At 61.3% G+C, this 83,096-nt stretch carries 82 protein-coding genes and 1 riboswitch (1 of these 83 running past the window's edge); of the genes, 36 read left to right on the top strand and 46 right to left on the bottom strand.

What is annotated here, in order from left to right; genetic code table 11:
- From JQM66_RS02775 to JQM66_RS02785, 3 genes are all read right to left on the bottom strand, one after another.
- A protein-coding gene (locus JQM66_RS02775) for an extracellular solute-binding protein (protein ID WP_235228274.1) crosses the window boundary here: on the bottom strand, positions 1-339 show its 5' portion. 966 nt of this gene lie to the left of the window's left edge; only the first 339 of its 1,305 coding nucleotides appear in the window; it begins with the start codon at positions 337-339; the stop codon falls past the left edge of the window.
- A 65-nt stretch (positions 340-404) separates the two neighbouring features.
- A complete protein-coding gene (locus JQM66_RS02780; RefSeq protein WP_235228275.1) occupies positions 405-1,526 on the bottom strand; it encodes an ABC transporter ATP-binding protein in 1,122 nt (373 codons plus the stop codon).
- Between the two features lie 41 nt (positions 1,527-1,567).
- Positions 1,568-3,394 (bottom strand): ABC transporter permease, encoded by a 1,827-nt coding sequence (locus tag JQM66_RS02785; protein ID WP_235228276.1) that lies wholly within the window; start codon positions 3,392-3,394, stop codon positions 1,568-1,570.
- A 695-nt stretch (positions 3,395-4,089) separates the two neighbouring features.
- On the opposite strand from JQM66_RS02785, the gene JQM66_RS02790 reads away from it, so the two are divergent.
- Complete coding sequence (locus tag JQM66_RS02790; RefSeq protein WP_235228277.1) at positions 4,090-4,761, top strand: PHP domain-containing protein; 672 nt, start codon at positions 4,090-4,092, stop codon at positions 4,759-4,761.
- A 156-nt stretch (positions 4,762-4,917) separates the two neighbouring features.
- Positions 4,918-6,144, top strand: a complete 1,227-nt coding sequence (locus JQM66_RS02795) for a M20 metallopeptidase family protein (protein ID WP_235228278.1) — start codon at positions 4,918-4,920, stop codon at positions 6,142-6,144.
- A gap of 129 nt (positions 6,145-6,273) precedes the next feature.
- Here JQM66_RS02795 and JQM66_RS02800 read toward each other — a convergent pair whose 3' ends face one another.
- Both JQM66_RS02800 and JQM66_RS02805 read right to left on the bottom strand, forming a co-directional pair.
- A complete protein-coding gene (locus JQM66_RS02800; protein WP_235228279.1) occupies positions 6,274-6,933 on the bottom strand; it encodes an HD domain-containing protein in 660 nt (219 codons plus the stop codon).
- Positions 6,934-7,304: 371 nt separating this feature from the next.
- Complete coding sequence (locus JQM66_RS02805) at positions 7,305-8,498, bottom strand: dicarboxylate/amino acid:cation symporter (protein WP_235228280.1); 1,194 nt, start codon at positions 8,496-8,498, stop codon at positions 7,305-7,307.
- A 300-nt stretch (positions 8,499-8,798) separates the two neighbouring features.
- Here JQM66_RS02805 and JQM66_RS02810 point away from each other — a divergent pair, with 300 nt between their 5' ends.
- Positions 8,799-9,800 carry an ATP-dependent 6-phosphofructokinase gene (locus JQM66_RS02810; protein WP_235228281.1) on the top strand — a complete coding sequence of 334 codons (1,002 nt, stop codon included), beginning with the start codon at positions 8,799-8,801 and terminating at the stop codon, positions 9,798-9,800.
- Positions 9,801-9,853: 53 nt separating this feature from the next.
- On the opposite strand, the gene JQM66_RS02815 is transcribed toward JQM66_RS02810, so the two are convergent.
- The 3 genes from JQM66_RS02815 to JQM66_RS02825 all read right to left on the bottom strand — a co-directional run bounded on the left by JQM66_RS02815 (position 9,854) and on the right by JQM66_RS02825 (position 11,554).
- On the bottom strand, positions 9,854-10,216 hold the full coding sequence (locus tag JQM66_RS02815; protein ID WP_235228282.1) for a hypothetical protein: 363 nt from the start codon (positions 10,214-10,216) through the stop codon (positions 9,854-9,856).
- 1 nt (position 10,217) lies between these two features.
- On the bottom strand, positions 10,218-10,940 hold the full coding sequence (locus tag JQM66_RS02820; protein ID WP_235228283.1) for a helix-turn-helix domain-containing protein: 723 nt from the start codon (positions 10,938-10,940) through the stop codon (positions 10,218-10,220).
- Between the two features lie 98 nt (positions 10,941-11,038).
- Complete coding sequence (locus JQM66_RS02825) at positions 11,039-11,554, bottom strand: putative ABC transporter permease (RefSeq protein WP_235228284.1); 516 nt, start codon at positions 11,552-11,554, stop codon at positions 11,039-11,041.
- A gap of 108 nt (positions 11,555-11,662) precedes the next feature.
- Here JQM66_RS02825 and JQM66_RS02830 point away from each other — a divergent pair, with 108 nt between their 5' ends.
- A complete protein-coding gene (locus JQM66_RS02830) occupies positions 11,663-12,223 on the top strand; it encodes a uracil-DNA glycosylase (RefSeq protein ID WP_235228285.1) in 561 nt (186 codons plus the stop codon).
- A 127-nt stretch (positions 12,224-12,350) separates the two neighbouring features.
- On the top strand, positions 12,351-12,905 hold the full coding sequence (locus JQM66_RS02835) for a biotin transporter BioY (protein ID WP_235228286.1): 555 nt from the start codon (positions 12,351-12,353) through the stop codon (positions 12,903-12,905).
- A 58-nt stretch (positions 12,906-12,963) separates the two neighbouring features.
- Here JQM66_RS02835 and JQM66_RS02840 read toward each other — a convergent pair whose 3' ends face one another.
- A complete protein-coding gene (locus JQM66_RS02840) occupies positions 12,964-13,449 on the bottom strand; it encodes a GNAT family N-acetyltransferase (protein ID WP_235228287.1) in 486 nt (161 codons plus the stop codon).
- Positions 13,450-13,463: 14 nt separating this feature from the next.
- Complete coding sequence (locus JQM66_RS02845; RefSeq protein WP_235228288.1) at positions 13,464-14,018, bottom strand: helix-turn-helix domain-containing protein; 555 nt, start codon at positions 14,016-14,018, stop codon at positions 13,464-13,466.
- A gap of 147 nt (positions 14,019-14,165) precedes the next feature.
- Here JQM66_RS02845 and JQM66_RS02850 point away from each other — a divergent pair, with 147 nt between their 5' ends.
- Positions 14,166-14,387, top strand: a complete 222-nt coding sequence (locus tag JQM66_RS02850) for a hypothetical protein (protein WP_235228289.1) — start codon at positions 14,166-14,168, stop codon at positions 14,385-14,387.
- 41 nt (positions 14,388-14,428) lie between these two features.
- On the opposite strand, the gene cysS is transcribed toward JQM66_RS02850, so the two are convergent.
- The 7 genes from cysS to JQM66_RS02885 form a co-directional block, all read right to left on the bottom strand.
- Positions 14,429-15,877, bottom strand: coding sequence for a cysteine--tRNA ligase (cysS, locus tag JQM66_RS02855; RefSeq protein ID WP_235228290.1), 1,449 nt, complete (start codon positions 15,875-15,877; stop codon positions 14,429-14,431).
- Between the two features lies 1 nt (position 15,878).
- Positions 15,879-16,553 carry a serine O-acetyltransferase EpsC gene (epsC, locus tag JQM66_RS02860; RefSeq protein ID WP_235228291.1) on the bottom strand — a complete coding sequence of 225 codons (675 nt, stop codon included), beginning with the start codon at positions 16,551-16,553 and terminating at the stop codon, positions 15,879-15,881.
- A 334-nt stretch (positions 16,554-16,887) separates the two neighbouring features.
- Positions 16,888-17,880: an asparaginase gene (locus JQM66_RS02865; protein ID WP_235228292.1), complete on the bottom strand. Its 993-nt coding sequence runs from the start codon at positions 17,878-17,880 to the stop codon at positions 16,888-16,890.
- 4 nt (positions 17,881-17,884) lie between these two features.
- A complete protein-coding gene (locus JQM66_RS02870; protein WP_235228293.1) occupies positions 17,885-18,979 on the bottom strand; it encodes a metallophosphoesterase family protein in 1,095 nt (364 codons plus the stop codon).
- 151 nt (positions 18,980-19,130) lie between these two features.
- Positions 19,131-19,607, bottom strand: coding sequence for a YbaK/EbsC family protein (locus JQM66_RS02875; protein WP_235228294.1), 477 nt, complete (start codon positions 19,605-19,607; stop codon positions 19,131-19,133).
- Positions 19,608-19,636: 29 nt separating this feature from the next.
- Positions 19,637-20,410 carry a TIGR00282 family metallophosphoesterase gene (locus JQM66_RS02880; protein ID WP_235228295.1) on the bottom strand — a complete coding sequence of 258 codons (774 nt, stop codon included), beginning with the start codon at positions 20,408-20,410 and terminating at the stop codon, positions 19,637-19,639.
- Between the two features lie 12 nt (positions 20,411-20,422).
- Complete coding sequence (locus tag JQM66_RS02885; protein WP_235228296.1) at positions 20,423-21,052, bottom strand: HAD-IA family hydrolase; 630 nt, start codon at positions 21,050-21,052, stop codon at positions 20,423-20,425.
- A gap of 158 nt (positions 21,053-21,210) precedes the next feature.
- Between JQM66_RS02885 and JQM66_RS02890 the strand changes: the two genes are divergently transcribed.
- Positions 21,211-22,098, top strand: a complete 888-nt coding sequence (locus JQM66_RS02890) for a LysR family transcriptional regulator (protein ID WP_235228297.1) — start codon at positions 21,211-21,213, stop codon at positions 22,096-22,098.
- 9 nt (positions 22,099-22,107) lie between these two features.
- The gene (locus tag JQM66_RS02895) at positions 22,108-22,737 is read left to right on the top strand and encodes a trimeric intracellular cation channel family protein (RefSeq protein WP_235228298.1); all 630 of its coding nucleotides are present in this window, start codon (positions 22,108-22,110) and stop codon (positions 22,735-22,737) included.
- Positions 22,738-22,778: 41 nt separating this feature from the next.
- Here JQM66_RS02895 and JQM66_RS02900 read toward each other — a convergent pair whose 3' ends face one another.
- Positions 22,779-22,997: a helix-turn-helix domain-containing protein gene (locus JQM66_RS02900; protein WP_235228299.1), complete on the bottom strand. Its 219-nt coding sequence runs from the start codon at positions 22,995-22,997 to the stop codon at positions 22,779-22,781.
- An 84-nt stretch (positions 22,998-23,081) separates the two neighbouring features.
- Here JQM66_RS02900 and JQM66_RS02905 point away from each other — a divergent pair, with 84 nt between their 5' ends.
- Positions 23,082-23,285 carry a hypothetical protein gene (locus JQM66_RS02905; protein WP_235228300.1) on the top strand — a complete coding sequence of 68 codons (204 nt, stop codon included), beginning with the start codon at positions 23,082-23,084 and terminating at the stop codon, positions 23,283-23,285.
- Positions 23,286-23,321: 36 nt separating this feature from the next.
- Here the strand turns inward: JQM66_RS02905 and JQM66_RS02910 are convergent, their stop codons facing one another.
- The 4 genes from JQM66_RS02910 to ychF all read right to left on the bottom strand — a co-directional run bounded on the left by JQM66_RS02910 (position 23,322) and on the right by ychF (position 26,518).
- Positions 23,322-24,620, bottom strand: a complete 1,299-nt coding sequence (locus tag JQM66_RS02910) for a M23 family metallopeptidase (protein ID WP_235228301.1) — start codon at positions 24,618-24,620, stop codon at positions 23,322-23,324.
- Positions 24,613-25,089, bottom strand: coding sequence for an RNA polymerase sigma factor (locus JQM66_RS02915; protein WP_235228302.1), 477 nt, complete (start codon positions 25,087-25,089; stop codon positions 24,613-24,615). The genes JQM66_RS02910 and JQM66_RS02915 overlap by 8 nt, the downstream gene beginning before the upstream one ends.
- Before the next feature lie 114 nt (positions 25,090-25,203).
- Entirely contained in the window at positions 25,204-25,416 is a 213-nt protein-coding gene (locus JQM66_RS02920) for a hypothetical protein (RefSeq protein ID WP_235228303.1), read from the bottom strand.
- Positions 25,409-26,518 (bottom strand): redox-regulated ATPase YchF, encoded by a 1,110-nt coding sequence (gene ychF / locus JQM66_RS02925; protein WP_235228304.1) that lies wholly within the window; start codon positions 26,516-26,518, stop codon positions 25,409-25,411. Before ychF ends, JQM66_RS02920 begins: the two co-directional genes overlap by 8 nt.
- Before the next feature lie 179 nt (positions 26,519-26,697).
- Here ychF and JQM66_RS02930 point away from each other — a divergent pair, with 179 nt between their 5' ends.
- Positions 26,698-27,591: a DMT family transporter gene (locus JQM66_RS02930; protein ID WP_235228305.1), complete on the top strand. Its 894-nt coding sequence runs from the start codon at positions 26,698-26,700 to the stop codon at positions 27,589-27,591.
- Positions 27,592-27,760: 169 nt separating this feature from the next.
- Here the strand turns inward: JQM66_RS02930 and JQM66_RS02935 are convergent, their stop codons facing one another.
- Positions 27,761-29,116: a S1C family serine protease gene (locus JQM66_RS02935; RefSeq protein ID WP_235228306.1), complete on the bottom strand. Its 1,356-nt coding sequence runs from the start codon at positions 29,114-29,116 to the stop codon at positions 27,761-27,763.
- A 231-nt stretch (positions 29,117-29,347) separates the two neighbouring features.
- Between JQM66_RS02935 and JQM66_RS02940 the strand changes: the two genes are divergently transcribed.
- From JQM66_RS02940 to JQM66_RS02950, 3 genes are all read left to right on the top strand, one after another.
- Complete coding sequence (locus JQM66_RS02940; protein ID WP_235228307.1) at positions 29,348-30,946, top strand: NAD(P)/FAD-dependent oxidoreductase; 1,599 nt, start codon at positions 29,348-29,350, stop codon at positions 30,944-30,946.
- A gap of 3 nt (positions 30,947-30,949) precedes the next feature.
- A complete protein-coding gene (locus JQM66_RS02945) occupies positions 30,950-31,921 on the top strand; it encodes a D-2-hydroxyacid dehydrogenase (protein WP_235228308.1) in 972 nt (323 codons plus the stop codon).
- Positions 31,922-32,549: 628 nt separating this feature from the next.
- Positions 32,550-33,731, top strand: a complete 1,182-nt coding sequence (locus tag JQM66_RS02950; RefSeq protein WP_235228309.1) for an iron-containing alcohol dehydrogenase — start codon at positions 32,550-32,552, stop codon at positions 33,729-33,731.
- Positions 33,732-34,043: 312 nt separating this feature from the next.
- Here JQM66_RS02950 and JQM66_RS12545 read toward each other — a convergent pair whose 3' ends face one another.
- On the bottom strand, positions 34,044-34,166 hold the full coding sequence (locus tag JQM66_RS12545) for a hypothetical protein (protein WP_268824288.1): 123 nt from the start codon (positions 34,164-34,166) through the stop codon (positions 34,044-34,046).
- Positions 34,167-34,359: 193 nt separating this feature from the next.
- On the opposite strand from JQM66_RS12545, the gene JQM66_RS02955 reads away from it, so the two are divergent.
- Complete coding sequence (locus tag JQM66_RS02955) at positions 34,360-35,250, top strand: helix-turn-helix transcriptional regulator (protein ID WP_235228310.1); 891 nt, start codon at positions 34,360-34,362, stop codon at positions 35,248-35,250.
- Between the two features lie 57 nt (positions 35,251-35,307).
- Here JQM66_RS02955 and JQM66_RS02960 read toward each other — a convergent pair whose 3' ends face one another.
- Positions 35,308-36,660, bottom strand: coding sequence for an MATE family efflux transporter (locus JQM66_RS02960; RefSeq protein ID WP_235228311.1), 1,353 nt, complete (start codon positions 36,658-36,660; stop codon positions 35,308-35,310).
- Positions 36,661-36,673: 13 nt separating this feature from the next.
- A complete protein-coding gene (locus tag JQM66_RS02965) occupies positions 36,674-37,525 on the bottom strand; it encodes a helix-turn-helix domain-containing protein (RefSeq protein ID WP_235228312.1) in 852 nt (283 codons plus the stop codon).
- A 172-nt stretch (positions 37,526-37,697) separates the two neighbouring features.
- Here JQM66_RS02965 and thyA point away from each other — a divergent pair, with 172 nt between their 5' ends.
- Positions 37,698-38,528, top strand: a complete 831-nt coding sequence (thyA, locus tag JQM66_RS02970) for a thymidylate synthase (RefSeq protein WP_235228313.1) — start codon at positions 37,698-37,700, stop codon at positions 38,526-38,528.
- 11 nt (positions 38,529-38,539) lie between these two features.
- Positions 38,540-39,037 (top strand): dihydrofolate reductase, encoded by a 498-nt coding sequence (locus JQM66_RS02975; RefSeq protein WP_235228314.1) that lies wholly within the window; start codon positions 38,540-38,542, stop codon positions 39,035-39,037.
- A gap of 348 nt (positions 39,038-39,385) precedes the next feature.
- Here the strand turns inward: JQM66_RS02975 and JQM66_RS02980 are convergent, their stop codons facing one another.
- Positions 39,386-40,129 (bottom strand): zf-HC2 domain-containing protein, encoded by a 744-nt coding sequence (locus tag JQM66_RS02980; protein WP_235228315.1) that lies wholly within the window; start codon positions 40,127-40,129, stop codon positions 39,386-39,388.
- Complete coding sequence (locus JQM66_RS02985) at positions 40,119-40,589, bottom strand: RNA polymerase sigma factor (protein WP_235228316.1); 471 nt, start codon at positions 40,587-40,589, stop codon at positions 40,119-40,121. Before JQM66_RS02985 ends, JQM66_RS02980 begins: the two co-directional genes overlap by 11 nt.
- Positions 40,590-40,714: 125 nt before the next feature.
- Here JQM66_RS02985 and recG point away from each other — a divergent pair, with 125 nt between their 5' ends.
- The gene (gene recG / locus JQM66_RS02990; RefSeq protein WP_235228317.1) at positions 40,715-42,763 is read left to right on the top strand and encodes an ATP-dependent DNA helicase RecG; all 2,049 of its coding nucleotides are present in this window, start codon (positions 40,715-40,717) and stop codon (positions 42,761-42,763) included.
- Between the two features lie 30 nt (positions 42,764-42,793).
- Here the strand turns inward: recG and JQM66_RS02995 are convergent, their stop codons facing one another.
- From JQM66_RS02995 to mtaB, 3 genes are read right to left on the bottom strand one after another with little or no spacing between them, the layout of a single operon-like run.
- Positions 42,794-43,744, bottom strand: a complete 951-nt coding sequence (locus tag JQM66_RS02995) for an alpha/beta hydrolase (RefSeq protein ID WP_235228318.1) — start codon at positions 43,742-43,744, stop codon at positions 42,794-42,796.
- Positions 43,741-44,316: a 5'-deoxynucleotidase gene (gene yfbR, locus JQM66_RS03000; protein ID WP_235228319.1), complete on the bottom strand. Its 576-nt coding sequence runs from the start codon at positions 44,314-44,316 to the stop codon at positions 43,741-43,743. The genes JQM66_RS02995 and yfbR overlap by 4 nt, the downstream gene beginning before the upstream one ends.
- Before the next feature lie 4 nt (positions 44,317-44,320).
- On the bottom strand, positions 44,321-45,610 hold the full coding sequence (mtaB, locus tag JQM66_RS03005) for a tRNA (N(6)-L-threonylcarbamoyladenosine(37)-C(2))-methylthiotransferase MtaB (protein WP_235228320.1): 1,290 nt from the start codon (positions 45,608-45,610) through the stop codon (positions 44,321-44,323).
- 147 nt (positions 45,611-45,757) lie between these two features.
- Between mtaB and JQM66_RS03010 the strand changes: the two genes are divergently transcribed.
- Genes JQM66_RS03010 through JQM66_RS03025 form a run of 4 tightly spaced genes read left to right on the top strand, consistent with a single transcriptional unit; the run spans position 45,758 to position 49,844 of the window.
- On the top strand, positions 45,758-46,891 hold the full coding sequence (locus JQM66_RS03010; RefSeq protein WP_235228321.1) for a cysteine desulfurase family protein: 1,134 nt from the start codon (positions 45,758-45,760) through the stop codon (positions 46,889-46,891).
- Positions 46,892-46,916: 25 nt separating this feature from the next.
- The gene (locus tag JQM66_RS03015) at positions 46,917-48,308 is read left to right on the top strand and encodes an MATE family efflux transporter (protein ID WP_235228322.1); all 1,392 of its coding nucleotides are present in this window, start codon (positions 46,917-46,919) and stop codon (positions 48,306-48,308) included.
- Entirely contained in the window at positions 48,305-49,129 is an 825-nt protein-coding gene (locus JQM66_RS03020) for a putative RNA methyltransferase (protein WP_235228323.1), read from the top strand. Before JQM66_RS03015 ends, JQM66_RS03020 begins: the two co-directional genes overlap by 4 nt.
- A 13-nt stretch (positions 49,130-49,142) precedes the next feature.
- Positions 49,143-49,844 (top strand): cysteine hydrolase family protein, encoded by a 702-nt coding sequence (locus JQM66_RS03025; RefSeq protein WP_235228324.1) that lies wholly within the window; start codon positions 49,143-49,145, stop codon positions 49,842-49,844.
- 251 nt (positions 49,845-50,095) lie between these two features.
- On the opposite strand, the gene JQM66_RS03030 is transcribed toward JQM66_RS03025, so the two are convergent.
- A complete protein-coding gene (locus tag JQM66_RS03030) occupies positions 50,096-51,010 on the bottom strand; it encodes a DUF4349 domain-containing protein (RefSeq protein WP_235228325.1) in 915 nt (304 codons plus the stop codon).
- A 169-nt stretch (positions 51,011-51,179) separates the two neighbouring features.
- On the opposite strand from JQM66_RS03030, the gene JQM66_RS03035 reads away from it, so the two are divergent.
- Entirely contained in the window at positions 51,180-52,199 is a 1,020-nt protein-coding gene (locus tag JQM66_RS03035; protein ID WP_235228326.1) for an alpha-hydroxy-acid oxidizing protein, read from the top strand.
- Positions 52,200-52,260: 61 nt separating this feature from the next.
- On the opposite strand, the gene JQM66_RS03040 is transcribed toward JQM66_RS03035, so the two are convergent.
- Both JQM66_RS03040 and JQM66_RS03045 read right to left on the bottom strand, forming a co-directional pair.
- Positions 52,261-55,035 carry an SHIRT domain-containing protein gene (locus JQM66_RS03040; RefSeq protein WP_235228327.1) on the bottom strand — a complete coding sequence of 925 codons (2,775 nt, stop codon included), beginning with the start codon at positions 55,033-55,035 and terminating at the stop codon, positions 52,261-52,263.
- A gap of 35 nt (positions 55,036-55,070) precedes the next feature.
- A riboswitch (cyclic di-GMP riboswitch) is annotated at positions 55,071-55,170 on the bottom strand.
- A gap of 158 nt (positions 55,171-55,328) precedes the next feature.
- The gene (locus tag JQM66_RS03045; protein ID WP_235228328.1) at positions 55,329-56,078 is read right to left on the bottom strand and encodes an acyl-[acyl-carrier-protein] thioesterase; all 750 of its coding nucleotides are present in this window, start codon (positions 56,076-56,078) and stop codon (positions 55,329-55,331) included.
- Between the two features lie 137 nt (positions 56,079-56,215).
- Between JQM66_RS03045 and JQM66_RS03050 the strand changes: the two genes are divergently transcribed.
- On the top strand, positions 56,216-56,596 hold the full coding sequence (locus JQM66_RS03050; RefSeq protein WP_235228329.1) for a RidA family protein: 381 nt from the start codon (positions 56,216-56,218) through the stop codon (positions 56,594-56,596).
- Between the two features lie 136 nt (positions 56,597-56,732).
- Here JQM66_RS03050 and JQM66_RS03055 read toward each other — a convergent pair whose 3' ends face one another.
- From JQM66_RS03055 to JQM66_RS03070, 4 genes are read right to left on the bottom strand one after another with little or no spacing between them, the layout of a single operon-like run.
- A complete protein-coding gene (locus tag JQM66_RS03055) occupies positions 56,733-57,104 on the bottom strand; it encodes a cupin domain-containing protein (protein ID WP_235228330.1) in 372 nt (123 codons plus the stop codon).
- 50 nt (positions 57,105-57,154) lie between these two features.
- A complete protein-coding gene (locus JQM66_RS03060) occupies positions 57,155-59,479 on the bottom strand; it encodes a polysaccharide pyruvyl transferase family protein (protein WP_235228331.1) in 2,325 nt (774 codons plus the stop codon).
- Between the two features lie 28 nt (positions 59,480-59,507).
- Complete coding sequence (locus tag JQM66_RS03065; protein WP_235228332.1) at positions 59,508-60,008, bottom strand: deoxycytidylate deaminase; 501 nt, start codon at positions 60,006-60,008, stop codon at positions 59,508-59,510.
- A 30-nt stretch (positions 60,009-60,038) separates the two neighbouring features.
- Complete coding sequence (locus JQM66_RS03070) at positions 60,039-61,067, bottom strand: XdhC family protein (protein ID WP_235228333.1); 1,029 nt, start codon at positions 61,065-61,067, stop codon at positions 60,039-60,041.
- A gap of 195 nt (positions 61,068-61,262) precedes the next feature.
- On the opposite strand from JQM66_RS03070, the gene JQM66_RS03075 reads away from it, so the two are divergent.
- The 4 genes from JQM66_RS03075 to JQM66_RS03090 all read left to right on the top strand — a co-directional run bounded on the left by JQM66_RS03075 (position 61,263) and on the right by JQM66_RS03090 (position 63,174).
- Positions 61,263-61,781 (top strand): RNA polymerase sigma factor, encoded by a 519-nt coding sequence (locus tag JQM66_RS03075; protein ID WP_235228363.1) that lies wholly within the window; start codon positions 61,263-61,265, stop codon positions 61,779-61,781.
- Entirely contained in the window at positions 61,762-62,241 is a 480-nt protein-coding gene (locus JQM66_RS03080; protein WP_235228334.1) for a hypothetical protein, read from the top strand. The genes JQM66_RS03075 and JQM66_RS03080 overlap by 20 nt, the downstream gene beginning before the upstream one ends.
- 3 nt (positions 62,242-62,244) lie before the next feature.
- Positions 62,245-62,886, top strand: a complete 642-nt coding sequence (locus JQM66_RS03085; RefSeq protein WP_235228335.1) for a hypothetical protein — start codon at positions 62,245-62,247, stop codon at positions 62,884-62,886.
- A 72-nt stretch (positions 62,887-62,958) separates the two neighbouring features.
- Entirely contained in the window at positions 62,959-63,174 is a 216-nt protein-coding gene (locus JQM66_RS03090) for a hypothetical protein (protein ID WP_235228336.1), read from the top strand.
- 93 nt (positions 63,175-63,267) lie between these two features.
- Here the strand turns inward: JQM66_RS03090 and JQM66_RS03095 are convergent, their stop codons facing one another.
- The gene (locus tag JQM66_RS03095; protein ID WP_235228337.1) at positions 63,268-65,430 is read right to left on the bottom strand and encodes a Tex family protein; all 2,163 of its coding nucleotides are present in this window, start codon (positions 65,428-65,430) and stop codon (positions 63,268-63,270) included.
- Between the two features lie 61 nt (positions 65,431-65,491).
- On the bottom strand, positions 65,492-66,976 hold the full coding sequence (locus JQM66_RS03100) for a DUF1846 domain-containing protein (protein WP_235228338.1): 1,485 nt from the start codon (positions 66,974-66,976) through the stop codon (positions 65,492-65,494).
- A gap of 222 nt (positions 66,977-67,198) precedes the next feature.
- Between JQM66_RS03100 and JQM66_RS03105 the strand changes: the two genes are divergently transcribed.
- From JQM66_RS03105 to JQM66_RS03125, 5 genes are all read left to right on the top strand, one after another.
- On the top strand, positions 67,199-68,473 hold the full coding sequence (locus JQM66_RS03105; RefSeq protein ID WP_235228339.1) for an adenylosuccinate synthase: 1,275 nt from the start codon (positions 67,199-67,201) through the stop codon (positions 68,471-68,473).
- Between the two features lie 270 nt (positions 68,474-68,743).
- Positions 68,744-70,162, top strand: coding sequence for an adenylosuccinate lyase (gene purB / locus JQM66_RS03110; RefSeq protein ID WP_235228340.1), 1,419 nt, complete (start codon positions 68,744-68,746; stop codon positions 70,160-70,162).
- Between the two features lie 101 nt (positions 70,163-70,263).
- Entirely contained in the window at positions 70,264-71,604 is a 1,341-nt protein-coding gene (locus tag JQM66_RS03115; RefSeq protein WP_235228341.1) for an alanine/glycine:cation symporter family protein, read from the top strand.
- A gap of 84 nt (positions 71,605-71,688) precedes the next feature.
- The gene (locus JQM66_RS03120) at positions 71,689-72,885 is read left to right on the top strand and encodes a CobW family GTP-binding protein (protein ID WP_235228342.1); all 1,197 of its coding nucleotides are present in this window, start codon (positions 71,689-71,691) and stop codon (positions 72,883-72,885) included.
- 25 nt (positions 72,886-72,910) lie between these two features.
- Positions 72,911-73,843, top strand: a complete 933-nt coding sequence (locus JQM66_RS03125; RefSeq protein ID WP_235228343.1) for a TIGR03943 family putative permease subunit — start codon at positions 72,911-72,913, stop codon at positions 73,841-73,843.
- 89 nt (positions 73,844-73,932) lie between these two features.
- Here JQM66_RS03125 and JQM66_RS12550 read toward each other — a convergent pair whose 3' ends face one another.
- A complete protein-coding gene (locus tag JQM66_RS12550) occupies positions 73,933-74,058 on the bottom strand; it encodes a hypothetical protein (protein ID WP_268824290.1) in 126 nt (41 codons plus the stop codon).
- 482 nt (positions 74,059-74,540) lie between these two features.
- Between JQM66_RS12550 and JQM66_RS03130 the strand changes: the two genes are divergently transcribed.
- Both JQM66_RS03130 and JQM66_RS03135 read left to right on the top strand, forming a co-directional pair.
- Positions 74,541-76,412, top strand: a complete 1,872-nt coding sequence (locus JQM66_RS03130; RefSeq protein WP_235228344.1) for an LTA synthase family protein — start codon at positions 74,541-74,543, stop codon at positions 76,410-76,412.
- Positions 76,409-76,927, top strand: a complete 519-nt coding sequence (locus tag JQM66_RS03135; protein WP_235228345.1) for a hypothetical protein — start codon at positions 76,409-76,411, stop codon at positions 76,925-76,927. Before JQM66_RS03130 ends, JQM66_RS03135 begins: the two co-directional genes overlap by 4 nt.
- 455 nt (positions 76,928-77,382) lie before the next feature.
- Here the strand turns inward: JQM66_RS03135 and uvrC are convergent, their stop codons facing one another.
- The 4 genes from uvrC to JQM66_RS03155 all read right to left on the bottom strand — a co-directional run bounded on the left by uvrC (position 77,383) and on the right by JQM66_RS03155 (position 80,751).
- Positions 77,383-79,209, bottom strand: a complete 1,827-nt coding sequence (uvrC, locus tag JQM66_RS03140; RefSeq protein ID WP_235228346.1) for an excinuclease ABC subunit UvrC — start codon at positions 79,207-79,209, stop codon at positions 77,383-77,385.
- An 81-nt stretch (positions 79,210-79,290) separates the two neighbouring features.
- A complete protein-coding gene (locus tag JQM66_RS03145) occupies positions 79,291-79,554 on the bottom strand; it encodes an HPr family phosphocarrier protein (RefSeq protein ID WP_235228347.1) in 264 nt (87 codons plus the stop codon).
- Positions 79,555-79,815: 261 nt separating this feature from the next.
- A complete protein-coding gene (gene rbr, locus JQM66_RS03150) occupies positions 79,816-80,349 on the bottom strand; it encodes a rubrerythrin (protein WP_235228348.1) in 534 nt (177 codons plus the stop codon).
- A gap of 24 nt (positions 80,350-80,373) precedes the next feature.
- Positions 80,374-80,751: a Fur family transcriptional regulator gene (locus JQM66_RS03155; RefSeq protein ID WP_235228349.1), complete on the bottom strand. Its 378-nt coding sequence runs from the start codon at positions 80,749-80,751 to the stop codon at positions 80,374-80,376.
- A gap of 180 nt (positions 80,752-80,931) precedes the next feature.
- Between JQM66_RS03155 and JQM66_RS03160 the strand changes: the two genes are divergently transcribed.
- Positions 80,932-81,303 carry a hypothetical protein gene (locus JQM66_RS03160; protein WP_235228350.1) on the top strand — a complete coding sequence of 124 codons (372 nt, stop codon included), beginning with the start codon at positions 80,932-80,934 and terminating at the stop codon, positions 81,301-81,303.
- Between the two features lie 107 nt (positions 81,304-81,410).
- A complete protein-coding gene (gene tsaA, locus JQM66_RS03165; protein ID WP_235228351.1) occupies positions 81,411-82,103 on the top strand; it encodes a tRNA (N6-threonylcarbamoyladenosine(37)-N6)-methyltransferase TrmO in 693 nt (230 codons plus the stop codon).
- A 670-nt stretch (positions 82,104-82,773) separates the two neighbouring features.
- On the opposite strand, the gene JQM66_RS03170 is transcribed toward tsaA, so the two are convergent.
- On the bottom strand, positions 82,774-83,096 hold a 323-nt coding region (locus JQM66_RS03170; RefSeq protein ID WP_235228352.1), incomplete at its 5' end, for an electron transfer flavoprotein subunit alpha/FixB family protein.

An 83,096-nucleotide genomic window follows, 5' to 3' on the forward strand; every position in this document is an offset into this window, starting at 1 on the left:
AACCAGATCCAGGCCGGGATACATCTCTTCGAAGGGCTCCTCGGCCTTCAGCATCTTGGAAGAGGTGGCGTAGATGTTCAGGACCGTGTCCTCCTTCAGCGCCATCTCATACAGCTCGTCGTCGGTCATGTCGCTCCAGTCATCATAATAGGGACCATAGGCCTCAGCGCCGGTCTCAGGGTCATAGCCCAGAGGCAGGTCGGTGGTGGGCTCTGCCGCAGGTTCCTCAGTGGCAGGAGCATCGGGGGTGGTGCTGGGGGTCTCGGCCTTCTTGCCGCAGGACGCAAGGCTGAGAACCATGACAGCAGCCAGCAACAGTGCAAACAGCTTCTTTTTCATCGGGTCTTCTCCTTTCGTTTTGAAAACATTTAGGGAATTCCGCTGGGACATTTATAAACTCGCGATTACATCGCGCGTTTAATGAGACGGGTGGTTTCCTTATTATAAACGTTGATCTTGTTCTGGTCAATGATGGCCCAGACCTGCTGGTCCAGATCGTAGTGGACCTGGCCGATCTCCTTCACCAGGAACTCCTCATCGCCGGCCTTCAGGGTCACGATGGTCTCGGAACCGGCGGGCTGGTTGGCGTAGATGGTGACAGGCAGAGCGCCCTCCACGGGCTCCCGGGAGATTGCAATCTGCTCGGGACGGCAGGCCAGCACGCAGTCGAACTCGCCGCTGGCGGGCTTCTCCTCGTCAGTCAGGGTCTCGGGACCGAAGGTGTGGTTGCCCAGCTCACTCTTGACCACCAGCTGGCCGTTCTTCATCTCGGCCTTGCCGGGGATCAGGTTGATGCGGGGATTGCCGATGAAGTCGGCGGCCTCCAGGTCGATGGGGTTGTTGTACAGCTCCATGGGGGTGGCCACCTGGTTCAGCTCGCCAGCCTTGAACAGAGCGATCTTGGTGGACATGGTCAGAGCCTCGGTCTGGTCATGGGTCACGTAAATGATGGTGGTGCCCAGTTCCTTGTGCAGACGCTGCAGCTCGGCGCGCATGTCGATACGCAGCTTGGCGTCCAGGTTGGACAGGGGCTCATCCAGCAGCAGCAGCTTGGGGCTGGAGGCCACGGCACGGGCGATGGCCACGCGCTGCTGCTGGCCGCCGGACAGCTCGGTGGGATAGCGATCCTTGTACATGTCGATGCGCATCATCTTCAGGGAGTCCATGACGCGGCGATCGATCTCGACTTTGTCCATCTTCTGGATCTTCAGGCCGAAGGCGATGTTTTCATACACGGTCATGTGGGGCCACAGAGCGTAGGACTGGAACACCAGGTTCAGTCCGCGCTTGCTGGGCTCGGCATAGTAGGCCAGGTCGGCGTTGATCATCTCCACGCCGTCGATGGTCATGATACCGTTCTGGGGCTTCTCCAGACCGGAGACCACACGCAGAGTAGTGGTCTTGCCGCAGCCGGAGGGGCCCAGCAGGGTCATGAAGTCGCCATCCTCGATGGTCAGGTTGATGTCCCGCAGCACGTGGTTGCTGCCGTAAAATTTATCAATATGCTTTAATTCAATACGACTCATATCATTCTTTCCTTTCAGTCAAGTACCTAAAGCTCCGGAAATTACCAGCTCTTGCTGATGTCTGCGCCGCCGATCTTGTTGGCCGCGATGTAGCAGAGCAGGATGTAGAACAGCACGACCACGGAGATCGCGTCGGACATCTGGTTGTAGCCCTCCTGAGAGTAGGTGAAGGCCAGATAGGACAGGGTCCGGGTGGTGGGGGTCATCATGATGATGATCAGGTCCAGCTCCTTGGCGATGGAGATGAACACCAGCATGAAGCCGGAGATAAAGCCGTTCTTTGCCAGGGGGATGATAATGGAGGTCATGCGCTTCCAGAAGCTGGCGCCGGCAATGTCGGCGGCCTCTTCCAGTTCCACGCTGATGGACAGCATGTTGGCGGTACCGGAACGGCTGGCGAAGGGGAAGTGCTTGACCACGGAGGTCAGAATGATGAGGGTGAAGGTGCCGTACAGGGAGGGGATCAGGCCGCCCAGGTGAGGACGGGAGAACATGGAGAAGTACATGGTGGAGAACGCCACACCGCTCATCAGGTAGGGCACGAACACCAGCTGCTCGGTGAGATTGCCGTACCACTTGCCGCGGCCGCGGGAGCTGATGTAGCCCAGGAACTGGCCGCAGAAGGCGGTGATGATGGAGGCGATCAGGGACAGGCGGACGGTGTTCCACAGGGACTGCCAGAACTCGTCATGGCGGAAGATGCCGGGATAGTTGGTGTACTTCACGGCGGCGTCCGTCGTGCCGATCCAGTTATACAGGGTCAGGTTCTCGGGACCGTAGCCGGCGCCGGTGGTGATCTGGAAGGTCTCCATGATCAGCACGAAGAAAGGCATCACCATGGCCAGGAACAGGAACACGAACAGGAAGGCCATCATGGGCTTCTTGGCAGCGCCCAGAGGCATCAGGGTGCTGCGGCCGCCCTTGCCGCCCACGGTGGCATAGGACTTGCGGACGCCGATGATGCGCTGGTTGCTCATCAGGATCAGAGCCGCCAGGCCAACCAGAACGATACTCATGGCGTAGCCGACGCCGCGGGGACCCTGGTCGATGAACACGCGCATCTTGGTGGCCAGAGTGTAGTAGCCGATGCGGTTGCCCAGGTTGGCGGCAACGCCGTATGTACCGATGGACTTGGAAACGGTCATGACCAGTGCGGACAGCACGGAGGGCATGATCAGGGGCAGGGTGATATGGCGCAGGATCTGGGCCTTGTTGGCGCCCTGGATCTCACCCATCTCCTCCAGCTCGGAGTTGATGGAGCGGAGCGCGCCGGACACCTGGATATAGGAGAACGCGTAGTAGTGCATGGACATGCACAGGATGATGGCGATGGGCCCGTAGGCCAGCCAGTCGGGGATCGGGATGCCCATGCCGGCCAGGAAGCCGTTGGCGCCGCTGGTGGAGTTGCGGAACACCGCCAGCCAGGCCAGCGCCTTGGTCCAGGAGGGGATCATATAAGGAATGGTGATCAGCAGGCCCAGCACCTTCTTGCCGGGGATGTCGGTACGGATCATCAGCCAGGCCAGCAGGGAACCCAGAGGCACGGAGATCAGGGTGGTCATGGCGCCGCAGAACAGGGAGTGCAGCAGGGGCTCCCACAGCACGGCCTTGCTCATGTTGCTGGCGATCATGTATTTCCAATAGTAAAGGGTAAAGTCACCCACATGTGCGCCGGGGTTGCGCCGAAGCTCGGACTGAGCCAGTGTAAAGGTGGACTTCACCATGGTCAGCAGAGGGATCACGATCAGGCAAAACAGCACGACCAGGCTGACCAGTACGATCATGTTGAACGGGTTCTTGACCACGTTCAGAATTTGGTTTTTGAGCCGCGTCTTACTAAATGGACGGCGTTCTTTCTTCCTTTTCAAAGCTGCGCTCCTTTCTTAAATGCGGGTCTTGCAAAAGTCACCGCAGCCGCCGTGGGATACTTCGGCCGCCGCGGGTATTTTTTCCACTTCTCATCCCTGCCTTTCGACGAACACGTTTCCGCAATCTGATCTTGTTCCGATTATAGCAAAGTTGTAAAAACTAGTCAATTCATTCGCCGGCAAAAGTCACTAATTTGACGTTTTATATATAGTTCTCAGGGAACAAATGAGCATATTTCACAAGTATTTCTGTATCCTTCGGGAGTTTTCCGAATGCAATTTTCGTATTTATTGCAATTTTTTCCGAAACTTTTCGCAAAGCAGTCTCATTCTCCGTTCTTTGCCATGATACAACACTGAGCCGTCTCCCTGCCACCCGTGTCATGTAAGAAGCATGCAAAAAATCCGAAAAGCCCTTCATCACTTCCACTCTCTCTGCGCGCTTTCTTTTTTTACGGCCGCCTCTGTTTTTGAGCGCAAACGTTTTCCGTTGTGCAGTATCGTTGGCTCTACAGATCAATTGCAATAATCCCTAATTTTTCTGTTCATTTTTATCTAATTCGTCCAAAAATGCAAGAAAAATATAAAAAGGTTGACAAAGGTCCCCTATTTGATATATATTTTTTTCGAAAACATTTGCGCTCTGTTTTTCACTATATGAAGACAGAGACGTTCTGAGAAGGAGGACGATGGAGATGCACAAGATCGAAACGCATCTGCACACCAAGATCGTCAGCAAGTGCGGCTGGCTGAGTCCCGAGGAACTGATTGCCGGCTACAAGGCCGCCGGGTATGACGCTATCGTGGTGACGGATCACTATAACCGCACCACCTTTGAATATCTGGGAATCGATACCCGGGCCCCCGGCGACAAGGTAGGTGCTTTCCTGGATGGCTACCGCCGCATGGCGGAGCTGGGCGAGCGGGAAGGCATCCGCGTGTTCAAGGGTGCGGAGCTCCGCTTTGACGAGAGCGAGAACGACTATCTGCTCTACGGCTACGCCGATGAACTGCTGGAGGACCCCGAGGCGCTGTTCCGTATGGGCATTGCCGCTTTCTCCCCCATCGCCCGCGGTCAGGGCGCCCTGCTGGTGCAGGCTCATCCCTACCGCAAAAAGTGCACCCCCGCTATCGCCTGCTACCTGGACGGCGTGGAGGTCCGGAACCAGAATCCCCGCCATGCCAACTTCAACGAGCGTGCCGTGGAGTACGCCCAGCAGTATGGCCTGCTGGGTCTGGCCGGCTCCGACTGCCACCGGACCGAGGACATCGCCACCACCGGTATTCTGTCTGCTGAGCTGCCTGGAGACTCCTTTGGCATGGCACGGCTGATCCGTTCCCGCAATTACACCTTGATTGGTGATTAACTCTTTTCTCCACACACTTACCCCCAAAGTTCACACCCGGAGCGATGAATGCCGCTCCGGGTGTAAACTTTTTGTATACAAATCCGATTTTGTCTGTCAATTGTCGAAAAAAGAGGTATACTAACGCTGTAAAAACAACGCTGTGGGAGGATATATATGAATGCTGACATGCTGCTTCAGGAAGCGGAGCAAATCCGGGACCATGTTCTGCGGGAACGGCGGGCCCTGCACCAGATGCCCGGCACCGGCTTTGATATTGACGACACCCTGTCCTTCGTCCGGCAGGAGCTGACGGAAATGGGTCTCCAGCCCACAGACTGCGGCCGGGCAGGACTTACAGCCCTGGTGGGCGGGAAGCGCCCGGGAAAAGTATTCCTGCTGCGGGCGGACATGGACGCCCTGCCTATCCGGGAGGAGGCGGACGTGGACTTCGCCTCCCGAAATGGCAGGATGCACGCCTGCGGCCACGACCTGCACACCGCCATGCTGCTGGGGGCCGCCCGGCTGCTGAAGGCCCACGAGGACGAGATCGACGGCACGGTGAAGCTGATGTTCCAACCCGCCGAGGAGATCTTTGAGGGCTCCCACAGCATGATCCAAGCGGGCCTGCTGGAAAACCCGAAGGTGGACGCCGCCCTGATGATCCATGTCATGGCAGGGATGCCCTTCCCGGCAGGCACCGTGGTGGTCTCCGCTCCCGGCGTCAGCGCCCCGGCGGCAGACTACTTTGACATCAGGGTCCAGGGCAAGGGTTGCCACGGCTCCATGCCCAACACCGGCGTGGACCCCCTGACCGCCGCCGCCCACATTTTGATTGCTCTCCAGGAGCTCCACGCCCGGGAACTGGCTATGGACGACCGGGCAGTGCTGACCATCGGCACCATGAACGCCGGCACCGCCGCCAACGTCATCCCGGACACCGTCACCATGGGCGGCAGTCTCCGCACCTTTGACGAGGAGACCCGGACCTTCCTGAAGCAGCGGATGACAGAGATCGCCCAGTGTACCGCCAGGGCCTTCCGGGCGGAGGCAGAGGTCACCTTCGGCAGCGGCTGCCCCACCCTGGTCAACGACAAGGACCTGTCCGCCTGCTGCGGGCAGTATATGAAAGAACTGCTGGGTCCGGGAAAGGCCTTTTCCGTGGCGGAGCTCAATGCCATGGGCGGCGGCAGCTCCTCCAAGACCGCCGGGTCCGAGGACTTCGCCTATGTCAGTCAGGAGGTACCCTCCCTTATGCTGGCCCTGGCCGCCGGACAGCCGGAAAAGGGCTACTGCTATCCCCAGCACCACCCCATGGCAAAATTCGATGAAAGCGTCCTCCCCGGCGGCAGCGCCGTCTACGCCTGGGCCGCCCTCCGCTGGCTCCAGGACCACAAGGCATGATCTTTAATATAAAAAGCAAGACGCAGAGAAAGCCTCTGCGTCTTGCTTTTTATATGCGATTGGAACAGGTCCGTGTAAAAAATGCTGCCTTTTCACGGCGCTGAGCACCAGTCCCGGACCGCAGTTCCCTCAAATCAGCTGCTGTTCGTTGATCATCAGCTTGAACTGCAGCCCCAGCTTCTCCGCCGCCTTGCGGCAGAGAAGCATCCGCCCCATGAAGATCTCAAAGTAGTCCATGACGGAACCATACTTGGTGTCCACGGACAGCTTCAGCTTGATCAGGGTATGCTCTCCATTGATTTTCAGCTGGGATTCCTTCACCGAATAGTTCACCCGGTCGTGAATGTCAAAGGTGGAGGGATCCTGATTCCGGACCCGGCTGCGGCGGACATCGGATTTGTCCGCCAAAATCAGCGCCGCTGCCACGGCGTTCACCGGCTGGCCGGTGCCCTCGTCGTGGTTGCCGATGGCGGTGACGATGGTGGCGATCTCCGCCGGATCGCAGTCCAGATTGTCCAGAATGCGGAAGGCCATGACGGCGCCGGACTGGGAGTGGTCGATGCGGTTCACCAGATTTCCGATGTCGTGAAGGAATCCGGCGATCTTTGCCAGCTCCACCGTCCGCTCCGGGTAGCCCAGGGTCCGCAGGATATACCCCGCATTCTCCGCCACTACCGTCACGTGGGCAAAGCTGTGCTCTGTAAAGCCCAGGGCGATGAGGGACTCATCCGCCCGCTGGATATAGGTGCGGATGGCTTCATTGTTTTTCACCTCTTCAAAGGTCAGCAATACCGGTCTCTCCTTTCAGTGGAAGAGCGGCACTGCCGCCTCCCTGTTTTCATGATTCGACGGATGCACACCTGCAGGGGCATAGCCGGCGCCGCTGCACATGGTGCGCCGTTACAATAATAGTATACTTGCTTTTCAGTTCTGCCGCAAGGTCTTTGATTTCGGATGTAAAAATAGGCCGGGTTCTGTAAGACGGCAAACTCTTTTTTCATGGCGGCATTTTCCTTTTCAGATGTCCGCTGCTTAGTACCGCAGTTCTAGTATAAACAGCCTGCCGCAAAATCCATCACCATGCTATTGTAAAGTATGTGTAAACATGAAAAAGCCGGGGCCGCGAAAGCGGCCCCGGCAAAGAACGGTGTCTGTTCAGTTTACAGCACGGGAGACTGGCGCTCCTCGTCCTTCAGTCCGTGCTTCTCGGCGTAGCCGGTGAGCATCAGGGTCAGGGCGCCGTCGCCGGTGACGTTGCAGGCGGTGCCGAAGCTGTCCTGCAGGGCGAAGATGGCCAGCATCAGGGCAGTGCCCGCGTTGTCAAACAGCAGGATACCGGTGATGAGGCCCAGGGAAGCCATGACGGTACCGCCGGGGACGCCGGGGGCGCCGATGGCGAAGATGCCCAGCAGCAGGCAGAACAGGACCATGGTGCCCACAGAGGGGATGGAGCCGTACAGGATCTTGGAGATGGTCATAACGAAGAACACCTCCGTCAGCACGGAGCCGCACAGGTGGATGTTGGCGAACAGGGGTACGCCGAAGCTGACCATGTCATGGCGCAGCACCTTACTCTTCCGGGCGCAGTCCAGCGCCACAGCCAGGGTGGCAGCGGAGGACATGGTGCCCACGGCGGTCAGGTAGGCGGGGCCGTAGTGGCGCAGGACCTCCCAGGGGTTCTTGCCGGAGTAGGCGCCGGCCAGCAGGTACAGCACCGCCAGCCAGATGTAATGGCCCAGCATGACGATGATGATGATCTGCAGGAAGGCGGGAAGCTGGCGGGTGATCATGCCCTCATAGCTCAGGTTGCAGAAGGTGGCGGCGATATAGAAGGGCAGCACGGGGATGATGATCTTCTTGACGATGTCCAGCACGATGTTCTGGAACTCCGCCAGCAAACCGATGAACCGCTCGGACTTGGTCCAGGTGGCCGCCAGGCCGATCAGCACAGACAGCACCAGGGCGCTCATAACGGGCATGATCTGGGGGATGTTCAGCTCGAACACCACGCCGGGCAGCTCCCGCAGGCCCGCCACGCTGGTGTCGATGGACAGGTGGGGGATCAGGGCATAGCCCGCAGCAGTGGACATAAAGGCGGCGCAGATTGAGGAGACATAGGCGATGACCACCGCCACGCCCAGCAGGCGGGAAGCATTGGCGCCCAGCTTGGTGATGGACGGCGCAATGAAGCCGATGATGATAAGGGGCACGCAGAATGTGATGAGCTGGCCCATGATGTACTGCAGGGTGACAATGACTTTCATCACGCTCTCAGGGAACACCAGACCGCAGAGGATGCCCACCGCGATGCCCAGAAGCAGGCGGAAGGGCAGGCTGCCAAACAGTTTTTTCATAATGACCTCCTAAGAAAATTCACATCCGCCCGAAAGCGGCGTTCACAAGGGGCACACACATCGCCCCTTTTGTGTTTATCCTACCTGATTGCTTCGGGAAAGTCAACGTGCGTCTGTCCCCTTTTTCAAGGAAACTTGATATTTTTTCAAGGGATTAAATCGTTTTCTTTGATATTCTGTGATTCTTATTGACAAGAAAATGCGTATTCTGCTATCATCGTGTCAGATGGGCTTCTCCGCAGGCCCCCATGGTTCGTTATGGAAAACTCTTGATAAAAATACGGAAGGAGCTTGTTCCTTATGGAAAAGCAGGTCAAACGGATTGGCGTTCTCACCAGCGGCGGCGATGCCCCGGGCATGAATGCCGCAGTCCGTGCCGTGGTCCGCACCGCCGTCAGCCAGGGTATTGAGTGTGTGGGCATCCGCCGGGGCTGGAACGGCCTCATCAACAGCGACTTCGTCCCCCTGAACGCCTCCAGCGTCAGCCACATCATCAACAAGGGCGGCACCATGCTCTATACCGCCCGCAGCCTGGAATTCATGGATCGTCCCGGCCGGGACAAGGCTCTGGCCACCTGTCGGCTGCTGGGTCTGGACGGCATCGTGGCCATCGGCGGCGACGGCACCTTCCGGGGTGCCCTTGCTCTCAGCCGCCAGGCGGCCGAGGCGGGCCTCACCCTACAGACGGTGGGCATCCCCGCCACCATCGACAACGACATCGGCTGTTCCCATTACACCATCGGTTTTGACACCGCCTGCAACACCGCCATCGAGTGTATCGACAAGCTGCGGGACACCATGCAGTCCCACGAGCGCTGCTCCGTGGTGGAAGTCATGGGCCGTCATGCCGGCTATCTGGCCCTGTACGTGGGCATCTCTGTAGGCGCCACCGCTGTTCTGATCCCGGAGCGTCCTCTGGATTTTGACCAGGACATCGTGGAAAAGATCCGCCGGGCCCGCCTGGCCGGCAGCACCCACTACATGATCGTGGTGGCCGAGGGCGCCGGCAGCGCCGTGGATATCGCCAAACGCATCCACGAAGAGGTTGGCATCGACCCCCGCGTCACCGTGCTGGGCCACATCCAGCGGGGCGGCTCCCCCTCGGCCCGGGACCGGGAGACTGCCAGCCGCATGGGCTACCGCGCTGTCATGTCCCTGATGGAGGGCCGGGGCAACCGGGTGGTAGTCACCCGGGACGGCAGCATCACAGACATGGACATGGAGGAGGCTCTGCAGATGGTGAAGCCCTTCCCCATGGAGCGCTATCAGATTCTGGGTGCCCTGTCCATTACCCGGGACTGATCCATACAGCATACGTTTCCCATCACCAAACCCACCAAAAACCGCCTTCGGCATCAGGCCGAAGGCGGTTTTCCATATTGATCCCAAAGCCACAGGGCCACGCCGCCCAGCCAGCAGGCCAGCATGTCCCATGGGTCCCCCACGGAGCGGGGCAGATACAAGGGTGTGACCATCTCCCAGAACAGGCCGCAGCCCAGCAGGAACAGCGCCACGGCGGCAAACCGCCGCAGGGGCGGGCGGCCTGTCAGAGCCAACAGACCGTTGACCACGCACAGCATCAGCGCCCCCGCCAGAAAGTCCGCACCGTGCCAAGCCAGCAGGCGGTGCAGCGGCCCCGTGGTGGCCGGAATGAAGCACAGACGGTTCAGGATATACAAAGCGGCGATGATGGCCGCGGGCGGGATGTACCGTCTCATTTCAGAACACCGACAGCAGGAGCAGCGCAAGAATGACCCCCACTGCCACCGCCAGCACTGTGCCGCCGAAGCCCATGGGCTCCTTATTCGGCTTTACAGCCGGCAGCTCCATGGCCCTGCGTTTGATCGCAAGCATGTCGTCTGACTCTCCGCAGTCCTCCACGATCTTCAGGCGGAACAGGTCCTGATTCAGATGGCTGGCAAGCCACTGCACAGCCGTATCACTCAGTCCCCGCCGCAGCAGCGTATAGGTGCCGTATTCACTCATCTGCTTGCAGCAGGTATTGGCATATCCCTGACTGAAACCACAGTATTGCATCAATTCCGCGGCTCTCCGGTCGTTATCCACCGTCCCCACAACGCCCTCTGTGACCAACGCATAGCCGGGACCTCTGGGCGGCTGGGTCGGCATGGGATACCCGCAGCCGGGACAAATGCTCCCCTCCACCGCTCTCTTGCAGATCGGACACTCCTTCGGCGGCTCATAAGGCGGCTCCGCCGGCGCCGCAGGCTCGCCCTCCTCCGGCTCCTTGCCCAATATAATGTAATCCGCCGAGACGTTCAGCGCCCGGCAGAGCTTTGCCACGGTGACGGCGTCCGGCACAGTCTGACCGGATTCCCATTTGCTGACCGCCTGGCGGCTGACGCCCACCAGTTCTCCCAGCTGCTCCTGGGTCAGGCCCATGGCCTTGCGGACCACGGCGATCCGCTCGTTCAGTTCCATCGGCGTCCCTCCTTTTCCTCCATCATACCCGAGACACCGCCGGTTGACAAGCGGCCCAAGCTGTCATTTTGTCAACCGGCTGTTGACAGCGGCCAATTTCACCCCATATCCGCCCGCAGCAGCTCTATGTCCCCCGTCACCCACAGCAGGCGGGCGGACACCAGGGCGTCCGCTGTGAACACCAGCAGGCACAACCAGGTGACCTCCCCCGGCACCCGGGCCGCCAGGGCCTCCACCCCCGGCTGGACCCACCGCACCGCCAGAGCCGTCAGCACCCCCCAGGCCGCCGTGAAGGGCAGGCACACCCGCCCGCGCAGATTGCCCCACACCCGGGAGTAGTCCCAGAACCGCACATGGAGGAAGGTCTCATAGGCCCAGTGGACCGCGTATTCCACCGCCGTTGCCGCTAGGCCGCCCCACGCCACCAGCCAAATCCCTTCTTTACATATGGGTGGCAGGGCCAGCACTGCCAGCATCCCCAGGCCGTACACCGGACACAGGGGCAGCAGCAAAAAGCACTTGCGCCCCTGCTGTTGTGCACGGGTCACCTTGGCGAACGCCTTTTCCAGCAAATAACCCAGAAAGCTGTAGATCCAAAAAAACCAGAGCCACATCCCCATCCCTCCCGTCACAGTGTTCCCCGGAGAAAACCTTTGATTCCCGGTTGCGCGGGAAAGTGTTTCGTGGTAGCATGGTCCTATCAAAATTGCGGGAGGTGCGCCATGGCGGACAGCTGGGAAGCGCTGAAACAGGAATGTATGGCCTGCCGGGGCTGCGCCCTGGCGGAGACCCGGACCAACGTGGTTTTTGGAGACGGTGCGGAAGATGCCAAGCTGTTGTTCATCGGAGAAGGCCCCGGCCAGCATGAGGATGAGCAGGGCATACCCTTTGTGGGCAAAGCGGGCCAGCTGCTGGACGACATGCTGGAGATCATCGGCCTGGATCGCACCAAGGTCTACATCGCCAATGTTGTCAAATGCCGCCCGCCCCAGAACCGGGATCCCCTGAACGTGGAGCAGGACGCCTGCATCGGCTTCCTCCGCCGCCAGACGGCCCTGCTGCGGCCCAAGATCATCGTGTGTCTCGGACGCATCGCCGCCAAGGCCATCATCAAGGAGGACTTCAAGATCACCAGTGAGCACGGCCAGTGGTTCCAGCGGGGCGGCGTGCAGATGACCGCCATCTATCACCCGGCAGCGCTGCTGCGGGATGTGAGCAAGCGGCCTGAGACCTTCGAGGACCTGAAGGCCATCCAGGCCAAGTTCCGGGAGCTTTGTGAATAAAATACCGCAAAAGTCCAGCGGGCACGAAGCCCCCGCTGGACTTTTCATGTTTATGGAAATTGACCATTGACAGTCCGGTCCTCCTGCTGTATCCTCAAACGCAGAATTTGACAAGGAGGTCTCTGCCATGACCACTGCCACTGCTTCCTCCCGCCTGCGCACCCGGGACCTGACCTACATCGCCCTGTTCGCGGTGCTGATGGCGGTCTGCGCCTGGATCACCATTCCCATGACAGTGCCCTTTACCCTGCAGATCTTTGCCGTGTTCGCGGCGCTGGCGACCCTGGGAGGCCGCCGGGGCACCTACGCCGTGGCAGTCTATCTGCTGCTGGGTGCCGTGGGCCTGCCGGTGGGTGCCGGCTTCCAGGGCGGCCTAGGCTGGCTGCTGGGCACCACCGGCGGTTATATCGTGGGCTTCCTTTGCATCGCTCTGATCTACTGGCTGATAACCGCGAAGCTGGGAGAGTCTCTCCCGGTCAAAGCCGTGGCCTGTGTGCTGGGCCTGCTGGTCTGCTACGTGTTCGGAACGATCTGGTTCATGGTGGTCTACGCCCGGACCACCGGCCCTGTTGGCGTCATGACCGCCCTGGGCTGGTGCGTGTTCCCCTATGTGGTCCCGGACCTTTTGAAGCTGGTGCTGGCGGTGACGCTGAGCCAGCGGGTCAAGGGCTTCCTGCGGTAATACAGGCAATCAAAACTCCCCGTCCGATCGGACGGGGAGTTTTTCGCTGTCAAGTCCTTCAAAAGGTCAGCCGCATGTCGTACCAGACCACGCCGCCATGTACGGATTCCGACACGCCCTCATTCACAAAACCCAGCTTGCCATAGTAGTGGATCAGCTTGTCCTTGCAGGTTAGGACACAGCCCTTGCGGCCCTGGGCTTTGGCGTCGGCGATGACCTGGCGCAGGACCTGCTCCGCCAGCCCCTGCCGCCGGTGAGAGGGCAGGGTGTTGACGCCGAAGATCATCTGCCAGGCGCCGTGTTCATCATGGAAGGAGGCATCGCTGTACATTTCGTCCCGGAGGGTGGGTTCGTCGGTCACCAGCCCGTCCACAAAGGACACAATGGCGCCGTTCTCATCCTCCAGGAGCCAGAAATGATTCGGGTAGACCGCCAGACGGGCTCTAAAATCCGCCTCCGTAGCGGCCTCCGCCGCCGGGAAGCAGGCGGCCTCCACCGCGGTAATGGCGGCCAGGTCCGCCATGGTAGCTGTGCGAATGTGCATGGAAAATGCGCTCCTTATTTCAGATATTGGTACACCAGCAGCAGTCGCGCCGTGGCGTTGGTCATGTTCTCAAAGCGGTAGGGCTGGTCCGCCGCAAACCGGATGGCGTCCCGCTCCAGCAGGCGGAAGCTCTGGCCCTCCGCCATCAGGCTCACGGTTCCGGACATAGCGGTCACATAGCACACGCAGCCGGGCACCGAGGGCTCCGGTTCATACCGGGCGCTGATGTACAGGTCCAGGAACCGGCTCTCCAGCCGGGTGACCTCGTCATAGGGAAAATTCTCCCGCAGGACCGCCTTACCGCCGTCCAGACGGGTGGGCTTGGTCTTGACCTCCGGATACTCCGCCAGGGTGACAAAGTCATCGTTTTCCAGCAGGACCTCGGCAGGCACCTTCAGAGCCATCGCCAGCTTGCCCAGAATGGCCACGGAGGGATTGGCCTCCCCCCGCTCGATCTGCCCCAGCATACTGCGGGACACGCCGGCCTCCGCCGCCAGCCGCTCCATGCTGAGCTTCTTGCTCTTCCGTATGCGCTTGATGTTCTCCGCCACGGCCCGGTTCAGTTCCATGCCAGCCATCCCCCTGCTAAAAAGCCAATATATTGACAAATTCTTTTCTTATAGTAAGGGAACTGACAGGATTTGTCAAGGCCATGGGATTGTTTTCCGCCCCGGAAGCTGATACAATGGAGCCATTCAAATACGGGAGGGACGCACATGGCGGACATCATCGACTTCGGCGCATACCGGGACCCGGCGGACATGAACAAGGCGGAGCTGCGGGCCTATCTGGAACTTCTGCGCCGTCAGATCGCAGAGCTGGACGAGGCGGAACCGGCGGACATGGAAAGCGAAGAATATGAAGACTGGGGCCAGCGCCACGAGGACCTGGAGGACCTGGTGGACGATGTGCTGGACCGCCTGGAGGAATTGGAATAAACAACGCGGGAGCCTGATGGCTCCCGCGTCTGCTATTTGTTTCAGATCCGCTTCCAGGTGGCGCCGCCCTTGACATCGACGATCTCGATGCCCTGGGCCTTCAGCTCGTCGCGGATGCGGTCCGCCTCCGCGAAGTTCTTGGCCTTCTTGGCCTCGTACCGCTGCATCACCAGGGCGTCGATGGCAGGGTTGCCCTCGCCGGTGACGATATATACGCCGTCATGCTGTGCGATTACCTGAGCTGGCTTGGCGTTCCGAAATGCTGCCGCCGCTTCCAGCAGATTCAGGCTCAGCACCTGGTCGAAGTCCCCGATCAGGGCCAGCTTGGTGGCGTCGTTGGTCTTGGCCTTCAGCACGTCGAAGATGGCCGTCACACCCATGGAGGTGTTCAGGTCGTTGCCCATGGTCTGGACAAACTTGGCCTTGTACGCGTCGAACACCGCCTGGTCCACCGTCCCGTCATTGGGGTCCAGCGCGGCGATCTTCTTTTGCAGCTTCACATAAGCTCCTGCGGCATTGTCCAGATTCTCCCAGGTGAACACCAAGGCCTTGCGGTAGTGGCTCTGGAGGCAGAAATAACGGTAGGCCAGGGGATCGTATCCCTTCTCCTGCAGCAGGGAGACCGTCAGGAACTCACCCTTGGACTTGGACATCTTGCCGTCGTTGGTGTTCAGGTGGGCCACATGGAACCACTGGGGGCACCAGGGATGACCCAGGTAGCTCTCGGACTGGGCGATCTCGTTGGTGTGGTGGGGGAAGGCGTTGTCCACGCCGCCGCAGTGGAGGTCCAGATACTCGCCGTTGTACTTCAGGGAGATGCAGGAGCACTCAATGTGCCAGCCGGGATAGCCCACGCCCCAGGGGGAATCCCACTTCAGGGCCTGATCCTCAAACTTGGACTTGGTGAACCACAGCACGAAGTCGTTCTTGTTGCGCTTGTTGGTGTCCTCCTCCACGCCCTCCCGGACGCCCACAGCCAAATCTTCCTCATCGTGGTCGTTGAACACATAGTACCGGGGGAGCTTGGAAGTATCGAAATAGACGTTTCCGCCGGCCAGATAGGCATAGCCCTTCTCCAACAGGCCGCTGACCATCTGGACGAACTCGGGGATCAGGCCGGTGGCGGGCTGCACCACATCGGGGGTCTTGATATTCAGCTTGCGGCAGTCGTCGAAGAAGGCGTCCGTGTAATACTGGGCGATCTCCATGACGGTCTTGTGCTCCCGCCGGGCGCCCTTGAGCATCTTATCCTCGCCCTCGTCGGCATCGGAGGTCAGGTGGCCCACGTCGGTGATATTCATGACGCGGTTCACGTCATAGCCCGCGTAGCGCAGGTACTTCTCCAGCACGTCCTCCATGATATAGCTGCGGAGGTTGCCGATGTGGGCGAAGTGATAGACGGTGGGTCCGCAGGTGTACATCTCCACATGGTTGGGGGTATGGGTCTTGAATTCTTCCTTCTTATGGGTCGCTGAATTGTACAGATACATTTCAGGCAGTCTCCTTCCGTTTATTCGGTTCTTTCAGTTCCTTCAGTTCCTTTTCCAGTTCCTCGATACGCTGGGCCATCGCCATCAGCTCATCCACCACAGGATCGGCCACGTGGATCTGATCCACATCATCCGCGTAGTAGACCGGCTTGCCGTTCACCCGCACCACGCGGGCAGGCACACCCACAGCGGTACAGCCGGGGGGCACCTCTCCCAGCACCACGGCGCCGGCCGCAATGCGGGCGTTGTCCCCCACGGTGAAGGGGCCCAGCACCTTGGCGCCGGAGCCAACCAACACGTTGTTGCCCAGGGTAGGATGGCGCTTTCCTTTATCCTTACCAGTGCCGCCCAGGGTCACGCCCTGATAGAGCAGGCAGTCGTCGCCGATCTCCGTGGTCTCGCCGATGATGATGCCCATGCCGTGGTCAATGACCAGCCGGTGGCCGATGGTGGCGCCGGGGTGAATCTCAATGCCGGTCCAGAAGCGGCTCCACTGGGAGACGCACCGGGCCAGGAAAAAGCGGTGGTGCCCATACAGCCAATGTGCCAGTCGATGGTAGAGGACAGCATGGACGCCGGGATAGAGGAGAAAAATCTCCAGCTTGCTGCGGGCCGCGGGGTCGCGGCGCTGGTAGGCGGCCAGCAGGCCGCCCAGACGGGTCACTCGTTTTGCCATAAAAATAAGCTCCTTGTGTCGGTCGGGAGGAAAAAGAAATCGCCTCCCGTACCAAAGTACGAGAGGCGACGAATCGCGGTTCCACTCTCTTTTATCACTCAAGGAAGGCCATTGACGCAGGCCACTCGGAGGGCTTCCACATCCCCCGCGCTCCTGGGCGCACTTCGCAGTTCCCTCCGCAGGCACGCTTGCAGCCGGTGACGCGCCCTCTCTGTCCTTTGGGTAAACTGGTACTCTTCCCAATCATCACGCTATTTAAGATACCTTAGTATATTAGCAGGATTCGCCGGGGGTGTCAAGAGCGTTTTCCTGTCCATGCTCTCCGGCCACCGGTTCATTCTGCCGGCCAGAGGATATCCTTGGCGATGGGCGTATAGAACAGCCGCTCCACCTCGCTGCGGTCACGGGTCTGCCCCAAAATCCACATCAGCTTGGCCACCACCGCCTCGGTGGTCATGTCGTAGGCCTCCAGTACGTTCAGTTGGTTTTTCAAGGCATGCCCCACGTGGTATACGCCCACGTCACTGCCCTCGTTGGCCACCTGGGTGGTCAGCACGATCACCCGCCCCGCATCCATCCACTGACGGACGCAGTCGTAAAACCCACCGCTCTCCGGCAGGCCGCCCACGCCGAAGCTCTCGATGATGAGGGCATCGTTCCGCTCCAGCAGGAAGTCCGCCTGGGCCCGGTCCGCGCCGGGAATCAGCTTCATGAGGGCCACCTTGGTGTCCAGCTTGTCATAGAACAGCGGATACGCGCCGCAGTCCTGGCGGATATAGCGCAGCAGGACCCCGTCCCGCAGGACGCCCAGGTGGGGGTAGTTGATGCTGGAAAAGGCCTGGAAGCTCTTGGAGCGGGTCTTTCTGGCCCGGGTCCCCAGGATCACCTGGTTGTTGAAGACGATGGAGACTCCCGGCAGGTCCTCCGCCGCGCACCGGAAGGCATCCAGCAGATTGATCTTGGAGTCCGTGGAGTCAAAGCCGATGGGCTTCTGGGCGCCGGTGAGGATGATAGGCTTGGGACTGCCCTGCACCAGATAGCTGAGAGCCGCCGCCGTATAGGCCATGGTGTCCGTGCCGTGGGTCACCACAAAGCCGTGGTAGGCCCCGAAGTGTTCCCGGATGCACCGGGCGATCATCTGCCAGTGCCTGGGCTCCATGTTGGTGCTGTCCAGATTCAGAAGCTGGACACAGTCCACGTCGCAGATCTCCGAAATGGCCGGGATGTGGGCCAGCAGCTGCTCCGTGGTCAGCTCCGGGGCCAGGCCGTTGGCGGTCACATCCGACGCGATGGTGCCGCCGGTGCCGATCAGCAAGACTTTTTTCATATCGTTACCCCAAATCTCTGTGGTCCAGGGCCGCCAGCCCGAAGCGGGCCGCCCGGGTGACGGTCTCCCGTTCCTCCTCCGTGGCGGCGGCCTTCCATTTGGCCCGCAGCTCCCGCAGGAACAATCCCCGAAGGGAGTCCTCGTCCTCCCGCTTCCAGACGTCCTCCGCCATACAGGTGTGGTCCCGGATATCCAGGGCATAGAACCGGTCCGCCAGGGCCTCCTGCAGCGCCTGAGCATTCACGCCGCCCTCCCCGGTCTCGCCGGTGAGAAGAATGCGGTACAGATGCTGGGCCGTGCCCGGCGGCAGGGCCGCCTCCAGGGCGGCGCGGGGGTCCTTCCCCGTCACGTCCACCTCTAAAATCTCATAGCAGTGGCGGGCAAATGGCACAAATTGCAGGGACACGGTCCCGTTTTCCAGGATACCCTGGTAAAAGCCCTTCTCCCCCAGCTCGTCAAAGCCCCGGCCCTCCGGACAGCCCGGCCAGGCGCAGAGGGTCCCGCCGCAGCGGAAGGGCTCTGTCCGCTTGTGGATGTGGCCCAGGGCCAGATAGGTCAGGCCGCTGGCGGCGATCTCCTCCCGGCGGATGGGGCCATAGCGGTCCTCCGCCGGGTCCACCTCCCCGTGCAGCAGGCCGAAGTGGGTCCTGCCGTCCTCCGGAACGGTGAAGCCCGCAAGAACGTGCTCCGCCTGCTGGTCGCCGGTGAAGGCGGCACCGTGGATGGTCAGGTTCCAGTCGGGAAGGTCCACCGCCATCAGGCGGTTTTCCCGGAAGATGGTCACGTTCTCCGGCCAGTCCACCGTCAGCCAGGGGCTGCCGGGGCCGTACCAGTCGTGGTTGCCGGGGGCGATGAACACCCTGGCCCGCATCTGCCCGAAGGCCTGGGCCAGCTGCTCCCCGGTCTCCCGGAAGGCGTTGCTGCTGTCGAACAGGTCTCCCGCCAGCAGCACCAGGTCGATGTTCTGTTGGTTGACGTAATTCGCCAGTCGGAAGGCCAGTTCCCGGCTCTCCCGTCGGCGGGCCGCCGCCTGCTGGGCGGTCAGGGCGCCGAAGGGACTGTCCAGATGAAAATCAGCGGCGTGGATAAATTTGAGCATGGTAATTCTCCCTGCTGCATCACAAAATTTCAATCATTTTTGCCGCGGCATGTACGTGGCAAAATACTTTGACTCAACCGCCTTGGGCGGCGTTCACCAGTGACAGATGTCACTGGTGGGGGGAATCTAAAGGGGGGATGAAATCCCCTCTTTACTCTCTCCATGCCTTACAAACATCGACCCACTGGACAAAATTCGAAGAATATTTCTCCAGCTCCTCGCAGGTGAATTCAATGGCGCTGTTGTCGCTGCCTGCCGCGGGGAACACGGTGTCGAACCGCTGCAGGGACACGTCCAGATACACCTTCACGTTTTCCGGCAGGGCGAAGGGGCACACACCGCCCACGTCGTGACCGATGAGGGTGTGGGCCTCCTCGTGGGTCAGCATCTTGGCCTTGGTGTGGAACTGCTTTTTATAGGCGCTGTTGTCCACCTTGGCGTCGCCCGCCACCACGATGATGATGGGCTGGTCCTCCACCTTGAAGCTCAGGCTCTTGGCGATGCGGGCGCCCTCCACGCCCACGGCCACCGCCGCCAGCTCCACCGTGGCGGAGGACACCTCAAACTCCCGGATGCGGTCGGCGATGCCGAAGCCTTCAAAATAAGCGCGTACTTTCTGAATAGACATGATTCGTTTCCTCTCTGTTTCTCTTGGTTTTATCGAATATCCACCCGCTCCACGGCGGTGCACAAACCGGTATCGCTGTCCAGGGTAAAGACGGCGCCCTGCAGCTTGCAGGGGCCCACGGCCGGCTTGTAGCGGCCCGGCAGGCCGCCCAGGAAGCTCTCCACCGACTGCCAGGGCTCAATGCCCAGCACCGACTCAATGGGGCCGGTCATGCCCAGGTCGGTGAGATAGCCGGTGCCCTTGGGGTACACCCGCTCGTCGGCGGTGGGGACGTGGGTGTGGGTGCCCCAGATGGCGGACACCCGGCCGTCCAGGTAGTAGCCCAGGGCCAGCTTTTCGCTGGTGGCCTCGGCGTGGAAGTCCACCAGGGTGAAGTCCGCCTCCCCCTGCTTCAGCAGCCGGTCCGCCGTGGTGAAGGGGTCATTGGCCTTCCAGTCCAGGTCACAGCGGCCGATCAGGTTCATCACCCGGACGCGGACGGCCCCCAGGTCAAAAATCTCGCAGCCGCGGCCCGGAGCCCGGCCCGTATAGTTGGCAGGCCGCAGCAGCCAGGGAGTTTCCTCCAGCATGTCCCGGATCTGCATTTTCCCGAAGGTGTGGTTGCCCAGGGTGACGGCGTCGGCCCCGGCGTCATAGATGCGCCAGGCCTGCTCCGGCGTCAGGCCCACGCCGGAGGCGTTCTCGCCGTTGACCACGGTGAAGTCGATGGCCTTCAGCTTTTTCAGCGGGCGCAGGTGGCGCTCCAGATGCTTCAATCCGGGCTCTCCCACCACGTCGCCCACGGCTAAGATATGATACAGCATGGGTGCTCCTCCTTATCCGTCCAGGCTCACCAGGTCATCCAGCTCTGTGAGCTCCCGGATGCGGTGGTCCGCCGCCGTTTCCTGGGGCTCCGGACTGAACAGGCAGGCGTGGATGCCCGCGTTTTTGGCCGCCAGGATGTCCAGCTCCCGGTCTCCCACCGCCAGGGTCCGTTCCCGGTCCAGACCGTGGGTCGCGATCAGATAGTTATTCCCCGCCGGGTCGGGCTTTCTTGCATAGGTTGTCCCGGCAGAGACCACGTCGGTGAAATACTTCGTCAGGTCCGCCCCCGCCAGATAGTCGTGGACGGAACCGCTGCGGTGGGTGAACACGAAGTTCCGCCCACCAGCAGCCTGGAACCGGGCCAGGAATTCCCGGATGTGGGGGAAGGGATGGGCCTCCGGCTGGCCGTGCTCCGCCACCCAGGCCCGGTATACCCGGTCGATCTCCTCTGGGGGCAGCCCTGCCTGCTCTCCGCACCAGGTCAGCACCGCCTTTCGGGAGACCGTGAACCGGGCCATCAAATCCTCCTGCGGAACGGGCACCCCCAGGCTGTCCATCACTTTTCCAAGGTCCCGGCACATGGCGGGATAGGTGTCGAACAGGGTGCCGTCAAAATCCCAGATGATATTGTCATAGCGCATAGCATCCGCTCCTTTTTTCACTCCGTATCAGTATACCAAAGAAGCCGCTGTTTGAAAAGAAATTCCCTGAATTTTTGCGCTTTCTGTTGCGTTTTACTCATTTCCTGCTTATAATGATTTATCGGTAATAAGAAATACTAATTGCAGGAGGAGCGCTTATGGCAGTCAAGCTGGAGCTGTACCGCGTATTCAAGGAGGTGGCCGAGACGGGCAACATCTCCGTGGCGGCGAAAAACCTCTATATCTCCCAGTCGGCGGTGAGCCAGTCCATCAAGCAGCTGGAGACCGCCCTCCAGGCCCGGCTCTTCGCCCGCAGTCCCCGGGGCGTCACCCTCACCGGGGAGGGGCAGATGCTGTACCAGTACGTCCGCAGTGCCCTGGGGCTTCTGGCCACCGGAGAGGACAAGCTGTCCCAGGCCCAGCAGCTGCTGCTGGGCACCCTGACCATCGGCGCCAGCGACACCGTCACCAGCTTTTTCCTGGTTCACTATCTGGACGCCTTCCACCGCCTTCACCCCGGCATCCGGCTGAAGATCGTCAGCGGCCGCAGCGCCAAGGTGCTGAGCATGCTGAAATCCGGGGCGGTGGACATCGCCTTCGCCTCCTCCCCCGCCGACCCGGCGGTGGAGAGCTGGCCCTGCTTTGCCACCCACTCCGTCTTTGTGGCAGGCAGCGGCTATGACTGCGACTTCGACCACCGCTACACCCGCCAGGAGATCGCGGAGTTCCCCCTGATCCTGCTGGAGCGGAAGGCCAGCAGTCGGGTGTTCCTGGAGCAGGAATTTCTGAAAAGCGGCGTCACCCTGACGCCGGAGATTGAGCTCTCCTCCCGCAGCCTGCTGGTGTCCCTGGCCCGCATCGGCCTGGGCGTGGCGGGCGTGACCCTGGAGTTCGTGCAGAAGGCTCTGGACGCCGGGGACATCCGCCTGCTCCAGACGGACTTCGATATCCCCGCCCGGTCCGTGGACATGTGCACCCTGCGGGACGTGACTCCCACGGCGGCAGCCGCCGCTTTCATGGAAATGGTGCGGAAAGGAAAGGCATAAAGTCAAAGGATGGATACCTTTATTCTGATCTTCGAGCTGGTGGGCACTGTGGCCTTCGCGGCCTCCGGAGCCATGACCGGCATCAAAAAGAACATGGACATCTTCGGCGTGTGCATTCTGGCCCTGACCACCGCCGTGGGCGGCGGCGTCATCCGGGACCTGATCCTGGGCAACACGCCCCCCGCCACCTTCCGGGACCCCATTTACGCCACGGTGGCCCTGGCGGCGGCGCTGGTGCTGTTCTTCTCCAGAGTGCGCCGTCTCCTGATGCACAACACGGTCCTCTTTGACAAGGCCATGTTCTGGATGGACACGGCGGGCCTGGGCATCTTCACCGTGGTGGGCATCCGCACGGCCTATGCCCACGTGCCCCAGGCCACGGTCTTTCTGCTGGTGTTCGTGGGCGTCATCACCGGCGTGGGCGGCGGACTGCTGCGAGACATGATGGCCGGGGACACCCCCTATATCTTCGTCAAGCACGTCTACGCCAGCGCGTCTCTGGCGGGTGCGCTGGTGTGCGGGCTGCTGTGGCACTACGCCGGGGAGATGGGCTCCATGCTGGCAGGCGGCGGGCTGGTCATCCTGATTCGGGTCCTGTCGGCCCACTACCGCTGGAACCTGCCAAAAGCCCACGAGTGATACAGGCAAATAAAACGGGACCGCTGCATCTGCAGCGGTCCTTACTTTTTGGGCGGATAGGGTTGCTGTTCATCTGTCAGGCCAGCCAGATAATCCATGCTGGTCTCCAACGCCAGCGCAATGCGCCGGCACTGTTCAAAAGTCATGTTTCGCTTTCCGCTCTCGATCTTGGAATAATCACTTTGGTCGATCCCGGTCAGCATCTGCATCTTGACCTGGGAATAGCCCCGCTCCTTTCGGAGCACTTTCATCGGTGTCATATCCATCACCCATCAAAATTATGCCCTATTGACCTATTGAAAATAGGGTGATTTGGACCTATACTATCTAGTGAGGTGATAAAAATGACCAGAGAACCTGATTATCAAAAAGCCTACGAGATTCTGGATGAAGCCCTGGGAGACGCTATTCATATCCTGCAAAAGGCGCGCCTGCGCACCACACTGAGCATGCGTCTGGATTCCGGGGAGCTGACGGCGGACGACGAGGGAGATTCTGCCGAGCTGTACGTGAAAACAGCCCAGGAATACGCCGACCACTGCACATGAAAAAGCCTCTCCCGCGGGAGAGGCTTTTTCATATTCTTATTCCGCTTTCAACGTTTCCCGGATGGCGCTGTCGAAGTAGGCCACCGGGTTCTGGGGTTCGCTGTCCTGGCGGACCTCGAAGTGGAGGTGGGGGCCGGTGGACATGCCGGTGGAGCCTACGGCGGCGATCATCGCTCTTGCCTGCACCGTGTCGCCCTCTTTCACGTCCACATTCCGGCAATGGGCGTACAGGGTGGTCAGGCCGCCCCCGTGGTCCAGAATCAGGTAGTTGCCCCTGGCCGCGTCGAAGCCTGTCTCCGTCACGGTGCCGTCCGCCGCCGCCAGGATGACGGCCCCCTGGTCGGCGGGAATGTCGATGCCGCTGTGCAGCTTGCCGTTGATGATGCCATAGGGATTGCCCTTCCACACCGTCCGGCTGTCCTGGACAGGCCACTGGAGCCAGCGGCTCTCCGCCTCGCTGGCGGCGTAAATGCCGTAGACAAAGGGTTCCTCGTCCCCCGCCAGCTGGGGCAGCATGGTCCGCGTCCCGTCCTCCCCGTACTCCACCCGCAGACGGCCGGTGGACAGGGTGTAGGTCTTGCTCTGCTCCCCGCCGTCCGCAAAGGTGACGGTCACGGTCAGCCGTGCGCCGTCAAAGGTGTCAATGCTGGCCCGGGCCGCCTGCCGCAGATCCGTGTCCGGGTCCTCCCGGTACTCCGGCACCCAGAAGCCGTAGCGCGCCTCCGGGTCGTAGTCCTCCGTGACGCTGGTGCCCAGCGCGGTCATCACTTCGGCGTTCATGGGGCCGTTCTCGTCTTTGCCGTAGATGGTGCAGACAGAGCCGCCCGCTTCCTCTGCCTGCCAGAGCTTTCGCACCTCTTCCGTGGTCAGTCCCGTCCGGGTCTCGCTGCGGTACAGGCCGCCCCGATCCACGGTGAGGGAGACCGTCCTGATCTCCTCTCCCGTCACCCGGAACAGGCATCCGGTATAGTGTCCGGTCTCCTGGTCGGCCATGCCGGAACCGGAATCAAAGGCCAGTCCTCCGTTGGCGTTGGGCTGTACCGTCTCCCCAGTGTCGGCGGCATAGGCCGTCAGGCCGAAGGAATAGGTCATCACCGGCGCGGTCCCCGGCTGTTCTCCGCTCTTTTCGGCGGGCCGGAAATGGACCGTCCCCAGCACCAGGGCCAGGGCGCAGGCGGCGCACACGGCCCCCCGCAGAACGGGCTTCCAGCCCCGCTTCTCCAACCGCTTAGGTCCCGCCTGCTCCGCCCGCTGCCGCCGGGCCGCGCACAATACCCGGTCCTCCAACTCCTCGGGGACAGAAATCTCCTCCATCAGCTTGCGATAGTCATTCATCATCAATACCTCCCAACAGGTCTTTCAGTTGACGCCGTGCCCGGTGGAGCCGGGTCCGAACGGTGGCGGGCGGCACCCCCAGCAGCGCGGCGATCTCCTCGGTGGAGTACCCCTCGGCGTAGTGCAGGTGCACTGCTGTCCGCAGCTTCTCCGGCAGGCGGGCCACCGCGTCCCACAGTCCGGCGGCACTGTCGTCCGCGGGCCGGGCCAGCTCCGGAATGTCCTCCAGGGCCAGCACCGGACGCCGTAGACGGAAGCGGTGCAGGTCCGCGCAGCGGTTCAGGGTAGCCCGGATCAGCCAGGCTTTCATATGTTCATCATCCCAGTCCGCCGTCTGCTGAAGCAGCCGCAGGAATACATCCTGATACACGTCCTCCGCATCAGCGGTGTTCTGCATCCGGCACAGGGCCAGACGGTACACCGTGTCGCCGTGGAGCCGCATGGCATTGCAAAGGGCTTGTTCCGTCATGCAATGCCTCCTTTCCTAGAATCAAAAGCGCTTTCACCCTGAACACGCCTGTTGGCCGCAAAATGTTCCCTGCTTGAAAAAAATATCCCACCGGAAGTCCGATGGGATACTTTCTCACTTTTCTTTGATGCCGTAAATTTCAAACCGACCAATCAGGTTCTGCACCGTCAGCTTCTGGGCCATCAGCTGCTGATAGGTGGCGCCCCGGTTTTTCCCGGCGGCACGGAGCCTGTCCATATCGGCAAGCACCTTGTCCCGTTCCTTCAGCAAATCGGCGTACATGCGGTCATAGGCCGCAAGGCGTTCCTGCTCCGTCATATCAGACATTGAAGCGGAAGTAGATCATGTCGCCGTCCTGGACCACGTACTCCTTGCCCTCGCTGCGCAGCAGGCCCTTTTCCTTGGCGGCGTTGACGCTGCCGCACTTCATCATGTCGTCATAGGCGATGACCTCAGCGCGGATGAAGCCACGCTCGATGTCGGTGTGGATCTTGCCGGCGGCCTTGGGAGCCTTGGTGCCCTTCTTAATGGTCCAGGCCCGGCACTCGTCCTTACCGTAGGTCAGGAAGGAGATCAGGCCCAGCAGAGCGTAGGAGCACTTGATGAGCCGGTCAAGACCAGACTCCTGCACCCCCAACTCCTCCAGGAACATCTGCTTCTCCTCGCCCTCCAGCTCGGCGATGTCCTGCTCCAGCTTGGCGCAGATGGGCAGCACCTGGGCGCCCTCCTTCTCCGCCAGGGCCTTCACCTGCTGGTAGTACTGGTTGCCGTCCAGGTTGGTGAAGCCGTCCTCGTCGGTGTTGGCGGCGTAGATGATGGGCTTCAGGCTCAGCAGGTCAGATGTGGCGATGAGAGCCATGTCATCCTCAGAGCACTCGTAGGTCCGGGCGGACTTGCCGCCGTTCAGGTGCTCCGCCAGCCCCTTGAACACGTCCACCTCATGCAGGAACTTCTTGTCGCCCTTGGCGGCCTTCTGGGCCTTCTCGATGCGGCGGTTCACCATCTCCAGGTCCGCCATGATCAGCTCCAGGTCGATGGTCTCGATGTCGCCCAGGGGGTCCACGGGCACGTTGATGCCGGCGTCGGCGACGACGTGCATGATGTTCTCGTCGTCAAAGCAGCGGACCACATGGACGATGGCGTCGGTCTCCCGGATGTTGGCCAGGAACTTGTTGCCCAGGCCCGCGCCCTGGCTGGCGCCCTTCACCAGGCCCGCAATGTCCACGAACTCGATGACGGCGGGGGTCTTTTTGTCGGGCTCGTACATCTCGGCCAGCTTGTCCAGCCGCTCGTCGGGCACGGCCACCATGCCCACGTTGGGGTCGATGGTGCAGAAGGGATAGTTGGCGCTCTCGGCGCCGGCGTTGGTGATGGCGTTGAACAGGGTCGATTTGCCCACGTTGGGCAGGCCCACGATACCTAATTTCATAAAAAGCAACTCTCCTTGCTGATTTTTTCGACATGATATTGTATCATCCTCCACGGGAAAGTGCAAGTATTTGTGGGACTTCTCTTGCAGTTGGCCTCTTTTCCCGCCGCATTCGTTGCGTCAGGGCGGATTTTATGGTAACATGAGGGAAAATTTGAGAAAATGGAGGTAGCTCCCCCATGAACCTCTCACCTGCCGGCGCCGCCAGGCTGCGGTTGACGGCCTCCATGCTGATCTTCGGCACCATCGGAATCTTCGTCCGGCACATTCCCCTGCCCTCCAGCGTTATCGCCCTGGTACGGGGCGTGGTGGGCACGGCGTTCCTGCTGCTGTTGACCCGGACACGGAAAACGCCCCTGGACCGCTCCGCTCTCCGGCGGCGGCTGCCGCTGCTGTGCCTTTCCGGCGTGGCCATCGGCTTCAACTGGATCCTGCTGTTCGAGGCCTACCGCTACACCACCGTGGCCACCGCCACCCTCTGTTACTATCTGGCGCCGGTATTCGTGATGCTGCTGTCCCCGCTCCTGCTGAAGGAGTCCCTTACCTTACGGAAGGCCCTCTGCATTCTGGGCGCCCTTTTCGGCATGGTGCTGGTCTTCGGCGTGCTGGAGAGCGGCTTCTCCGGCTCCGGCCAGACTCTGGGAATCCTCTGCGGCCTGGGGGCCGCCGTGCTCTACGCCGCCGCGGTGCTGATGAATAAAAAGCTCCCCGATGTCCCCGCCTTCGACAAGACCATCCTGCAGTTGGGCGTGGCCGCCCTGGCTCTGCTGCCCTACGTGCTGGTAACGGAGCGGAACCAGGAGCTGACCTGGACGCCCCTGGGGATCGTACTGCTGCTGGTGGTGGGCATCCTCCACACCAGCGTGGCCTATGCCCTGTATTTCAGCGCCATCCCCGCGCTCTCCGCCCAGACGGCAGCTCTGTTCAGCTACATCGATCCCGTGTCGGCCATTCTCCTCTCCGCTCTGTTCCTGAAGGAGCATCTGACTCTTCCCGGTGCCATAGGTGCTCTGCTGGTGCTGGGGTCTACGCTCCTCAGCGAATTGCCCCTGGGGAAAAAGAGCCGGTCCTGACCGCGCAAAATAACACCCACCGTTGAAATGAACTGCAGCGGTGGGTGTTTTTCTCATTGGTGTCTGCTTCTCTCTATCTAAAACCTCCCGGTCCCGCCGCAAAGACGGCCGTCTGCCTTGCCGCAGCTGCTGCCGCGGGGCCGTCATCGGGTCCGGAAAGGTGTTCCCTTTAGCGGAAGAAGTAGTTGAAGATGTCAAAGGGGTTGGTGTAGTAGTTGCCGTTGTTGCCGGACTGGCTGTTATTGTTCTGGCTCTGCTCCGTCTGGCTGGTCTGCTGGTCGGCCGGTACAGCGCCCCAGGTGATCTCCACCGTAATGGTCTGGCCGTCCCGGTAGACCGTCAGCGTTGAGGTGTCGCCGGCGGAATACTTCTTCTTTGCCGCGTTCAGATCCTCCACTGTCTTGATCTCGGTGTCGTCCACCTTGGTGATAACATCTCCCAGCTTCAATCCCGCCTTCTCGGCGGCGCTGCCCTCTTCCGTGGAGCAGACGAACACACCGCTGGTGACGCTGTAACGGTACTGGGCCGCCATCTGCTCCGTCATGGACATGGGCGTGATGCCCAGGTAGGGTTTGTTGGTAATATAGCCGTTGGTCATGATGTCCTGGATCATGGCGATCACATCGTTGATGGGGATGGCGAAGCCCAAGCCTTCCACGGACTCATTTCCGGTGCTGGAATATTTAGCGGACACGATGCCCACCACCTCGCCATACTGGTTAAACATGGGGCCGCCGGAGTTGCCGGGGTTGATGGAAGCATCGGTCTGGATCATGTTGAAGGGGGTGCCGTCCACATTGATGGCCCGGTTCACGCAGGAGACCATGCCGCCGCTCATGGAGAAGGTCAGCTCGCCCAGGGGGTTGCCCACTGCCAGCACATGGTCGCCCACGTTCAGCTTCTCGCTGTCGCCCAGGGTGACGGGCTGCAGCTCGGTGGCCTCCACCTTGATGACGGCGATATCGTAGTCCTCGTCGCCGCCCACGTACTTTGCCTCATACTCGTCGCCGTTGTACATGGTGACCTTCACGGTGTCCGCGTCCTTCACCACATGGTAGTTGGTGACGATATAACCGTCCTTGGTCAGCACGAATCCGGAACCGGCAGAGGCCGTCTGCACGGGCTGGCCGAAGAAGTTGGTGCCGGAGGTGCCGGTGGTATTGATGGACACCACACTGTTGACGTTTGCGGCGTAGACCTCCGCATCGCTCATGGCCGTCTTGCCATCCACCTGCTGGATGGCTACCTGGGTGGCGGGACGGTTGCTGACGTTGATGGAGGTCTCATTTTTGCCGAGACCGCCGCCCAGGGCCCAGACGGCTCCGCCGCCCACGGTGCCGCCCAGCAGGGCGCACACCAGGGCCAGGGCCGTGATCTTCAGGCCCATCCGGTTTTTCTTCACAGGCTTCATCTCCTGCACGGGCTGCCGGGGCCCGGACTGATATCCGCTGGGTTCAAAGCTCTGACCCGGCTGGTCATCGCTGCTGTAGCTGTAATGGTACAGATTGTTTTCGTCCTGATACATACAGGGTGCCTCCTTCAGTGTATAAATACTAACAATTTATTATGACAAAACTATGAAATGAATTTGTACGGTCTTTGAATTCTGATTCCTTCCTGAACCTTTGTCTGCAGTATAAAGGCCGTAACTTAAAAAAGTCTGAAAGAAGTTTTAAACAATTGTGAACGCTTTCTATTTCCGCAGTTCCAAATCTGTGGTAAAATAACGCCGTGATCGCAAAAAGGAGATACTGCCGTGCTGAAAGTAGAAAACATCAAACTGTCTCCCGGCGCGGATATGGGCTCCCTGTCCGCCGAGACGGCCCGTATCCTGAAGGTCCGGGAAAAGGACATTCTGTCCCTGCGGGTGCTGCGCCGCAGCGTGGACGCCCGGGAGGGCGTGTCCATGGTATACACCGTAGAGGCCGGTGTGAAAAACGAGACCGACGTTTTGAAGCGGTGCCATAAAAAGGTCTCCCGCATGGAGCGGACTCCCGGCTATCTGCTGCCTGCACCTATGAAGCCTCCGGCCATCCCGCCGGTGGTGGTGGGGGCCGGACCCGGCGGCCTGTTCGCCGCCCTGGTGCTGGCCCGGGCGGGTCTCAAGCCCATTCTGCTGGAGCGGGGCCGCCCGGTGGAGCGGCGGAAGGCCGACGTGGACCGCTTCTGGGCCACGGGGGAATTGGACCTCACCAGCAACGTCCAGTTCGGCGAGGGCGGCGCCGGGGCCTTTTCCGACGGCAAGCTGAACACCGGCACCAAGGATATCCGTCACCGCTTCATTCTGGAGACCCTGGTGTCCCACGGCGCACCGGAGGATATCCTGATGGATGCCAAGCCCCATGTGGGCACCGATTACCTGCACATTGTCCTGCAAAATCTGCGAAAAGAGCTGCTGGCCCTGGGGGCGGATATCCGCTTTGAAAGCCGCCTGACGGACCTGGACGTCCGGGACGGACGGCTGGCGGGCATCACCGTGGAGGGCCCTGAGGGAACCTACACCCTCCCCTGCCGCCATCTGGTGCTGTGCCCCGGCCACTCCGCCCGGGACACCTTTGAAATGCTGTACAGCCGGGGCGTCCCCATGGAGGCCAAGCCCTTCGCCGTGGGCGTCCGCATTGAGCAGCGACAATCGGACTGCGATGCCGCCCAGTACAAGCAGTACGCCGGACACCCCGGCCTGCCCGCCTCCACCTACAAGCTGTCCTGCCACCTGCCAAACGGCCGCTCCACCTTCTCCTTCTGCGTCTGCCCCGGCGGCGAGGTGGTGGCTGCCGCCTCGGAGGAGGGCCGGGTGGTCACCAACGGCATGAGCGAATTTGCCCGGGACAAGGAGAACATCAACGGCGCGTTGCTGGTGAACGTCACCCCGGAGGACTTCGACGGCGACGGCTCCCCCTTGGCGGGCATTCAGTTCCAGCGGAAGCTGGAGGAGGCTGCCTACACCCTGGGAGGCGGCGGCTACCGGGCGCCTGCCCAGCGGGTGGAGGACTTTCTCCTGAAGCGTCCCTCCACGGGACCGGGCCGGGTACAACCCAGCTACCGCCCCGGCGTCACATGGGCCAATCTGTGGAACTGCCTGCCCCCCTTCGTGGCAGAGGCCATGGCCCAGGCATTGCCCGTTCTGGGACGAAAGCTGAAGGGCTACGACCAGCCCGACGCGGTGCTCACCGCCGTGGAGAGCCGCAGTTCCTCCCCCGTCCGCATTCCCAGAGACGAAACGTATCAATCGGCTGTCCGGGGCCTGTATCCCTGCGGCGAAGGAGCCGGGTATGCCGGCGGAATCCTCTCCGCTGCTGCCGACGGCATGCGCTGCGCCGAACATATCTGTCGATCCATCTCTCAGGAGGGTTAAGCTATGAACCGTAATATTTGTATCTATCAGGAATTTCTGACGGACGCCCACAAGGCGCAGATTCAGAAAGCCAGCGAGGAGCTGGGCTTCGTACCCCATTTCTTTACCCTGGACCAGTTCGAGGAGGCCAGGGCCTGCCTGCAGGGCTGCGAGGTGCTGTACGCCCACTCTCCGGACCTGCTGCGAACGGCTCCCTCTTCCTTGAAGTGGTACTGCTGCTCCTTTGCGGGGGTGGACCCCTACTGCAAGGACCCGGCCATCTTTGCAAATCCCGACTGCATTCTGACCAACTCCAATGTCTACGGCGTCACCATTGCCGAACACGTGGTGATGGTCACCCTGATGCTCCTGCGGCGGATGCCGGAGTATGAGGAAGTGGTGCGGAACCAAAGCTGGTCCAACCAACTGCCCATCCGTTCCATCCGGGACAACGAGTTCACCATCCTGGGCACCGGCAACATCGGCATCAACGTGGCGGACCGGATGCGGGGCATGGGCGCGGCCAAGATCATCGGCCTCAGCCGCTCCGGCAAGCCCCACCCGGCCTTTGACGAGGTACATCCCATCGCAGACCTGGACCGTGTCCTGCCGGACACAAAAATTCTGGTCATGGCCCTGCCCGGCACGGCGGAGACCATCCACATCCTGAACCGGGAGCGCATCGCCCTGCTGCCCAAGGACGCCTACGTCATCAACGTGGGCCGTGGCACCGCCATCGAGCAGGAGCCCCTGATGGAGGCTCTGAACGCGGGCCGCATCGCCGGCGCCGCCCTGGACGTGATGGACCCCGAGCCCCTGCCCGCCGACCATCCCCTGTGGGCCACCAAGAATCTGATCCTGACGCCCCACGTCTCCGGCAACATGACCCTGGGCTATACCTGCGACACCAACGTGGCCATGTTCTGCGAGGACCTGAAAAATTATGCCGCCGGACGGCCGCTGAATGGGTTTGTGGACCGGACAAAGGGATATTAAGCAATGTCCCCTGAACCAGGGGACGGGAATTTGAACCCCCCATTTTCTTTGGGTTGCGCCCAAAGAAAACGGGCCGTTCACGGTCCAAAAGAAAGGCGCTCAGGCGGCTCAACTTGACACAGAGGTGTCAAGTTGCCCGCAAATACGAAAGTTGCCGTGGCCGGCGCCCATGTAAGCTGACAGTCTCCTACCGAGTGCGCCGGACATCGGCAAAACTCGGATAGAACACCCCGCATCTGATATTTCCGACTTTCTTTCGGGGTGGTAGACGCATGGACTTTCTTCTGTTTCCGCTGCCGCTCCCGATATGATTTCGAAAGCCGCTCCGCACTTCCAAATGCGGGGCAACACCATCTCTGTTCCCCAAGACTCAAGCGCACCCGGTACAGGCCTGCAAGTCTGCACCGCAACGATCACGGCAACTCCGGTTCTTCTCTTTTGGACCGCCCAGCGGCCCGTTTGTCTCCGGCCAAGAGCCGCCGCTTTGCGGCGGTTGGCTCCGACACGCGCCTGCGGGCGCAGTCTTTTCGGCGCTGTCGAAAAGAAAATGGGGGTTCATTCCCCGCGCCGCAAAGCGGCGCCACCCCCGCCCCCTGTCAAGGGGATCCCACATCAAGGAGGTATTTCCATGAACAATTTCACCTTTTATGCCCCCACCCTCTTCGCCTTCGGCGACGGCGAAGAGCAAAACACCGGTGCCCTGGTGCGCCTCTTTGGCGGCACCAACGTCCTGCTGGTCTACGGCGGCGGCTCCGTGAAGCGCAACGGCGCCTACGACGCCGTCACCGCGTCTCTGAAAGAAGCCGGACTCCCCTGGGCGGAACTCAGCGGCATCCAGGCCAATCCCCGCAGCGGCAAGGTCCGGGAGGGCATCGACCTGGTCCGCCGGGAAGGCTGCGACTTCCTGCTGGCCCTGGGCGGCGGCAGCGTCATCGACACCGCCAAGGCCATCGGCTTCGGTGCGGGCTATGACGGCGACTTCTGGGATTTCTTCACCGGAAAGGCGAAAATTGAGACCACCCTCCCCGTGGGCGTTGTGCTGACCATCGCCGCCGCGGGCAGCGAGGGCAGCGACAGCTGCGTCATCACCCGGGAGGAGGGCAACCTGAAATGGGGCTGCCCCAAGACGGACGTCATCCGGCCCAAGTTCGCCGTGCTGAACCCCCGCTACACCTGCTCCCTGCCCGCCTATCAGCTGGCCAGCGGCGCGGTAGACATGATGGCCCACATCTGCGAGCGGTACTTCACCAATACTCCAGACGTGGGGCTCACGGACCGGCTGTGCGAGGCCCTGCTGAAAACCATCGTGGAGGCCGCTCCCAAGGCCATCGCCCAGCCGGAGGACTACGCCTCCCACGCCGACCTGATGTGGGCGGGGATGCTGGCCCACAACAACTCCTGCGGCGTGGGCCGGGTCCAGGACTGGGCCAGTCACCAGATGGAGCACGAGCTGTCCGCCTTCTACGACTGCGCCCACGGCGCGGGTCTGGCGGTGGTGATGCCCGCCTGGATGGAGTATGTCTGTGACCATGACGTGCTGCGCTTCGCCCGCTTCGCCGTCAACGTGTTCGGCTGCGAGATGGACTTCGCCCACCCCGAACACACCGCCAGAGAGGGTATCGCCCGCCTGCGGGAATTCTTCCGCTCCATCGGCATGCCCACCACCCTGGAGGATGTGGGCGGCAAGGCGGAGGACATCCCCGCTATGGCGGCCCACCGGGCGGAGAAGCCAAACGGCTTCCCCTTCGGCGGCTTCGTGAAGATCGGCCCCGAGGAGATGCAGGCCATCCTGCGGCGGACCGCCCAATAAAAAGTCATAACCACCGGCTAAGCCGGTGGCTTGAGTTGGCCCTATAAGGGCCTATTGCCGGCAAGCATCTCAAGACGCACTGAAATTTATTTCGCTTGCATCACTTGCCCCACAGCCCGTAAACGGGCGATTCCTGTTCTAACGGAAGCTTTCTATTATTGAAAGCTTTCTGTTAGCAGCTCGCTTCGCTCGATGCTTGAAGCTAAAGCTTTTTTACGGGACACCTCCACCGGCAAAGCCGGTGGTTTCCGTAACCAACAAAAAAGCGGACTCCTTTCGGAATCCGCTTGAAACTTCTGGGAACGCTGAAAATCAGCGAGTCAGGCACATGGCACCGCCCAGCACGATGATGGAAATAGCCGCGTACAGCATGTGGGGCACCTCCTTCTTTCTTGATGTTGGATACAGGATACCACGTTTTTCTACAAAAGACATTCAATATCTTGCCGGGTTTGCCCTTGTTTTTCGTTGTTAGTTCTGACGGTTTTTTGCCTCTATTTTTGTGGAAAACCCTTGATTTCCAAGGCTTTTTCCAACTGCCAACCCAATGCGTTCCCCTCTGTGCCCCTGCCGCCCGTTTTTATAACTTCTTGCGTTTTCCCGCAGTTTCATTGGAAAGGAGCCCTATATGCAGGACCCCCAGGTTCAATGCTTTATCAAGCGGAAGTACAAGCCCGCCTTCACCCAGGACACCATGCCCCGGCTGCTGTACGTCAGCCGCCGCCCTCCCGTTCAGGAGGCCCGCCCCCGGCTGCTCCACGCCCATCCGGAGTTTGCGGAGGTATTGCTGATCGATCAGGGAACCCCACGGTTTCTGATCGGAGAGGCCGCCTATGACACAAAGCCGGGTGACCTGCTGCTGATCAACAGCGGCGTGGTCCACGACGAGCTCAGTGACAGTCCCTTCGGCAGCTGGTGCATCGCCGTGGCGGGACTGCGGCTGCCCGGCCTGCGGGAGAACGCGCTGGTGCCTGACGACGCTCCGGCGGTCTATCCGGTGGGCGACGAGCTGCCGGACCTGCGGGCGCTGTATGACATCATGCACCGCTACATTTCCGCCGACCGGCCGGACTGCGAGGCCTTCTGCCACCGCCTCATGCTGGCCCTGCTGGACCGGGTTCTGACCATCACCGGCTCCACCACCCTGCGGCTGCCGGTGGACACGGAGCCCGCTTCCCTGGGCCATCAGGTGCAGGAATATATCGACCGCCATTACAGCGAGCCCCTGACCCTGCAGGCTCTGGGGGACGCCCTCCACGCCAGCCCCTACTATCTCTCCCACGTGTTCAAGGAGGTCAGCGGCTACTCCCCCATGCAGTACCTCACCCGCCGCCGCATCGGTGAGGCCCAGAACCTGCTGCTGGAGACGGATCTGCCCATCTCCCGCATCGCGGAGCTGGTGGGCTACGAGACCCAGAATTACTTCAACCTGCAATTCTCCAAGCATGTAGGGATGCCCCCCAGAAAATTCCGCCAGTCCCTCCACGGAGAGACCGGAAACGGAAGCGAGACGCCATGAAAAATTTCCCGGAGGCAGGTTGCCTCCGGGAAATTTTTAGGTATCGGAAAATCCGGCTCAGTCCCGGACGCCCATGGTCTCCCACTTGTGGCCCAGGAACCGGGGCAGGAAGAAGGACACCCGCAGGGCCCAGTCGGCGAACATAGCCATCCAGATGCCCAGGACGCCGAAGCCCCAGAACCGGCCCAGCAGTACGCCCAGGCCCACCCGCAGGGTCCACATGGATGCGGTGGAGACCACCATGGTAAACCGGGTATCCCCCGCGGCCCGGAGGGCCTGGGGCAGGGTAAAGGAGGCCGGCCACAGCACCGCGGCAGCAATGCCGTGCATCCAGATGATCTGGCGGGCATAGGACGCCGCCTGATCGGAGACGTTGTACATCCGCATGATGAGGGGCAGCAGCGCCAACACCAGCGCGATGGCGCCCCACATAAAGAAGTAGGTGGATTTCATCAGCTTTTTCGTATAGAACCGGGCCTTCTCATAGTTTCCGGCGCCCACGCACCGGGACACCACCGTCACCATGGCAAGGCCCAGGGCGTTGCCGGGCACGCACTGGAAGGTGCAGATCGTGTTGCCCATGGCGTTGGCGGCCACGGAGGCCGTGCCCAGCACCGCCACCGTGGACAGCAGCAAAATCTTTCCCAACTGGAACATGCTGCTCTCCAGTCCGTTGGGCACGCCGAAGCGCAGAATGTTCTTCACCACATATCTGTCGTGGCGCAGGGTAAATTTCTCCACCCGCAGGGGCAGGTCCGGCCGCCGCAGCAGCACCACCATCATCACTGCTCCCACCGCCCGGGACACCAAGGTGGGGATGGCCACGCCCTCCACGCCCATGTGGAAGCCGAAAATTAAAAGGGCGTTGCCCGCCACATTGATGAGGTTCATCAGCAGGGACACCCACATGGAAATTTTGGAGTTGCCCATGACCCGGAACAGGGCGGCACCGGCGCTGTAAATAGCCAGGAAGGGGATGGACGCCTCCACGATGATGTAATAGGTGTTGGCGTAGGCGGCCACGTCCGGCTCCACCTGGCCGAACACCACCCCCAGCACAAAGCCCTTGGCCAGGTAAAACAGCACCATGATGAGGAGGGACGCCTCCCCCATGAACAGCAGCAACTGGGCACCGGAGTGGCCCGCCTTGACCGCCTCCCGGCGGCCCAGATACTGGCCCGCGATGACGGCGCCGCCGGTGGCCAGCGCCGCGAAGGCGTTCACCAGCAGCACGTTTACCGTATCCACCAGGCTGACGGCGGAGATGGCCGCCTCCCCCACCTGGGACACCATGACGGAGTCAAACAGGCCCACGGTGATGGCCAGCAGCTGCTCAATGACCAGGGGGACGATCAGCCGCCGCAGGTCCCGGTCGCTGAATTCAATATTGATCTTACGGACTTCGTTCAAAACACTCGCCTCTTTACGATTGAAACTCCCTGGGACTGACCTGAAAGGTCTTCCGGAACGCCCGCAGGAAGGTGGAATATTCAGAAAAGCCGGCCTGCTCCGCCGCCTTCATCACCGGCACACCGGATCGGATCAGCTCCCCCGCCAGCAGCAGTCGCTTCTGGCTGATGTACTGGTGCAGGGTGTAGCCGGTGACTTCCTTGAACCGGTGCATCAGATAATACCGGCTCATATAAAACTGCTTTGCCAGCAGGTCCACCGACAGCTCACCCTCCAGATGGGCAGCGATGTATTGCAGCACTTCCTCCATCTTGGGGTCCAGGCGGTAGCTGTCCGGCGCCTCCGCGGCCGTGTGGGAGGAAAGGATGTCCCGGTTGACGGCGATCAGCAACTGCTGGCAGAGGGTATCCGCCAGGCGGGCGGCGCCGAACTCCCGGGACCGCAGGGCCTCCTCCAGATTCTGGATGATCCCCATATACTGTCCCCGCCGGGCGCCGTCGGTCCGCAACAGGTGAAAGCCCCGCTCCCGGGCCGTGTCAAAGCAGGCGTCCAGCCGCTCGCCGGGGTCGCTGCGGGCCGTGACCCAGTCCCGCCCCAGCCAGAGGACCATGCGCTCATAGGGCTCCGAGGGATCAATGATGGGTCGGTGGATCAGGTTATGCTGCACCAACAGCACATCCCAGGGCTTCAGAAAGTAGGTGACGCCCTCCACCACATAGGTGACCTTGCCCCCCAGCATCAAAATCAGCTTGTCGAATTCGTGGTAATGGTACTCCAGCTGCTGCGCCCGGCTGTCCTTCAGATGGAACAGGCGGAAGCCCTCGTTCAGATATCCCCGTTTACCAACCTCGCTGCGGTCCAGCACGGCAGTCACCCCCTTTTCAGTCGGTCCATCATATCGCACATCCTGCCATTTTACAATCCGAATTCCGCACAAAACCATGAAAAAAATTTGGCGGTCTTTGGGTAAAAGGCCATGGAATTCGTACTTCATATCTGCTATACTACCATTGAAAAGAAAAAAGGAGGCAGCTGCCGTGAGCTACGCAGACATCCGCTTCATTGAAAATTGCCGGGATATCCTGGAAAACGGCGTGTGGGATACCGACCAGCAGGTCCGTCCCCACTGGGAGGACGGCACCCCTGCCCACACGGTGAAGAAGTTCGGCATCGTGAACCGCTATGACCTGCAGAAGGAGTTCCCCATCCTGACCCTGCGCCGCACCTACTGGAAGACTGCCGTGGGTGAGCTGCTGTGGATCTGGCAGAAGAAGTCCAACAACATCCACGACCTGGACGCCAAGATCTGGGACCAGTGGGCCGACGAGACCGGCTCCATCGGCAAGGCCTACGGCTATCAGCTGGGGGTGAAGCACCACTATCCCGAGGGGGACATGGACCAGGTGGACCGGGTGCTGTACGACCTGAAGCATAACCCCGCCTCCCGCCGCATCCTGACCAATATCTACAACTTCGCGGACCTCTCGGAGATGCACCTGTACCCCTGCGCCTACTCCATGACTTTCAACGTCTCCGGCAACGTGCTGAACGCCATTCTGAACCAGCGGAGCCAGGATATGCTGGCCGCCAACAACTGGAACGTGGTGCAGTACGCCGTGCTGGTCCACATGTTCGCCCAGGTCAGCGGCCTGGTGCCGGGCGAGTTGGTCCATGTCATCGCCGACGCTCACATCTACGACCGCCACGTGCCCATCATTGAAAAGATGCTGCAGCAGACCCCCAGAGAGGCTCCCAAGTTCACGGTGGACCCCTCTGTGACGGACTTCTACGCCTTCACCAAAAACAGCTTCACGCTGGAAGGCTATGATCCCGCCCCCTTTGACGATAAAATTCCCGTTGCCATCTGAGGTGAGACCGTATGAATGCAATCGTTGTAGTTGACAGCCGCTGGGCCATCGGCTGTGAGGGCAGACTGCTGTTCTCCCTGCCCACGGACATGAAGCGCTTCCGCTCTCTGACCCTGAACGGCACCGTGATCCTGGGCCGCAAGACCCTGGATACCTTCCCCGGCGGCAGGCCCCTGCCCAAGCGGCGGAATATCGTCATTACCCGCAATGTGGACTTTGACCGGGAGGGCTGCGAGATCGCCGGCAGCCCGGAGGCCGCCCTGGAGCTGGCGGCGGACACCCCGGATGACCAGCTGTGGGTCATCGGCGGCGGCAGCGTCTATACCGCCCTGCTGAACAAGTGCAAGCGGGTGTATCTGACCAAGGTGGACGCCGCGGCGGAGAACGCCGACACCTTCTTCCCCAACCTGGATAAGCTGCCGGGATGGGAGATCGAAGCCACCAGCGACCCGGTGGCAGAAAACGGGGTCACGTACCGGTTTATCGATTACATCAATACGAAGCTGTAAAAGGGACGCCGCTTTGCGGCGCGGGAACTCCGCCCCCCACTTTTCTTTGTCTTGCCAAAGAAAAGTCGCCGCCGGAGCGGTGGAAAAGAAAACGCTTTTATCGCAAAGACGGCACAGGGCAAGGCCCTGTGCCGTCTTTGCGTATACGGGAGTCGTCGTGGTCGGTGCAGCGTAAACCTGCAGGCCTGTACCGGGTGCGCTTTAGCCTTGGGGAACCAGGAAGTGCTTCTCCGCATTTGGCGGTATGTGCTTCTTTCCGGGGTGCTTGACGAACGGACCTGCTGCTCTTTCCGCTGCCGCTTCTGCTCTGCAGCGGCGGGGCTAATGGGATACCCGTAGGGGCGGATATTATCCGCCCGCTTTCAGCGGCTCGTTCTCCCGCGCCGCCCAGTAGTCGGCGCTGCCTTGCTCGTAGCCCCACGCCGCTTCGTCGGCGGCGCTGGCGGCGGGCAGGTCCATGCCCTCCTCCCAGAGGAGGACGGCTTCCTCTCCCCGGCCATACCAGACCCGGGTGACCTCCCGGTCGATTCCCTGACTCTCGGCCCAGGTGTTTTCCTCCGCCACATCCAGAATCATCTCCCGGTCCGCCAGGGTCACGCCGTCCCACCGTTTTTCCGTGATAAGGGCCCGGAGCGGCACATAATACTTGTTTCCTGCCTCATCATATTCAAACTTGACCCTTCGCAAATTCAGATCGTCGTCAATATAAAAATGATACAAAACCCGTCCGTCGGAGAGCTGACGCACATTGGAAAGCTGTATCTTTTCCGCCGGCACGGGAAAGAGGTGCAGCTGTGTGGCGGCCAGCCACGCTCCCACCAGCACCAGGCACACCGCCGCCGCCATGGCGGCACCCTTCAGCCGTGCCTTCCACCTGGTCTTCTTCCATTCTTCGGAAATTTTCTTCACCGCCGCCCCGTCGGCGGCGTTTTTCTGCGTTTCAGCTGTGGGCAGGGGGGCGTCCATCTCCGCCAGCGCCTCCCGGCAAATGTCACAGGTCTCCAAATGTACCTCCACTGCCGCCCGGCTGGCGGCGGAGCACACCCCGTCATGGTACAGGGGCAGCAGGTCCATCACGATCTCATGTTCCATGGAATTCCTCCTTTAATTTCTGCCTGGCCCGGAAGTAGGTCACCCGGGCCCAACTCTCCGTCTTACCGAACAGCTCTCCGATCTGGGAGAAGGGCAGCTCTCCGAAGGTCCGCAGGGAGAACACCTCTTTATACGGCTCCGGCAGGCCGTGGAGCAGCACATGGAGCCGCCGGGCGTCCTCCCGGTCGTCGAAGCGGGCCTCAATGCCGCCGCCCTGTTCCGGGGCCGTATCCGCAAACTTCTGCCGATCCCGGCACAATGACAGGTACTGATTCCGGGCGATCTGACACAGCCACACCCGCAGCTGGCAGTCACCCCGAAAGCTGTCGATGGCCGTCAGGGCCTTGAAGAAGGTCTCCTGGGTCACCTCCTCCGCCGTGGCCTCGTCCCGGCAGATAGTCAGAATGTACTTGTACACGTCGGCGAAATACAGCCGGTAGACCTCCTCAAAATCAGGCACCGCTCCACCTCCTCTCTGCTCGTCACCCATAAGACGGCGGGAACTTCATTTCGTTACAGGGACTTTTCAAATCCTGTTTTTTTGATTATAATGAAAAGAAAACCGGAAGGAAAGGGGGGACCTCCATGGCGGACCTGAACACTGACATTCGCTCTATCAAAGGCATCGGCGAGCAGCGGGCCAAGGCCCTGAACAAGCTGGGTATCGCAACGCTGCGGGATTTGATTAGCTGGTTCCCCCGAAAGTACGATGACCGGCGGCAGGCCCGGCGCATTGCGGACCTGGTCCCCGGGGAGAGCGCCTGCGTGGCGGCTATGATCGCCGCGGAGCCCAAGGTCTCCCATATCCGGAAGGGCATGGACCTGGTGAAGGTCCGGGCGGTGGACGAGTCCGGCGTGCTGGATATCACCTTTTTCAACCAGACATGGCTGAAAAACCAGCTCATCCAGGGGGAGACCTACATCTTCTACGGCAAGGCGGAGGGAAACCTCCTGCGGAAAACCATGGCCAGTCCCATCGTGGAGCGGGAGGGCAGGGGAGAGTTCACGGGCCGCATCGTGCCCATCTATCCCCTGACGGCGGGGGTTTCCCAGTTGATCCTGTCCCGGTCCATCCGGCAGGGACTGGACGCCTGCGCCGATATTTTACCCGATGTGCTGCCGGATGAAGTGCGGCAGGACCACCATCTGTGCCGCATTGGCTACGCTTACGAGAACATCCACTTCCCCGAGGACGAGACCGCCCTGGACCTGGCCCGGCGGCGGCTGGCCTTTGAGGAGCTGTTTTTCTTCACCATCGGCCTGCAGCGGCTGCGAAACCGCCGGGAAACCGTTCAGGTGGAGCCCTGCGGTGCTGTGGACATGGCAGAATTCTATCACGCTCTGCCCTTCACCCTGACGGATGCCCAGCGCCGCTGCGTGGAAGAAGCCCTGACAGACATGCGCTCCGGCCAGCCCATGAACCGGCTGTGCCAGGGCGACGTGGGCTCCGGCAAGACCATGGTGGCCGCCGCCTGCGTGTATTTTTGCGTGAAGAACGGCCGCCAAGCGGCATTGATGGCCCCCACGGAAATTCTGGCCCAGCAGCATTACAACGGATTGGCCCCTCTGCTGGAAAATCTGGGCATCCGCTGCGCCCTGCTGACGGGCTCCACGAAAGCCGCCGTCAAGCGCTCCATTGCTTCCCAACTTGCCAGCGGCGAGATCGACTTTGCCATCGGCACCCACGCCCTCATCACGGAGGGGGTAGAGTATGCGGACTTAGGGCTGGTTGTCACGGACGAGCAGCACCGCTTCGGCGTGGCCCAGCGGGCGGCTCTGGCCGCCAAGGGCCAGCACCCACACACCCTGGTCATGTCAGCCACCCCCATTCCCCGGACGTTGGCGCTGATCCTGTACGGCGACCTGGATGTGTCCGTCATCGACCAGCTGCCCCCGGGCCGCCAGCCCATTGAGACCTACGCCGTCCCCGGCAGCTACCACCCCCGGGTGTATAACTTCATCCGCAAGTTGGTGGGGGAGGGGCGGCAGGCCTACATCGTCTGCCCTATGGTCGAGGAAAATGACGAGCTGCCCGACGAGCGGAAGGCCGTCACCGCCTACGCCCAGAAGCTCCAGGCAGAGGTCTTCCCGGAGTTGAAGGTGGCTTTCGTCCATGGCAAGATGAAGGCAAAAGAGAAGGATGCCGTCATGGCGGCTTTTGCCGCTCACGAGACGGACATTCTGGTGTCCACCACGGTCATCGAGGTGGGCGTGGATGTACCCAACGCCGCCGTCATGGTCATTGAGAACGCGGAACGGTTCGGCCTGAGCCAGCTCCATCAGCTCCGTGGCCGGGTAGGCCGGGGCAAGCACCAATCCTACTGCATCCTGATCTCCGACAACCAGAACGAGGAGACGAAGCAGCGCCTCAAGGTCATGACCAAGACCGCCGACGGCTTCAAGATCGCCGAGGAGGACCTGCGGCTCCGTGGCCCCGGCGACTTCTTCGGAGAGCGGCAGCACGGCCTGCCGGGGTTGAAAATCGCGGACATCGGCTGCGACACCCAACTTTTGAAGGAGGCCCAGCAGGCGGCGGAGGAACTTCTGGAAAGAGACCCGGACCTGCGGGACCACCCCGCCGCCGCGGAGCGGGTGGCGGAGCTGTTCGCCCAGGCGTCGGATACGCTGAATTAAAAAACCGGCCGTGAAAACGGCCGGTTTTTCTTATTCCATATGCGCTTCCATGAACCGCAGCAGCGCCGCCTGATAGGCGGGCATGTCCACGTACCAGCTGACGCCATGGCCTGCGTCGGGGACCGTCAGCAGTTGCACCTCTGCCGCGCAGGCGTCCCGCAGAGCCAGGGCCATGCCGCAGGGAACCACATGGTCCGCCTCGCCGTGGATCAGCAGGATGGGCAGTCTGGCCCGCTTCACGCAGTCCAGGGCCGAGGTCTCCGTGATGCTGAAACCGCCGAACAACCGGGCGCCCAGCGCCGTGAAGGGATACAGGGGAAACAGGGGCCAGCGGCGATGGTGGATGGTTTCCTTCACGATGCCCGCCGGGGTGTCGTAGCCGCAGTCGGCCACAATGCCCCGCACCGTCTCCGGCAGGGGCAGGTCGGATGCCATCAGCACCGTGGCGGCTCCCATGGAGATTCCCCAGAGGAAGATGGGCGTGTCAGGTCCCATCCGTCTGGCAGCATACCGGGCCCAGGCCAGACAGTCCAGCCGCTCCCGGACGCCGAAGGTGATGGTGTCCCCCTGACTCTCCCCGTGGGCCCGCTGGTCCGGCATCAGAATGTGCCAGCCCCGTTCCCGGCAGAGCTGAAAGCCGCCGCTGCCGTCCCGCTCCGCCGTGGAGCGGTAGCCGTGGAAAAACAGGATCAGGGGCGCGCCGGACTGTCCCTCATAGAACTTCCCCACCAGCTTCAGCCCGTCGTGGGAGCGAACGGTGACCCGCTCATAGGGTGTCTCCAGCAGGATGCGGATGTTTTCCAGCATCTGCTCCCGGTATTCGTCAAAGCCTTCGCCCTCGGGAATTTCCTGAATGGGGGACTGTCGCCGGGGGTCCGCCTGAAAGGCGGTGCGGTAGCCGCACCAGGCTCCCACGGCTGTGGTCAATGCGGCGGCTCCGGTCAGGACCGCCGCCGTTTTCATCGCATGCTTCACGCTCATTTCAGTTCATCCAACGTCAGGGCGAAGCTGTCCATGAAGGTCTCCAGGAAGTACCCGACCTCCGGCAGCTCATAGGCCTCCAGTGCTTTGCGGGTCTGGGCGGCGGCCTCCCGGAACTCGTTGTTTCCGGCCTTCAGCTCCTCCACGCACTTGATGTAGGCGGACAGCTTGTCCGCCGCCTTCACCAGCCGGATGACCTCCGGGTCCGTGGGGGTGAGGATGGGTGCGTATACCCCATGCAGCTCCTCCGGCAGCATGGCCAGCAGCTTGCCCTCCGCCACCGCCTCCACGTCCTTATAGGCCTTGCGGATGGCGGGGTTGTCGTACTTGATGGGGGTGGGCATGTCGCCGGTCAAAATCTCCGATGCGTCGTGGTACAACGCCGCCACCGCCACCTGGCCGGGGTCCACGGTGCCGCCGAATTTTTCGCTGCGGATGACCGCCAAGGCGTGGGCCAGGACGGCCACCTGATGGCTGTGCTCCTGAACGTTCTCCTGGGCAGTGTTGCGCATGAGCGCCCAGCGCTGGATGAACCGCATCCGGGAGATGTATGCAAAAAAGTGACTTTTCATGTGCTCATTCCTCCACGATCTCGCCCAAAAGGGCCTCGCCTTCCAGGCCGGTGATGCGAACGTTTTTCACGGTGTTGTGCAGGTTTTCCCCCTCCACCAGCACCTCCATGTAATTGGGGGCGTGGCCGAAGAAACGGCCGTCCTTGGGCTGCTCAAAGAGGACCGAATACATCTTGCCCACGCAGGCAGCCAGATATGCCCGCCGCATCTCCGCCGCCACCGCGGCGCCACGGCGAGCCCGCTCCTCCTTGACGGCTTTCGGCACCTGGCGCATCTCCGCCGCCGGAGTACCGGGCCGGATGGAGTAGGGGAAGATATGCATCTGGGCGAAGCCGCAGGTACGGATGAAGTCCAGCGTCTGGGCGAACTCCTCCTCCGTCTCCTCCGGGAAGCCCACGATCATGTCGGTGGTGATGGCCGGATGTTCAAAATATTGGTTCAAAAGTGCAACAGACTGTGCAAAACGGGTGGTATCGTACTTCCGGTTCATGCGCTTCAAGGTGGCGTCACAGCCGCTCTGCATGGACAGGTGGAACTGGGGGCACAGGTCCGGAAGCTGCGCCGCCCGGCGGCAGAAGTCCTCCGTGATGGTCCGGGGCTCCAGGCTGCCCAGCCGGATGCGGACGCCGGGAGCAGCCTTGCACAGGCCCTCCATCAGATCGATCAATGTCTGGCCGTTTTTCAGGTCCTTGCCCCAGGAGGAGATCTCGATGCCCGTCAGGACGATCTCCCGGTAGCCGTCGGCCTTCAGCTGTGCCGCCTGCTCCATGGCCTTGTCCAGGGGCAGGGACCGGACGGGGCCCCGGGCGTAGGGGATGATACAGTAGGTGCAGAAGTTGACGCAGCCGTCCTCCACCTTCAGCATAGCCCGGGTGCGCTCCGCCATGCCGCCGGCGGGCAGCACCTCGAAGGTCCGGCGGTCGAAGGCCTTGTCGATGGCCTCGATGGGCCGCTTCTCCTCCACCGCCTGCTCCAGCAGGTCGATGAAGCCCACCCGGTCGCCGGTGCCGGCGATCAGGTCCACATCCAGCTTCCGCACGTCCTCCACATGGGTCTGGGGATAGCAGCCGCACAGGGCCGCCACCGCCGCCGGGTGCTCCCGGCGGACGCGGTGGAGCATCTGCCGGGATTTCTGGTCGCTGACCGCGGTCACGGAGCAGCTGTTGACCACGTAGGCGTCGGCCGGGGCGGAAAACTCCACCACCTCATGGCCCCGCCGCCGCAGCTCCTGCTCCATGGCCTGGGTCTCGTATTGATTCACCTTGCATCCAAGGGTGTAAATGGCAACTTTCATGGGAATCTCCTTGCCTTTTCTGAAAAAGCTCTATATAATAATAAAATTGTGCAAGTACGGTAAAACCGAACTCGTTTTTGCATGTTACCGTACTAGTATACCGTTTATTTCTCTTCAGGGCAAGTCCCAAGAAAAGGAGTTCTCCCTATGATTTATCTGGATCACGCCGCCACCACCCCCGTCCCCCGGGAAGTGGCGGACGCCATGTATGAGGTTCTGACGAACCAGTTCGGCAACCCCAGCTCCCAGTACCAGCTGGGTCTGGACATGAAAAAGCAGGTGGAGGGCTGGCGGAAGACCGTGGCCGATGCCCTGGGCTGCGAGCCGAAGCAGCTGTACTTCACCGCCTGCGGCACCGAAGGCGACAACTGGGCCATCCAGGCGGCCTGCTGGCAAAACCGCCATGTAGGGCGCCACATCGTCACCACCGCCGTGGAGCACAGCGCCGTGCTGGAATGCTGCAAGTGGATGGAGCAGCAGGGTTACGAGGTGACCCGCATCGCCCCCGATGGCAAGGGCAGCATCACGGCGGAGCAGGTGCTCTCCGCAGTGCGGTCCGACACGGCCCTGGTCAGTGTGATGATGGTCAACAACGAGCTGGGCAATGTCTATCCCATCGCGGACATCGCCAAGGGCCTGGCTGCCAAAAATCCCAAGACATTACTGCACACCGACGCGGTGCAGGGTTTTTTGAAGGTCCCCTTCTCCGCCAAAGCTCTGGGGGCGGACTTCATCACCATCTCCGGCCACAAGATCGGCGGCCCCAAGGGCGTGGGCGCCCTGTACATCGGCCCCCGGGTGCGGAATCCCCGGCCTCTGCTGGCCGGCGGCGGCCAGGAGGGCGGCCTGCGGTCCGGCACAGAGGCCACCGCCCAGATCGCCGGCTTTGCCAAGGCGGTGGAACTGCGGACAGAGGACCTTGCGGACAAGCTGGCCCACATGGCGGAGCTCAAGGCTTACGCTGTGGAGCGTCTCACTGCCATTCCCGATCTGACGGTGATCTCTGACGGCACTGCCCCCCACATTCTGGCGGTCTCTCTGGCAGGCTGGCCCAGCCAGAACATCGTCAACGACCTGTCCGCCCAGGGCCTCTGCATCTCCGCCGGCTCCGCCTGCCACCAGGGCAAGCCCAGCCATGTGGTGGCCGCCCTGAAGCTGCCCAAAAAGACAGCGGGCGGCGTCATCCGCATCAGTTTCGGCCCGGAGACCACCAAAGCCGACATCGACGCCTGCGCCGATGCTCTGAAAAACCACCACGACAACCGGATGCCCATGCTATGAGCATCAAACATCAGGAGTATTTTTCATGCTGAACCATCTCCGCCGGGAACCCGGCTTTTACAAACGGCTGTGGACGCTGTCCCTGCCCATCATCCTGCAGAACCTCATCACCTTCTCCCTGGGGTTGATTGACACCTTCATGGTGAGCCAACTGGGTAACGAGGAGATGGCCGCTGTCACCACCGCCAATGTGCCGGTGTTTCTGCTCATCAGCATCGTCTTCGGCGTCCAGAGCGGTCTGGGGATCCTGGTGAGCCAGTATTGGGGCAGGGGGGATGTGAAAAGCATCAACCGTGCGTTGGGTGTGGCATCCTTTATCGGCACCGGCATTACCGTGGTGCTGGCGGTGCTGTTCTTCCTCTTCCCCGTCCCCGTCATGGACCTGCTGTCCAACGAGCATGCCCTGTCCCTGCTGGGCGCGCCGTACCTGCGGATCATCGGCTTCTCCTATGTGTTCAATATGCTCTCCTCCATCTACGCCAGCGCCCAGCGCAGCGTGGAAAATCCCACCTTCGGCATGAAGCTCTTCGGTTTCTCCACTCTGCTGAATACCGGCCTTAACTATCTGCTGATCTTCGGCCACCTGGGCTTTCCCGCCATGGGCGTGGCCGGGGCGGCCCTGGCCACCCTGCTGGCCCGAATGTCGGAATTCCTGATCTGCACGGTCTGCGCCCTCCGCAGTAAAACCATCCCCCTGGACTTTGTCCGCTTCCTGCGGCCCGGCTGGGACATGACCCGCCGCTTCGTGAAATATGCCTCCCCGGTGGTGCTGAATGAAGCCGCCTGGGGCCTGGGCAACTCCCTGCTGACAGTCATTCTGGGCTACACGGATAACTCCGTGGAGATGCTGGCGGCCAACGCCGTCATGGGCAACCTGACCCGTCTGTTCCTGGTGGTTTGCTTCGGCCTGGGCGCCGCCACGGCGGTGCTGGTTGGCAAGGCCATCGGCGAGGGACAGAGCCGGGAGGCCGTCATGTCTCTCAGTCAGGCTCTGATGGGATTTGCCGTGCTGGTGGGCGGTGCCGTGGGACTGACGGCCCTGATTCTGGTGCCCACGCTGTTCGTGCCGGTCATCTTTCCCCTGTTCAAGCTGTACGGCGAGTCCGCCGCCATTGCCACAGCTCTGGCGGTCGCCAGCTTTCTGGGCCTGCCTCTCCACGCCCATTCCATTTCCTCCATCACCGGCGTCCTGCGTGCCGGCGGAGATGTGGGCTGGTCCACCTTTCTGGACCTGGCGCCTCAGTGGCTGGCCTGCCTGCCCCTGACCGCTCTGGCGGCTCTGGTGCTGAAGACCGGGTGCTGGCCCATCGCCATCGCCATGCAGGCGGAGTGCATCATCAAGGTCCCCCTGTGCACCTGGCGCATCAACAGCGGCAAATGGATCAACGACCTGACAAGGAGGCACAGCACACCATGACCAGCCTGTTTCGCTGCCCCATCTGCGGCGGCCCGCTGACCCGGGAAGAGCGGGCTTACCGCTGTCCGGTCGGTCACAGCTACGACATTGCCAAGGAGGGCTACACCTACCTGCTGCCCCCCAATCAGAAGCACTCCGCCGCCCCTGGCGACGACAAGGGCATGGCCGTTGCCCGGCGGGACTTCCTCTCCAAAGGGTATTATGTACCGCTGCTGAATACGCTCTGTACTGAAATTTCAGCCCGCACAGGGAATTCCCCGGCTCTGCTGGACACCGGCTGCGGCGAGGGATACTACACCGCCGGCATCTTCCGCGCTCTGGCGGAGGCCGGGAAAGACCCCCGCATGGCGGGCACCGACATCTCCAAATTCATCCTCCGCTATGCCGCCAAACGTGAGAAAGATGTGGAGTTCGCCGTGGCATCCTCCTATCACCTGCCGGTGGCGGACGGGAGCATGGATATACTTCTGAACTGCTTCTCCCCCCTGGCCCTGGAGGAGTTCCGCCGGGTGCTGAAACCCGGCGGCGTGTTCCTCTATGTGGTCCCGGCGGCGGACCACCTGTGGGAGCTGAAGCAGGTGCTCTACGAGAAGCCCTACCCCAACGAGGAGAAAGAAACTCCCTACGAGGGCTTCGCCTATGACGCCATCGTCCCCGTGGACGCCCGCATCCATCTGGAAAGCCAGGCGGACATCCACGCCCTGTTCCAGATGACCCCCTACTATTGGAAAACTCCCAAGGCCGGGGCGGAGCGGCTGGCAGCCCTGGATACGCTGGACTGCCGCATCGCCTTCCGCGTCCATATTTTCCGAAAACTGTAACAGAGGTGCTGACATGAAACCCAATCCCACCCGTTCCGCCCTCATTCTCATCGACATGGAAAACGGCTTTGTGGACCCCCGGGGCGGCCACTGCATCCGCTTCGCCCAGTCCACCGTCCCCGCCTGTGTCCGGGCGCTGGGCCTGTCCCGGTCCAAGGGCATCCCTGTGTTTTTCGTCAAACGCATTTACCGGGCCGACGGCAGCGACGTGGAGCTGACCCGGTATGCCGCCTGGAAGGCCGGAGGCCGGGCCTGTATGCCCGCCTCCGCAGGCTTTAACAGTGCTCAGGCACCGGAGGGCCTGCGGCCCCAGCCCGGGGATTACACCATCATCAAGCCCCGGTGGAGCGCCTTTTTCCAGACGGAGCTGGACCTGATCCTGCGGCGTCTGGATGTGCGCACCGTGATCCTGGCGGGCACCACAACGCCCAACTGCGTCCGCACCACCTGCTATGATGCCATCGCCCTGGAGTACAACACCGTTGTGCTGACGGACTGCTGCTCCTCCCAGACGGAGGAGATCCAGCGGGTGAACCTGGAGGACATGGAGCGGGCCGGCGCCATCCTCATGGACAGCACCGCTTTCGCGGACTACGGCCCGGAGACCGTGGCCGACCTCTCCGCCGCCATCCGGGAAGAAATGCTGCAAAGCGATGCCAGCCCGGAGCCCTTCCTGGATGCCCCCGGCGGCACCGGCTGGACCGACCTCTGGTAATGAAAAGGCGTGCCCAAACGGGCACGCCTCAGGCTGTCGATAAACCCGAAAATCTTACGCAACGGGAAGGAAGGGTGTGCGCGGGGAACCCAGGAAGGGTTCCCTGCGCCACTCAAATCAACAGTTTTCAGAACTTTTTTGAAGTTCTGAAAACTTGTTCAGCTTGTTGAAAAGACTTTTTCGACAAGCTAAGGCGTGCCCAAACGGGCACGCCTTTTATCATCTGTCATCCTTTTGCAGGGTCGCTTGACTCAGCAGGGCTTTTCCGGCTTCTCCTCCGCCTTTTTCGCTCTGCGGCGCTTGCGCAGGACCCGGATGACCGCCACGGCGAGCACCGCCAGCACCAGCACCCACATCCAGCCGTATGCCAGAGCCACGGCAAAGTTCTCGATGGCGTCGGTGAAATTCGACCAGCCGCCGGTGAAGGCCTTGCCCAGGCGGCTCATAAAGCTGTCGGGCACCTCCTCCACATCGGAGAGCTTGTATACCTCCTGCAGGGAGATGGACACAGTGGCGTAATCCACCTGTCCGTCGTAGTGCCGCAGGGTACCGGAGAGCTCGTCGATCATCTGCTCCGTCTCCGAGATGGCGGATTCGATGGTAATGATGTCCTCCATGTTCTCCGCCTTGGCCAGCAGCGCCTGGAGCCGCTCCAGCTTGATCTGTAGGGTTTTCAGGCGGCCCTGGGTGTCGTAATACCGCTCGCTGATATCCTCCTGCTGGGCGTCCCGCCAAGTCTCGTGGCACAGCTCCCCTGCCTGGTCCAGGAAAGTCTGGTACTTTTCCGCCGGGATGCGGACGGTGTACTCCGCCCAGCGGCCATTGCTCCGCTTGCCCACACTGCTGGACTGGAAGTAGCCGCCCATCTGCTCCGTCAGGTCTGTCAGGCCCTGAACGGCCTCTTCAAAAGTAGTGGTCTCCAGATTCATCTGTGCGGTGCGGATGAGCTTCTGTCCGGCGGGATAGGTCGCCCCTCCGCCGGATGCGGTGCTGCCGGAATCGAAGCCCAGGTACTCCTCCGCCATTTCCGTCTCCACGGGATACGCCATATCCGCCGCGGCACTGGGGGCTTCCGCCGCGAACTCCTCCGATTTGCTTCCGCCGCAGGCGGCCAGGGACAGTACCAGCAACAACGCAAGCGCCAGTGCAAACAGCTTTCTTTTCATGGTCCATCCTCCTTTTTCCACCCCTGCTCTTCCAACACGGGGGTGCTTTACCTGAATAGACGAAAAGTCATGGCAAAATGTTCCGCCTTTTTGCGCCGTATCTTGCCTTTTTTTGCCCGGTGGGGTAAAATAACCCTGCTTGAACATTTGGAATGGAGGAACTGTACATATGACTTATCAGGAAATTCTGGCCAACGCCCGGACCTGCTCCGGCCCCCACTGCAAGGCCTGCCCCGTCTGCAACGGCCTGGCCTGCAAGAACACCATGCCCGGTCCCGGTGCCAAGGGCATCGGCACCGGCGCTATCCGCAACTACCAGAAGTGGCAGGAGCTGTGCGTCAACATGGACACCATCTGCGAGAACAAGCCCGTGGACACCACCGCCCGCCTCTTCGGCCGGGAGTTCGTGCTGCCCGTGTTTGCCGCTCCCGTAGGCGCCATGCAGCTGCACTACGGCGACAAGTACAACGACCTGGAGTACAATGACATCCTGGTGTCCGCCTGCGCCCAGGCCGGCATCGCCGCCTTCACCGGCGACGGCACCAACCCCGCCGTGGTGGAGGCCGCCGCTGAGGCCCTGAAGAAGTCCGGCGGCCTGGGTGTGCCCACCATCAAGCCCTGGAACATCGAGACCATCCGGGAGAAGATGGATCTGGTGAAGGCCGCCGATCCCTTCGCCATCGCCATGGACATCGACGCCGCCGGCCTGCCCTTCCTGAAGAACCTGACGCCCCCCGCCGGCAGCAAGACCGTGGAGGAGCTGAAGGAGATCGCCCGGATCGCCGGCAAGCCCTTCATCCTCAAGGGCATTATGACCGTGGCCGGTGCCAAAAAGGCCCTGGAGGCCGGGGCCAGCGGCATCGTGGTCAGCAACCACGGTGGCCGCGTGCTGGACCAGTGCCCCGCCACCGCCGAGGTGCTCCCCGCCATCGTGGACGCCGTGGGCGGCAAGATGACGGTGCTGGTGGACGGCGGTATCCGCACCGGCATGGACGTGTTCAAGGCCCTGGCCCTGGGCGCCGACGGCGTGCTGATCGCCCGGCCCTTCGTCACCATGGTCTACGGCGGCGGAGCTGACGGCGTGCAGGTGTACGTGGAAAAGCTGAAGGCCGAGCTGGCCGACGCCATGGCCATGTGCGGCGCCCACAGCCTCAGCGATATTGACCGCTCCATGATCTTCGGCTATTGATAAGCGATAAAAAAATCAGCTCCCCGGTTGGGGAGCTGATTTTTTGCTTATTTCTGGAGGATTATTCCTCATCCCGCTTCTTGCGGCCCAGGAGGGACACGCCGGCCAGTCCGGTGCCGGACAGGGCGGTCAGCGCCAGCCACAGGGAGGCCATGTCACCGGTCTTGGGGACATCAGACTGGGGAATGTCCTCGTCGGGAAGGTCCTCCATGGGGACATCGGGATCGGTGAGTTCCTCACCGAGGACTTCCGTGCCGGGGATGTCGGTCTTGGGAACATCAGGGTCTCCGATATCCTCGCCGGGCTTGTCGCCGGGCTTGTCGCCGCCGGGACCCTCGGGATCGCTTCCGCCGGGAACATCATCGGGAGTAAAGACCCACGTACCCACCAGGGTCACGTCACCGACAACGCCATTTTCATCCACCACGGGGCCGGAGGGCTGCCAGCCGCTGAAGGTCCAGGTACCACCGGGGACCTTGACAGGCTCCAGGGCATCCGGCGTAATGGTGGGGTCGATGCTGGTGACATCATTGCCCATGCTGCCGCCGGGGAGCTTATCCAGCACTTCCTGGGGCAGTTCCTTGCCGTCCGTGCCGCTCTCAAAGCCGTAGTTCACATCGTACTTGGGGAACTGGATCTTGTCAGCGCTCAGGATAGCGTCCACGTTGACAACATAGGCCACCTGCTTGCCGCCCTCGGTCTCAGACTTATTGGGAACCACATAACCAGCGCCCTTATTGCCGTAAACGCCGTCCGCGTTAAAGATGAAGTAGGTTCCATCCTTGGGAACATTCACCGCAAAGGAATTGTACAGGTTATCGCCGTCCAGGGGCAGCGTGAAGCGATTGACTTCCTTGCCGTCCTTATCCACCACGACGAACTCCACAGACTCCTTCTTGTTCAGGCCATTGCTGTCCAGCTTGCCCAGCTCCTCCAGGAAGCGGCCGTTGATGAACTGGTTATCCTTGGAACTCAGAGTGCTGCGGGTGTCAATTGCAAAGTAGAGATCACCATAGGCTTCCAGATCGCTGTTGTCGATGCGGATGGTGCCGCCATCACCATTATAGCCGTTGCCGATGGCAGAAGCATAAAGGCCGGACTTTGCGTAGACAGTGCTGCCATCAATGATGATATCACCAAATGTGCCCAGATAACCCGCGCCAATACCCGGAGCATAGGCGCTGCCTGTTGCGGTCACGTCCGCATTTTCGGAAATCTCAATGCTCTTGACAACACCAGAAATACCGCTGCCGATGCCGCTGCCGTATTTGCCCGTGGCAGTCGCCTGTACCTTACCGCCGCTGATGGTGACGGAAGAACGCTCATATTCCGTCTCATTCTTCACCGTGAGATAGTTGCCTCCGCTGCCGATGGCGGCCGCTCCGGACCCGCCAGTGGCAGTAACATCTCCGTTTTGAATATGGATGGTGCCGCTGTAGCCGCCTGCGCCGCCGCCGATACCGGCGCCGCCGTTGGTAGAGCCGGAAGAAGAACCGGTGGCAGTCACCTTACCGGTGGTATTGATGGTAATATTGCCTGCGGACTGACTCTGACCACCGCCGATACCGGCGCTTGCATATTCAGAGGAGGCATTCACATTGGCGTTACCCTGGATCGTAATATCGTTCTTGGCATTTGTCCCGTCAACGTCGTAACCCTTGTTGCCGCTGCCGACACCTGCGCCACAGGTGCCAAACAGTCTGTTGGCATGAGCGTTTACATCAGCATCGCCTTCAATAACTACTGTACCCGTATTGGTCATGTAGCCACCGCCGATACCAGCGGCACCACCATTGCCTTCAGCCTTGACTGTTCCACCGCTGATGGTGATCTTACCTTCGTTTGAGTTGCTGCCGGCTCCATGACTGCCTGAACCGATACCTGCGCCTCCGATGCTGCCGACAGCAGTTACGTTACCGCCGGCAATCGTGATATTTGAGGCATCACCGTTGTTGCCGCCGCCGATACCTGCACCACCTGCAACTGTGCTGCTCCCACTGATTACTATTCCACTGGGAAGCGTAATATCAGCGACATTTCCGCCTGTTGCGTTTACTGTTCCGCCGTTAATTGTAATATTGCCGGCGCCCGTATTCACGAGGCCACGCGCTGTGCCGCCACCGCCAATACCGGCAGCATAGGAACCGCCTGTAGCGGTTATTTTACCGCTGTCAATAGTGATGTTGCCGCTGTTGCCGTCAGCATAACCGCCGCCTACCAGCGTACTTCCGCCAATACCGGCACCGCCGGCCTGGAGCTTCGAATTGATTCCGCCGACAGCATCCAGGGAACCGCCATCGTTGTTGCCGTCCTGGATGATCACGGTCGCGTTGGTGTCTTTTCCGTCCCCCGCATCGGAATCGCCCTTGACTTCCAGACCCGCGCGGCCGTCATCGCCTTTCAGAATGTTTTTGCCGTCCAGTTCGATGGTCACACTGGAGCCCTCTCCAATTGAGACAGCTGAATCTTGCTTCGCCTCGATATTGACATCCTTCAACGTGATGGTCACATCGCTGACATTTTCGCCCACCTGCACGGTGTTGGTAGTTGCTTCTTTTTCAGAGCCTGATTTTGAATCAACACCCTGATTGATGATAATCTTACCATCATTTGAGGTATCTTCTTTTACATAGGTGCGGTCTGCCGTGTCCTTTGTGACCTCATCTCTGGTTTTCTGCCAACTATAATCGCCTTCGCCATCCTGGTCATTGTCCACATAAACGCTACCCTGTTCCAGATCATACTCCACCGCCAAGGCGGCGGTGCTGGCGATCCCCATGGTCATGCTGCCGGCCAGCAGGATCGCAAACAGTTTTTGCAGTTTCTTTTTTGCCATTTTCTCAATCTTCCTTTCGCTTTTTAGATTGAAATTCTGGCAGCTGGGCTGACTTGGCTGAGTCCTTTCGGTGGTCCCCGCTTTAGCCCCCTTGCTTTGCGTCCCATCCTTTCGGGTGGTTTGCCCTTACAGTTTTACAAATACGCGGCTCCCCGCGCCGGGTCCAGCACTCGTTCTCTCTTGCTGTTGAGGTTACTATACCACATGCCGGTTACAAATTCGGTTACATTTTTAAAAATTGTTTCAAAATTGTTCTGTCAAATTTTACAATATTTTTACCTTGTTTTTGTAATTTATTGAAAAACGCACAGGGCGGTGAAGCAGGTCCCCTCGGGGCCAAGGCCCTCCACCCGGTAGGTATCCGCCTCCCGGAAGCCCTCCAATCGCAGATCCTCTCCCAGGGTGGCCTCCTTGCTGTAGTTGATATAGAACTCCCGCGGCACCCGGGGCTGCAGATCCGCCGGCAGGGCGTCCCAGACGATGTCGCCGTAGTTGCCGCTGAACAGGTGGCCGTTGCCGTCCAGGTCCGACCAGCGGATGGCCCGGCGGCCCAGGTCCTCCGTGCCCTCCCTGGGCAGGACGATCTTTTTCGGCTCGGGACAGTCGATCTCCACAGGGCAGACCGTCAGGGGCTTGGCTGTGAAGGAGCCGGGCCGCAGGATCTTCCGGGTGATGGGGTCCACCAGGATCCAGTCGCTTTTGGCGGAAACGCACAGCCGCCCCGTCTGGTCCCGCATCTCATAGACACGCTGCATATGGGCGCCCTTGGCGCCGTTTTCCCAGGTGGTGATATCCAGCAGGTCCCGGGTCTGCGGGCAGGCGTGGATCTTCACTGCCGCGCGGGACAGCAGGAATACCTCCCGCATGGCGTACAGCTTCTCATGGGTCAGCCCCCGGGCGTCGTAGTCATAGCCTGCAAAGGCCGCCATTTTGCTGAGGATTGCCGCCACCCGCATCCGCTTCTCCCGGTCGCAGTCCCAGAATACCAGTTCCTCCTGTCGAAAATAGCTGTTTTCTGTCAGCTGCTGCCTGAAATCTTTCACCCTGGTCTCTCCTTCTGAAAATAATAGGTGAGTATATCACATTTTTCTTTTTTGGGCAAGGCGAAAAGGTTGACTTTTCCAGGCAGCTGTGATACTTTAAGTGTGACAAAATTTTATTACCATTGGAGGTTTTTATCATGGAAAAGAAAGTCATCGCCACCACCGCCGCTCCCGGCGCCATCGGCCCCTATTCCCAGGCCCGTCTGATGGGTGATCTGCTGATCACCTCCGGCCAACTGCCCCTGGACCCCGCCACCGGCGCGTTCCCCGAGGGCATTGAGGCCCAGACCCGCCAGTCCCTGACCAACGTGAAGGCCATTGTGGAGGCCGCCGGCCTCTCCATGGACGACGTGGTGAAGACCACCGTGTTCCTCAGCGACATGAACAACTTCGGCGCCATGAACGGCGTGTACGCCGAGTTCTTCACCGAGGGCAAGTACCCCGCCCGTTCCGCCGTGGAGGTTGCTCGTCTGCCCAAGGACGCTCTGGTGGAAATTGAGGTCATCGCCTGCAAGTAAGCATCCCCCGAATTTCCGTATTTACAGCTGACGGGAGACCCGGCTGCGCATAAAGCGTCAGCCGGGTCTCTTGACAGTCTGAGGCCCCCGGAACCACAGTTCCGGGGGCCTGTTTGATACCTGTTTACCGCTGATTTCAGCAGCCCGTCAGGGGATTCACGTCCCCCTCGGGCGGGACGATGCACAGCCCCATCAGCTCCCCGTCGCCGGTGTTGCCGAAGTTGTGGCGGACGCCGGAGGGAACGTGGACCCAAGTGCCGAATTCCAGGGGCACCTTCTCCTTGCCGATGCGGAAATAGCCCTCGCCCTTGATGCAGACGAACCAGTGGCACCACTCATGGGCGTGGATACTGCTCTCGGCGCCCGGCTCCAGGGTGAACAGCCGCATCACATAGTCGTCCCAGAAGCGGCCGTCGGGGCCAAAGACGATTTTCTTGGTGGAGTTTTCGATAAAGTGGCCTCCGGTGACCACCGGCAGGTCCCGGATATTGCCGGAATATTCGCTCATAACAGACTCTTCCCTTCCAGATGATTTTTCCCAACGCGGGTCCCCCGCGCTCACTTCAGCTTGCTTCGAATTTTTGCCTTCAGTTCCGGAGACAGCAGCTTCCCCGCCGCCCGCACCGGCAGTGGCGGAAGACCGCAGAAGCGCTTCCGCACCCGGTCAAAGGGCTCCAGGGCATAGGCCGCGAAGAAGGCTGCCCGGTCCGCGGGCTGCTGGATGGGCGACGCCAGCCGGGGGTTCCCGGCCACGGCCCGCTCCACGGGGAAGGCCTGGCGGCTCAGGGGCAACTGGTCGAAGATGTGGCTGCCGTGGGCCGTGTTCACCAGCAGCAGATTGACGCCCTTTTCCTGCTGCTCCGGCAGCTCGTCGGGCCGCAGGCCCCAGAAGTCGCCCAGGGTAAAATCACCGGGGCGGTTCAGGTTGGTATAGGCGCAGCAGTGGCAGCTGGGCCGCAGGAACAGCGCCCGGCCGAATGCCCGGCCGTACTCCGTGGCGAAGAGGGGCGCTGTATCCACGGTGCCGTCATCGTAGACCGTGGTGAAATGGCTGTCCTTCCAGCCGGTGACCTTGTTGCGGAACCGCACGGCCTGCAGGCCCTTGCCCTTCCGCTGCTCGATGGACCGGGCCATGTCCTCCCATACGCCGGGAGAGGGCACGCCGTGGCATACCAGGTCACAGGTGGTCAGATTCTCCGGGCGGCTGCCCAGGAAACGGTACAGGCCGTCCACCTGGCAGGGGGTGCCGGAAAACAGCACCGGCCGGACTTTCAGCGCCTCCCGGATCTCCCGGAAGGTCTCCCCCAGGTCGCTCTGGACGTATTTGGCACCCCGCAGCCGCCACAGGTCCTCCTTGCGGAAGCAGGCGATATGCCGCAGGTGCTGCCTGCCGTCCATAGCGGCGCCGTAGACCACGCCGCCGCCCTCCAGCACATACTCCGCCAGGGCCGTGAATACGCCGCCGGAGGTGGAATCCTTCCGAATCTGGTCATCCCGGTTCCAGGCGGCGAAGGCCGCCGGCAAATGCATTGCGTTCCGCTCGTGAAGCATGGGGCACACCGCCGTGCAGTGGCCGCAGCGAACGCATTTGTCCGGGTCGATAACGGGATAGGCAAAGCCCTCCTTGTCCCGCTCCATGGTGATGGCGTCCTTGGGGCAGCCGCTGGCGCAGGCCGTGCAGCCGGTGCAGGTGCCGTGCTCCGCCAGGACCGGAAAGTCGCCCTGAACCTTTTGGGGCGCAATGATTTCCGTCGCGTATTGCTCGTTCTCCAGGGCGGCTCGCAGATAGGCCAAGGAGGACTTCCGGGCCTCCGCCAGACGCTCCGACGCCCCGGCCCAGTCGATCTCCGTCTCCAGGTCCGCCGTGTCGCCCTTGCCGATGATGCGGTCCGTCAGGCCCAGGCGGCTGAGGATGCTGAAGGTCCGGGACCGCTCCGGCGCCGCCAGCTCACTGGGGGCCACTGCCGTAAAGAAGGGCTTCTGGAACTGGACGGAAAACACGGTGCCGTGGAAGGAATTGGTGCAGACGTAGCTGGCGTTCTGGAACAGGGCCAGGAACTCCGCCGGGCCAGCGTCCAGGATGCACCGGGCCTTGGGGTGGACCTTCCGGCGGATGCCGCACAGCTGGACCACCGGCAGGCCCGTCCGCTCCGCCAGCTGGCGGATGTAGGGTTCCAGAGCACCGGGCTTGCTGATGCAGTAGCAGAGAATATACCCCTGAGGGGTATTTGTTTCTGTACCGGGATACCCCCGAGGGGTATTTGCCATAGCAGCCCACTGGTCCGCGTTCAGCAGCAGGGTGGGGTCCAGCACCACGGGGAAGTCCTTCCCGGTGATCTCCCGCAGGATCTCCCGACCCTGGGTCTCCCGTGCGGACACATGGGAGAAATCTTTCAGATAGTCCCGCAGCTCCGTCTCCATCTCCTCCGGAATGGCGGGAATGCCGAAGGAGGGGGCGTAGGCGATCTTCCGCCGGTCCGAAAAAGCCCCGAAAAACACCGGGTCGAAATGCCCGTCCGGGAAAATCTTCGGGTTCCAGATCTGGTCGCTGCCGGAGAGGATCAGATCGTAGGGCAGTTCTGCGTGGCGCAGCTCCTCCAGGCTCTCAAAGCGGTGGCCGGAGATGCGCAGATGATCTTTGGAGAATTTTTCAAACCGCTGGTAGCGGGTCTCCAGAGCCTTGTAATGCAGGGCCGTGTGGGTATCCGCCGCCAGGCTGCCCAGGCCCGTGGGCTTCCGGAAGAGGGCGTTTTTCTGGTTGACATAATAGTCTATGATCTCACACTCTGCCCCCAGGGACTCCACAGCCCGCTGGGTCGCCGCCGCCTGCAGCAGGGCACCGTAATGGTGGATATGATAAAAGGTGACAAGTCCTGTTTTCAAGAAAAGGCTTCCTTTCCTGTCTGGTATCTTATTTCAGGTCCATGACCACGTTTTCCGGGGTCAGCAGGTCGTCCTCCGCGATCCAGTCCGCCACGGGGACAGTCTCAAACTCCGTCTCTGTGCGGCGGATGACCACCTTTTCCAGTCCCGCGTTGATGACCATGCGGCGGCACATGAGACAGGAAGTGGCGTCGGCCAGCAGTTCTCCCGTCCGAGCATCCCGGCCCACCAGATAGATGGTGCCGCCCACCATGTCCCGCCGGGAGGCGGAGATGATGGCGTTGGCCTCGGCGTGGACGCTGCGGCACAGCTCATACCGCTCTCCTCTGGGGACCTTCATGGCCTCCCGGGAGCAGTAGCCCATATCCACGCAGTTGGCCCGGCCCCGGGGGGCGCCGTTGTAGCCGGTGGAGATGATCTCGTCGTTCTTCACGATGATGGCGCCGTAGACCCGGCGCAGGCAGGTGGCCCGCTCCAGCACGGTCTCGGCGATATCCAGATAGTAATTTTCCTTACTGATGCGCTCCATACACATTCCTCTCTCTGTATGACGTTTGTATCAGGCCCAGGGATTCCGGACCAGGGCGCCGCCGGACACCTGCAGTCCCGCCCGGACAGCGATCATCTCCGCCGCCACGGACACCGCGATCTCCGCCGGAGTCTCCGCCCCGATGGCAAGGCCGATGGGGGCGTGGACCCGGCTGTATTCCTCCGCCGTAAAGCCCGCCTCCAGCAGCCGGTCCCGGCAGATGGACAGCTTCTTCCGGGAGCCGATGCAGCCGATGTACCGGGCGCCGCTGCGGAGCGTCTTGGTCAGCACCTCATAATCCGCCTGGTGGCCCCGGGTCATGATGACCACGTAGTCGTCCGCCGTCACAGTCACATGATTCTCCAGTTCCTCAAAGGGGCCGCAGAAGGTCTCCTCCGCGCCGGGGAACAGAGCCGGGTCCGTGAACTCCGGCCGGTCATCGTAGACCACCGGGCGGAAGCCCAGGGGGACCAGGGCCCGGACCAGGGCCTGGGACACATGGCCGCCGCCGAAGAGATACACCCGGCCTGCTTTCACCACAGGCAGGGCGAACCAGCCGTCCCGCCAGACCGCCTTGTTCTGCAGCAGGTCCTCCGGGAATGGTCTCTCATCATGGAATCCGGCGCGGCCCGCCAGGGCCATGAAGGTGACTGTCTCGCCCTCCAGCCGCCGCACCAGCCAGCGGTCCGTATTCTGGCGGCAGGCTTCCAGCAGGTCCCGCAGCAGGGTCAGGACCGTTTCATCCGCCGGGGACAGATACTGGAAATGGAGGGTCACATCGCCGCCGCAGACCATGCCCAGGCTGGCAACGTCTCCCTGCACAAAGCGGAAATGCCGCAGGGCGTTCTCTCCCCGGGCCGCTAGTTCTTTGGCGAGATTGGTGGCTTCAAATTCCACGTTGCCGCCGCCCACGGTGCCCGTGGCGGTACCGTCCGCGAAGACCGCCAGCATTGCGCCGGCTCCGCGAGGTGTGGAGCCGCTGGCCTCCACCACGCTGACCAGTTCCGCGGCAGTGCCGTTCTCCAACTTTCGCAGGAGCTTTTCGATCAAATCACCCATGGGCAGTCCTCCTTTTTGGTATTGTAATATTGTAACACAGAATCCCGGCAGTGGAAAGTGGGTTTTCACATTCTTGCCGGTCAACAAATATTGCTTTCTTCGGAAATTTTCACAGTTTTTTGAAGAATCTGCCCCTGCCGTATCGTATCATGGATATCAGCCGGTGAAAGGAGGTGGCGGTGTGCCGTGGGTGTCATGACAAAGGACCAGTTTTCGGACCTGGTGGTCCGGTATGAGCGGCTGGTCTATACCATCTGCTTTCAGCTGGTGCGGGATACCGCCGCGGCGGAGGACCTGACTCAGGAGACCTTCCTCTCCGCCTACCTCCACCGGGAGTCCATCCCAAAAGGCTATGAGCGGCAGTGGCTGGGCCGCATCGCCGCCAACAAGGCCAAGGACCACTTGCAAAGCGCCTGGAACCGGCGGACCGTCCTGCCGGGAGATGAGGGGATGCCCCCGAGCCTGTCGCCGCCCACCGAGGAGCTGGTGCTGGAACGGGCCGGGGCCGACGCCATCCGGGCGGCTATCGGAGAACTAAAGGAGCCCTACCGGCCGGTGTGCCGACTGTGCCTGCTGGAGGAAAAGTCCCCGGAGGAAGCCGCCCTGGCACTGGGCAGGCCGGTGAAGACCATCCATACGCAGCTGGCCAGAGGAAAACGGCTGCTGCGGGAACGCTTGGAAAGGAGTGAGACACATGGACATCTTTCGACATGACGGACACCTGACGGACCAGGCACTGGCGGCACTGGCAGCCGGGGAGCCGCTGGACGAGACCGCCCGCCTGGAAATCGCGGAGCATCTGGCCTTCTGCGACCTGTGTCTCCAGCGGTACACGGACGCCTTGGCAGGCATGGAGCTGCTGACACCGGAGCAAAGCTGCCGGGAAAGCCTGTGGCGGCGCATCCGGGCCCGGGCGGCACGGCTGTTCCTAAACCGGTACGCCACAGCGGCGGCCGCGGTGGCTCTGGCCCTGACCGTGCTGTGGGGCAGCGCCGGTGTAACGCTGCCGGAGGGGCTCCCTCTGCCCGAGCGGCCCCTCCTGCCGGAGGACCGGCCTACGGTCTCCGATGGGCTGCGGAAGTGGAACGAGTCCCTAGACAGCGCCATCTCCGGGGTGAACGAATTTTTTGACGGGCTGGGCCGGATGGCTTCGCCTGTCCAGGGAGGTAAGTGAACCATGAAACGCAAACACGGACTTTTGTTGTTTATCGCAGCCTGCATCCCGGGCTGCGGAGAGATGTACCAGGGGTATATGAAACGGGGCATCTCCATCCTGACGGCCTTCTGCGCCATTTTTGCCCTGGCGGTCTTTCTGGAGATCGGCGCCCTGGCGGTGCTGATGCTGCCGGTGTGGCTGTTCTCCTTCTTTGACAGCTACAACCTGCGGGGCCAGACCGACGCCCAGGCGGAGACCAATCCCGATGCGTACCTGTTCGGTCTCAGCGACATGGACAGCCAGCGGATGAGCGACCTGCTGCGCAAGCGCCACAGCCTGGTGGGCTGGGTGCTGGTGCTGCTGGGCGTCTACATTCTGTTCGATACCTTTGTCGGCCGCCTGATGCAGCTGCTGTGCGAATGGATGGGGCAATGGTGGCTGTACGATGTTGTCATGCGGGATATGCCGCGGATGGTCGTGACGATCTTCATCATCGCCCTGGGCATTTGGTTCATCCGTGGGCCGAAGAAGGCCAAGGCAGAGGATATTCCGGCTTTCACGCCGCCTGCGGCGGAAGCGACGCAGGCGGAACCCGCTGGCGGAGATGCCGGGGAAGCGGAGACCGCAGCGGCGGAGCAGGAGGACGGCCATGGAGACGAATGAGCGGCAGCGCCGGGTGGGGACCTTCACCCTGGGCTTTGTATTGGTGATCTCCGCGGGCTGATGCTGGTGTCCATGTTCTGGCCGCAGCTGGATTGGGCATGGGCGCTGAAGTGCTCGCCTCTCATCCTCATTGGCCTAGGTGTGGAAACGCTGCTGGCCGCAAAGGGCGGCGGGAAAGTCAAATACGACTGGGTGGGCATGGTGCTGTGCTTCGTGCTGGTGTGCGCGGCACTGTGCCTGTACGGTATGGCGTGGTGGATGATGTATGGGTGGGAATATGGCCTGTGATCCCCCTCATCCGGCGCTTCGCGTCACCTTCCCCCCTGTGTGGGGAAGGCTGAATCACAAAAAAGGCGGACTGCGGTTTGCAGTCCACCTTTTTTATTTCGCCTGCCGCATGGACAGGCTGATGCGCTTTTTCTTCTCGTCCACTTCCAGGACCACCACCTTCACCACGTCGCCCACGGAGACCACCTCCGAGGGGTGCTTGATGAATTTGTCGGCCACCTGGGAAATGTGGACCAGGCCGTCCTGGTGGACGCCGATGTCCACGAACACACCGAAGTCGATGACGTTGCGGACGGTGCCCGTCAGTGTCATGCCGGGCTTCAGATCCTTCATCTCCAGCACGTCGGTGCGGAGGATGGGCTGGGGCAGGTCATCCCGGATGTCCCGGCCCGGCTTCAGCAGCTCGGACACCACGTCCCGCAGGGTGGGCACGCCCACGCCGATGGCTTCGGCAGCCTTTTCCTCGCCGTAGGCTTTCACCTGGACGGGCAGGTCCGCCAGCTTTCCGGCCTTCACGTCCGCCAGGGTGTGGCCCGTCAGCTCCAGGAGCTGCTTGGCGGCGTCATAGCTCTCCGGGTGGACGGCGGTGTTGTCCAGCACGGACTTGCTCTCCGGCACCCGCAGGAAGCCCGCGCACTGCTGGAATGCCTTGGGCCCCAGCTTGGGCACCTTTTTCAGCTGGGCGCGGGAGGTAAAGGCGCCGTTCTCCTCTCGGTAGGCCACCACGTTTTTGGCGGTGGTGCCGTTGAGGCCTGAGACCCGCTGCAGCAGGGACGGGGAGGCCGTGTTCACGTCCACACCCACGGCGTTGACGCAGTCCTCCACCACGCCGTTCAGGGCTTCGTCCAGCCGCTTGGGGGGCATGTCGTGCTGGTACTGGCCCACGCCGATGGCCTTGGGGTCGATCTTCACCAGCTCCGCCAGAGGGTCCTGGAGCCGCCGGGCGATGGAGACCGCTGACCGGAGGTTCACGTCATACTGGGGGAACTCCTCCGCCGCCAGCTTGGATGCAGAGTAGACAGAGGCGCCCGCCTCGGAGACGATCATATAGCTGACATGGGCGCCAGTCTCATTCACCTGGCGGATCAGCTCCACCGCCATCTGCTCCGTCTCCCGGCTGGCGGTGCCGTTGCCGATGGCAATGTGCTCTATTTTGTATTTTTTGATCAATTTACTGAGCAAATCGATGGCTTCCCGCTTCTGCCGCTCGCCGTAGGTGGGATACACCACGGCGGTGTCCAGCACCTTTCCGGTGCCGTCCACTACCGCCACCTTGCAGCCCATGCGGTAGCCCGGGTCCAGGCCCATGGTGACCTTGCCCTTGACGGGAGGCTGCATCAGCAGAGGCCGCAGGTTCAATGCGAACTGGCCGATGGCGCCCTCGCAGGCGGCGTCCGTTAGGGCGGAGCGGGCCTCCCGCTCCAGGGAGGGGAACAGCAGGCGGTCATAGGCGTCCTCGGCGGCGGCCTTGACGAACTCCATGGCTCGGCTTCCGGGGATGACCACATGGCGGCGGACGGTCCGCAGGGCCAGCTCCCGGTCCAGCTCGATGGAGACCTTCAGCTTTTCCTCCTTCTCGCCCCGGTTGATGGCCAGGATCTGGTGGCCCTGGAGCCGGGAGAGGGACTGGGAGAAGTCGTAGTACAGGCGGTAGACGGTGTCCTCTTCCACAGCGGCGGCGCTGTGGAGCACGCCGTTTTTCATCAGCAGCTCCCGCAGCTTTTTCCGTAGGTCCGCGTCGTCGGAGATCTGCTCGGCGATGATGTCGGAAGCGCCTGCCAGAGCGTCCTCCGCCGTCTCCACGCCCTTCTCCGGGTCGATATATTTGGCGGCCTCAGTCAGCGGGTCGGGACAATCGGGTGTCTGGGCAAACAGCAGCTCCGCCAGAGGGGCCAGGCCCTTTTCACGGGCCACGGTGGCGCGGGTGCGGCGCTTCTGCTTGTAGGGGCGGTACAGGTCCTCCACCTCCGCCAGGGTCTGGGCGGCGTCGATGGCTGCCGCCAGCTCCTCCGTCAGCTTGCCCTGCTCCTCGATGGATTTTTTCACGGTCTCCCGCCGCTCCTGCAGGCCCCGGAGGTAGTTCAGCCGCTCCTCCAGAGTGCGGAGGGAGGTGTCGTCCATGGCGCCGTGGAGCTCCTTGCGGTAGCGGGCGATGAAGGGGATGGTGTTGCCCTCGTCCAACAGCCGGACCACGTTTTCTACGTGCTGCGGCTGCTTGTCCAGTTCCTTTGCCAGTTGTTCAATCATGGGGTCCATAAATGCTTCCTTTCCCAAGGAAAAAACAGGGCGGGGGCCATGCCCTTGCCCTGCTTTTTCTTTACTTGTGATACAGCTTCTTGGTCTCGTATTTCGGTTCGCAGCTGACGTGGATGCCCAGCTTCTTCAGCAGCTTCTCGTCCACCTCGCTGAGGACCACCGTGAAGTGGGCGTCGCAGCCACGGAGCTTGGGCAGCTGCTGCTGGGCCAGCTCCGCCAGGGGGTTGGTCAGGGCGGAGATGGTCAGGGCCATCAGCACCTCATCCGTGTGGAGGCGGGGGTTCCGGTGGCCCAGATACCGGGTCTTGAGGTTGCAGACCGGCTCCAGCACCTGGGAAGAGATCAGCTCGAACTGGTCCGCGATGCCGCCCATGGCCTTCAGGGCGTTCAGCAGCAGGGCCGAGGCGGCGCCCAGAGTATCGGAGGTCTTTCCCGTGACCACCCGGCCGTCGGGCAGCACCATGGCGCCGGCGGGGCCGCCGGTGGCCTCGGCCTTCACCAGGGCGGCGGACACGGCGGGGCAGATCTCCGGGGTCACGTCCGCCTGCTGCATCACCAGCTCCAGCTTCCGCACCGGCTCGTCATCGCACTTGCCCTGGAGCTTCTCCACGCAGGCGGTGTAGTACCGCCGCAAAATCTCCATGCGGGAGGCGGCGCAGCAGACATCGTCGTCCACGATGCAGTTTCCCGCCATGTTAACGCCCATGTCCGTGGGAGATTTATAGGGGGATTCTCCCTGAATTTTCTTGAAAATAGCGTTGAGCACCGGGAAGATCTCCACGTCCCGGTTGTAGTTGACGGCGGTCTTGCCGTAGGCCTCCAGGTGGAAGGGGTCGATCATGTTCACGTCGTCCAGGTCCGCCGTGGCGGCCTCATAGGCCAGGTTCACCGGGTGCTTCAGAGGCAGGTTCCAGATGGGGAAGGTCTCGAACTTGGCGTAGCCGGAGGAGATGCCCCGCTTGTAATCGTGATAGAGCTGGCTCAGACAGGTGGCCATCTTGCCGCTGCCGGGGCCGGGGGCCGTCACCACCACCAGGGAATGGGTGGTCTCGATGTAGTCATTCTTGCCCAGACCCTCGTCGCTGACGATGTGCTTCACGTCGGAGGGATAGCCGGCGATGGGATAGTGGCGGTAGCAACGGATGCCCAGGGCGGTGAGCCGCTTCAAAAAGGCGTCCGCCGCTGGCTGGCTGTTGTATCGGGTCAGCACCACGCTGCCCACAAACAGGTCCAGTGAGCGGAAAATGTCGATGAGCCGCAGGACATCCTCGTCATAGGTGATGCCCAGGTCACCCCGGACCTTGTTTTTCTCAATGTCCGCCGCGTTGATGGCGACGACGATCTCCACATCATCCTTCAGCTGCTGCAGCATCCGGATCTTGCTGTCCGGCTCGAAGCCCGGCAGCACCCGGGAGGCGTGGAAGTCGTCAAACAGCTTGCCGCCGAACTCCAGATACAGCTTGCCGCCGAACTGGGCAATGCGGCGCTTGATCTGCTCCGACTGGGTGGTGAGGTACTTTTGGTTGTCAAATCCAATGGCTGCCATAGAAAAGCTCCCCTTCTCTCTTTCTTTCGGAAGCAGTATACCACAGCTTGTCTTGTTTGGAAAGCGGAAAGATCAAAGAAAAAGGTCGACCTATTAGAGAAATTTATCATGGATATTACAAGTTTGTTCTTTACTTATAAGAATTCTCCCGATATAATGTTTTAGGTTGGGGTTTTATGGCCCCATGACAAATGTAAACTAAAACCGGGAGGTTTTTTGATTATGTCGAATTGCGCCATCGTAGGCATCAACTGGGGCGACGAGGGCAAGGGCCGCATGGTGGACCTGCTCACCAGCGATTATGACGTGGTCGTCCGCTATCAGGGCGGCGGCAACGCCGGTCACACCGTCGTCAACGAAAAGGGCAAATTTGCCCTGCACCTGCTGCCCTCCGGCATTTTCCGGGACGGCGTGGTGAACGTTCTGGGCAACGGCGTGGCTCTGGACTGCGAGAACCTGTGGACTGAGATGCAGGACGTGATCTCCAAGGGCGTGGCCATCACTCCCGAGAATCTGAAGATCAGCGACCGGGCTTCTCTGCTGCTGCCCTGGCACCGGGACCTGGACGGCCTGGAGGAGGCCCGTCTGGCGGACAAGAAGTACGGCTCCACCAAGCAGGGCATTGCGCCTTTCTATTCTGACAAGTACCAGAAGAAGACCGTCATGGCCGGCGAGCTGCTGTACCCCGAGAAGCTGTGGGATCATCTGGAGGGCATTCTGGAGTGGAAGAACCTGACCCTGGAGCGGGTCTACGGCGCCAAGCCCTATACCATGGATGACCTGAAGGCCTGGGTGGCCGACTTCGGCGAGAAGATCAAGCCCTTCATCTGCGACACCGGCGCTTTCCTGCGCCAGGCCAACAAGGAGGGCAAGAGCATCCTGTTCGAGGCCCAGTTGGGCTCTCTCCGGGACCTGGACTACGGCATCTATCCCATGACCACCTCCTCCAACCCCATCGCCGCCTATGCCCCCGTCGGCTCCGGCTATCCTGAGGCCAAGATCGACAAGGTGGTGGGCGTGGTGAAGGCCTACTCCTCCTGTGTGGGCGAGGGTCCCTTCACCTGCGAGTGGTTCGGCGAGGAGGCTGAGAAGCTCCGTGAGGCCGGCGGTGAGTACGGCGCCAAGACCGGACGGCCCCGTCGGGTGGGCCCCATTGACATTGTGGCCACCCGCTACGGCATCCAGTGCCAGGGCGCTACCGACATCGCCCTGACCAAGCTGGACGTGCTGAGCTATCTGGATGAGATCCCCATCTGCGCCCGCTATGAGCTGAACGGCGAAGAGATCGACTATTTCCCCTTCCCTGCCGTTCTGCCTGACGCCAAGCCCGTCATGATGGCCATGCCCGGCTGGAAGTGCGACATCTCCGGCGTCCGCAAGTGGGAGGACCTGCCCGAGGCCGCCCGGAACTATGTGGAGTATGTGGAGCAGCAGATCGGCTGCCGGATTACTTACGTGTCCGTCGGCCCTGAGCGCGATTCCATCATCATCAGATAACCCCTTAGGAGGGGAGCAGGCTCCCCTCCTAACCACCCCACCACCAGTGACATCGGTCACTGGTGAACGCCGCCCCCGGCGGCTAAGTCAACGTATTTTCGCCACGTACAGAAGGTGAATTGCCGCAAAGCGGCAAGAGAGGCCGCCCTGGGGCGCGCCGCGGCGAAAATGATTTCAATCTTTTTTCGCCTCCGGCGAAAATTCTGTGAAACCAAAGGAGGCGCCTTTAGGCGCCTTCTTACTTTTAAAACGAAGAAAGGTTGACCTTGTATGTCCAAAGACCGTTACGAGTCCCCTCTGGCGTCCCGGTACGCCTCTCAGTTCATGCTGCACCTGTTTTCCGCCGATATGCGCATCCAGACCTGGCGCCGCCTGTGGGTGGCCCTGGCCCGGGCGGAGCACAACTTAGGACTCCCCATTACCGCCGAACAGGTGGCGGAGCTGGAAGCCCATCTGACCGACATTGATTACGACATGGCCGCTGCGAGAGAGAAGGAAGTCCGTCACGACGTCATGGCCCATGTGTACACCTATGGCAAGGTGGCCCCCTCTGCCGCCGGTATCATCCATCTGGGCGCCACGTCCTGCTACGTCACCGACAACGCCGACCTCATCATCTACCGGGAGGGCCTTCGGTATCTGCGGGGCGAGCTGATTGCCGTGCTGGCCAACCTCGCCAAGTTTGCCGAGCAGTACAAGGCCACCCCCACCCTGGGCTACACCCACTATCAGCCTGCTCAGCTGGTCACCGTGGGCAAGCGGGCCACCCTGTGGATGCAGGACCTGCTGGCCGACCTGGAGGAGCTGGACTTCGTGCTGGATAATATGAAGTTCCTGGGCTGCCGCGGCACCACCGGCACCGAGGCCAGCTTCATGGACCTGTTCGAGGGCGACGGAGCCAAGATCGACGAGATGAACCGCCAGATCTCCGCCGAGTTCGGCTTCGACAAGTGCTTCCCCGTCTGCGGCCAGACCTATCCCCGGAAGGTGGACAGCCGCATCCTGAACTGCCTCAGCTCCATTGCCCAGAGCTGCTACCGCATGGCAAACGACATCCGCCTGCTGCAGCATGACCGGCAGGTGGAGGAGCCCTTCGAAAAGAACCAGATCGGCTCCAGCGCCATGGCCTACAAGCGCAACCCCATGCGCTCCGAGCGCATCTGCTCCCTGAGCCGCTACCTGATGGCCGACGCCATGAACGCCCCCATGACCGCTTCCGTCCAGTGGCTGGAGCGGACTCTGGATGACTCCGCCAACCGCCGTATCTCCATGCCGGAGGGCTTCCTCTGCGCCGACGCCATCCTGCGTCTGGCCCAGAACGTCACCGACGGCCTGCACGTGAATGAAAAGGTCGTGGATGCCACCGTGCGGGAGTATCTGCCCTTCATTGCCACCGAGAATCTGATGATGGAGGCCGTGAAGCGGGGCGGCAACCGCCAGGAGCTTCACGAGATCATCCGCACCTGCTCCATGGCCGCCACGGCCAAGATGAAGGAGGGCGAGAAGTGCGACCTGCTGAGCCGTCTGGCCGCCGAGCCCGCCTTCGGCATGACCGAGGCGGAGATGGAGGCCGTCCTGACCCCCAGCGCCTACATCGGCCGCTGCCCGGACCAGGTGGACGCCTTCCTGGCCCAGGTGAAGCCCTTGCTGAGCCAGGCCAGCGAGGAAAAGCCCGAGATCAACCTGTAATATATTTTCCCCAGCCGGGGCCGCTGACGCGGCCCCGGCTTTTGCATTTCCGTTCCCGGTTCCGCATACCTTATTTATATCAGAAGAGGAGGGGACAAGGGATGCTGAACGCCGTCAACGAATTGCTGTGGGGCCCCGGGACCCTGGCGCTGCTGCTGGGGACCGGGGTATTTTTGACGCTGCGGATGGGGCTGCTGCCCTGGCGGCGGCTGGGCTTTGCCCTGCGCTCCGCCCTGGGCCGGGAGGCCCGACAGGCGGGGCATGACGGCGTGTCCCCCTTTTCCGCCCTGATGACGGCTCTTGCCGCCAGCATCGGCACCGGGAACATCGTGGGCGTCGCCACGGCGCTGGTGGCGGGAGGACCGGGGGCGCTGGTGTGGATGGAGCTGTCGGCCCTGTTCGGCATGGCGACCATTTTTTCCGAGAGCCTGCTGGCGGTGCGGTACCGGCGGCGGGACCGCCAGGGCCAGTGGGTGGGCGGGCCCATGTATGTGCTGGAAGCCGCTTTCGGACGGCGGGCCGGCGGGGCGCTGGGCACGGTGTTTGCCCTGTTCGCCGTGGGGGCGTCCCTGGGCATCGGCAGCATGACCCAGTCCAACTCCATCGCGGGAGCGCTGAACAGCGCCTTTGGCCTGCCCGTGTGGACGGTGGGCGCGGTGACAGCAGCGCTGGCGCTGGCAATTATCTTAGGCGGTATCCGCAGTATCTCCAAAGTAGCCGCCGCCCTGGTCCCGGTGATGGGAGCCATCTATCTGGCAGCGGGGCTGGCGGTGATCGTCGGCAATTGGGAGAGTCTCCCCGGCAGCGTGGCGGACATCTTCCGGTGTGCCTTTTCGCCCCGGGCGGCGGCAGGCGGCGCCGCCGGGTGGCTGACCGCCGCCCGGTGGGGCGTGGCGAGGGGCGTGTTCTCCAACGAGGCGGGGCTAGGCTCCGCGGGCATCGCCGCCTCGGCGGTGGACCGCGCCGACCCGGTGCGGCAGGGGTACATCAGCATGACCGGGGCTTTTTTTGACACCATCGTCATCTGCACCGTCACCGGCCTTGCCATCTGCTGCTCCGGGGTACTGGGGACTGTGGACAGCGCCGGACTGCCGGTGGACGGGGCGGCGCTGACCATCCTGGCCTTTCAGACGGTGCTGGGCCCCTGGGGCGCCCGGTTCGTGTCCCTGTCCATCGTGCTGTTCGCCTTTGCCACCATCGTGGGCTGGGAATATCAGGGAGAAGTGACATTTACTTATCTCTCCCGGGGCCGGGGGCGGCTGCTGTACCGGGTGGTCTATGCCCTGGCGGCCTTTCTGGGGGCGGGCCTGGAGCTGGGAACCGTATTCGCCTTTGCCGACATCTGCAACGCTCTCATGTGCGGGCCCAATCTGCTGTGCCTTGCGGCTATGAGCGGGGAGGCCTGCCGGGCTATCCGGGAAAAGCCCGGGAAAAAGCTGTGAATTTTTTGTGATTTGGTTGCATTTTCCCATTTTCGTGGTATCATAAGTGCTGTTCATGAATTTTTGTGAAAAGGACTTGATACCATGACGAAAATCGACATTATCTCCGGCTTCCTGGGTGCCGGTAAGACCACCCTCATCAAGAAGCTGCTGGCTGAGGCCTTCCCCGGCGAGAAACTGGTCCTCATTGAGAATGAGTTCGGCGAGATCAGCATCGACGGCGGCTTTCTGAAGGAATCCGGCGTCCAGATCAGCGAGATGTCCTCCGGCTGCATCTGCTGCTCCCTGGTGGGCGACTTCAACAAGGCCCTGAAGGAAGTGGCGGACCAGTTCCACCCCGACCGCATCCTGATCGAACCCTCCGGCGTGGGCAAGCTCAGCGATGTCATCGTGGCGGTGGAGAACACCGTGGCGGATGTACCCGAGCTGAAGCTCAACAGCTTCGTCACCGTGGCGGACGCCACCAAGGTGAAGGTCTACATGAAGAACTTCGGCGAGTTCTACAACAACCAGATTGAATCCGCCGGCACCATCGTCCTCTCCCGGACCCAGAAGCTGACCCAGGAGAAGCTGGAGGCTGCCGTTGCCCTGCTGCGGGAGAAGAACCCCGACGCCGCCATTCTGACTACCCCCTGGGATGAACTGGACGGCAAGGTGATCCTCTCCGCCATGGAGAAGGTGTCCCTGGCCGACGAGCTGCTGGAGAAGATGCGGAAGGAGCACGAGGCCGAGGAGGCCGAGCATGCCCACCACCATCATCACCACGACCACGAGGAGCATGAGCACCATCATCATGACCATGATGAGGACGAGTGCGACGATTCCGACTGCGAGTGCCATCACCATCACCATGACCATGACCACGAGGAGCATGAACACCATCACGAGCATCACCATCATCACGACCATGACCACGAACATGAACATGAGCATCATCACCATGACCATGATGAGGACGAGTGCGACGATCCCAACTGCTCCTGCCACCATCACCATCATCACCACGCCAACGAAGTGTTCACCTCCTGGGGAAAGGAGACCCCCAAGGTCTTTGCCCAGGCTGACATTGCGCGCATCCTGACTGCTTTGGACTCCGGCGAATACGGCAAGATCCTGCGGGCCAAGGGCATCGTGAACGGCCAGGACGGTGCCTGGATCGAATTCGACTACGTCCCCGAGGAGCACGAGGTCCGGGCGGGCCATCCCGACTACACCGGCCGCCTGTGCGTCATCGGCGCGGAGCTGAAAGAGGACAAGCTGGCCGAGCTCTTTGGTCTCTAATACCAGGAAGGGAACGAACGTTACAATGGCTGATATTCCTGTTTATCTGGTCGCCGGCTTTCTGGACGGCGGCAAGACCAATTTCATCAACGGCATCCTGGAGGACGGCTTCGCCCGCCAGGACCGGACTCTGCTGATCTGCTGCGAGGAGGGCGAGGAGGAGTACAACCCCAAGGCCCTGGACAACGTCACCGTGGTCACGGTGGAGGACGAGGAGGACCTGAAGTGCTCCCAGCTCAAGGCCTGGGAGAAGCAGTATAAGCCCAAGCAGGTCCTCATTGAGTACAACGGCATGTGGCAGATGGAGCGGCTATACCGGGAGGTGCTGCCCGCCAACTGGGTGCTGTACCAGATCATGACCTTCGTCCAGGCCTCCACCTTTGAGATGTACGCCAAGAACATGGGCCAGCTGATGATGGAGAAGATCACCAACGCGGACCTGCTGGTGTTCAACCGCTGCACGGAGGAGCTGAAAGCCACCCTGCGGAGCCGGAACCTGCGGATGGTGAACCGCCGGGCGGACATCTTCCTGGAGATGACAGACGGCACCAGCGAGGACTACAACAACGACGACACCTGTCCCTTTGACCTGGAGCAGGAGCTCATCGACATCCCCGACGACGACTTCGGCGTGTGGTATGTGGACGTCATGGACCACCCGGACCGCTGGGCCGGGAAGACGGTCCACATGAAGCTCATCATGTGCCACTCCAAGAAGTACCCCGGCATCCACTGCCCCGGCCGCTTCGCCATGGTGTGCTGCGAGAACGACGTGCAGTTCCTGGGGCTCATTGCCAAGGGCCGGGATCTGAACCAGTACCAGAACCGGGACTGGATCGAGGTCACCGCCCGCATGGCCGTGGAGAACCACGAGGCCTATCAGGGCAAGGGCCCGGTGATGCACGTCATCTCCATCGGCCCCTGCGAGAAGCCCGCCCAGGAGGTCGTCACCTTCTGATAAAAGGGGGACAGGCCCTCTTTTTCGATACGTTTCGTATAAAAGTAGTCAAAAACTCCCCTTCGTTGTCAAACGAAGGGGAGTTTTTTTCAGGGTTTTTCGATGGCCGAGTCTTCTATGCGGTCTTTGGGCAGGGGCTGGCCGTCTTGATCCAGCAGTTCCAGCTTGTGGGAAACAATATCCGCCATGTCCGGCAGGACAAACAGGTCCAGCACCCGGCCGTTTTCGATGGGGCAGGTGTAGGTGATGCCGCTGTTCTGGAATGTGTAATACGCCGCCTCCGGCGGCAGGTCCCCGCCACAGAGGACGATGACCGCTTCCCGGGGATTGCCGGGGCGTGGTCCCTTTTTCCGGTCAAATCTTGCTTTTTTTACGAAAAATCATATAATAGATATCAGACTGTCGATAAACCCGGAAAACTTGCGCGACGGGAAGGAAGATCGTTACGAAAGACTGCGCCCGCAGGCGCGATTCGGAGCGCAACCGGGCAAAGCCCGGCTCTTAGCGCGGAGATAACCCAGGAAGGGTGTCTCAAGGTGAATTGCCGCGCAGCGGCAATAGAGGGTGGCCTGGGCCATTCGTTTTCAATCATAAGTTTTTCTGAACTTGAAAAGTTCAGAAAAACTTGCAGCAGCTTGTCGAAAAGACGTTTTCGACAAGCTGCTATTATGGATTATGAAAGAAAGGACCTGTCGGTTTGAATACTTCCAAACGTCTTCACAAAGTTCGCCTGCCCCTGTGGGCCACGCTGTTGGCGGCGGTGCTGCTGGCGGGCTGCATCACCCTGCTTGCCCTGTGGTGCCAGCCCAACGCTCTGCGGGTGGTGTTGGCCCATTTTAAGGCGCAGCCGGTGCTGATCGTGCTGAACGCTCTGCCCGTTGGCCTGCTGCTGCTGGTGTTCACCTGCCTGTTCCGCAATGTGTTTTTCGGCGGGGCCCTGGTGAACTTCACGATCTGCGCCCTGTCCATCGCCAACCGCATCAAGATCGAGGTGCGGGACGAGCCGGTATTTCCCCGGGACCTGGGGCTTTTGAAGGAAGTGGGCAGCGCCATGCACAGCTACGACATCCACTTCCCCTGGACAGCCATTGCCATGGTGGTCGTGACCACGCTGCTTCTGGTGGTCCTTGGCATATTTGTGGGCTGCAAGCCCTTTCCCATTGCTAAACTCCGTGGGTGGCTGGGCAGCCTTCTGGGTGCCGCCGCCAGCCTTGCCGTGCTGGTGGGGCTGGTCTTCACGGTCTACGCCTCCAACGACCTGTACAACTCCTTCCGGGTGTCCAACGCCTACTACGTCCCCGCCGTGTTCAACGAGCTGGGGTTCCCCTACTGCTTTACCCACCACTTTACCACCTATCCCGTGGACAAGCCCCATGGCTTCAGCAAGGCCCAGGCGGAAGCCTGGGAGAATGGCTCTGCTGCGGGGGGACAGGGCAAGGCGGTGAACGTCATCATGGTGATGAACGAGGCCTTCTCCGACATCTCCGACCACGATGCCTTTGCCTATGATGAGGCCAATGATCCGCTGCCCAATCTCCATGCGATGCAGGCGGACCCCCACGCCCTTACCGGCCATGTGGTGGTCCCGGGATTCGCCGGAGGCACCGCCAACACGGAATTTGACGTACTGACGGGCATCCAGACCAACGCCTTGTCTGCCACCACCACTTCCGCCTTGCGGGTGGTGAACCGGGACCTGGACAGCCTATTCCGGATCTACGGCGCCGACGGCTACCGCACCTCCTTCTTCCATCCCGGGGACGACTGGTTCTATAACCGGGAGAACGTCTACCGCTGGCTGGGGGCGGAGGAGACCGTCTTTGCCGACCAGATGGCTGACCGGGAGTATAAGGGCCGCTGGGTCACCGACGACTATATGGCGGACCTGATTGAGCAGGAATTTGAGGAAACAATGGCCGCCGGTAAAAACCTGTTCCACTACACCACTACCATCCAGAACCACATGTCCTATACGGCGGACAAGTACGGCGAGGGGTATACCTACCCGGCGGTGCCGCTGAAGGTCTCCGTGTCGGACCAGGTGCGGACCATGCTGGAGGTCTATATGGAGGGCGCCCGGGACGCCGACGCCATGCTGGGCCGTCTGCGGGACTACTTCGCAGAGCGCAGTGAGCCGGTGGTGCTGGTGTTCTTCGGAGACCATCTGCCCTATCTGGGGGACAACCAGCTGGGCTACCGGGAGCTGGGCTTTACGGAGGAAGCCAACTGGTCCGAGCTGAGTTCCTACGAGACCCCCTATGTGATCTGGGCCAACGACGCAGCGGCGGAGACGCTGGACTGGAAGAATACAGTGGTCGGTCTGGACTTGCAGGAGAAGGTCTCCGCCAGCTTCCTGGGCGCTGCCGTGGTGGAGCTGACGGGCCGGGAGACGGCCTGGTCCGCCTTCCTGAACAGCCTGCGGCGGGAGGTTCCCGTGGTGCAGAAGGAGGCGTATCTGCTGGCGGACGGCACCGTCACCGGGACGCCGGAGCAATCGCTGGCGGACGACCTTCTGCAATGGCGCCAGTGGAGCTATTACAAGCTGAAATATCAGGAGTTTGAAGGATGAAAAGCAAGCAGATGGCCCTGTGCGGGCTGCTGACCGCCCTGGCGGTGGTCCTGATGATCCTGGCGGGCGCAGTGGGCATCGGCACCTTTGCGGGGCCGGTGCTGGCTATGGCAGCGCTGCTGCCGGTACTGGAGGAATATGGCCCCAAGGCGGCGGCCTTGACCTACGCCGCAGCGGCCATTCTGGCTCTGCTGCTGGTGCCGGAGCCAGAGCTGGCCATGGTATACGCCGCCTTCGGCTGGTATCCCATCCTGCGGCCCCGACTGAACAGATGGCTCCCCTCCCGGCCCCTGCGGGTGCTGGTAAAGCTGGCTCTTTGTACAGCGGTCATCCTGCTGCTGTATGGCGTGCTGCTGCGGCTGCTGGGCATGACGGCGGACCTGCTGGGAGCGTCAAAACTGTTCAATTTGACGCTGCTGATGATGGGAGTTGTGATCTTCCTGCTGACGGACCGGGCGCTGGAGCGGCTGGAGGTGCTGTGGCACCGAAAGCTGCGGAAACGGTTCTTTCGCTAGCACCCCCCTTTTATTGCATACAGCTTCGCAGTATGATATGATGACTTTGACAAATCAGAATGAGGATGTATATCCCTATGCCATTCGAGTCTGAAGTCCTCCCATTGTTTATTGGAGGCGTGTGCATTGTAAGCTTATTGGAGCTTGTGATCGGGTGCGCGCTGTGAAAAGGTGAAAAAGGTGCCAGAAGATGTTGGATTGGGCACGTTGCCAGCATGGCCATTGCAATGGTGTTTCTGATTCGCTGCATCTTTGGAAGCAGACTGGGTATTGATGTCACGCGCGCATACGGAGATGCATCTCCATGGAACTCTGTCAATATCGGCTTGTTTGGCGTATGCTGGACCTTGAGTGTAGGTTTTCTTTTGGCTGTCATTGGCAGCAAGGTCAAAAAGTCATAACAAAGAGGAAATGGAAACAAAAAATTCCTGTCTGGAATCCAGACAGGAATTTTTCTATTCATTTTCGTGAAAATGCTTCCAGACCGCCTCCGCCGTATTCCGGGGCACCACGGCGGCCAGGGTGTCCACATCCGCCTCCTTGATGGCCTTGATGGTGCCGAAATGCTTCCGCAGCTCCTCCCGGCGCTTGGGCCCCAGGCTGGGGATACCGTCCAAAGCGGACTTCATGGTGCTTTTTGTGTGGCTCTCGTGGTGGTAGGTAATGGCGAAGCGGTGGGTCTCCTCCTGGATCTGGCCGATCAGGGAGAACACCGCCTGATTGTTGACGATGCCGATCTCCCGGCCCTCCGGTGTCACCAGAGCACGGGTGCGGTGGCGGTCGTCCTTCACCATGCCGAAGATGGGGACGGACACGCCGAATTCCTCTGCCACCGCCAGGGCGGCCCGGGCGTGGGTCTCGCCGCCGTCAATGAGAAACACATCCGGCAGGGGCAGGAATTTCTCGTCCCCGTCCGCCGCCCGCTGGAGCCTGCGGCGCAGGACCTCCTGCATGGAGGCGTAGTCATCGGGGTGGCCCGCCAGTTCCTTGATGCGGAAGCGGCGATAGGCGGATTTCAGGGGCCGGGTGCCGCTGTACACCACCATGGACGCCACGATGTCGCTCTTACCGGTGTTGGAGATGTCGAAGGACTCCATGCGCCCGGGCGGGGCCGGCAGGTCCAGCAGCTTGCCCAGCACCTCCAGGGTGTGGGCCACACGCTCCTGGGCGGTGGTGGCACGCTCCGCCTCCTCGGCGGCGTTGCGCTGGGCCATGGTTTGCAGGTCCGCCTTTTCCCCCCGCTGGGGAACGTGGACCCAGACCTTGCGGCCCGCCCGCTTGGTCAGGACCTGAGACAGGTCCTCACAATAGCCCTCCGCTGCAAAGGGAAGCAGAATTTCATGGGGCAGAATGGCCCGGGGCAGGTAATACTGGGCCGTCAGGGAGGAGAGCATCTCCTCCTCCGTTTCCTCCATGGGTGCGGCGAACAGCTCCGTCTCCCGGCCCGCCAGATTGCCGTTTTCCATGTGGAGAATGGCGTAGCAGCACTTGCCGGCCCCCCGGTACAATCCCCAGATATCCGTGTCGGCGCAGAGACCGGCAATGACCGTCTGCTTTTTGGAAAGCGCGGCGATGGCGTTGATACGGTCCCGGAGCTGGGCCGCCTGCTCGAACCGCAGGGCCTCGGCCTCGGCCTCCATCTCGGCGGTCATCTCCCGCAGGAGCTGCTTCGACTTGCCCTCCAATAACTGGCAGGCCTGCTGGATACGGCGGTTATACTCCTCCGCCGTCATGTCAGGACGGCAGAAGCCATCGCACCGGCCCATGTGGAAATTCAGGCAGGGCCGCTCCGCACCGATGTCCCGGGGGAATTTTCGGCTGCAGGTAGGCAGCCGCAGGGCCGTCAGTACTGCGTCCAGAGCCTGACGGGTCTCGAACCGGCCGCCGAAGGGGCCGAAGTACCGGGCACTGTCATTGGCAGCCCGGTTCGTCATGGTGAACCGGGGGTAGGTCTCCCGGGACAGGCGGACGAAGGGGTAGCCCTTGTCATCCTTCAGCAGGATGTTGTACCGGGGCATATGGCGCTTGATCAGGGAGTTTTCCAGCACCAGGGCCTCAAACTCGCTGGAGACGAAGATGGTATCAAAGTGGTCCACCTGGCTCACCATCTGCCGGGTCTTGGCGGTATGGGAGGCGCTGTCCTGGAAATACTGGCTGACCCGGTTTTTCAGTTTTTTCGCCTTGCCCACATAGATGACCTTGCCGCTCTTGTCCATCATCAGATAGACGCCCGGCAGCAGGGGCAGGTCGTTGGCTTTGGCCTTCAGCTCCTCACGGGTCATACGTATCCCTCCTTCCCATAGCATGTCCCGAAACAAAGAAGCGGCTCCGATGGAGCCGCTTCCCAGGGTCTGTATCCTGTGTTATTCGCCGAAGTTGTCGTTCACCAGCTCCACCAGAGCGGCGACAGCTTCCTTTTCGTCAGTGCCGTCGGCAATCAGGGTGATGGTGGTGCCCTTCACGATGCCCAGGGACAGCACGCCCAGCAGGCTCTTGGCATTGACACGGCGGTCTTCCTTTTCGACCCAGATGCCGCTCTTGAACTCGTTGGCCTTCTGGATGAAGAAGGTGGCAGGTCTGGCGTGCAGGCCCACTTCGTTGTTAACAGTAATTTCCTGAGTATACATGATACAGCTCTCCTTTTCTATACCAAGTCGATTTGAAGCAGCTTCGCATAGCAAGTCATTTTCTGATACCATCATAATACCCGCTTTTCGCCACCGCGTCAACGGTGATTTTCACAAATGTTTCCGGAAATCAACCGTTTGAAAAAAAGGCTTTTTGGTGGTTTAGACCACTTTTGTCCTGTTATCTAAAAAAACAGGCCTCTTTTTTCATAAAAATGTCCCGCCGCAAAAGCGGCAGGACATTTTTAGGCGCCTTTTCTCTCAATAATTCTGGGCCTTCACCTGGAAATAGGCCTGGGGATGAGCGCAGACGGGGCAGACGGCGGGAGCGCTCTCGGCGATCTCCACATGGCCGCAGTTGCGGCAGAACCACATGACCTTCTCGCCCTTCTGGAAGACCTCGCCCTTCTTCAGGTTGTCCAGCAGCTTCAGATACCGTTCCTCATGGGTCTTTTCGATCTTGGCCACGCCTTCAAACTGGGCGGCCAGGGCCAGGAAGCCCTCCTCCTCGGCGGTGCGGGCCATGTCGGCGTACATTTTGGTCCACTCCTCGTTCTCGCCGGCAGCGGCAGCTACCAGGTTCTCCATGGTGGAGCCAATGCCGTTCAGGGCCTTGAACCACAGCTTGGCGTGCTCCTTCTCGTTGAGCGCCGTCTCCTGGAAGATGGCCGCGATCTGCTCGTAGCCCTCCTTCTTGGCCTTGCTGGCAAAATAGTCATACTTGTTGCGGGCCTGGGATTCGCCGGCAAAGGCGATCCACAGATTGGCCTCGGTCTTGCTTCCTTTCAGTTCCATAAAAATTCCCCTTTCAAAATTTGATCATTTACCCGCGCAGGCGGGACAGATCCCTGTAAATGTCAGGCTGTGACCGGTGATGGTCCAGCCCCCGGCCATGGCCGCGCGGTCCAGCGCCGCGTCATAGGGCAGGCCCCCGTCCGCCACCTGGCCGCAGTTGGCGCAGCACAGGTGGGTGTGGGGCACCAGCACAGCGTCAAACCGGGCCACAGGACCATCCAACTGTGCCAGCCGTCCCTCTGCCGCCATCTGCTGGAGATTGCGGTACACCGTGCCCAGGCTCAACTTGGGCAGCTCCGGTCGGAGTATGTCATAGACCATCTGTGCCGTGGGATGCTCCCGGGAGTCCCGGACCGCCTGATAGATGCGCTCCCGCTGCCGCGAATACCGCTGTTCTTTCATAGCCGGCTCCTTAACAATAATGATTACTAATATTAGTATATCAGAGATTTTTGAAAATGCAAGTCTTTTTTCAAGTTTTTTCAAATGTTTTTTTGCGTGATTTTGATCCTTTCGGAGATAATACCCTCAGTGGACCATTTGGGTATCGCGCACGGATCATCGTGCAAAGGAGGAAAGACTTTGAAAAGATGCTTTGCGCTTTTGCTGGTGGCCCTGCTGCTGGTCTCTTCCCTGACCGCCTGCGGGCGGAACAACGGGAACGGCAACAACCAGAACGGCAGCAATACTACCGCCGGCGAAAACACCACCGGTAACAACGGCACAACCGCTCCCAACAACGGGAACGGAGCTACCAACAACGACACCGCCAATAACAGCAACGGGACCACGAATAACGGGACCAACAACGGTGCCAACACCAATGACGGTCTGCTGAACGACACCGGCGATGTCCTGGAGGACATCGGGAACGGTGCCGGAGAGGCTCTGCAGGACACCGGCCGGGCACTGACCGGCAACAACGGCACCGCCAACCGCAACGGCATGTATTGATGCCCCGCCAACAAACAACAGGACTTCGGCAATTGCTGAGGTCCTGTTGTTTTTTTGCGGGAATCCTGTATAATCAAAAGCAGAAAACAACAGAGGGAGGCTCCTCCATGCCACAGGAATTTTCCATGAACGTGATTGCCCGCATCCACAGCGATTTTGCCACCAAGTTCGGCGTTCCCCGCCAGAGCGGGCTGGTGGACGCCCTGGAAGCCACCATCGTGTTTGAACCGGAATACCGGAACCCAGACGCCCTGCGGGGACTGGAGGGCTTTTCCCACCTGTGGCTGGTGTGGGTTTTCGACCAGGCAGTGCGGAAGGAGTGGTCTCCCACGGTCCGTCCGCCCCGGCTGGGAGGCAACGTGCGCATGGGCGTCTTTGCCACCCGCTCTCCCTTCCGGCCCAACCCCATTGCCCTTTCCTGTGTGAAGCTAGCGGGCATCGAACAGACAGCGGACCGGGGAACGGTGCTGCGGGTCCGGGGTGCGGACCTGATGGACGGCACGCCGATCCTGGACATCAAGCCCTACATCCCTTACGCCGACAGCCATCCGGAGGCCCTGGGAGGCTTTGCCGCCGCTCCGGCGGGAGAAACGCTGGAGGTCATCATTCCCCCGGAGCTGCTGGAGCGTGTTCCGGCAGACCGGCGGGAGGCTCTGCGGGGCGTGCTGGCCCAGGACCCCCGGCCTCACTATCAGAATGACCCGGAGCGGGTATATGGCTTTGGATTTGCCGGGATGGAGGTCAGGTTCTCCGTGGACGGAACACGGCTGACGGTGCGGGAGATCTCTGCCGAGGGGTGAGGCGGAGGGTCCCCCGAACCGGGGGACGGGGGATGAACCCCCCATTTCTCTTTTTCGTGAAAAAGAGAAACGGGCCGTTCACGGTCCAAAGAGAAACCGGTTGGGCGGCTCAACCCGACACAGATGTGTCGGGTTGACCGCAATACGAGAGTTGTCGTGGCCGGTGCTTCCGAGATGCGGAAGTCTTCTGCCGGGTGCGCTATACATTGTAGCATAGCAGGCGTGCGCCGCCGCATTTGATGATTCCTCCGTGAACCGGGGTGGTAGACGTATGGGCCAGCGTCTCTTTCCGCTGCCGCTGCCCTGGAACACCCGGGTAGCACGCAGCGAAGCGGAACGCGCGGAAATAATCGCTGGTCAAATCCGATGACCACCCCCGAAAGCCGTGCCGCATTTCCAAATGCGGGGAAGCACCATCTCTGTTTCTCAAGACCAAAGCGCACCCGGTACAGACTCCCAAATTACCGCCGCATTGACCACAACAGCTCCCGTATTGGTCCAAACCTGCCCTTTGGTCAGGTTTGGACCCAAAAGCGTTTTCTTTTCCACCGCTGCGGCGGCGACTTTTCTTTGACGCTGTCAAAGAAAAGTGGGGGCCGCATTCCCCGTATCCCTTAGGGATACAAAAAGGACCTCCCCGATATCCGGGGAGGTCTTTTTTTCGCGTTTCTTACTTCGCGGCCTTGGCAGCCTTGATGGCCTCGATCAGCAGCGGGGTGACCTTGAACAGGTCGCCGCAGATGCCGTAGTCGGCGATCTCGAAGATGGGAGCGGTGTCGTTCTTGTTGACGGCGATAATGCACTCGGAGTCCTGCATACCGGCCTTGTGCTGGATGGCGCCGGAAATGCCCAGAGCGACATAGACCTTGGGATGGACGGTCTTGCCGGTCTGTCCAACCTGATGGTCGGCAGACAGCCAACCGGAGTCGATGGTGGCACGGGAGCCGCCCACGACGCCGCCCAGGACCTCAGCCAGCTCCTCAGCCAGCTTGA

The organism is Oscillibacter valericigenes, from assembly GCF_021531915.1.
In the GTDB taxonomy this organism is placed as follows: Bacteria; Bacillota; Clostridia; order Oscillospirales; family Oscillospiraceae; genus Oscillibacter; species Oscillibacter valericigenes_A.

What these genes read in the sequence shown, in the direction of transcription:
- JQM66_RS02890 (WP_235228297.1), top strand. Translation starts at nt 21,211, where the DNA reads ATGGCAGTCAAGCTGGAGCTGTACCGCGTATTCAAGGAGGTGGCCGAG.
- JQM66_RS03070 (WP_235228333.1), bottom strand. Translation starts at nt 61,067, where the DNA reads ATGGGTGATTTGATCGAAAAGCTCCTGCGAAAGTTGGAGAACGGCACT.
- JQM66_RS03080 (WP_235228334.1), top strand. Translation starts at nt 61,762, where the DNA reads ATGGACATCTTTCGACATGACGGACACCTGACGGACCAGGCACTGGCG.
- JQM66_RS02885 (WP_235228296.1), bottom strand. Translation starts at nt 21,052, where the DNA reads ATGCGCTATGACAATATCATCTGGGATTTTGACGGCACCCTGTTCGAC.
- JQM66_RS02845 (WP_235228288.1), bottom strand. Translation starts at nt 14,018, where the DNA reads ATGGAACTGAACCGGGCCGTGGCGGAGAACATCAAGCGCATACGGAAG.
- JQM66_RS02900 (WP_235228299.1), bottom strand. Translation starts at nt 22,997, where the DNA reads ATGACACCGATGAAAGTGCTCCGAAAGGAGCGGGGCTATTCCCAGGTC.
- uvrC (WP_235228346.1), bottom strand. Translation starts at nt 79,209, where the DNA reads ATGACCCGTGAGGAGCTGAAGGCCAAAGCCAACGACCTGCCCCTGCTG.
- JQM66_RS03020 (WP_235228323.1), top strand. Translation starts at nt 48,305, where the DNA reads ATGACCAGCCTGTTTCGCTGCCCCATCTGCGGCGGCCCGCTGACCCGG.
- JQM66_RS03155 (WP_235228349.1), bottom strand. Translation starts at nt 80,751, where the DNA reads ATGAAAGAACAGCGGTATTCGCGGCAGCGGGAGCGCATCTATCAGGCG.
- cysS (WP_235228290.1), bottom strand. Translation starts at nt 15,877, where the DNA reads ATGTATCTGTACAATTCAGCGACCCATAAGAAGGAAGAATTCAAGACC.
- rbr (WP_235228348.1), bottom strand. Translation starts at nt 80,349, where the DNA reads ATGGAACTGAAAGGAAGCAAGACCGAGGCCAATCTGTGGATCGCCTTT.
- JQM66_RS02790 (WP_235228277.1), top strand. Translation starts at nt 4,090, where the DNA reads ATGCACAAGATCGAAACGCATCTGCACACCAAGATCGTCAGCAAGTGC.
- JQM66_RS02795 (WP_235228278.1), top strand. Translation starts at nt 4,918, where the DNA reads ATGAATGCTGACATGCTGCTTCAGGAAGCGGAGCAAATCCGGGACCAT.
- JQM66_RS02980 (WP_235228315.1), bottom strand. Translation starts at nt 40,129, where the DNA reads ATGGAACATGAGATCGTGATGGACCTGCTGCCCCTGTACCATGACGGG.
- recG (WP_235228317.1), top strand. Translation starts at nt 40,715, where the DNA reads ATGGCGGACCTGAACACTGACATTCGCTCTATCAAAGGCATCGGCGAG.
- epsC (WP_235228291.1), bottom strand. Translation starts at nt 16,553, where the DNA reads ATGGCAAAACGAGTGACCCGTCTGGGCGGCCTGCTGGCCGCCTACCAG.
- JQM66_RS03075 (WP_235228363.1), top strand. Translation starts at nt 61,263, where the DNA reads ATGACAAAGGACCAGTTTTCGGACCTGGTGGTCCGGTATGAGCGGCTG.
- JQM66_RS02880 (WP_235228295.1), bottom strand. Translation starts at nt 20,410, where the DNA reads ATGCTGTATCATATCTTAGCCGTGGGCGACGTGGTGGGAGAGCCCGGA.
- JQM66_RS03105 (WP_235228339.1), top strand. Translation starts at nt 67,199, where the DNA reads ATGTCGAATTGCGCCATCGTAGGCATCAACTGGGGCGACGAGGGCAAG.
- JQM66_RS02930 (WP_235228305.1), top strand. Translation starts at nt 26,698, where the DNA reads ATGAACCTCTCACCTGCCGGCGCCGCCAGGCTGCGGTTGACGGCCTCC.
- JQM66_RS03015 (WP_235228322.1), top strand. Translation starts at nt 46,917, where the DNA reads ATGCTGAACCATCTCCGCCGGGAACCCGGCTTTTACAAACGGCTGTGG.
- JQM66_RS03095 (WP_235228337.1), bottom strand. Translation starts at nt 65,430, where the DNA reads ATGGACCCCATGATTGAACAACTGGCAAAGGAACTGGACAAGCAGCCG.
- JQM66_RS03125 (WP_235228343.1), top strand. Translation starts at nt 72,911, where the DNA reads ATGGCTGATATTCCTGTTTATCTGGTCGCCGGCTTTCTGGACGGCGGC.
- JQM66_RS02820 (WP_235228283.1), bottom strand. Translation starts at nt 10,940, where the DNA reads ATGGAACTGAACGAGCGGATCGCCGTGGTCCGCAAGGCCATGGGCCTG.
- JQM66_RS03085 (WP_235228335.1), top strand. Translation starts at nt 62,245, where the DNA reads ATGAAACGCAAACACGGACTTTTGTTGTTTATCGCAGCCTGCATCCCG.
- JQM66_RS02780 (WP_235228275.1), bottom strand. Translation starts at nt 1,526, where the DNA reads ATGAGTCGTATTGAATTAAAGCATATTGATAAATTTTACGGCAGCAAC.
- JQM66_RS02830 (WP_235228285.1), top strand. Translation starts at nt 11,663, where the DNA reads ATGGCGGACAGCTGGGAAGCGCTGAAACAGGAATGTATGGCCTGCCGG.
- JQM66_RS02805 (WP_235228280.1), bottom strand. Translation starts at nt 8,498, where the DNA reads ATGAAAAAACTGTTTGGCAGCCTGCCCTTCCGCCTGCTTCTGGGCATC.
- JQM66_RS02875 (WP_235228294.1), bottom strand. Translation starts at nt 19,607, where the DNA reads ATGTCTATTCAGAAAGTACGCGCTTATTTTGAAGGCTTCGGCATCGCC.
- JQM66_RS02995 (WP_235228318.1), bottom strand. Translation starts at nt 43,744, where the DNA reads ATGAGCGTGAAGCATGCGATGAAAACGGCGGCGGTCCTGACCGGAGCC.
- JQM66_RS03035 (WP_235228326.1), top strand. Translation starts at nt 51,180, where the DNA reads ATGACTTATCAGGAAATTCTGGCCAACGCCCGGACCTGCTCCGGCCCC.
- JQM66_RS02945 (WP_235228308.1), top strand. Translation starts at nt 30,950, where the DNA reads ATGAACCGTAATATTTGTATCTATCAGGAATTTCTGACGGACGCCCAC.
- JQM66_RS02810 (WP_235228281.1), top strand. Translation starts at nt 8,799, where the DNA reads ATGGAAAAGCAGGTCAAACGGATTGGCGTTCTCACCAGCGGCGGCGAT.
- JQM66_RS02815 (WP_235228282.1), bottom strand. Translation starts at nt 10,216, where the DNA reads ATGAGACGGTACATCCCGCCCGCGGCCATCATCGCCGCTTTGTATATC.
- JQM66_RS03120 (WP_235228342.1), top strand. Translation starts at nt 71,689, where the DNA reads ATGACGAAAATCGACATTATCTCCGGCTTCCTGGGTGCCGGTAAGACC.
- JQM66_RS02910 (WP_235228301.1), bottom strand. Translation starts at nt 24,620, where the DNA reads ATGAATGACTATCGCAAGCTGATGGAGGAGATTTCTGTCCCCGAGGAG.
- JQM66_RS02935 (WP_235228306.1), bottom strand. Translation starts at nt 29,116, where the DNA reads ATGTATCAGGACGAAAACAATCTGTACCATTACAGCTACAGCAGCGAT.
- JQM66_RS03145 (WP_235228347.1), bottom strand. Translation starts at nt 79,554, where the DNA reads ATGTATACTCAGGAAATTACTGTTAACAACGAAGTGGGCCTGCACGCC.
- mtaB (WP_235228320.1), bottom strand. Translation starts at nt 45,610, where the DNA reads ATGAAAGTTGCCATTTACACCCTTGGATGCAAGGTGAATCAATACGAG.
- JQM66_RS02915 (WP_235228302.1), bottom strand. Translation starts at nt 25,089, where the DNA reads ATGACGGAACAAGCCCTTTGCAATGCCATGCGGCTCCACGGCGACACG.
- JQM66_RS02870 (WP_235228293.1), bottom strand. Translation starts at nt 18,979, where the DNA reads ATGCTCAAATTTATCCACGCCGCTGATTTTCATCTGGACAGTCCCTTC.
- JQM66_RS03040 (WP_235228327.1), bottom strand. Translation starts at nt 55,035, where the DNA reads ATGGCAAAAAAGAAACTGCAAAAACTGTTTGCGATCCTGCTGGCCGGC.
- JQM66_RS03090 (WP_235228336.1), top strand. Translation starts at nt 62,959, where the DNA reads ATGTTCTGGCCGCAGCTGGATTGGGCATGGGCGCTGAAGTGCTCGCCT.
- JQM66_RS02895 (WP_235228298.1), top strand. Translation starts at nt 22,108, where the DNA reads ATGGATACCTTTATTCTGATCTTCGAGCTGGTGGGCACTGTGGCCTTC.
- JQM66_RS02975 (WP_235228314.1), top strand. Translation starts at nt 38,540, where the DNA reads ATGAATGCAATCGTTGTAGTTGACAGCCGCTGGGCCATCGGCTGTGAG.
- JQM66_RS02955 (WP_235228310.1), top strand. Translation starts at nt 34,360, where the DNA reads ATGCAGGACCCCCAGGTTCAATGCTTTATCAAGCGGAAGTACAAGCCC.
- JQM66_RS03100 (WP_235228338.1), bottom strand. Translation starts at nt 66,976, where the DNA reads ATGGCAGCCATTGGATTTGACAACCAAAAGTACCTCACCACCCAGTCG.
- yfbR (WP_235228319.1), bottom strand. Translation starts at nt 44,316, where the DNA reads ATGAAAAGTCACTTTTTTGCATACATCTCCCGGATGCGGTTCATCCAG.
- JQM66_RS03030 (WP_235228325.1), bottom strand. Translation starts at nt 51,010, where the DNA reads ATGAAAAGAAAGCTGTTTGCACTGGCGCTTGCGTTGTTGCTGGTACTG.
- JQM66_RS03135 (WP_235228345.1), top strand. Translation starts at nt 76,409, where the DNA reads ATGAAAAGCAAGCAGATGGCCCTGTGCGGGCTGCTGACCGCCCTGGCG.
- JQM66_RS02850 (WP_235228289.1), top strand. Translation starts at nt 14,166, where the DNA reads ATGGCGGACATCATCGACTTCGGCGCATACCGGGACCCGGCGGACATG.
- JQM66_RS02950 (WP_235228309.1), top strand. Translation starts at nt 32,550, where the DNA reads ATGAACAATTTCACCTTTTATGCCCCCACCCTCTTCGCCTTCGGCGAC.
- JQM66_RS02835 (WP_235228286.1), top strand. Translation starts at nt 12,351, where the DNA reads ATGACCACTGCCACTGCTTCCTCCCGCCTGCGCACCCGGGACCTGACC.
- JQM66_RS02825 (WP_235228284.1), bottom strand. Translation starts at nt 11,554, where the DNA reads ATGTGGCTCTGGTTTTTTTGGATCTACAGCTTTCTGGGTTATTTGCTG.
- JQM66_RS02905 (WP_235228300.1), top strand. Translation starts at nt 23,082, where the DNA reads ATGACCAGAGAACCTGATTATCAAAAAGCCTACGAGATTCTGGATGAA.
- JQM66_RS03010 (WP_235228321.1), top strand. Translation starts at nt 45,758, where the DNA reads ATGATTTATCTGGATCACGCCGCCACCACCCCCGTCCCCCGGGAAGTG.
- ychF (WP_235228304.1), bottom strand. Translation starts at nt 26,518, where the DNA reads ATGAAATTAGGTATCGTGGGCCTGCCCAACGTGGGCAAATCGACCCTG.
- JQM66_RS03025 (WP_235228324.1), top strand. Translation starts at nt 49,143, where the DNA reads ATGAAACCCAATCCCACCCGTTCCGCCCTCATTCTCATCGACATGGAA.
- JQM66_RS12545 (WP_268824288.1), bottom strand. Translation starts at nt 34,166, where the DNA reads ATGTCTTTTGTAGAAAAACGTGGTATCCTGTATCCAACATCAAGAAAG.
- tsaA (WP_235228351.1), top strand. Translation starts at nt 81,411, where the DNA reads ATGCCACAGGAATTTTCCATGAACGTGATTGCCCGCATCCACAGCGAT.
- JQM66_RS03115 (WP_235228341.1), top strand. Translation starts at nt 70,264, where the DNA reads ATGCTGAACGCCGTCAACGAATTGCTGTGGGGCCCCGGGACCCTGGCG.
- JQM66_RS03065 (WP_235228332.1), bottom strand. Translation starts at nt 60,008, where the DNA reads ATGGAGCGCATCAGTAAGGAAAATTACTATCTGGATATCGCCGAGACC.
- JQM66_RS02865 (WP_235228292.1), bottom strand. Translation starts at nt 17,880, where the DNA reads ATGAAAAAAGTCTTGCTGATCGGCACCGGCGGCACCATCGCGTCGGAT.
- JQM66_RS03050 (WP_235228329.1), top strand. Translation starts at nt 56,216, where the DNA reads ATGGAAAAGAAAGTCATCGCCACCACCGCCGCTCCCGGCGCCATCGGC.
- JQM66_RS02920 (WP_235228303.1), bottom strand. Translation starts at nt 25,416, where the DNA reads ATGTCTGATATGACGGAGCAGGAACGCCTTGCGGCCTATGACCGCATG.
- JQM66_RS03055 (WP_235228330.1), bottom strand. Translation starts at nt 57,104, where the DNA reads ATGAGCGAATATTCCGGCAATATCCGGGACCTGCCGGTGGTCACCGGA.
- JQM66_RS02840 (WP_235228287.1), bottom strand. Translation starts at nt 13,449, where the DNA reads ATGCACATTCGCACAGCTACCATGGCGGACCTGGCCGCCATTACCGCG.
- purB (WP_235228340.1), top strand. Translation starts at nt 68,744, where the DNA reads ATGTCCAAAGACCGTTACGAGTCCCCTCTGGCGTCCCGGTACGCCTCT.